Below are 113,952 nucleotides of genomic sequence, written 5' to 3'. Positions count from 1 at the left end.
CGAGGCACTCGACCGGCTCGAGCCGGCGCGTCCGCTGGAAGCGCTGGCGCTGCGGCTGCCGGTGCAGGCGATCTACAAGTTCGACGACCGCCGCATCGTCGCCGGCCGCATCGAGTCCGGCAGCCTCAACGCAGGCGACGAGATCGTGATCATGCCCGCCGGCAAGATCGCGAAGATCAAGACGGTCGAGAGCTGGCCGGTGACCCCGGTCGCCGGGCGTCAGGGCGCCGGCCGCTCGGTCGGCATCACGCTCGACCGCGAATTGTTCGTCGAGCGCGGCGACATCATCGCGCATACCGCGGCCGCCCCGCGCGAGACGCGGCGGCTGCGCGCGCGGATCTTCTGGCTGCACGACAAGCCGCTTGCCAAGGGCGACCAGCTCCTGGTGCGCTGCGGCCCGAAGGAGAGCCGCGCCACCGTTGTCGCCATCGAAAAGGCCGTCGATCCCGGCGAGCTCTCGAGCGTCGAGAACAAGGCGATCGGGCGCAACCATGTCGGCGAGATCGACATTTCTCTTTCGAACCCGATTGCCACCGATCCCTACACCGAGAATCCGCGCACCGGGCGCCTCGTGATTGAAGTCTCCGGGCGTATCGCCGGCGGCGGTCTGGTGCTGTCGGTCGATGCCGGCCAGCGCGCCGTGCCGGTCGACATCGTGCCGGTGGAATCCGCGCTGCGGCCCGACGAGCGGTCCGCGCGCTACCGCCACAACGGTGCGGTGGTCTGGCTCACCGGCCTCCCGGCCTCCGGCAAGTCGACGCTGGCGAAAGCGCTGGAACGGCGGTTGTTCACCAATGGCGGCTCTCCGATCCTGCTCGACGGCGACACGGTGCGGGCCGGGCTCAACAGCGATCTCGGTTTCTCCATTGCTGATCGCAGCGAAAACATTCGCCGCCTCGCCGAAGTCGCGACGCATCTCGCCCGCAACGGCCATATCGCGATCGTCGCAGCCGTGTCGCCCGCCCGCGAGGACCGCGCCGCAGCGCGTCGCATCGCCGACACCGCATTCCGCGAGATCCATGTCGCGACGCCCGCGGACGTCTGCGAAGAGCGCGACCCCAAGGGCCACTACAAGAAGGCCCGCGCCGGCGCACTTGCCTCCTTCACCGGCATCGGCAACGACTACGAGACGCCGCAAGGCGCCGAACTCGTGATCGATACGTCGACGCGTTCGGTCGCAGATGCAGCTGACGAGATCGAGCAGATGCTGAAGACAACCGGCGTGCTGTTCGACGAGGTCGTGGATCTGGCCGCGAATATTTGAGGGGCGCGCTCTTCCGAGAGAGACCGCGCTACATCCCCACGCTCGACTGCGTTCCCTCCCCCCTTGCGGGGGAGGGTTAGGGAGGGGGGTGCCACACGGGGACTCTCTCGATTGAACAACGCGCGCCTCGTATCGTTGAATACGGACGCACCTATTCCTGGGCCACCCCCCTCCCCTGCCCTCCCCCGCAAGGGGGGAGGGAGCGCAGCGCGCATGCTGCGCGATCGAGCCTCCTCGCGCGGAAACTCAGCGCGTCTGCCGCCACCCCGCCTTGACATTTTGACAGACCCCGGGGGCCTTCTCACGGCCCCGATTTTCGGGCTAATAGAGCCCCGAAAGCCGTCCTTTATGGGCGCATTATGCTGCTGCCGAGTCAAAAGCAGCCAAAAACAGCCATTTCCAACGAGAAAGCCCATCATGAAACGCGTCGACGCCCATGGATTGAAGATCGCTCCCGTCCTGTTCGATTTCATCGCCAAGGAAGCGGCCCCGAACACGGGGATCGCGCCGGACGCGTTCTGGGCCGGACTTGCCGCCATCATCAAGGAGCTGGGGCCGAAGAACCGTGCGCTGCTGGCGGTCCGCGACACGCTGCAAGCCAAGATCGACGACTGGCACCGCGCCAACAAGGGCAAGCCGTTCGACATCAACGCCTATACTGCCTTCCTGAAGGAGATCGGCTATCTCCTGCCGGAGCCGGCGACGCAGAAGGTCGAGACCGCCAATGTCGACGAGGAGATCGGCAAGATCTGCGGGCCGCAGCTCGTCGTCCCCCTCACCAATGCGCGCTACGCGCTGAACGCGGCGAATGCGCGCTGGGGCTCGCTCTATGATGCCTTCTATGGCACCGATGCGGTCCCGCACGATGCGGGCGATACCGGCAAGGGCTACAACAAGGCGCGCGGCGACAAGGTGATCGCCAAGGCCAAGGCATTCCTCGATGCCGCCGTTCCGCTCGCGACCGGCAGCCACACCGACGTCACCGCCTATAGCGTGGTCGCCGGCCAGCTCGCGGTGAAGCTGAAGAGCGGCAACGCCACCGCGCTGAAGAACGCCGCGCAATTCGCGGGCTTCCAGGGCGATGCGGCCGCACCGACCGCGGTGCTGCTCGCCAACAACGGCCTGCATGTCGAGGTCAAGATCGACCGCAGCAACACCATCGGCAAGGACGATCCGGCCGGCGTCGCCGACATGATCATGGAGTCTGCGGTCTCCACCATCCTCGACATGGAGGACTCGGTTGCCGCCGTCGACGCCGAAGACAAGGTGCTGGTCTATCGCAACACGCTCGGCCTGATGAACGGCACGCTGTCGGCCGATTTCGACAAGGGCGGCAAGACGCTGACCCGCTCGCTCAATGCCGACCGCAGCTACAAGACGCCGGACGGCAAAAGCGAGGTGAAGCTGCACGGCCGCAGCCTGCTGCTGATGCGCAATGTCGGCCATCACATGTTCACCGACGCTGTGCTGGACGAGAACGGCGAGGAGATTCCGGAAGGCCTGCTCGATGCCGCCGTTTCGGGCCTGCTTGCGATCCATGACCTCAAGGGCAACTCCAAGGTCAAGAACAGCCGCACCGGCTCGGCCTATATCGTCAAGCCGAAGATGCACGGCCCGGACGAGGTGTCGTTGACCTGCGAGATCTTCGACCGCGTCGAGAAGATGCTGGGGCTTCCCGAGAACACGATGAAGGTCGGCATCATGGACGAGGAGCGGCGCACCACCGTCAACCTCAAGGCCTGTATCCAGCGCGCCTCCAAGCGCATCATGTTCATCAACACCGGCTTCCTCGACCGCACCGGCGACGAGATCCACACCTCGATGGAAGCGGGTCCAATGATCCGCAAGAACGAGATGAAGGCGCAGGCCTGGATCAAGGCCTATGAGGACTGGAACGTCGACATGGGATTGATCGACGGCCTGCCCGGTCACGCCCAGATCGGCAAGGGCATGTGGGCCGCCCCCGACAAGATGGCGGACATGCTGCAACAGAAGCTCGCCCATCCGCAGGCTGGCGCCACCACCGCCTGGGTGCCGTCGCCGACCGCGGCGACGCTGCACGCGCTGCACTACCACCAGGTCAACGTCATCGCGCGCCAGCAGGAGCTCACCAAGGGCGGGCCGCGCGCGAAGCTCTCGGACATCCTCACCATTCCGGTGTCGAAGTCGAACTGGGCGCCCGACGACGTCAAGCAGGAGATCGACAACAACTGCCAGGGCATTCTGGGCTACGTCGTGCGCTGGATCGACCAGGGCGTCGGCTGCTCCAAGGTGCCTGATATCCACGATGTCGGTTTGATGGAAGACCGCGCGACCTTGCGCATCTCCAGCCAGCATCTCGCCAACTGGCTGCACCAGGGCGTCATCACCGAGGCGCAGGTGATGGAATCCCTCAAGCGCATGGCCGTCGTCGTCGACAAGCAGAACGCCGGCGATGCGCTCTATCAGCCGATGGCGCCCTCCTTCGACGGTGTCGCGTTCAAGGCGGCCAGCGACCTCGTCTTCAAGGGGCGCGAGCAGCCCAACGGCTACACCGAATACATCCTCACCGCGCGCCGCCGCGAGGCCAAGGCGGCGGGCTGAGCGCAGTCATTCGGATCCCAAAAGCCCCGGCGCAAGCCGGGGCTTTTTGTTGGGCATCCCAGTAGCCCGGATGGAGCGAAGCGCAATCCGGGACCGACGCAGCTTGGGGCAAGGCCCCGGATTTCGCTTCGCTCCATCCGGGCTACGCGAACCCCCGCGAAGCCCTAGAACACCGTCAGGTATTTCAGCAGCGAGACGACGCCAATGATGATCACGACGACGCGCGCGATCTGCTTGGCACGGCCGTCCATCGGCAGCATGTTGATGAGATAAAGCACGAGAATGACGACGAGAAAGGTGACGAGTACACCGACCAGCATCGCAAGGCCCCCTTCAGGCAAATTGCTAATGGTGTCCTAACGCGCGCCTGCCGTGCCGGTTCCATTCCAGCAACCCCTTGCAACTTCTAGTATTTCCGTACTTCTACGATAGGCCGCCAGCCTAAAACTTTACCCTTTTCGTTTCAGATGTCGAAACCGTTTGCAGCCAGCCGCAGACGGCATGCGATTGCCTATCTTGTCGCGCCCCCTGTTTTTTGAGTTGCCGGGGCGTCTCTTGCGAACTTTGAAATGGGAATTGGGGGGCTTCGATGCTGAATCGTTTGACCGTATCCGCGCTTCTGAAGGCGGTGATCGCGATCACGTCGATCTGCGTGGTGATGGCGCTCTCGCTCACCGCCTACGAGTCCTGGGATCGCCTCAAGACCGCCAACCGCATTTCGCAGATCGCTGACGCCTCCGCCGACCTGTTCAAGGCGATGCACAATCTGCGCACCGACCGCTCGACCACCACGCGGCTGCTGAACGCGACCGAGCCGATGGATGCCACGATCGAGAAATATCTGCGCGCGCTGCGCGACGACCAGATGCCGGCGATGGCCCGAGCGCTCGAGCTGCTGCCGACCATGGACTTCCCGCAATCAGCCACGCTGGTGCCGGAGTTCGCGCGGCTGTTCAAATTGTTGACCGACGAGCAGAAGCAGTTCTGGGAGGATGTGGCCAAGCCCAAGGATCAGCGCCGCGCCGGCCTGCCGAAGGAATACATGGAGACGACGCAGGGCCTGCTCGATACCCTCGACAAGCTCTCGAACATCCTGGCCGCCACCGTCAACCACCAGGATGCCGCGATCGACCAGCTGCTGTCGATCAAGCAGAACGCCTGGCTGTTGCGCAACACCGCGGGTGAAGCCTCGCTGATCGTCTCGACCGGGCTTGCCGCCGGCAAGATCACGCCGGAAGGCCGCTACGCCTATACCCAATATGTCGGCGGCACGAGCGCGATGTGGAAGGCACTGGAATTGTCGACCGCGGGCATGCAACTGCCGGCGGGGCTCGCCTCCGCGATGACCGCCGCCAAGACCGCCTATTTCGAGCCGCAATATCTGACCCTGCGCGACCGCCTTGCGGATGCGCTGGTCAAGGGCGAGAAGGCCGAGATGACCGCGAACCAGTGGAGCCCGGTCACGGTCGGCCGCATGGCGAGCGCGGTCGCGGTCGCGGAAGCCGCCCTCGACGCCGCCAAGACTCATACACTGGAGCAGCGCAGTGGCGCGCAGCGCGCGCTGATCGTGCAGCTCGTGCTGCTGGCGCTCGCCATCGGGCTTGCCGTCGGCGCGATCATGCTGGTTAGCCCGAACTTCCCCTTGAGTAGCGACGTAAGCATTTGAGCTGGCGTGTAATTCCAGCGGGCGTGACGGCGCGTCTGCCTACATTATGGGGCGATAGGAATGCCGAGCCGATTGAAGACGTCTTGTTGTAGTGGGGTTGGACTTGTGAGCATAGCGGCCGGGGCGTCCTGACCGATGCGAACGATGTTGCGTGTGAGCGTGGCGAGATCCTGCAACAGCGTTCGAAAGCTGTGCACGGGCCGGCCATCGTGGGTGTGCTTGCGATTAGCCTTGGTTCTGGCCGCGGCCGAGACTCTGGCCTTGGCGACGGGCGAGACGCGCGCGGCGTCGGCGGCCTCGCGGTCGTGATCGTCGAACAGGATCGGGGCCAGCGCGCGGCGCATGTGCCAGACGATGTAATAAGCGAGCATGCAGAGGAAGACGTGGGCGCGCACGCGGCCAGCGAGGCGATGGTGGATCGGGCGCACCTCCAGTTCGACGGTCTTGATGGTGCGGAAGGCGCGTTCGACCTGGGCCAGGCTCTTGTAGGCACGCACCGTGGCGGCGGTGTCGAGGTTCTCGGCCGGCACGTTGGTCCGTAGCACATAGAAGCCGTCGAGCGACGCTTCGTTGGCGATGGCATCCTCGATCCGACTGAAGTCGAACGAAGTGTCGGTGATGGCGAGGTGGAAGTGCTTGGCCATCTTACGCTTGCCCAGCACGGCGCCGACCTTCAGACCGATCTCATCCTCGCCGCGCAAGGGGTTGCGCTGACGCTGCACGGCGGCCTTGACGCGGGCGAGATCCTTCTCGGTCGCCGCCAGCAACTCGCCGCGCTTGCGCCGACGCTCGTCGGCCAGATCCGGGTTGCGGCACACGATCAGGCGCTCGCCGGGGAAGTCGGGGGACGTGATCTCGGCCATATCGCGATCGTCGAACAGCGACAATTGCAGCGGGCCGCCGTCCTCGGCGAGCTTGCGGATCGCCGGCGCCCGCAGAGCGGTGATCCAATCGAGCCCGGCCGGCATCAGATCGGCTTCGATACGGGCGCTGGTGATCATGCCGCGATCGCCGACCAGTACCACACGCGACAGCTTGAAGCGGGCCTTCAGTTTGTCGACTTGCGCGGCCAGCGTGCTCGGGTCGGCGGTGTTACCTTCGAACACCTCCACCGCCACCGGGCAGCCGTCGGCGGCGCACAGCAAGCCGAACACGATCTGCAGCTTGTCGGAACGACCGTCGCGGCTGTAACCATGCCGCGCCAATTCGCAATGTCGCCCCTCCAGATAGCTGGAGGTGAGATCGTAGAGCACCAGCGAGCCGTCATGCAGATGGCGCTTGGCGAGCGTCGCCTCGATCCCCGGTTGGGCCGTGCCGAGCAGGTCGAGCGCTTCGTAAAGCTCGTCCTCGTCGACGGCGCTGAGATCGAGCAGTTCGCCCAGCGAATGCGCCGCCGTCGCCTCGCTGAGCTGGCGCGCCGTGGCCAGCTTGGCGGCCGGTTCGATCACCCGTGCCACGATCAAGGCCAAAGCCAGCCTGGCCAACCGTCTGGGCTTGTCCGGGACAAGGCGATGCAGTCCGAGCTGGCGCGCCATGCCGAGCACCGCGGCCACGTGGCCGTGCGGCAGCGAGCGCTCGATCCGCAGTTGCTCGGCCGGCGAGACCAGCTCCTCGCCTTTCAGGACGCGGCGCAGCGCATCGATCTTCTCATCCGGCCAATGCGACAGGTTGGCCAGCGTGCGCGACTTGATCTTGTCGCCCTCGCGATAGCTCTCGCGCAACAGGATCGCGGGCGGTGAGTTGCGGTTGGGAATGCGGGCGACGAACATGCCGGAATCGAATCACGGAAACCTGCCATTCGCAAGCCAAAAATCATCATTTACATGCCTACAAAATCAGCCCGATCCAAACTTCTCAAATCCTCTCAACGCTCTAACAAAAATCCCGAGGGGAAGTTCGGGTTAGCCGCCGCGTCATCCATCCGCTCAACACCATCCGTGATGCCATGCTGAAGGTCGCCGGCGGCGATCTTGCCGTCGACAGCGGCTATCTCGACCGGAAGGACGAGATCGGCGCGCTCGCCGGCGCCCTGGAGACCTTCAAGCAGCAGGCCACCGACAAGCTCAAGATCGAGGAGCATGAGCGCGAGCGCAACACCGGTGCCGCGGCACGCCAGCGCGCGATCGAGGCCTATGTCGGCGAGTTCGAGGGCGCGGTCCGCAAGACCCTCGGCGAGCTGAGCGAAGCTTCCGGCGAGATGCGCAAGACTTCGGGCGACCTGTCGAACGTGTCGCGCCAGACCAATGACCGCGTCCAGGTGGCCGGCAAGGCCTCCAACGATGCCTCCATGAGCGTCGACAGCGTCGCGGCTGCCGCGGAAGAGCTCAGCGCCTCGATCAATGACATCAGCCAGCAGGCGGCGCATGCCGCAGGCATCGCCGGCCGCGCCGTCACCCAGGCGCGCGAGACCGACGGCACGGTGCAGGGTCTGGCGAAGTCCGCAGGACGCATCGGCGAGGTCGTCGGCCTGATCAACACGATCGCGGCGCAGACCAACCTGCTCGCGCTCAACGCCACGATCGAGGCTGCGCGCGCCGGCGAAGCCGGCCGTGGCTTCGCGGTGGTGGCTTCCGAGGTGAAGTCGCTGGCGAGCCAGACCGCGAAGGCAACCGAGGAGATCTCGGAGCAGATCGCCGACATCCAGAAGGTCGCGGGCGACGCCATCACTGCGATCCAGACCATTGGCGGCATCATCGGCGAGGTCAACGAGGTCGCGACCGCAATTGCCGCCGCCGTGCAGGAGCAGGGCGCGGCGACCCAGGAGATCACCCGCAGCACGCAATACGCGGCGCAGGGCACCAAGAACGTCTCGGACAACATCAGCGGCGTCAAAGCCGATGCGGATGCCGCAGCGGCTGCCGCGGACAATGTGAAGCACGCCTCGGAGCTGCTCGAGACCCAGAGCCGGCAGCTCGGCCATGAGGTGACCGGCTTCCTCGGCAAGATCCGCGCGGGGTAACGCTGCAGTTGTAAGGCACGCCAGCGGCCCAACACACCATCGTCGTCCTGGCGAAAGCCAGGCTTTCGCCAGGACGACGATGAGGAAGCAACTTGCCTCAAACCTCGTCAACGCGAGCCGGCGAGGCCCTCTAACCCTAACCGCCCCGTAATTTTACGGCAGCGCCGCTGTCTAAGTTTTTACCCTTTTGAGGCCAAATGCGCTTCGCGCGCCTGCCGCATGCGCGTGAAGCTGCGTGCATCCCTTTGGTCTTGCGAAGTTCGTGAGGGCTGCCGTTCGGGGCCACGAACTTCGAAAACACGTACCGGGGTGTCCGATGCTCAATCGTTTGACCGTAGCTGCGCTCCTGAAGGCAGTGATCCTGTCCACCGCGCTCGTCGTCGTCATCGGGTTCTCGTTCAGCGCATGGAGCTCCTGGACGCGGCTGCAAGCCGCCAACCGGATCGTCGCGGTCTCTGGCGCCTCAGCCGAGGTGTTCAAGGGGATGGCGAATATCCGGGCGGACCGCTCGACCAGCAGCCGCCAGCTCACCTCCGACGTCCAGGTGGACCAGGACATCGAAAAATATATCCGCGGGATCCGCGACATCCTGATGCCAGCGCTGGCGCGCGCGATCGAGATTTTGCCCTCCATCGACCTGCCGCAAGGGGAGGCGATGGTGACCGACCTTGGCCGGCTGAACAAGGTTCTGCTCGAAAAGCAGGCAGAATTCTGGACCGAGGTCGTCAAGCCCAAGGCTTCGCGCCGCGCGGCACTCGCCAAGGAATATACCGATGCCGAGGATGGGCTGATGGCGATCCTCGAGAAACTGTCGCCGATACTCAGCGCGAGTGTCAATCATCAGGATCCGATCATCGACCAACTCCTGATGATCAAACAGATGGCCTGGCTCTTGCGGCTGAGCGCCGGCGAGTCCTCGTTGATCGTCGGCAATGCGCTCGGCACCGGCAAGATCACGCCTGAGCTTCAGCTCGCCTATACGAAGTTCGTTGGCGGCACCGATGCTGCCTGGAATGCGATCGAGCTCGCCACGATGGGCATGCAACTGCCGCCGGCGCTCGCTGCCGCCATGGCGAACGCCAAGGCCGTCTATTTCGACCCGCAATACGTCACCACGCGCGACGGCATCATCGCCGCGGTCGCGAAGGGCGAGAAACCATCAATGACCGCCAACCAGTGGAGCCCTTATTCGGTCGGCCGCATGGCGAGCGCGATCAAACTCGCCGACGCCGCCCTCGACGCGGCCAAGGATCACTCCGCGACCCAACGCGCGACGGCAGCGCAGTCGCTGATTGTCAACGCAGCCCTGCTCGTCGCCGCTATCCTCCTGACCGGCGCCGCGATGCTGGCGGTCAGCCGCCGCGTGATCACGCCGCTGCACAGGATTCGCGACGCCATGCTCAAGGTGGCCGGCGGCGATCTTGCCGTCGACAGCGGCTATCTCGACCGGAAGGACGAGATCGGCGCGCTCGCCGGCGCACTGGAGACCTTCAAGCAGCAGGCCACCGACAAGCTCAAGATCGAGGCGCAGGAGCGCGAACGCAACGCGGGCGCCGCTATGCGCCAGCGCGCGATCGAGACTTATGTCGGCGAGTTCGAGGGCGTGGTGCGCCAGTCACTCGGCGAACTGAGCGACGCTTCGACCGAGATGCGCAAAACTTCGGGCGATCTCTCTGCCGTGTCGCGCCAGACCAACGAACGCGTCGAGGTCGCCGGCAAGGCCTCCAACGACGCCTCGATGAGCGTCGACAGCGTAGCCGCCGCCGCCGAGGAGCTCAGTGCCTCGATCAACGACATCAGCCAGCAGGCCGCCCATGCCGCCGGCATCGCCAGCCGCGCCGTCAACCAGGCGCGCGAGACCGACAGCACCGTCCAGGGGCTGGCACAATCGGCAGGACGCATCGGCGAAGTCGTCGGCCTGATCAACACCATCGCGGCGCAGACCAATCTGCTCGCGCTCAACGCTACGATCGAGGCCGCCCGGGCCGGCGAAGCCGGACGAGGTTTTGCGGTGGTGGCCTCCGAGGTGAAGTCGCTGGCGAGCCAGACCGCGAAAGCCACCGAGGAAATCTCCGGGCAGATCGCCGACATCCAGAAGGTCGCCGGCGACGCCATCAACGCGATCCAGGCGATCGGCGGCATCATCGGCGAGGTCAACGAGGTCGCCACCGCGATCGCCGCGGCCGTGCAGGAGCAAGGCGCGGCGACGCAGGAGATCACCCGCAGCACGCAATATGCGGCGCAGGGCACCAAGAACGTCTCCGACAATATCACGGGCGTGAAGGCCGATGCCGACACCGCGGCCGGCGCGGCGGAAAACGTCAAGCAGGCATCGGAAACGCTGGAGACCCAGAGCCAGCAGCTCGGCCAGCAAGTCAGCGACTTCCTCGGCAAGATCCGCGCGGCATAGGGCTGGGCAAAGAAGCGGCAACAAACTCCCATGTCGTCCCGGCGAAGGCCGGGACCTATAGCCCCAGGGAGTAGTTAGCGCGCGAGCTGATAACCCCAAGTCTTCGCCAAACCACTTCCTGTGGTTATGGGTCCCGGCCTTCGCCGGGACGACAGCGGTGGGGCACCAGCATCGCATCACACTCGCCGCCACCCTACTCCTTCGCCACCACCGGCAACTGGCGGAATTTTGCGCGCACCGATTCCGGCAGCGGCGAGAAATTCATCGCGACGCCACTGCGGTCGTTGGCATTACGGTTGGCGACGACGAGGCCGTCCGCGCCGGCGACGATGTCGCCCTTGCGCAAGGTCGGATCATCCGTGACCTTCACCGAGGCAAGCCCAACCGCGTCCTTGCCATTGCAGCTGCAGCCAGCGACGATCTCGTTGCGATAACGGAACGCGTTCGGCAGGTCGGAATAGGATTTTCCGCCGTCTGTCGCAGCGTCTTCGATGTTGCTGCCGTAAACCAGCGATGTTTCGGCGGCCGGGCAGAAACTTTTGCACGATTGCGCCTTGCTCTCCGCGTCGGTGCCCTGCGCCGGGAAGTAGCGGCCGTCGCAACCGCGCACGCAATAGGCCGCGCCGCCGCCATAGGCCGAACGCTGGCGCGGGGCGTCATAACGCGGCATATCGACGTTCGGGAATGGCATCCGGATTTCCGGCGGCGGCCGCATCCGGAAGCCGCCGAACAGAGCCGAGAAAAAATCCTCCGCGTGCGCCGCCGGTGTCAGCGCGAGGCCCAGCGAGGCGACGGCCAGGATGGCCGCCCCGCTCGCCATTCTATTGATCGAACGTCTGCTCATTTGGCCTCACGTACTCTTCAATTCAGCGACGACGCCGACACGTTCAGCGCCTGCCGGCCCGCGGGCAACGTCGTCAACGCCGGGCGCCTGCGCATGGGATCACCGCCCCTCGCCATCAGCGGCGCGTTCTTCGGCAGCACCACGACCTTGGCGCCGACGTTCACCCGGCCGAACAGGTCGGTGACGTCCTCGTTGGTCATGCGGATGCAGCCGGAGGACACGAACTTGCCGATCGTGGTGGGATCGTTGGTGCCGTGGATGCGGTATTCGCTGCCGCCAAGATACATCGCGCGCGCACCGAGCGGATTGCCGGGGCCGCCGGCAACGAAGCGCGGCAGATAGGGCTGGCGAGCGATCATCTCCGCCGGCGGATGCCAGTCCGGCCACTCCGCCTTGCGCGTCACGCTCTGCACGCCTGACCAGGTGAAGCCGTCGCGACCGACACCGACGCCGTAGCGGATGGCGCGGCCATTGCCGAGAACGTAGTAAAGATAGGTGTTGCCGGTATCGATGACGATGGTACCTGCCGGCTCGCTTCTGTCGAAGCTGACGATCTGCTTGCGCAGCCGATCGGGCAGCAGGGCATCCTCGTCGGCGGCCTGCGGCTCCGGGCTTGCGTAGCCTTGCGAATAGCCCTGATCCTGCGGATAGGCCTGCGGCTGCATTGGCGTATAGCCGAGCGTTTGCGCGCTTGCGGCGCCGAAAGGCACCGTCAGGGCAGTCGCGAAGGCGAAAGCGGTGATGCGGCGCGGCGAAAAGCGGCGTCGGACTGCAGAGAACTTCGTCATGTGCTGCCCCGTTGGATGACTGCATCTGGGTGATGCGCTGTCCACAAACGCAGCGGAGCCAATTCAAGTTCCGCGCTGGGATGCGGCATCCATGTCACAGTCAAGCGAGCGACGCTTCACGAAGCTGCGATGGAACCCGGCGGGACGCTCGTACGTTCTCAGGTTGTTTCAGATTGTTGGGCGCGCGGACCGAAGCTTCCGTGCGGGAGAGATATTGTGCGCGTCCTTCCCAGTGAACGTCTGATCCCCGGCAACAGCGAGGGCGCCCCTCTTCCGGACAACCATAGCGAGCTGCCGCCGGTCATCCGCCGCACCGAGTTCGTTACCTTTGCGCTCGCCGGATTGCTCCTGATCGCCGTGGTCGCGGTGCTCTACATCGGAAGGGCGTTCTTCCTGCCCGTGGTGATGGCCTTCGTCACCGGCACCATGCTGTCTCCGGCAGCAACCTTCCTGGAGAAGCGGAAAGTGCCGCGCGGGCTCGCCGCTGCGCTGATCGTGATCGCCGTGACCGTCGTCGCCGGCTTCGTCGTCGCGCTGATCGCCGCACCTGTGATGGAATGGAGCTCGCGCCTGCCCGAACTCGGAGCGCAGCTGAAGGACAAGCTGCACGTGTTCGACCGGCCGCTCGCGCTCTGGCGGGAGCTGCAGACCATGGTCGGCGGCTCGGAGGAGCTGCCGAGCTTCCAGATGCCGAAATTCGAATGGGTGCAGCCGACGCTCGAATTTTTGTCGCCGACCTTCACCGAATTCCTGCTGTTCTTCGTCACCCTCATCTTGTTCATCGCGAGCTGGCGCGACCTGCGGCGGGCGATGATCATGACCTTCAGCGACCACGATGCGCGTCTGCGCACGCTTCGAATCCTCAACGAGATCGAGGTCCACCTCGGTAACTACCTCCTGACCGTCACCGTCATCAATATCGGCGTCGGCGTCGCCGCCGGCCTCGTCTGCGCGCTCACCGGCATGCCCAACCCGGCCGGACTCGGCGCACTTGCTGCGACCCTCAACTTCATTCCGATCATCGGGCCGGTCGCGATGTTCACCGTTCTGGTCGTGGTGGGACTGGTCGCCTTCCCGACCATCGGCGGCGGCCTGATGGCGGCGCTCGCCTTTGGCGGCATCACCTTCCTGGAGGGACACTTCGTCACGCCGACCATCATCGGCCGGCACCTGGCGCTCAATGCGCTCGCCGTGCTGCTGGCGCTGGCGTTCTGGACCTGGCTGTGGGGCCCGATGGGCGCCTTCCTGTCGTCGCCGTTCCTGATCGTCGCGCTGATCTTGAAAGAGCATCTCCTGCCGACGGATTCGCCGCAGCTCCCGCAGGCGTAACGGGTTTCCAGCGACGGAACTTCCGTCACGACGAAACGTTCTCCGCCCATCTCCACCGCCAACAGTTCGGAGCTCCCGATGTCAATATCCGAAGGCGAAACCAGGATGAGAGACTGGACTGACAAAGCCACCGCAGAACGCCTCGAGAAGGATGTAGCAGCCGTGAAAAACGATATCGCAGCCCTCACCGACCAGATCACCGACGCGCTCAACACCTTTGCCAATTCGGCGGGCAAGCAGGCCCGCCGCGGCTACCGTCAGGCGCGCGAAAACGTGGATTCGACCTTCGACGACATGTCGGAGCGCGGCAGCGCCATGATGGGCGCAGCGCAGGATGCCTACGGCTCGATCGAGGAGACGCTGGAAGACGCGATCACGCAGCGGCCGCTCGCGACCGTCGGCATCGCGCTCGGCATCGGCTTTCTGATCGGCGCCGCCTGGCGCCGGTGACGGGCGGGCCGATTTCGTGATGACGGAGGCGTTGCAGGGCCGCCGATTTCGGCTTGTGGGGATTTGAGGAGCAAGGCCATGTTTCAGCGCATTATCGACGGTATCAGCGCATCGACCGGGACAACGGTTCGGCTGACCTCGCTTGCCGCGGGCGCGGCCTTGGCGCTCTTCATTACGACGTGCTTCCTCTGCGCGGCCGCCTTCATCGCGGTGCTGGAGAAATATGGTCCGGTACAGGCCTGTCTCGCGGGCGCCGGCGTTTTCTTCCTGCTCACCCTGGCCGCGGCGGTGAGCTATTGGACCTACAAGCGGCAGTTGCGCAAGCAAGCTCATATCGCCGCTGAGCGCGCCGCGAAGTCGGCGACGCAGAGCATGCTCGCCGATCCCATACTGATCGCGACCGGGCTCCAGATCGTTCGTGCCATCGGGGTCAAGCGGCTGCTGCCGATCCTGGCGATCGGCGGCGTCGCGCTCGGGATCATGGCAAGCCGCGCCGGCGCAGCCGACGAGGCTTCGGCAGAACCGGCCGAGTAGCGGTGCGAGCGCGCTAAGAAAGTTGCGCTGTCGGCAGGACGAGCGGATTCACTGGAATTAGACGGCTCACCCGGCGAAATTTTTCACCGACCGGGACAAATCAGGGCCCATTCACGCAAACGCTACTCGGATAGGCGGGCGGTTGCCGCTAAAAGCGGCGCCCCTGATTCCAAAAGTCATTTTCCACGATGAAACCGTCCGTCAAGGCGAACCTCGCCGCATTCAATTACGACGCCCGGCTCTATTTGACGCTCGGCATCGCCAACTGGTCGATTTTCGTCGACCACATCCCGAACAACGTCGTCAACCTGCTGACGCTGCGAAACTTCGGCTTCAGCGGCGCTGCGGACCTGTTCGTGTTCGTGGTGGGCTATGGCGTCGCCATCATCCACGGCAGGATGGCACTGGAGCGCGGCTACGTCGTCGCCGCGACACGCATATTCCGCCGCGTCTGGCGGCTCTACGCCGCGTATGTCGTGCTGTTCGTGATCTATATCGACACCATCGCCTATGTCGCCTCGCAATCGATGGCGCCGGAGATCATCCACGAATACAACATCTCGGGGATCCTCGAGCACCCGCTGCGCATCCTGGTGCGCGGACTGGTGCTTCAGGAAGAGCCGCTGAACCTCGATCTCCTGCAACTGATGATCCCGCTGATGGCGTTCTTTCCGTTCGCACTGTGGGGGTTGTTGCGGCGTCCGAACCTGACGCTGGCGGCATCGGTCGCCCTGTATTTCGCGGCGCGCTGGTTCGACTGGAATTTCCGGGTCTATCCGGATCAGGAGTGGACCTTCAACCCGTTCTGCTGGCAGTTGCTGTTGGTGCTGGGCGGCTGGTTCGCCGTGACCGGTGCGTCCGGCCGCACGCTGCGCAGCATGTCCTGGCTGCGCGTGCTCGCGGGCGCCTATCTCGTGTTCGCGATGGCCGTCACGCTGATGCGCCATTCGCCGGCGCTTGCCGCCTACTTGCCGGATATCGTGCTCAACAGCATGACGCCGACCGACAAGGAAAACCTCGCACCTTATCGCGTGATCCACTTCCTCGCGCTCGCTTTCCTCGCGACACATCTCGTCCCGGCCGATCATCCCGGCCTGCAATGGAGATCGCTACAGACCGTCATCAAAAGCGGCGAGGAATGGCTCGCGGTGTTCTGCGTTGGCGTGTTCCTGTCCTTCGCCGGCCATCTCATCCTGATCACCGGCGCCAATCTGGTGGTGATGCAGATCGCGGTGAGCGTGGCCGGCTTCGCGGCGATGGCCGCGGTCGCCTATTATATCTCCTGGTCGAAGCGGCAGGATCTGCCGGCAGCGTTGCGGCAGCAGGCCTAAAGCGCGATGAGATTGGGATGAACCTTCATCGCGCTTTAGGTTATTGTTTGAGCATGATCCTTTCGAAAAACCGCTGCACATTTTTCCGGATCATGCTCCAGCCGCCCGGACGTCTCGATTCCGCTAGGCCGAAGGCTGCGGCTGGGCTATGCCGAGCGAAGGCGGCGTCTGTGCGAGGAGACCGGGCGTGGTGATGGCGAAAGGCGAAGGTGAAGAGGCCGACAGCGCGCCCCGGCGTGGCCGGCCGCGCTCGATCGAGACCACCAACGCCATTCTCGAAAGCGCCTATGCGCTGATGGCCGCCACGGGCCCTGCCGTCACCACGATCGACGCGGTGGCGCGCCATTCCAACGTCTCCAAGATGACGATCTACAAATGGTGGCCGTCGCGGGAGGCGCTGCTGATCGACGCCTTCCTCCACCACGCCGCGCAAATGCTGCCGCTGCCCCCGGTGAGCGCCGGCAGCCCCGCCCTGCGCGCCAGGCGCCACGCCGCGGCCTATGCCGAGGCGCTCCAAAGCGAGTTCGGGAAGGTGCAGCTCGCCGTCATCTCCGAATGCATCTCCAGGACAGGCTCGGCAGAGCTGTTCTACGCACGCTATCTGCAATTCCGCCGCGACGCGCTGGTCGAGATGATCGCCGCAGGCCAGCGTGAAGGCAGCATCCTGGCCGATGGGCAGCCCGAGGATCTCTATGACGCGATCTATGGCAGCCTGTTCTACCGCTACGTCTTCGGCATCGCCCCGATCACGCCGGCCTATGCACGGAATCTGGTCGATCTCGTGCTGCGGCCGGCGGGCTAAAGCGCGATCCGGAAAAGTGCGAAGCGGTTTTCCGAAAAGATCATGCTCAAACAACAACCTAAAGCGCGATGATGATTCATTCTCATCTCATCGCGCTTTAGCCGCGCGATTCACCTCAGCGGCTGCGAGAACTTCTCGGTGCGGTCGCGCTCGGACATGTCGACGACCGTCTCCATCGGCGCGATCAGCTCGTAGACGTAGGAGGCCTCGGTGAAGAAGCGCTTGGCAGTGCCGCCGAGCGCTTCGGGCGCGACGCGGTCGAGCAGGATCAGGCCGAAATCGGAATCGGCGCGGCGCGTCGCCTCGCTGGTGTTGAACTCCTCCCAGCGGAATTGGAAGACCTCGTCGGGGGCCTCGCCCGTCACCGTCCAGTTCGCGGTGATGTGGGGGTGCTTGCCGACCAGCGACAATCCCTCGTCGGAGTGCGAGGCGAGCTCGAAGAACAGCAGCGAGAGGCTCTGCGCGGCGCGCGCACTGACCGCGATGTCCGGGCCGCTGACAACGATGCGGTCGGCGTGCGGGATGGCGCGCGCCTCGAACAGGCCCTTCAGCTTGACGCCCTGCCACTGGCTCTCACTGAGCAGCGAGACCACGTTGGACATGGCATGAATGCGGCCGATCAGGAGCTCGCGCGCGGCGTCGATGTCGGAGCCATGGCGCAGCGTCCGCGTCACGATCGACTGGATCACGGCCAGGATGTTCTTGACCCGGTGGTTGAGCTCGTCGATCACCGCCGTCAGCCGCCGCTCGAAACCGATCCGAACCTGGATTTCCCGGCTGAGCCGCAGATTGTTGTAGGCGACATAGCCGAACAGGCCGCACACCATCGCGGTGATGGCGAAGCCGATCGCGGCCACGATAATTGCGGTCTGCTCGGCGCGCCGCGCCGAATTGGTCTTCGCGTAGTAGCCGAGCTGCCAGTCGCGGCCGCCGAAGCTCACGGTTCGCGTCGCCGATGGCACCAAGCCGTCGGGCTGCGCCGTGCGCGCGGAAACCACGCCCTGGTCGTTGGCGACCAACTCGCCACCTTCCCTGCGCGGGTCCTTGAGCGCGACCGAGAACAGCGACATGTCGTCATTGGTCAACATGAGCGAAGCAAGCTCATAGGAAAAGGTGATGAAGCCGGCCGGCTCCACCGCGCCCTCGGGAATGACGGGAGCAGCCACAACGACGCCGATCGGCCCGTTGCCGCGCAGGAGAGGGACCGGTTCTGAGGCAACCGACCTCTTCTCCACCCTGGCGCGCGTCAGCATCGCGCTGCGAACCTGATCCTGGTCATAGCTGCGGCCGGGCAGCGCCTTGGTCTCGTCGCTGCGCGGCTCGAGGTCCATCAGCACGTCGATCGGCTGGGTGACGCTCGCCGGATCGATCGGCTTGTCGTCATAGGTGCGGATCTGCGGATTCGGAAAACCGGCGCCCGCGATGGCGGCCCTCGCTGCGACAAGCTCGTTCGGCTTCAGCCGGGCGACCCAGCCGGCCACCACGAAATCGGTCTTGAAGGCGTAGATGGCCGAGCGCAGCGGCTCCAGCATGTTCGGCTTGAGCACCGACGGCGCCCGGAACAGGCCTGAGGCGACACGCGCGAGCAGCTCGCGTTCGGTCAGCCGGTCCTGGACTAGGCTGGCATGAACGTCGATGGCGCGCGCCAGCGCAATCCGATCGAGCGCCAGCTCCTGGTCGTGGACGCGATAGGCCGCAAGCCCGGAGAGGAGGGCTCCGAGCAGGGCGATGAAGCCGATGATGAAACCCAGCCGGACCACGCGATTACTCAGGCGAAAGCAGGAGGTCGGCAATAAACAGAGAACATATGAATGCCGCTCGAACGGCCATGTGCCGAAACGGAGTGGACCCCAGTGACGGAGATAATGAAGGAGGAGACATGAGTACGCAACTTGGGTCGCTCGAAAAGCTTAACCGTCCGGCCAATCACCTGGCCACGACGGCTCTGCCCGGGCACGGAAGGTGATCAATCGCCGCGCCGGCAATTTGTTCCACGGTTGCAGCTTTGCCCCAGGTGTTAACGGCGAAAAAGCCGTGCGCTACGCCGTCGCGCCGGTCAGCTCGCCCGTTCCAATCCGCCTTTGGCCTCGATGAATCCGACGATGCGGTCGAGCCCCTCGCTCTTCTTGAGGTTGGTCATGACAAAGGGGCGCTCGCCGCGCATCCGCTTGGCGTCCGTCTCCATCTTCTCCAGGGAGGCGCCGACATGGGGCGCGAGGTCGATCTTGTTGATGACCAGTAGGTCGGACCGGGTGATGCCGGGGCCGCCCTTGGACGGGATCTTGTCGCCAGCAGCCACGTCGATGACGTAGATGGTGAGGTCGGCCAGCTCCGGGGAAAAAGTGGCAGCCAGATTGTCGCCACCGGATTCGATTAGAACGAGGTCCAGCCCGGGAAACTTCGCGCGCATGTCCGCCACCGCCGCGAGATTCATCGAGGCGTCCTCGCGGATCGCGGTGTGCGGACAGCCGCCCGTCTCGACCCCGGCGATGCGGTCGGCCGTCAGCGAGCCCGAGCGCACCAGGAATTCCGCATCCCATTTGGTGTAGATATCGTTGGTGATCGCGGCGATGTCGTAGCGCTCGCGCATGGTCTTGCAGAGCAGGTCCATCAGCGCGGTCTTGCCCGATCCGACCGGGCCGCCAATGCCGACACGCAACGGGCCGTGAGATTTCGACATAGGGCTTGCTCTTTCCTATCGTCGTCCTGGCGAAAGCCAGGACCCATTACCACCGACCTCAGTTGTTACGGCAAGCCGGAGCCACTTCCCTGCATAACCACACGCATTTGTGGTTATGGGTCCTGGCTTTCGCCAGGACGACAGTGGAGGATGCCGCTCGCTCATGACCTGAACAGCCGCGTATACTGCGTCTCGTGACGCAGGCTGGCGAGATCGGCGCGGAACGTCGCGCTGCCGAGATCGTCCAATGTCGCACCCAGCGCACGATTTGCGGTCGCGGCGACGGCAGCTTCCAGCATCACCAGAACGCGTTGGCTGTCGGTCTGGCCGAGCGGAATGAGGCGGCTTGCCACCGATATCCAGTTCGAGACCAGCGCATGCAGGAAGGCGTGCAGCGTCGGCGCCAGCGGGACGCCATGCAGCGCGGCGACCACGCCGACGGCGACGGGATAAATCAGTGGCGTGCTGCATGCCGCGACCATGGCATCCAGCCCGTCGGCATCCCATGCCGCGCGGGCGATGTCGATAAAGGCGCGGCCCTGCGAGGTCGTCTCGAGCTGCCGCTCGCGCGAGGGCACGAAGGCTGCGGCAAGTTCGGCGATATCGCGCAAGGAAACGTCCTCGCCCGCCTCGGCGGCCCGATAGGCATGGACCAGAAACGTTGCGTCGCAAAAGCCGGAGCCGTCGCCGAGCATCGCGTCCAACCAATCGGCGAGTGTCGCGATGTCGACGATGTCGCCCGCCTCGACTGCCCATTCGATGCCGCTCGAGTAGGAGAAGCCACCGACAGGGAATGCCGGGGACAGCCAAGTCATCAACCGGTACAGCGCCGCCGCCTCGTGCTCGGCAAGGTGACCGGTATTGACCGGCTCATTTGTGGTCATGAGCATGGCCGTGGCCGTGGTGATGGTCGGGATGGTCGCAATGCTCGTCGTGGTGATGATCGTGCCCATGGCCATGGTCGTGCGCGGCATGATCATGATGCTGATGGTCGTGGCCGTGATGATCATGGTCATGGTGGCCGTGATCGTGATGATCATGCCCGTGAGCGTGATGCGCATGCTCGTCGTGTCCCTGCGCATGACCGGCATCGGCATAGGCGCCGCCCTCGGGATCGAACGGCGCCTCGATCTCGATCACGCGCGCGCCGAGCCCCTTCACCATCGCCTCGATGACGTGGTCGCGGCGGATGCGCAGGCTCTTGGCCATGATCTGCGTCGGCAGATGGCGGTTGCCGAGATGCCAGCCGACGCGGATGAGGTGGTGCGGATCGTGGCCGCGGATCTCGAGCAGCGGCTCGGGTGCCGCAACCACTTCGACCAGCCGGCCATCCTCCAGCACCAGCGCATCGCCGCCGCGCAAGGCGACGGCGTGTTCCAGGTCGAGCAGAAACTCGAGGCCCCGCGTCCCCGTCATTGCCATCCGACGCCGGTGCCGATCGTCGAAATCGAGCACGACGGTATCCGCTGCCGCTTCCGTGAAGCGGTGCTGTCCCCTGACCTGCGTCGCCCGGATCACGCTGCTGTCATCCTGTTACCGTGTCTCCACCTTCTCGGGCGTGATCACTTCGATCTTCGGCGGTGCCGTGAAGCACTTCACCGCCACGCGGCCGAACGTCTTCATGTGCTCCATGCCACGATGCGGCACCAGCGCTTCGGCATTTTCCCACTGCTCGACGAACACCATCCTGGTGGGGTCGGTGACGCTCTCATGCAGATCATAGGCGATGTTGCCGGGTTCTTTCCGGGTCTCCTTGATGCAGGCGGTGGCGGCTGCAATGAATTCAGCGCGTGTTTCAGGCTTGATGGTCAAGGTGGCGACAACGTAGATCACAAAAATCCTCCCGGCTTTTCTTCTGGGTTCGTACCGGGCGGGACATTAGACCAGGTGGGATCGAACGCAACACCGTAAAATCCGCCCCCCGGGCGCAAGGCCGGGGACATGTGTTGAGGCGCTATTCAGTACATGAAATAGCGCTGCGCCATCGGCAGCACCTCGGCCGGCGCACAGGTCAGAAGCTCGCCGTCGGCACGCACCTCATAGGTCTCGGGATCGACCTCGATATTGGGCGTGGCGTCGTTGTGGATCATGCTCTTCTTCGAGATTTTTCCGCGGGTGTTCTGGACCGCGTAGAGCTTCTTGTCGATGCCGAGTTTGCGCGCCAGGCCGCCGGTGACCGCGGCCTTTGAGCTGAACACCACCGAGGAGGCCGTGCGCGCCTTGCCGAAGGCGGCGAACATCGGCTGGTAGTGCACCGGCTGCGGCGTCGGAATCGAGGCATTGGGATCGCCCATCGGAGCGGCGACGATCATACCGCCCTTGACGATGCAGTCCGGCTTGACGCCGAAGAAGGCCGGCGACCACAGCACGAGATCGGCGAGCTTGCCCTTCTCGACCGATCCGATCAGTTTCGACACGCCATGGGCGATCGCGGGATTGATCGTGTACTTGGCGATGTAGCGCTTGACGCGGAAATTGTCGTTGTTCTTGCCCTTGTCTTGCGGCAGCGACCCGCGCTGCTTCTTCATCTTGTCCGCAGTCTGCCAGGTGCGGATGATGACTTCGCCAAGGCGGCCCATGGCCTGGGAGTCCGAGGAGATCATCGAGAGCGCGCCGAGATCGTGCAGGATGTCTTCGGCCGCGATGGTCTCCTTGCGGATGCGGCTCTCGGCGAAGGCGAGGTCCTCGGCGATCGAGGGATCGAGATGATGGCACACCATCAGCATGTCCAGATGCTCGTCGAGGGTGTTGCGGGTGAAGGGCCGCGTCGGATTGGTCGAGGACGGCAGCACGTTCTTCAGCCCCGCGACCTTGATGATGTCGGGCGCATGCCCGCCGCCGGCGCCCTCGGTGTGGAAGGCGTGAATGGTGCGGCCCTTGAACGCCTTGACCGTGTCCTCGACGAAGCCGGATTCGTTCAGCGTGTCGGTGTGGATCATCACCTGGATGTCGTAATCATCAGCCACCGACAGGCAGTTGTGGATCGCCGCCGGCGTCGTGCCCCAGTCCTCGTGCAGCTTCAGCGCGCAGGCGCCGGCCTTGATCATTTCGACCAGGGCTGCGGGGCGCGACGCGTTGCCCTTGCCGGAAATGCCGAGATTGACCGGAAACGCATCGAACGACTGGATCATCCGCCCCATGTGCCAGGGGCCCGGCGTGCAGGTGGTGGCGAAGGTGCCGTGCGAGGGACCGGTGCCGCCGCCCAGCATCGAGGTGACGCCGGACATCAATGCGTGCTCGATCTGCTGCGGGCAGATGAAATGGATATGGCTGTCGAAGCCGCCGGCGGTGAGGATCTTGCCTTCGCCCGCGATCACGTCGGTGCCCGGGCCGATGATGATGGTGACGCCCGGCTGGATGTCGGGATTGCCGGCCTTGCCGATGCCGGCGATCATGCCGTCCTTGATCGCGACGTCGGCCTTCACGATGCCCCAGTGATCGACGATCAGCGCATTGGTGATGACGGTGTCGGCCGCCCCCTGCCGGTTGGTGACCTGCGACTGGCCCATGCCGTCGCGGATCACCTTGCCGCCGCCGAACTTCACCTCCTCGCCGTAGGTGGTGAAATCCTTCTCCACCTCGATGATGAGATCGGTGTCGGCGAGCCGCACCTTGTCGCCGGTGGTCGGGCCGAACATGTCGGCATAGACGGAACGCTTTATTTTGACGGACATCACAAGCCCCGTTTGCGTTTGAATGTTTGGTTCGCGCTCACAGCGAAGCCCTCGCCGTTCGCACCATGTTATCGAATGTCGTATCGAGCCAGACGTTGCCACCGCGGCAACCGGCGACCACCTGCTCGGCCCAGCCGGTGTAGTCCATGAGATCGTCGCGCTCATCGGCGCTCGGATCGGAATGAATGCGCGCGCCGATGTTGCTGATCTTGTCGGCGATCTTGATGAGCTTGGCGCTCGCCGATTTTTTCGGCGCATCGATCACTTGCCGTCGTCGCCGCTCGGCCTTCGGCAAGCTCATGTCGTCGGTGCATTCGACGACGAGCGACGCGACACGTTCGGAGAATTTTTTCGCGAGCTCCTCGCGAGTGGTCTCGGTGTCCTCGATCGCATCGTGCAGCCAGCCGGCCGCGACCAGCTCGGCATCGGCACCTTCGGTCGCGGCAGCAAGCAGGTTCGCGACCTCGGCCAGATGGTTGATGTAAGGCTCGTTCCCCCGCCCCTTGCGCGCCATGCCATTATGCCGGCGCGCAGCCAGCTCGGCAGCTTTGGAGATGAGACGGATGGCGGGGAGCATGCCTTACGTCTCCCCAACGCCATCGCACGCGCCACGCTCTCCATTCCCTCCCCCCTTGCGGGGGAGGGGCAGGGAGGGGGGGGCTCCGGGCTCCGCCGTGAGACGCATCGTGAGGACCGCACTCTCTGTAACATCATCGTACAGTTCGATTGCACGAGCATGCCGCATCATTGGTGACGGAGCCCGGGGCTCACCCCCCTCCCCAACCCTCCCCCGCAAGGGGGGAGGGAGCGAGATAGTCGTGCTCACCTCACTGTGGATCACGGCTTTCCCCCTTCGCCCCAGCGTCCGATCACAGCTTCCCCATCACGTCGCCGCGGAAGCCGTAGATGGTCTTCTTGCCGGCGACCGCGACAAGCTGGACGTCGCGGGTCTGGCCGGGTTCGAAGCGGACGGCGGTGCCGGCGGCGATGTCGAGCCGCATGCCGCGGGATTTCTTGCGATCGAATTTCAGGGCCGGATTGGTTTCAAAGAAGTGGTAGTGCGAGCCGACCTGGATCGGGCGGTCACCGGTGTTGGCGACCGTCAGCGTCACGGTCTTGCGGCCGGCATTGAGCTCGATCTCGCCGTCCTGGATGAAGAGTTCGCCGGGGATCATGTTCATCTTCCTCTGTCATTCCGGGGCAGCCCGCAGGGCTGAACTATGATGCGCAATTGCGCATCTGAGAATCTCGATCAACAAGCTCTGGATTCCGGGTTCGCCCTTCGGGCGCCCCGGAATGACGAATTCAAACTACCTGATCGGCTCGTGCACGGTGACGAGCTTCGTGCCGTCCGGAAACGTCGCCTCGACCTGGATGTCGTGGATCATCTCGGGGATGCCGGGCATCACCTGATCGCGGGTGAGCACCTGCGCGCCGGCCTGCATCAGCTCGACGACGGTGCGGCCGTCGCGCGCGCCTTCGAGAATGAAATCGGAGATGAGAGCGATCGCCTCGGGATGGTTGAGCTTGACGCCGCGATCGAGCCGGCGCCGCGCCACGATGGCCGCCATCGAAATCAGAAGCTTGTCCTTTTCGCGGGGAGACAGATTCATGCGAAATCTCTTCCGTTCACATCATCAATTCAGCCACAGCCGCGGCAGCGCCGCGCCGGTGCGCGCCAGCACGGCCATCATGTCGGCGCGCAAGCGGGCCGCATCTTGGGCACAGAACCGCGCCATTGCAAAGCCGTTCCAGGCGGATATCCCAACCTCGCCGGCGAAAGACTCCGATGCCTCCCGGATGCGCTCGATGAGCGCTTCATCGCCGGGCACGATCAGGGCCGTGCCGATCGCCGCTCCGCCTTTGGCGACCGCGGATCGCGCGAGTTTTGCGCCGATATTGCCGTCGAGCCTGACGGTCTCGGCAAATACCAGCTTGCCACCACGGCGCAGCCGCCAGCGGTCGACGAACTCGCCCTGCTCCATCCGCTCGCCCATGGCGGTGCGTCCGAACACCACGATCTCGCAGAGCAGGAGCGAGGCAGTCGCATCGAGGTCTATGTCGAAGCGACGCCGCACGCGCGCCCGGTCGAACAGGATCGTCTCTTGCGGCAGCCAGGAAAGATGCGCGCCTGCGCCGACCTTCAATGCAATATTGAGCTGCGCCGCCTGCCCCGGCGCGCGATAGATCTTTTCCGCAGCTGCCGTGGTCAGCGTCAGACGCGTCGCGTCAGCCGCTGCGATCTCGATGTCGAAGCGATCGCCGCCGGCGACGCCGCCGGCCGTGTTGACAAACACACCGGACAGACCCTTGTCTTCCGGCGAGGGAAAGCGCACGCGCAGGGAGCCGGATTCATGCAAGACGCCGCGTCGCGTCACTCCGTCGCGGGCGTGCACGTCGAACCGCACCACGCCGCGGGCACGATTGGCCTCGAACACTGACGATTCCAAATCATCAGAATTGGCTGATAGTTCGCTGCGCATCCGCCTCCCCAGCCGGTCGCGGCAGGATTTCCTGGCTTACAGCGCCATCTGGCGGCTGATCTCACCGGGATCGAGATTGGTGCGATCACAGGTGAATTTCACCGCGCCGCGATCCATCACGGCGAAACTGTCGCCGAGTTCGCAGGCAAAGTCGAGATATTGTTCGACCAGCACGATGGCGATATTGCCCAGATTGCGCAGATACGAGATGGCGCGGCCGATGTCCTTGATGATCGAGGGCTGGATGCCCTCGGTCGGCTCGTCGAGGAGCAGCAGCTTCGGCCGCATCACCAGCGCGCGCCCGATCGCCAGCTGTTGCTGCTGGCCGCCGGAAAGATCGCCGCCACGCCGGCCGAGCATGGATTGCAGCACCGGAAACAGCGAGAACACGTCGTCCGGAATGTGCCTGTCCTCGCGCTTGAGCGGACCGAATCCGGTCTTGAGGTTCTCCTCGACCGTCAGGAGCGGAAAAATCTCGCGGCCCTGCGGCACGAAGCCGACGCCCTTTCGCGCCCGCTCGTAAGGCCTGAGCGAGGTGATGTCGCTGCCGTCGAACACGATTGCGCCCGATGAGATCGGATATTGCCCGACCATGGCGCGGAGCAGCGAGGTCTTGCCGACACCGTTGCGCCCGAGCACACAGGTGACCTTGCCCGGCTCGGCCGAAATCGAGACGCCGCGCAGCGCCTGCGCCGCGCCGTAGAACAGGTTGATGTCCTTGACCTCAAGCATGGCTCAGCGTCCCAAATACACTTCGATGACCCGGTCGTTGGACGAGACCTGGTCGATGGTGCCTTCCGCCAGCACGGTACCTTCGTGCAGGCAGGTGACCTTGACGCCGAGCTCGCGCACGAACGTCATGTCGTGCTCGACCACCATCACGGTGTGGGTCTTGTTGATTTCCTTGAGCAGTTCGGCGGTGAGATGCGTCTCGACGTCGGTCATGCCCGCGACGGGCTCGTCGACCAGCAGGAGCTTTGGATCCTGCGCCAGGAGCATGCCGATCTCGAGCCACTGCTTCTGACCGTGGCTGAGGCTGCCGGCGAGGCGGTTGCGCGACTCGGTGAGGCGGATCGTCTCCAGCACCTTGTCGATGCGCTCGGACTCCGGCTTGCTGCCGCGCCAGAACAGCGTGCCCTTGACGCTGTGGTCGACATTGAGCGCGAGCAGGAGATTGTCCTGCACGGTCTGGCTCTCGAACACGGTCGGCTTCTGGAATTTGCGACCGATACCGAGCTCGGCGATGCGGGTCTCGTCCAGCCTCGTCAGGTCGGTGACGCCGTCGAACAGCACCGTGCCCTCGTCGGGCTTGGTCTTTCCGGTGATGATGTCCATCATCGTGGTCTTGCCGGCACCGTTCGGGCCGATGATGGCGCGCATCTCGCCGGGCGCGAGCGTCAGCGAGAGGTTGTTGATGGCATGGAAGCCGTCGAACGAGACGTGCACGCCGTCGAGATAGAGCATCGCAGAGGTCGCGCGGGTGTCCATGACGTTCATTGCGCCTACTCCGCCAACTTCGGTTCGGTGACGCCGTCTTCGGCCGCCGCGCTCGCGGTGGCCTCAGCGGAGCGTTTTTCTTTCGACGATTCCCACCAGGCATTGAAGGTGCCGACGATACCCTTTGGCAGCAGCAGCGTCACAAGGATGAACATGGCACCCAGCATGAACAGCCAGTACGGCGCGAGCATGCCGGAGGTGAAGACCGTTTTTGCGTAGTTGACGACGACGGCACCCAGCGCCGCGCCGACCAGCGTGCCGCGGCCGCCGACCGCGACCCAGATCACCGCCTCGATCGAGTTGCCCGGCGCGAATTCGGATGGATTGATGATACCGACCTGCGGCACGTAAAGCGCGCCGGCGACGCCGGCCATGCAGGCAGAGACCGTGAACACGAACAGCTTGTAGGATTCGACACGATAACCAAGGAAGCGCGTGCGTGATTCCGCATCGCGCACCGCGATCAGCACCTTGCCGAGCTTGGACGAGACGATGGCCCGGCAGATCAGGAAGCCGACGATCAAGGCCAGGCAGCTCAGGGCAAACAGCGCGGCACGGGTACCCTCCGCCTGCACGTTGAAGCCCCAGATATCCTTGAAGTCGGTCAGGCCGTTGTTGCCGCCGAAGCCGAAATCGTTGCGGAAGAAGGTGAGCAGCAGCGCATAGGTCATCGCCTGCGTGATGATCGACAGGTAGACGCCGGTGACGCGGGAGCGGAAGGCGAGCCAGCCGAAGCAGAACGCGAGCAGGCCGGGCACGAACAGCACCATCAGCGCCGCGAACCAGAACATGTCGAAGCCGTACCAGTACCAGGGCAGCTTGGAATAATTCAGGAACACCATGAAGTCCGGCAGGACCGGATTGCCGTAGACGCCGCGGGTGCCGATCTGCCGCATCAGGTACATGCCCATAGCGTAACCGCCGAGCGCGAAGAACGCGCCGTGGCCGAGCGAGAGAATGCCGCAATAGCCCCAGATCAGGTCGATCGAGAGTGCGAGGAGCGCGTAGCAGACATATTTGCCCCAGAGCGCGACGAGGTAGGTCGGCACTTGCAGGAACGAGCCAGCTGGCAGCAGCAGGTTGGAAAGCGGGATCAGGATTCCGCAGGCCGCGACGACGGCGAGAAAGATCGTTGCGCCGCGGTCGAGCGATCGCGTCAGCATGTGAGGGGTCATGCTTCCACCGCACGGCCCTTGAGCGCGAACAGTCCGCGCGGGCGCTTTTGAATGAACAGGATGATGAGAACCAGGATGGCGATCTTGCCGAGCACGGCGCCGGCGACCGGCTCCAGGAACTTGTTGGCGATGCCGAGCGTGAAGGCGCCGACCAGCGTGCCCCAGAGATTGCCGACGCCGCCGAACACCACGACCATGAAGCTGTCGATGATGTAGCTCTGGCCGAGATTGGGGCTGACATTGTCGATCTGCGACAGCGCCACGCCGGCGATGCCGGCAATGCCCGAGCCGAGGCCGAAGGTCAGCGCGTCGACGCGCGAGGTGGCGATGCCCATCGACGCCGCCATCCGGCGGTTCTGCGTCACCGCGCGCATCTCGAGCCCCAGCGCGGTGTAGCGCAGCATCGCGAGCAGGATCGCGAACACGGCGAGCGTGAAGCAGAGGATCCAGAGCCGGTTATAGGTGATGGTGATCTGGCCGAGCTCGAAGGCGCCGCTCATCCAGGAGGGATTGCCGACCTCGCGGTTGGTCGGGCCGAACATGGTGCGCACCGCCTGTTGCAACACCAGCGACAGGCCCCAGGTCGCAAGCAGCGTCTCCAGCGGCCGGCCATAGAGAAAACGGATGATGCTGCGCTCGATCACGACGCCGAGCGCGCCGGCGACGAGGAAGGCGAGCGGCACGGCGATCAGCAGCGAGTAGTCGAACAGGCCGGGATAGCGGGTGCGGATCACCTCCTGCACCACAAAGGTGACGTAGGCGCCGATCATCACCATCTCGCCATGGGCCATGTTGATGACGCCCATCACGCCGAAGGTGATGGCGAGCCCGATCGCGGCGAGCAGCAGCACCGAGCCGAGCGAGAGGCCGTACCAGGCATTCTGCACCATGGACCAGATTGCCAGCGAGCTCTGGATCGAGCCGATTGCGCTCGCAGCGGCGTTCGTTACCGAGGCGGGCTGATCGCTGCCGATGCCGGTGAGGAGAGCGAGCGCTTCCTGGTCGGCGCGCGCTTTGATGGTGGCGACCGCCTCGAGCTTCTGCACTTCGGTGGCGTCGGATTTGGAGAGCAGGATCGCCGCGCGCGCCTCGCCCAGCACGGTCTTGACCGACTTGTTGGTTTCCTTGGCGAGCGCGCTTTCGACGGCATCGAGCGCCGTCTCCTCATGCGACTTGAAGACGGATTGCGCAGCCTGCAGGCGCGTTCCGATATCCGGCGACTGAAGCGTGAGACCGCCGACCGCGGCGTCGACGCTGCGGCGCAGACGATTGTTGAGACGCACCGCGCTCGCGCTGTCGGGAACGCTGGCGACAGGCTGGCCGGTCGCGGCGTCGATCGACTTGCCGTCGGCGCCGGTGACGTAAACTTTCTTGCTGTCGGGATCGGCCATCAGACGGCCGTCCTGGAGCGCGCTGATGATGGGATAGGCTAACGGATTGCCGCTGCTCGCGACCGCGCCGATCGCTTCCTCAGTGTCGGAAAAATCGTCGTTGGCGAATTTGGCGACCGCATCCTCGAACGGACCGGCGAAGGCCGGCAGCGCGAACGCGATCAGGAACAACGAGAGCACAAGCGAACAGAGACGAGCGGACAAATTGGCTGGCACTGTGATTGACCCCGGCAGAAAAGAGTGGAGAAGGCGGCGGGATCGCCGCCTTCTCCGGTCGTGCAGTGAGCCGTCAGGCTTCGATCTGAAGCCCTTGGATCGGATGCGCTTGGATCAGAACCCCTTGGATCAGGAGCCCGAGCCGAGGCACTTGTTGGTCTTGACGTTGTAGTTGCCGCACTTCTTCTCAACCCAGTCGCCGACCAGGTCCTTGGAGCCCTCGAGCTCCTTCGACCAGGCGTCGCCCGCAACGAGACCCGGCGTCTTCCAGACCACGTCGAACTGGCCGTTCGCCTTGATCTCGCCGATGAACACGGGCTTGGTGATGTGGTGGTTCGGCAGCATCTTCGAGGTGCCACCGGTCAGGTTCGGTGCTTCGATGCCGGGGAGCGCGGCGATCACCTTGTCCGGATCGGTCGACTTCACCTTCTCGACCGCCTTGACCCACATGTTGAAGCCGATCACGTGCGCTTCCATCGGATCGTTGGTCACGCGCTTCGGGTTCTTGGTGTAGGCCTGCCACTCCTTGATGAACTTCTCGTTCGCCGGAGTCTTGATCGACTCGAAGTAGTTCCAGGCGGCGAGGTGACCGAGCAGCGGCTTGGTGTCGATGCCGGCGAGCTCTTCCTCACCCACCGAGAACGCGACGACCGGGATGTCCTTGGCCTTGATGCCCTGGTTGCCGAGCTCCTTGTAGAAGGGAACGTTGGCGTCACCGTTGATGGTCGAGACCACCGCGGTCTTCTTGCCGGCCGAGCCGAACTTCTTGATGTCGGCCACGATCGTTTGCCAGTCGGAGTGACCGAACGGCGTGTAGTTGATCATGATGTCTGCCTGGGCGACACCCTTCGACTTCAGATAGGCTTCCAGGATCTTGTTGGTGGTGCGCGGATAGACGTAGTCGGTGCCCGCGAGCACCCAACGCTTCACCTTCTCGTCCTTCATCAGGTAGTCGACGGCGGGGATCGCCTGCTGGTTCGGCGCGGCACCCGTGTAGAACACGTTGCGCTCGCTTTCCTCACCCTCGTACTGCACGGGATAGAACAGGATGCTGTTCAGCTCCTTGAACACCGGGAGCACCGATTTGCGCGACACCGAGGTCCAGCAGCCGAACACGACCGAGACCTTGTCCTTGGTGATCAGCTCGCGCGCCTTTTCAGCGAACAGCGGCCAGTTGGAGGCGGGGTCGACGACGACGGCTTCAAGCTTCTTGCCGTTCACGCCGCCCTTCTTGTTCTGCTCGTCGATCAGAAAGAGGATGGTGTCCTTCAGCGTGGTTTCGCTGATGGCCATGGTGCCGGAAAGGGAGTGCAGCACACCGACCTTGATGGTGTCGTCGGCGGCCTTCGCGCCGGTCAATGAGGCCAGACCGAGCATCAGTCCGGCGGTCGCGGCGAGCACGCCGCGGCGGCTAAATGACGCCGCTATATCGTGAGTGGATTTGGTAAGCATGATTGTATCATCTCCCTGACGCAGACGTGAAATAAGACGCTGCGAAACGGCCCCACGGCCGCCTGCGATTAACGGAATCGCAAGAACCATGCCATGGGTTGAGTACCCGGCAAGTTGTTGATTTACCTTATCAATTACGTCAAAATCAAACTTTAGCCGCAGTCCCATCGATTAAAAACCAGGCGAATAAAATGTACGCTAATGCGGCAATCAGCTTATTATTTGAGCAAAATTGCGCCCCTGTCTAAATTTCCGGCATAACTATTTTTGCACTGCAATCACCATTTGGGGCCGGCCTGCCTTGAAAGTGCCCCGCCAATGTTCCATATGGGTCCTGAGACCTCTTGCGAATCAAGGGGTCGTTGCGAGCCGCGTGTTCTTAAGCCCGTACGGGCGTCTGGCTTGCCCCATCTCAACCAAGCCATCCGACACCCCAAACACGCAGGTGTCCATTCGACACCCTCATTGCGCGTGCCCCGCTGACTGCGCCGGGCGCCTGCTTTCGACATGGAAAGAACCCACCTTTTGACCTCCTTTCAGGACTTCGGCCTCGCCGAGCCCATCGCGCGTGCCCTCGCCGAAGAGAACTACGTCACCCCCACCCCCATCCAGGCCCAGACCATCCCGCTGGCATTGACCGGCCGCGACGTGGTCGGCATCGCCCAGACCGGCACCGGCAAGACCGCGTCCTTCGCGCTGCCGATCCTGCACCGCCTGCTCGAGCACCGCATCAAGGTGCAACCCAAGACAGCCCGCGTGCTGGTGCTGTCGCCGACCCGCGAATTGTCCGGCCAGATCCTCGACAGCTTCAATGCCTATGGCCGCCACCTCCGTCTGTCCTCGACACTCGCCATCGGCGGCGTGCCGATGGGCCGCCAGGTCCGCTCGCTGATGCAGGGCGTCGAGGTCCTGGTCGCGACCCCGGGCCGCCTGCTCGACCTCGTCCAGAGCAACGGATTGAAGCTTTCGAGCGTCGAATTCCTCGTGCTCGACGAGGCCGACCGCATGCTCGACATGGGCTTCATCAACGACATCCGGAAGATCGTCGCCAAGCTGCCGATCAAGCGGCAGACGCTGTTCTTCTCGGCCACCATGCCCAAGGACATCGCCGAACTCGCGGACGCGATGCTGCGCGACCCGGCGCGCGTCGCGGTGACCCCGGTCTCCTCGACCGTGGAGCGCATCGAGCAGCGCATTATCCAGGTCGACTTCTCGGCCAAGCCGGCGTTCCTCGCCCAGCTGTTGAAACAGGAGCCGGTCAACCGCGCATTGGTCTTCACCCGCACCAAGCACGGCGCAGACAAGGTGGTGAAGACGCTCGAGAAGGCCGGCATCGCCGCCAGCGCCATCCACGGCAACAAGTCGCAGAACCATCGCGAGCGGACGCTGGCGCAGTTCCGCTCCGGTGACATCCGCACGCTGGTCGCCACCGACATCGCCGCTCGCGGCATCGATGTCGACGGCATCACCCACGTCATCAATTTCGACTTGCCGAACGTGCCGGAGACGTACGTCCACCGCATCGGCCGCACCGCGCGCGCCGGCGCCGAAGGTACGGCGATCTCGCTGGTCGCCGGCGGTGAGGAACTCAGCTACCTCCGTGACATCGAGCGGCTGATTCGCGTGGCGCTGCCGCGGGAAGACCGCCGCACGGATGCGGGCCGCGCCGATGCGGGCCCGCCCGCGTCGCAGCAACGCCCCGGCCGGTCGAGCCGCCCGGGCCAGCGCCCGCAGGGCGCAAGGCATGGTGACGTACGGCGTGCTGACGGACGCAATGGTGCCGGCAAGCAGAGCGACGGAAGGCCCGGCGAAGGTCGCCACGGTGACGGACGGCATGCCGATGGAAGGCATGCCGACGGAAGGCCTGGCAACAGCGCGAAGCCCTCGAACGGCTCTCGCCGCACCCGGTCTGGTGGCAAGAAACATTCTTCGCCAAACGACCGACCGGAACAGCGTTCGGCGCATAGCGCCGGCAAGCCTGATGGGATACAAGGCGTGGCCTTTTTGCGCCGCGACAGTCGGCCGATGGGCCAACCGACCCGCAAACCCTATTCGCACTAGCCGTCCACGACCTGGAGAAATTCATGGCTAAGGAAGAGCTGATCCAGTTCGAAGGACTGGTCACCGAAATCCTCCCCGACGCGCGTTACCGCGTGCAACTCGACGCCGGGCACGAAATCGTTGCCTACACCGCCGGCAAGATGAAGAAGAACCGCATCAAGACACTGGCGGGCGACCGCGTGACGGTGGAGATGTCGCCCTACGACCTCGAAAAGGGCCGGCTGATTTTCCGCCACAAGGACGAACGTCCCAGCACGGGGGGCGGACCTCCGCGTCCCGGACAGCGCGGTGGCCAGTTCCGCCGCCGCTGATCCGCTTCAAGCACGCCAGTGCGGAAGTAAAATTCCAGCCTGTATGCTGATCCGCCGTGGACAATACGGCGGATCAAAAAAACGTGCTCGTCAGGATTGTTTTAGTGCCTTGTTTCCAATAAAATCACCCGATCGATTTTCGGCCGGACGACATTGGCATCCACCGGTACAGCCGGTTCAGACACGCTGACGACCCTTCCAAAATTCGATCTAACCTGCCTGCGCAAGCGGGCTCTTACATTGTGTTATCTGAGAAGGGACTACCCCCATGAGCATGGGAACCGTGAAGTGGTTTAACGCGACCAAGGGCTTTGGCTTCATTCAGCCCGACGATGGCGGACAGGACGTGTTCGTGCATATCAGCGCCGTCGAGCGCGCTGGCCTCGGCACGCTGAACGAAGGCCAGAAGGTCTCCTACGAGATCGTGGCCGATCGTCGGTCCGGCAAGTCGGCCGCCGACAATCTGCGCTCCGTCGGCTGAGCCTGCCTGGCGTTCGAATCACCTCGAGCGAACAAGAAAAAGGAAAGGCCGCGCGCGATGCACGGCCTTTTTTTCATCTCGGAACCAACGGCTGCCCTCAGCAGGTCGTAGGCCGTGTCCGGGCCGTGATCGGGCCGAAAAACATCACCGGCATCCCTGCACGATGACCGCGAATTCGGTCGCCGCGAGTGCTCCGTAACCGGGGCTTGCCAGTTCGGCTAGTTCGTCTTGCTAGTTCGTCTTGGCAGCCGCGCCGCCGTTGCCGCTGGCATTGTTGCTCAACGAACCGGCCTGGCTCATCGTATTGTTGAAGTAGGTGTCGCTGTCGCCGAGCGTCACGCGGCGCTGGCAGATCGGCATGCAGCTATAGGACTCGCGCTCGATGCCGCGATAGACGGTGACAAGCCGGTCGCTTGGACCTTCGACCTGGATCTGGCGATCGACCAGAATCTCGCCGCCCCGGTCGAGCGCGATGAAATTGGTGGCGCCATAGCCCTTCCCGGTCACGACGATCATGCCGCCGGGCTGGAGCGTGACGTCAGCGATCAGGGGATTGCCGACCACGATGGTTGCCACCTTGCCGGGCAGCCTCACGAGCTTGGCCTGGTCGACATTGACGGCGATGGCATCGGCGGTGGACTCCGCAAGGCCAGCGGCCGGCGAAGCCAGCATTGCGGCCGCAACCAGAAGACAGACGCGCGCACGACGGCGCAACAACTCTTTACGCATACTCTTACCCCGGGACGTCACAAACCGGCAGAAACGATTCGGAAAGCGGAGCCGGCGCCCGACACGGCTAACCTGCCCTCAATTCGTGAACGTTCCGCAAATTCGCCGACTATTGTTTGAACGGACTGGCGTTTTACTGCCTCGGAGGCCCCGGGACGTCCTAGCGGCGGAACGGATAGGCGAGCTGGCCCGCGATCTCCTTCGGCATGGTCGCTTCGTCCTTGCCGTAGTCCTGCGGCAGTTCACCCTCCGGCATGCGGAAGGTGCCGAACATCATGTCCCAGATCGGAAACGTTCCGGCAAAGTTGGTGTCGCCGCCCTCTTCGAGCGAGGTGTGATGCCAGCGGTGGAACACCGGCGTCGCCAGCACGTATTTGAACGGGCCGAAGGTCCAGTTCAGGTTGGCGTGCACGAAGGCCGAATGGAAGGTGGTAAAGGGGCCGACCCAGATCATGACGTTCGGCGAAATGCCCGCCATCAGCAGCACGACGTCGACGCCGATGGTGCCGAGCATGAGATTGACGGGATGGAAGCGCGCCGCGGAAATCCACCCCAGCTCCTCCGAGGAGTGATGGATCGCGTGGTACTTCCAGAACCCGCCGCCGTGGAACAGCCGATGCAGCCAGTACAGCATCAAATCGGACAGGACCAGAAACAGCACACCCTGCACCCATAGCGGCGCCTGCGACAGCGGGCCGTGGCCATTGTCGTAGAAGGCGATGAGATCGTCGGCGTCATGGATGTTGAAGACGACGCCCGCGCCGACGATCAAAAGTCCGATCCGCATGGTGCGGGCAAACACCGGAACGAAAAACCAGTAGCAGATGTCGGTCACGATCTCCCGCTTGCGCCACCACGGCGCGCCGGGATTGCAGGCCCAGAAATGCTCGAGCACGGTGAAGACCACCGCGAGTGCGAAGGTGATGGGGATCACTTTCTCGATGGTCTCGCCGAGCATCAGGGCGACCTGCATGGGTAGGCTCGACATGGTCGCCTCTCTTCGGAATTCCTGATCCTCTCTACGCCTACTCCGCGAAATTTAAGGGAGGGTGAAGCCGGCGGTGCGTATGTGGCGCCTTCGGAGCAGAAATGAATTGCAACCGCCGCCTTAAGGCGAAATTCACTCTGGCCAAAAGCATCGCGCAGGCGCCGGGTTTCACCAGTTGAATTAACTCTACCGAAAGAGCTCGGCTCTCATGGTCATCGCGTCAAGACAGCGCCGATGAGGCGACCCCACCCCAGATGGAGTTTAGTTCATGAAGAACCTGATCGCGCGTTTCGTGAAGGATGAATCCGGCGCCACCGCCATCGAATACGGCCTGATCGCCGCCGGCATCGCGCTGGCCATCATCACCGTCGTCAACAATCTCGGCAGCACGCTGAACACCAAGTTCGGCTCGATCAGCTCGTCGCTGAAGTAAGCGACCGACGCACGACGGCAAAAGCCCCGGATCTCCGGGGCCTTTGTTTTTTTGGACACGGCGAGTTCCAGTGGCGTTGCGTAAATACAGAACCGATGCCGCATTTGCGGCGAGCCCGGCGGAAGCGGCGCGGACCGACGCGCCGACGTATTGGGTCTGCCTTGCGCTGCTGCTTGCGACGGTCGCGCTCGCCGCGCGCATTGCCAGCATCTGGTGAGACCGGGGCCGGCGGGTTTCGACTCCAACGCGCCCCGCCGCCGTTGTCGGTTTGTTTAGCACTGCCGGCTAGCATGCGGCGACGCCCCGATCCGGCGACACACCAGGCCTCAAGACGCAGCCCATGATCCTCGACCTCGCGCGCCTTCTGCTCTTTCCTGCCCTGATGGCGTTTGCCGCGGCGAGCGATCTCTTCACGATGACCATCTCGAACCGCGTGTCGCTGGCGCTGGTCGCGGGCTTCTTCGCGCTCGCCATTGCCGGTGGCATGGCACCTTACGACATGCTGAACCATGTCGGCGCCGGTGCGCTTGTCCTGGCCGGAGCCTTCACCTGCTTTGCGATGGGCTGGGTCGGCGGCGGCGATGCGAAGGTCGCAGCCTCCGTCGCGCTCTGGTTCGGCTTCGCACAGTTGATGAACTTCCTGCTTTACGCCTCGCTGTTCGGCGGCGCGCTGACGCTGCTCCTGCTCCAGTTTCGACAATGGCCGCTACCCTACGGGCTCGCGGGCCAAGCCTGGCTCGCCCGGCTGCACGCCAAGGAGAGCGGCATTCCCTACGGCATCGCGCTCGCGATGAGCGCGCTGATGGTCTACCCGGAGACCGCATGGGTGAAAGCGATCGACCTCGCTCACCTCGCACTGCGCTGAACGCACGGGTAACCCTGCGTTAAGGCGATTTAGATACGCCTCATTAACCATGCTTTGACGAATAGCTGGTCAACTGCCGATTACGACGGCGGAAGCGTCGCAGCGTATTGTTGGAAAGTGAAGCGTATGAATAGGGCACGCATTGTCGTCCTGACGGTCGCCATCTGCGCCGGCGGCGTCGCCGCGTACCTGGCGAGCGGTTCGGACAATTCTGCGCCGCCTCCGGCGGCTCCGGTCGCGCAGCTTCCGACCGTCGACGTGCTGGTGGCCAAGAACGACATCGGCCTCGGCCAGACCGTGAAGCCGGAAGACATACAGTGGCAGACCTGGCCGGCCGCGACCGCCAGCGCCACCTTCATCCGCCGCAATGAACGTCCCGAGGGCGTGACCCAGGTCACCGGCTCGATCGCGCGCGCCCCCTTCATCCAGGGCGAGCCGATCCGCGACCAGAAGCTGGTCAAGGCCGAGGGTTCGGGCTTCATGGCCGCGATCCTGCCAAGTGGAATGCGTGCCATCTCCACCGAAATCTCTCCCGAGACCGGCGCCGGCGGGTTCATCCTGCCTAACGACCGCGTCGACGTGCTTCTGACCCGCCGCCTCAAGAATCCGGACCAGAGCTCCGGCGCCCCTGACATCGTCACGTCCGAGATCATCCTGGTCAATATCCGCGTGCTGGCCATCGACCAGGCGCCGAAGGAAAAGGACGGTCAGAACACGGTGGTCGGCAAGACCGTCACCCTCGAGCTCAATCCCGCTCAGACTCAGACGCTTTCCTCGTCCCGCCAGGCCGGAACGCTGTCGCTGGCGCTGCGCAGCATTGCCGACGTCAAGATGAGCGACAACACGCTGGACGAGTCGCAAAAGCCCCGCGGAGACGGCATCTCGGTCATTCGCTACGGCGTTCCAAGTCAGACGGCGAAGGTACGATGAGGACGCTCGATATGAAATGCAGGGCGCATTCGCCGACGATGCGAACCTCCGTGGTCCGCGCCCTGTCGTTTACGGCCGCCCTCGCGCTGGCCCTCAATCCGGCGTTGGCCCCGGTCATCGCCGCCGACTACCGCCCCGTGGCCCCGGTCGCGGCCGACGGCCAGATGAACGCGCGCTTCCTCTCGCTTGGCATCGGCAAGTCGATCGTGATCGACCTGCCGCGCGACATCAAGGACGTTCTCGTCGCCGATCCCAAGATCGCCAATGCGGTGGTCCGCTCGTCGCAGCGCGCCTACATCATCGGTGCCTCTGTCGGCCAGACCAACATCGTGTTCTTCGATTCCGCCGGCCAGCAGATCGCGGCCTATGACATCGCAGTCAAGCGCGACCTCAACGGCGCGCGGGCTGCGCTGAAGCAGATCCTGCCCAATGCGGACATCCAGATCGACGGCCTCGGCGACGGCATCGTCCTGAGCGGCACGGCGGCGAACCCGCTCGAAGCGCAGCAGGCCAACGATCTCGCCGCGCGTCTCGCCGGCGGCGCCGACAAGGTGTTGAACTCGATCGTGGTTCGGGGCCGCGACCAGGTCATGCTGAAGGTGACGGTCGCCGAAGTCGCACGCAGCATCATCAAGCAGCTCGGCATCGACCTCACCGCGAACCTCAACTACGGCACGTCGGTGGTGAGCTTCACCAACTCCAACCCGTTCACCGCTCTTGGCCGCAATCTCGTGGACGGCAACAATCTGACCACGAAGTTCGGCGCGACCCCGTCGGTGCAGGCCACTCTGCGCGCAATGGAAACCGCAGGCGTGATCCGTACGTTGGCCGAACCGAACCTGACCGCGATCTCGGGCGAATCGGCGACTTTCATCGCCGGCGGTGAATTCCCGGTGCCGGCAGGCTATGCGTGCGACCCAACCACGCATGTCTGTACCACCCAGATCAGCTTCAAGAAGTTTGGAATCTCGCTCAACTTCACCCCCGTGGTGCTGAGCGAGGGCAAGATCAGCCTGCGGGTGATGACCGAAGTGTCGGAATTGTCCAACGAAAACTCGATCACGCTGTCGCAGGCCGTGACCTCGAGCTCGGTCAACTCGCTGACGGTGCCCTCGATCAAGACCCGCCGCGCAGAGACCTCGCTGGAAATTCCCTCCGGCGGCGCGATGGCGATGGCCGGCCTGATCCAGCAGCAGACCAAGCAGGCGGTCAGCGGATTGCCGGGCCTGATGCAGCTCCCGGTCCTCGGCACGCTGTTCCGCAGCCGCGACTTCGTCAACAACACGACCGAGCTGGTCGTGATCGTGACGCCCTATGTCGTGCGCGCAGTGGCGCAGAAGGACCTGTCGCGTCCGGACGACGGCTTCGCGGCGCCCGCGGATCCGCAGGCCGAGCTGATCGGCAACATCAACCGCATTTACGGCGTGCCCGGCAAAACCGAGCCGGCGCGCAGCTACCGCGGCACCTACGGCTTCATCACCGACTGAGGCGGAACGGGGACTTCGTTATGACCACAAGACCACCCCAGATTCGCAGACGCGCCATCGGTGGCGCGCTCGTCGGTATCGCCGTCGCGCTCGGCGGTTGTCAGCATGACGAGGTCACCGCCTCGATTCCCGACGACTACAAGCAGCGTCACCCGATCGCGATCGAGGAGCAGAACCGCTCGATCGTCGTCTTCGTCGGCCACGCCCGCGGCGGGCTGACCGCCGCCCAGCGCGCCGATGTGATGGGCGTGGCGTCGACCTGGCTGCACGAAGGCACCGGCGCCATCCATATCGACGTACCGTCGGGCACGCCCAATGCGCGTCCGGTGGCGGATACGATGCGTGAGATTCAAGCGATGCTGGCAGCGGCTGGCGTTCCGCCGCGCGGCGTCAGCATTCGCCCTTATCAGCCGGAAGACAAACGCTTCCTGCCGCCGATCCGACTCACCTATTCCAAAATCGCCGCGGTCGCAGGCCCCTGCGGCGTGTGGCCGGAGGACATCGGCCCCTCGATGAAGAACAAGGGTTGGTTCGAGAACAAGCAGTATTACAATTTCGGCTGTGCCTATCAGCGCAACCTCGCGGCAATGGTCGACAATCCATCGGACCTCGAGCAGCCGCGGCCTGAGACACCTTCCTATACGATACGGCGCAACGCCGCCTTCGAGAAGTATCGCAAGGGGATGCCGACGGCGGTCACCTATCCTGAAGCCGAGAAGGCCAAACTCAGCGACACCGGCAAATGATCAGCTACGCTCGCCACACTCAAGAAGAGCAGCCGGAGACCCCCACTCCGCCGGCCGAGGAGCACATCGCGCCCGCACCGCGCGTTTCCGTGCAGGCCTTCTGCGAGACCGTGGAAACCGCCGCCGCGGTGCAGTCGGCCGGCGAGGATCGCCGTCTCGGCAAGGCCCACCTGAAGATCCAGATGGGCGGCATGGCGGCCGCGGTCGAAGCCTATCGTTCGGCGCCCACGCCGAACGTGATCGTGCTCGAGAGCGATGGCCGCAACGACCTGTTGGCCGGCCTCGACCACCTCGCCACCGTCTGCGACGCCGGCACCCGCGTGGTGGTGATCGGCCGCATCAACGATGTCACGCTCTACCGCGAGCTGGTGCGTCGCGGTGTCAGCGACTATGTGCTCGCGCCGGTCGGTGCAATCGACGTCGTGCGCTCGATCTGCAACCTGTTCTCGGCGCCGGAAGCCAAGGCGGTCGGCCGCATCATCGCCGTGGTCGGCGCCAAGGGCGGCGTCGGCGCTTCGACCGTCTCCCACAATGTCGCCTGGGCGATCGCGCGCGACCTCGCGATGGACGCGGTCGTTGCCGATCTCGACCTCGCCTTCGGCACCGCCGGGCTCGACTACAACCAGGATCCGCCGCAGGGCATTGCGGACGCCGTGTTCTCGCCCGACCGCGTCGATACCGCCTTCATCGACCGCTTGCTGTCGAAGTGCACGGACCACCTCAGCCTGCTGGCGGCGCCGGCGACGCTCGACCGGGTCTACGATTTCGGCACGGACGCCTTCGATGCCGTGTTCGACACATTGCGTACGACCATGCCCTGTATCGTGCTCGACGTTCCTCACCAGTGGTCCGGCTGGACCAAGCGCGCCCTGATCGGGGCGGACGACATTCTGATCGTGGCGGCCCCTGATCTCGCCAATCTGCGCAACACCAAGAACCTGTTCGATCTCCTGAAGGCCTCGCGCCCCAACGACCGGCCGCCGCTCTACTGCCTGAACCAGGTCGGTGTCCCGAAACGGCCGGAAATCGCCGCCGCCGAGTTCGCCAAGGCGATCGAGAGCCAGCCGATCGTCTCGATCCCGTTCGAGCCGCAGATCTTCGGTTCGGCGGCCAACAACGGCCAGATGATCGCGGAGATCTCGGCCAACCACAAGTCGATCGAGATGTTCCTTCAGATCGCCCAGCGCCTGACCGGCCGCAGCGAGACCAAGAAACAAAAATCGTCCTTCCTTTCACCCCTGATTGAGAAGTTGCGGGGAAAATAGCCGCCGCATGGAGTTGTTAAGTGTTCGGTAAGCGTAGCGGAACAGACACCGACCCTCGGGCTTCCAAGCCCGGCGCCGTGTCGCCTGAGCCTGCCTCGGCTCCGGCGCCCGCGGTGTCGCGCGCGCCGCCCCCGCCGGCCGTCGCCTCGCCGCCGCTCGCCCCCGCAAGGCCGGCGCCGGCCATGGAGACCCGCCGCTCAGACAATTATTACGAGGTCAAGGCGACCATCTTCGGCGCGCTGATCGAGGCCATCGACCTCGCCCAGCTCGCCAAACTGGATTCCGAGTCGGCGCGCGAGGAAATCCGCGACATCGTCAACGAGATCATCGCGATCAAGAACATCGTGATGTCGATCGCCGAGCAGGAGGAACTGCTCGACGACATCTGCAACGACGTGCTCGGCTATGGTCCGCTCGAGCCGCTGCTCGCGCGCGACGACATCGCCGACATCATGGTCAACGGGGCCGGCACCGTCTTCATCGAAGTCGGCGGCAAGATCCAGCGTACCGGGATCCGCTTCCGCGACAACCAGCAGCTTCTCAACATCTGCCAGCGCATCGTCAGTCAGGTCGGCCGGCGCGTCGACGAATCCTCGCCGATCTGCGACGCACGCCTCGCCGACGGCTCTCGCGTCAACGCCATCGTGCCGCCGCTGTCGATCGACGGCCCCGCCCTCACCATCCGCAAATTCAGGAAGGACAAGCTGACGCTGGATCAGCTGGTCAAGTTCGGCGCAATCTCGCCGGAGGGCGCGGAAATCCTGCAGATCATCGGCCGTGTCCGCTGCAACGTGCTGATCTCCGGCGGTACCGGGTCGGGCAAGACCACGCTGCTCAACTGTCTGACCAATTATATCGAGCACGACGAGCGCGTCATCACCTGCGAGGACGCGGCCGAACTGCAGCTGCAGCAGCCCCATGTGGTGCGGCTCGAAACCCGCCCGCCCAACATCGAAGGCGAAGGCCAGGTCACCATGCGCGAGCTGGTGCGCAACTGCCTGCGTATGCGTCCCGAACGCATCATCGTCGGCGAAGTCCGCGGCCCGGAGGCTTTCGACCTGCTCCAGGCCATGAACACCGGCCACGATGGTTCGATGGGGACGCTGCACGCCAACAATCCCCGCGAAGCACTGTCGCGCTGCGAATCGATGATCACCATGGGCGGCTTTTCCCTGCCCTCGCGCACGATTCGCGAGATGATCTGCGCCTCGATCGACGTCATCGTCCAGGCCGCGCGCCTGCGCGACGGCTCGCGCCGCATCACTCACATCACCGAGGTGATGGGCATGGAAGGCGACACCATCATCACTCAGGACATCTTCCTCTACGACCTGATCGGCGAGGACGCCAACGGCAAGATCATCGGGCGGCACCGCTCGACCGGCATCGGCCGTCCGAAATTCTGGGAACGCGCCCGCTATTACGGCGACGAGAAGCGCCTTGCCGCTGCGCTCGACGCCGCGGAAGTGGCGCCTACGACGTGAGCAGGTCAGCACGGCCATGAACATACAGGTCCTCGCCCTCGCCTTCCTCGCGACCGCCGCCGTCGGCGGCATCGGCTGGGTCTTCCTTTATCCGCTGCTGTCAGGCGAGCGAAAGGCGGAAAGCCGCCGCGCCTCGATCGCGCGTGCCGACGCGCCCGTGGCCAAGCAGACCGAGAAGAGCCAGCGATCGCGCCGTGAGCAGGTGGAGACTTCGCTCAAGGATCTCGAGGCGCGGCGCCAGCAGGAGAAGAGCGTTCCGCTCAATATCCGCCTGACGCAGGCAGGGCTCGACTGGACAACGCAGAAGTTCTGGATCGCGTCCGCCGTCGTGGCGGGCGTGCTGTTCGCGATCGCTCTGTTCGTCGGGGGTGGGGTGCTCGGCGCCGCCGGCCTCGCCTTTGCCGGCGGCTTCGGCCTGCCACGTTGGGCGCTCGGCTTCCTGAAGAAACGCCGCGAAGCCAAGTTCCTGAAGGCGCTGCCAGATGCGGTCGACGTGATCGTCCGGGGCATCAAGGCAGGCCTGCCGCTGTTCGAATCGATCAAGGTCGTCGCCGCCGACGCGCCGGAGCCGCTACGCAGCGAGTTCCTGGCCATCATCGAGACACAGGCGATCGGCATGCCGCTCGGCGAGGCCTGCACGCGTCTCTATGATCGCATGCCACTGCCGGAAGCCAATTTCTTCGGCATCGTCATCTCGATTCAGCAGAAGTCCGGCGGCAACCTCGCCGAAGCGCTGGGCAACCTCTCCAAGGTGCTGCGCGACCGCAAGAAGATGAAGGAAAAGATCCAGGCGATGTCGATGGAGGCCAAGGCCTCGGCCGGCATCATCGGCTCGCTGCCGCCGATCGTGATGTTCCTCGTCTATATCACGACGCCGCACTACATCTCGCTGCTGTGGACCCATCCCACCGGCCAGCTCATGCTGGTCGGATGCGTCGTCTGGATGTCGATCGGCATCATGGTGATGAAGAAGATGATCAACTTCGATTTCTGACGGTGCCGTATGGTCGAATTCCTCGTCTCGAAACTGCATGACGTCCGCTTCATGACCATGCTGCTGGCGGCCATCGCCGCCAGCGCCACCGTCTATACGCTGGTGATGCCGCTGTTCGCCGGCGAAGGCCTCTCCAAGCGCATGAAGGCGGTGGCGAGCGAGCGCGAACGTATCCGCCAGCGCGAGCGCGAACGCCTCAACAGGAACGAGAAGGTCACGCTGCGCCAGACGCCGAAGCAACTCGTCTCGAGGGTCGTGGAGGACTTCAACCTCACCAAATGGCTCGCGCAGGAAGCTGCGCGCGACAAGCTCATCATGGCGGGCTATCGCGGCCAGGCGCCCTACATCACCTTCCTGTTCGCCCGCATGGTGGCCCCGCTCGTGTTGTTCGTCGGCTCGGTCGTGTACGTGTTCCTGATCGCGCATATGGAGAAATCAATGCCGATCAAGATCGGCATCTGTGTCGGCGCCTCCTATCTCGGCCTCCAAGCGCCGATGCTGTTCCTCAAGAACGCGATCTCCAAGCGTCAGCTCTCGATCAAGCGCGCCTTTCCCGACGCGCTCGACCTGCTCCTGATCTGCATCGAGTCCGGCATGTCGGTCGAAATGGCGTTCAGGAAGGTGGCCACCGAAATCGTCGGCCAGTCGATCGCGCTGTCGGAAGAGTTCACCCTGACCACGGCCGAGCTGTCTTATTTGCAGGACCGCAAGGTTGCCTATGAGAACCTGGCGCGACGCACCGGACTCGAAGGCGTCAAATCGGTGTGTCTCGCGCTTCAGCAGGCGGAGCGCTACGGCACCCCGCTCGGCCATTCCTTGCGCGTCATGGCGCAGGAAAACCGCGACATGCGCATGAACGAGGCCGAGAAGAAGGCGGCCGCGCTGCCGCCGAAGCTGACGGTGCCGATGATCCTGTTCTTCCTGCCGGTGCTGTTCGTCGTCATTCTCGGACCGACCGGTATCAAGATCTCCGAGTTGCAATGATGCAAGGCGGACCCCACGCGGTTCGCGCGCGACTTCAAGCTGGAAGATCAGATCTGATCAGTCGGGCTGGCTGAGCGAGGCCACCGGCGTCCGCTTCGGTGCGCCGCGCGGGGCGTCGCTGCGGCTCAGCATGTCCTTCAGATACGCGACATTGGCCGCGGCCTGGTCCGGCGGCAGGTCTGCCTTCACAATGGTCTCGGCTTCCGCAAAGCGCCCCTGGAGGCCGATGACAAGGCCGAGATTCTGCCGTACCCGGGTGCTCGCACGCGGCGAGGCGTAGGCCTGCCGCAATGCCTCTTCGGCCTTGGGCAGTTCCTTCGACAGCATGTAGGACAGGCCGACATTGGAGAGCACGCCGGGATCGCCCGGCATGATCTTCAACGCGCTCGCATAGTAGGAGCGCGCCTCCTCGTGGCGGCCCATCTGGTCGAGCGCTGTGCCCTGCACCGAGAGCAGGCGCCAGTCCGGATTGTCGGGCGAATGCGCTTTCGCAAGCACGTCGAAGGCCTGCTGGAAATTACCATTGTCGGCGAGCGCTCGGCCATATTGGGCGAGCAGCGCCTTGTTGCCGGGATTGGCGATGGTCGCCTGCTCGAGCACGGCGGCGGCCTGGGCGCGCTGACCGTTGGCGCGCAGCGCCTGGCCATAGGCCAGTGCCGCGTCGGCGTCCTTGGGATTGGCGCGATAGCGCTCGCCATAGGCTTCGACGGCGCGCGTGGGATCGGTGGGGGCGGCTTCCGCCCGCGGCCCGACCGAGCCGGTGACATCGGAGAGTTTCGACATCGCCGCGCAGCCGCCAAGACCCATAGCCACCGCCGCGACCAGCGAGGTGGACGCAAGAAGCCGGGCAAGACTGAACCGTTGGCGCATGACGCTTTGACTCTCGAGCCGATTGATCGAGCCGAACGCGCCAGCAATAGACTGTTAACCCTAACCGCCGGTTAACACCCGGCGCCCTCGACTTCACGGAGGCGTTTGCGGCGGCATCTCGCCGCCGAGGCCGAGGTCCAGGCCGAGCACCTTCACCCGATCATTCAGGTCCCGCAGCAATTGCAATCTCTGCTGCATCTGTCCCTCAACATCGATGCCCGCGCGCGGCATCCTCGGCAATTCGCGCATAAGGTCCAAACGATTGACCAGGCGCTTCGCACGGAGTTCGCCGAGCGCGAGGCGATTGATGCCGAGTACGTCTGCGGATTGCTCGGTCAATCGGCTCAGCAGCAGCCTTACCGCGGCCACCACCTCGACGTCATGCGCCTGCCCCGACCTCGCGAACTTGCCGTCGATAGCCTCCCAGGCTTGCGAGCTGACCAGACAGGTGTGGAGCGTGTTCGCCCAGCTCTGCTTGCAGTCAGCGTAGAAGGCGCGGCGCATCAACAGCAGGCGAGCCAACGCCACGATCTGATCGCGCTTCAGCGTTGCGCATGAGCCAATCTCGATCGCCGATTGGAAGGCGGGATCGCGGGAAAAATCCCGCCCTGCCGGAAGCCTGATGACGCCGTCCGGCAGGTTCGAGTCGAGCGGTCCGAATGCACCGCCGTTGCGCGGCCGCGAATACCGGGCGATTGCGAACCGGTACTCGGGACGGCTGGCCTCGGACGTTGAGCCGAAATGGATGATGTTGAAGCCCGCATCGTCGCCGGCCTGCCCGGTCGAGGACGGACAGGAGAGCACGTAGATCGTACGCCAGTAATCCTCACCGCCTTCGCTGACGGTCGCGCGCGGGTCGGGGATCGAATAGCGGGTCAGTCCCTCGACATGCCGGTGGCCGTGCAGGACCAGATTGACGTTGAGCGAGGTGGCCGCTTCGAGAAAGGTCGCAGGCGCGGCGAGATACATCAGCGGCTCGTCAGGGGCGCCGAGAAACCGCTTTCCTTCGCCGGTCGCCTGCGGAAGCGGATGATGGTGCAGCGCCAGCACGCGCACCAGGTTTTCCACCGGCTCGGCATAATCGGCGCGTCCGGCCGATCCAATGCTGCCCGCGAGCTCGACGCTCAGCCGGGCGGAATCCGCGACCATCGCGCTGTAAGCACTCTGATCGATATTGCCACTCGCGAGCGTCGTGAGACTTGCGCGGTTGGAATCCAATAGCACCAGTTCAAGGCCAGCCTGGCGGTAATAGACGCTCTTCGAGGTTCGCGGCAGATGCAAATAATCGTAGGCGTCGTGGCGGCCGGCGCGCTGGCTCGGCGGCTTGACGTCATGGTTGCCGGCGATCGCCTGGATGTCGGTGAACAGCCCGGTCTGCCGGAAGGATGCGATGACGGCGAGCGCTTCGTCGAGCGCGCGCGGCGTCGGGTCGTGCACGAGATCGCCTGTGATCAGCAGAACGCGATCGGGAATGTCCGCGAAGTCGGCCATCCTCTCGCCGAGAGCGGCTCTGAGCGCTTCGATCGTCGCAAGCAGCCGGCCTGACCCGTCCAGATGCAGGTCGGAAATATGCGCAATGACAAACGATCTATCCATTTTGCGCCGCTCATTGCGAATGCTGCGCCGCCAAACGATGAGAGAAATGCCTTCGACGAACAGGTTCAGGCCGGTTCAACCAAGCGCTCGATGCGTGCAGAACCGCACGGCACAATCTAAAATATTCATCGATAATTCTACAACCACAGCGCTAGTAAAGCCCTCTCTGACCGCTTTCGTGAACGGCAGTTCTCAACATGAATACGAGACACGTGCGACGATGGTTTCGCCGATCCAATCAATATTCGATGGCAAGGCGCTTGCGGATTTCGTCGATGCGCCTGTCGAGCGCATTGAACCGCGCATGGACCGAACGGTCGTGAAGATAGAAGACGTAGCCGCCGGCAAGGAAAGCAAAGATCCAGTGGTGATGCTCGACATAGCCAAAAACCGCCTCGAGGGCCTCGCCGATGAATGTGACCACGCTCCACACAACGTCCATTGCACTTCCTCCCGGCACGCTTGGTCTTCGGTCGCCGGCGTTCTCCGCGCCCTTGGCGACCGTCGTCCGGAACCTAGCACGGCACTTCTGCTGCGAGTAGCGCCTCGCTGAACAATGACCGCGAAGCCGATTGCAGGCGCGGCAAAACTCTGCGAAGTCTCCTCCGACCGAATGACCTGTTGATCTCAGATCCGGACCTTCCGATGCCTTCCGTCTTCGAGACGTCTTCCGCCGCCATCCCGATCACCTTCGTCACCAAGTCGAGCTGGGACGCGATCCGCGAGGGGCTACCGCCGGCGCAACGCCAGTTCGCCACGGCCAGCGCCTTTGCCGCCAAGCCCGGCGGCTACCTCGCACTGCCTGCGCCCGACGGCGCGATCGCACAGATCTTGTTCGGCATCGAGGACGACGGCGCCAGATCGCGCGACCTGTTCAGGCCGGGCGCCTTGCCGGGCCTGTTGCCGCCGGGTACCTATCGCTTTGCCAATGCACCGCACGATGCACGACTGGCGGCGCTCGCCTTTGCGCTCGGCAGCTACCGCTTCGCCCGCTACCGCAAGGCAGACCGCCCCGAGGTCCGGCTGGTGCCGCCCGACGGCGTCGACGCGGCCGAGATCAACCGCATCGCTGATGCCGCAATGCTGGCGCGCGACCTCATCAACACACCGGCCAACGACATGGGCCCGGAGGAGCTGGCCGCAACAGCGCAGGCGCTCGCCGGCGAATTCGGTGCACGCTTTGCCTGCATCATCGGCGAGGATTTGAAGGCTGGGAATTTCCCGCTGATCCATGCGGTCGGCATGGCCTCGGACCGCGCGCCTCGGCTGATCGACATCAGCTGGGGCGATCCCTCCCATCCCAAAGTCACTCTGGTCGGCAAGGGCGTCTGCTTCGACACCGGCGGGCTCGACCTGAAGCCGTCCAGCGGCATGCTGATCATGAAGAAGGACATGGGCGGTGCCGCCAACGTGCTGGCGCTCGCCCGCATGGTGATGGGTGCGAAGCTGAAGGTGCGGCTGCGTGTGCTGATTCCGGCGGTGGAAAATGCAGTCTCCGGCAATGCCTTCCGTCCGCTCGACATCTTCCCTTCGCGCAAAGGCATCACGGTCGAGATCGGCAACACCGACGCGGAAGGGCGGCTGGTGCTTGCCGACGCGCTGGCGCTGGCCGACGAGGAGAAGCCCGACCTTCTGATCGACCTTGGCACGCTGACGGGCGCGGCGCGCGTCGCTTTGGGGCCGGATTTACCGCCCTTTTACACCAATGATGAGACGCTTGCCGCTGACGTCGCGCGCTGCGCGGCGAAGGAGAACGATCCGTTGTGGCGCATGCCGCTGTGGCCGGCCTACGATGCGTGGCTGGACTCCAAGACGGCCACCATCACCAATGCACCCTCTGGCGGGTTTGCGGGCTCGATCACCTGCGCGCTGTTCTTGCAGCGCTTCGTCGAGCAGGCCAGGAGCTGGCTGCATGTCGATATCTATGGCTGGACCCCGTCGGCAAAGCCGGCGCGGCCCGAGGGCGGCGAGTGCCAGGCCGCCCGCGCGCTCTACACATTGCTGAGCGAGCGCTATGCATGATCCGCGGCTGACGCCGGCGCGGGGCGACCTCGCCGCGAAATATCTCGAGGGCAAGGTACAAGCGGATCGCTTCGTCACCGGCGAGGAATACGAGGTGGTCGAGCCGATCACGGCAGTGCGGGAGCAGCCGTCCTCGAACGCGACGCTGATGACGCAGGCGCTACGCGGCGAGCGCGTGACGATCTACGACCACAACGGCGAAGGCTGGGCCTGGGGCCAGCTTGCCAGCGACGGCTATGTCGGCTGGCTTCCTGATGCAGCGCTAATGAAGCCGATGGCCGCGCCGACGCACAAGGTGATCGCGCTCCAGACGTTTGCGTTTCCCGGCCCCTCGATCAAGCTGCCGCCGACCGACACGCTGGTGCTGGGGTCCCAGCTCGCGGTGGCGCGCGAGGACGCTAGTTTTGCCGTGACTGCCGACGGAAAGTATCTGCCCAAGGTGCATCTTGCACCGCCCGATCATCGCGAGTCGGATTTTGTCGCGGTCGCCGAGCGCTTCGTCGGAACGCCCTATCTCTGGGGCGGCAAGAGCAGTTTTGGCATCGATTGCTCCGGCCTGGTGCAGGTCTCGCTGATCGCCGCAGGCATCGGCTGCCCGCGCGACAGCGACATGCAGCAGGCGGGCCTTGGCCGCGCGTTGGAGCCGCACGAGACGGGCAAGCTGCAACGGGGCGATCTGATCTTCTGGAAGGGGCACGTCGCCATCGTGCGCGACGGCGGCACTATGGTTCACGCCAATGCGTATCACATGGCAACCATGATCGAGCCGACCGAGCCGGCAATCGCGCGTATCAAGCAGGCCGGCAGCGAGATCGCTGCGATCAAGCGGCTCTGACCGAGACTACGTCGCCGCCGACCCGTTCCCCGCCGTTTCAAGCCGGAACGCCGCCGCGAACAGCGCGCGCGTGTAATCCGTCTTCGGATTCTTGAAGAGCTCGGCCGCCTGCCCTTCCTCGACCACCTTGCCGCCGCGCATCACGATCAGATGGCTTGCAAGCGAGGCGACGACGCGCAGATCATGCGAGATGAACATGTAGGTCAGGTCGCGCCTGCGCTGAAGCTCGCGCAACAGGTCGACCATCTGTGCCTGGATCAGCATGTCGAGCGCGCTGGTTGGCTCGTCCAGCACGACAAAATCCGGCTCCAGCACCACCGCGCGCGCAATACTGATGCGCTGGCGCTGGCCGCCGGAGAACTCGTGCGGATAGCGGTAGCGGGTGTCCGACTTCAGCCCGACATCCTCGAGCGCCTTGACGACGCGCGCCTCGCGCTCTTCGCGCGATAGCTTTGGCTGATGCACGGAGAGGCCTTCGCCGACGATGTCGGCGACCGACATGCGCGGACTGAGCGAGCCGAACGGATCCTGGAACACGATCTGCATATCGCGCCGGAAGGGGCGCATCTCCTTGAAGCGCAGGCCCTGGACGTCCTTACCCAGGAACACGATACGCCCGTTCGAGGAAATCAGCCGCAGCAGCGCCAGCCCCAGCGTGGTCTTGCCGGACCCGGACTCGCCGACGATACCGAGCGTCTCACCCTTGCGCACAGCGACGCTGACGCCGTCGACCGCCTTGATGTGACCAATCGTCTTGCGCATCAGCCCGCGCTTGATCGGAAACCAGACTTTGAGATCATTGGCCGACATCACCACCGGTGCATTTGGCTGCGGCGGCGCCGGATCAGGCTTCGGCTCTGCGGCCAGCAGATCGCGCGTATAGGGATGCTTCGGGCTCGTGAAGACCTGCTCGACCGGCCCCTGCTCGACGATCTCGCCGCCTTTCATGACACAGACGGTGTCTGCGATGCGGCGTACGATGCCGAGGTCGTGGGTAATGAAAAGAAGACTCATGCCGAGCCGCGCGCGGATCTCAGCGAGCAGCGCCAGAATCTGCGCTTGCACGGTGACGTCGAGCGCGGTCGTCGGCTCGTCCGCGATCAGCAGATCAGGCTCGTTGGCGAGCGCCATCGCGATCATCATGCGCTGGCGCTGGCCGCCGGAGAGCTGGTGAGGATAGCTCTTGAGCCGCGTTTCGGGCTCGGGGATTCCGACCTGCGTCAGCAATTCCAGCGTCCGCCTGCGCGCCTCTGCATTGCTCGTCGGATTGTGCAGCTGGATGATCTCGCCGATCTGCGCCTCGATCGTGTGCAACGGATTGAGCGAGGTCATCGGCTCCTGGAAGATGATCGAGATATCGCTGCCGCGAATCTCGCGCATCTGCCGCTCCGACTGGTCCAGCAGCTCCTGTCCCTTGAAGCGGATGCTGCCCGAAGGATGCGAGGCGTTCGGATAGGGCAGCAGCTTCAGGATCGAGAGCGCGCTGACCGATTTTCCGGATCCGGATTCACCGACCAGTGCCACGCACTCGCCGCGCTTGATCTGGAACGAGACCTTGTCGACCGCAAGCGTGGTCTCGCCGCCCTGGTGGAAGGCCACCGAAAGGTCGCGCACGCTGAGCAGGGGCTGGTTGATCGCGTCCATGTTCTACCTGAACGTCTTGCGCGGATCGAAGGCGTCGCGCACGGCTTCGCCGATAAAGATCAGCAGCGACAGCATGATCGCGACGGAGAAGAAGCCGGCGAAGCCGAGCCACGGCGCCTGCACGTTGGATTTGCCCTGCGACAGCAGTTCGCCGAGCGAAGGCGAGCCGGGCGGCAGGCCGAAGCCGAGGAAATCCAGCGCCGTCAGCGTCATCACCGAACTGGAGACGATGAACGGCAGGAACGTCATGGTCGCCACCATCGCGTTCGGCAAGAGATGCCGGAACATGATCACTGCGTTCGACACGCCGAGCGCTCGCGCGGCCTGGATGTATTCGAAATTGCGCCCGCGCAGGAATTCCGCGCGCACGAGACCGACCAGCGACACCCATGAGAACAGCAGCAATATCCCGAGCAGCACGAAGAAGCCGGGGACCAGCACCGACGACAGGATCAGAAGCAGATAGAGCGAAGGGATCGCGGTCCAGATCTCGATGAAACGTTGGAACCCGAGATCGATCCAGCCGCCGAAATAGCCCTGAATACCGCCGGCGGCGACGCCGACGATCGAGGACACGATAGTAAGGCAGAGGCCGAACAGCACCGAGATGCGGAAGCCATAGATCAGCCGCGCCACCACGTCACGGCCCTGGTCATCGGTGCCGAGCCAGTTGTATTCGAGGTCGCGGCAGCTCTTCAGGCCCTTCTTCTCGACGACAGGTTTGCACTGCGCTTCCGTCAGCATCCAGGTCGGCGGCGACGGCGCAGGCGTCGGCAAATCGAGATTATGGGTGTCGTAGGAGTAACGGATCAGCGGCCAGACGATGCTGCCGCTCTTGTCCTTGATCAGCTTCTGCAAATAGGGATCGCGGTAGTCGGCCGCAGTCTCGAAGTCACCGCCGAAGGTCGTCTCCGAATAGGTGACGAAGGCCGGCCAGTAGAGATGGCCGTCATATTTGATCAGGAACGGCCGGTCGTTGGCGATCAGCTCGGCGAACAGCGACAGCACGAACAGGACCATGAAGATCCAGAACGACCAGTAGCCGCGCCGGTTCGCCTTGAAGTTTTCCCAGCGCCGCCGGTTGAGCGGCGACGGCGCAAACTGCTTGTGCGTGACCGGGACGGCTTCGCCGAACGGCGACTTCGCGGTGGTCTCGATTGGGGTCGGCGCGGTCAGAGCCATCAGACCTCCCGCGCCTCGAAGTCGATCCGCGGGTCGATCCACATATAGGTCAGATCGGAGATCAGATTGACCACGAGGCCGACGAGCGAAAAGATATAGAGCGTGCCGAATACGACAGGATAGTCGCGGTTGAGCACGCTCTCGAAACTGAGCAGCCCGAGCCCGTCCAGCGAGAAGATGGTCTCGATCAGGAGCGAGCCGGAGAAGAACGCGTGGATGAAGGCGCCGGGGAAACCCGCAATCACGATCAGCATCGCGTTGCGGAAGATGTGCCCGTAGAGCACCTGTCCCTCGCTGCAGCCCTTGGCGCGTGCGGTCATGACATATTGCTTACGGATCTCGTCGAGGAACGAGTTTTTGGTGAGCAGCGTCATGGTCGCGAAGGCGCTCAGACCCATCGAGATCAGCGGCAGCGCCAGGTGCCAGAAATAATCGATGATCTTCCAGTACCAGGGAAATTGCGACCAGCCGTCCGAGGTCAGGCCGCGTAGCGGGAACAGGTTGAAGAAGGAGCCGCCGGCAAACAGGATGATCAGGAGAATTGCGAACAGGAAGCCTGGAATCGCGAAACCGACGATGATCGCCGCCGAGGTCCAGGTGTCGAAGCGCGTGCCGTCCTTCACCGCCTTGCGGATGCCGAGCGGAATCGAGATCAGATAGGTAATCAGCGTCAGCCAGATGCCGAGCGAGATCGAGACCGGCAGCTTCTCCTTGATCAACTGGATCACGCTGACGTCGCGGAAATAGCTCTTGCCGAAATCGAAGCGCGAGAAATTCCAGACCATCAGCGCGAACCGTTCCGGCGCCGGCTTGTCGAAACCGAACTGCACCTCGAGCTTCTTGATGAAGTCTGGGTCGAGGCCCTGCGCGCCGCGATACTTCGAGTTGATGGCATCACCGTCGGCGCCGAGCTGCCCGGGCGCCCGCTGCGCGAAATCGCCGCCGCCCGAAATGCGCGAGCTGCCGCCGGTATCGGCGCCGGAGAGCTGCGCGATCACCCGCTCGACCGGCCCGCCCGGCGCGAACTGCACGACGACGAAGGAGACGAAGAGAATCCCGAGCAGCGTCGGGATCATCAGCAGAATGCGGCGGGCGATATAGGCGCTCATGGCTATTTCGCCTGCTCGAACTTGGCCACCTTGGCGCGGTCATACCACCAGATATCCGGAGCACCGACGCCGTTTGCGTAACGCGGAAGCTTTTGGGGACGGCTGAATTGATCCCAATAAGCAAGCCGATGCGTCTTGTTATACCATTGCGGCACCCAATAGCGGCCGGCACGGAACAGGCGATCGAAGGCACGGCAGGCGATGGTCAATTCTTCGCGGTTGTCGGCCGCCATGATCTTCTCAATCATGGCATCAATGGCCGGGCTAGCGATGCCCGCGAGATTGTATGAGCCCTTGGTTGCTGCGACTTGCGAGGAGAAGAACGCGCGCATGGCATCGCCGGGAGTCGCCGACATGCTGAAGCGCTGGATCGTCATGTCAAAGTCGAAATCTTCCTGGCGCGCCTTGTATTGCACGGCATCGACGAGACGCACGCTCGCCTCGATGCCGAGCGTCGCGAGGTTCTTGATGTAGGGCCCATGATGCGGCTGGAAGGAGGGCTCGTCCAACAAGAACTCGATCCTGAACACCTCGCCATTCGGCAGCATCCGCTTGCCGTCCTTGATGGGCACTCCGGCCTCGTTCAGCAATTGCTGCGCCTTCCGCAACAGGCCACGGTCTTGCCCGGACCCGTCCGAGACCGGAGGCGCAAACGGTGCGGCGAACACTTCGCCGGGAACCTGGCCGCGGAACGGCTCCAGCAGCTTCAGCTCTTCCGACGAAGGAGGCCCGTCGCTCGCCATCAGATCCGAATTCTGGAAGGGCGACACCGTACGGGCATAGGCGCCGTACATGATGGTCTTGTTGGTCCATTCGAAGTCAAAGGCGTCGATCAAGGCCTCGCGCACGCGCGGATCCCTGAACTTCTCGCGCCGCGTGTTGATGAACCAGCCTTGCGCACCGGAGGGCGTATCGTCGGGCACGACCTCGATCTTGACGCGACCATCCTTCACCGCAGGAAAATCATAGCGCGTCGCCCAGATGCGGGACGTGAACTCCTCGCGATAGAGATAATTCTTGCCGGTGAAGCCTTCGAACGCAACATCACGGTCACGGTAGAACTCGTAGCGCACGATGTCGAAATTGTAGCTGCCCCGGCAAGCCGGCAGATCGGCGGCCCACCAGTCTTTCACGCGCTCGTATTCGATGTAGCGATTGACCTCGAAATTTCCGACCTTGTAAGGCCCTGAGCCCAGCGGGATTTCCAGGGATGTTTCGTCGAAGGCTCGAGACGCATAGTACGCTTTCGAAAAGATCGGCAGGCTCGCGACATAGAGCGGTACGTCACGGGCCCGCCCCTTGGCAAAGGTGACGATCAGTGTCGCATCGTCGATAGCTTCCGCGCTGACCATGTCACGCATCTGCACGATGATCAGCGGATGGCCCTTCGTCTTCAGCGCCGTCAACGAAAACGCCCCGTCGTGCGCGGTGAGCTTGGTTCCGTCGTGGAATTTCGCCTCGGGACGCATCGTGAAGCGATAGACCAGCTTGTCAGGCGATATCTGCACGGATTTGGCGGCGAGCCCATACATCCCGTCCGGCTCGTCATTAGCTCGCACCATCAGCGGCGCAAAAGTCATGTCCATGCCCTGCGCGCCATCACCTTTGAGGATGAAGGCGTTGAGCGAGTTGAATGTCTGGTACGACTGGTTGTAGGCGCGCACCGACGGAATGAGCGAGAACGTGCCGCCCTTCGGCGCATCGAGATTGACATAGTCGAAATGGTGGAAGTCGGCGGGGTATTTGAGATCGCCGAATGCCGACATACCGTGGACTTCGGTCGGGATCTCCGAGGCCCGCGAGCCCCGCAGCCACGACGCGCTCAGGGCGACAATGCCGAGACCGAGCACGTGCCGGCGTGAGGGCTGCGCCATGCGAAAAATGTCCTTCACGACTTCTTTGCGATCCGCGCCGCCTTGTCTGCGTCATACCACCAGATGAACGGGAAGCCCGACTGGCCGTATTTGGGCAACTCGGCTGGACGACCAAAGCGATCCCAGCGCGCGGTGCGTACCTTCGAGTAAGTCCACTGCGGCACGACGTAGTGATTCCACAGCAGCACACGGTCGAGCGCTTTGGTTGCGGCTACGAGATCGTCGCGATCCGTGGCATAGATCACCCGCTCGATCAGCTTGTCGATCGCCGGATTCTTGATACCGGTAATATTGCGCGAACCAGCGATGTCGGCCGTCTTGGACGACCAGAACTCGCGCTGCTCGTTGCCCGGCGACTGCGACTCGCCCCAGGAGTTGGTGACGACGTCGAAATCCCAGTCGCGAAGCCTGTTCTCGTATTGGGTCGGATCGACCGTCCGCACGCTGACCGCAATGCCGAGGCGCTCGAGCGACGGCTTGTAGAACAGCACGATCCTCTCGAAGCTCGGATCTGCGCTCAAGAGTTCGAAGGCGAGCTGGCTCCCGGTCTTGACATCGATCAGCTTGCGATCGCGCACCTCATAGCCGGCCTCCTTCAGCAAGCGTAGCGCCTCGCGCAGATTGTCGCGTACCGCTTCCGGGCTGCCTCCGACCGGGTTGGTGTAAACCGTCGTGAAGACCTCGGGCGGCACGTCCGCGCGTACGGTTTCGAGAATTTCCAGCTCCTTGCCCTGCGGCAGACCGGTCGCCATCAGTTCATCGATGCCGTCGAAATAGCTGCTGATGCGCTTGTACTGGCCGAAAAAGATCTGCTTGTTCATTTCCTCGAAGTCGAACGCGTAGTTCAGCGCGCGGCGCACGCGGGGATCCTTGAACTTGGCGCGGCGCAGGTTCGGCACGAAGGCCTGCATGACGCCCGAACTGCGGTTGGCGAACTCCTCCAGGATCACGCGCTTCTCGGCCACGGCCGGGAAATCGTAGGCGGTCGCCCAGCTCTTGGCGCTGTTCTCGGTACGCCAATCGACCTGGTCGGCCTTGAACGCCTCGATCGCGACGGTAGCGTCCCGGAAATATTCGTAACGCAGCTCGTCGAAATTGTTGCGGCCGACATTGGCGGCGAAATCGCGTCCCCAATAGTCGTTCACGCGCTCGAGACTGATGGTGCGGCCGGCAACGAACTCCTTGATCCGGTAGGGACCCGAGCCCAGCGGCACCTCGAGCGTGGTGGCGGAGACGTCGCGCTTGCGCCCTTGTGCGTCGGTGCCTTCCCACCAGTGCTTCGGCAGGATGGTGAGCTGCCCCACGATCTGCGGCAGCTCGCGGTTGCCCGGCGCGTCGAACACGAACTTTACCTCGCGCTCGCCGACCTTCTCGGCCTTCACCACATGGCTGTAGTAGGCCGAGTACATCGGGTGGTGCTTCTTGAAGGAATCGAGCGAGAAGATCACGTCATCCGCGGTGACCGGCTTGCCGTCATGCCATTTGGCTTGCGGCCGCAAACGATAGGTGACGAAGGAGAAATCGTCCGGGTGACTTACGGCCTCGGCCAGCGCACCGTATTCGGTCGAGACTTCGTCGAGCGAGGCCGTCAGGAGGGACTCATAGATGAACGCGACGGCACCGGCGACCGTGCCCTTCACACCGGCCACGACGATGTTGAAATTGTCGAAGGTACCGGTGACGATCTGGCGCGCGATGCCGCCTTTGGGCGCTTCCGGATTGACATAATCGAACCGCTCGAAGCCGGCGGGGTATTTGACGTTCCCGAACAGTGACAGCGCGTGGCGCCACGGCAGTTCGCCTGCGGCCTCGGCCGCGCCGATGACGGGAACACCCGCCGCGGAACCGAGGGCAGGAATCGCCAAGGCAGCGGCGCCGGTGAGCAAGAGATCGCGTCGGGTAATGGCCAAATCAACATCCCAGTCTTGAAGGAGGTTACCCCTTTAAGTGCTCAATATAGGCGAGGTTTCGACGGAATATGTTGCTTTTTGCTCATCTTGGAAGCCCGGGAGACGGTTCGCTGCGGCGAAACGCCCCGATAACGACGCCGCGAGGCCCGGATACGGAAACGGCCAGGATTTTCAGCCTGGCCGCGCATTCCAATATCGATGGCCGGAGGCCTTACTTCGACGCCGTCGGCAGTGGTTTCGGGCTGTCGGAGAGGCTGTTCAGATAGGCGATGACGTCAGCGCGCTCGCTATCCTTCGGGATGCCGGCAAAACCCATCGCGGTGCCCGGGACGTAGCCCTTCGGATTGGCGATGAACTTGTTGAGCGCATCGAAATCCCAGGCGCCGCCCTTGCCCTTCATCGCGGCCGAAAAGTTGAAGCCGCCGCGGCCCTCGCCGACATGGTCGCCAACGACGCCAAAGAGGTTCGGACCGACGCGATTCGGGCCGCCCTTCTCGAAGGTGTGGCAGGCGCCGCACTTCTTGGCGGCAGCCGCGCCCTTCTCGACGGAGGCGGTCTGGAGCAGTTTTTCGATCGGCTCGGAGGGCGCAGCAGCGGCGCCACCTTCCTTGCCGTGGCCGGCGTCCTCCTTCACGGCTATCTCGAAACCGGGCTTTTCCAGCGGCTTCGGCGTGAACAGCGCGTTGGCGGTGAAGCTCGTCACCAGGAGGAAGAGGCAAGTGCCGAGCACGGCACCGAGAATCTTGTTGAGTTCGAAGGAGTCCATTTCCGGCCAGGCCCCACACCGCGAGAAGAATCGAGCGGCCCCAAATGGCCGCCAGAACGAGCCTCGGGAGAATCGAACATTGCTATCATCCCCCCGAGTTTTGACATTGAGATATCGGTTTGCCCCTGCTCTGGCAACCCGTATAAGCGACCCGGCTTTCAGCTCGTCCCCACCCCATTTCTCGACGCGGAAAACGCCCCGTTTTCAGGCCCTTGAACCGATGACCGATCCCCGCATCCTGGTGCTGATCCCGGCCCGCATGGCCGCCACCCGCCTACCCGGCAAGCCGCTCGCCGATATCGCGGGGCTCCCGATGATCGTGCACGTGATGCGCCGCGCCGAAGCCGCCGGGATCGGCCGGGTCGCGGTCGCAACCGATACGGCGGAGATCGCATCGGTCGTTACCGCCCATGGCGGCGAAGCCGTGATGACCCGCCCGGAGCACCCCTCGGGCTCGGACCGCATCCACGAGGCCATGCGGAAGCTCGATCCGGCAGGAAAGGCCGAGATCGTGGTCAATCTCCAGGGCGATTTCCCGACGATCACGACCGGCAACATCCGTGACGTGCTGCCGCCGCTGGAAGACGCGGCCGTGGACATCGCCACGCTGGCCTCGCAAATCCATACCGAGGAGGAGGACCTTGCGCCCAGCGTCGTGAAGGCGGTCGGAACCTCGCTTGGGGGCAAGCGGATGCGCGCGCTCTATTTCACCCGCGCCACGGCGCCAACGGGCGACGGACCGCGCTACCACCATATCGGCCTCTACGCCTACCGCCGCGCGGCGCTGGAGCGGTTCGTGTCGCTGCCGCCCTCGCCGCTCGAATTGCAGGAGAAGCTCGAGCAGCTCCGGGCGCTGGAGGCCGGGATGCGGATCGACTTCACCATAGTCGATACCGTGCCCCGCGGGGTCGACACGCCGGCCGACCTCGAAACCGCCCGCAGCATACTTTCCAAATCCTGAGCCGCTGTTACAAGGCCGACCATGACCAAGCTGAAAATCGCGTTCCAGGGCGAGCCCGGGGCCAATTCCCACATCGCCATCGTCGAGGCTTATCCCGACGCCGAGCCGATGCCCTGCGCCACCTTCGAGGACGCGCTGTCGGCGATTTCGTCGGGCGAGGCCGATCTCGGCATGATCCCGATCGAGAATTCGGTCGCGGGCCGTGTCGCCGACATCCATCACCTGCTGCCGGCCTCCGGCCTCTTCATCGTCGGTGAATGGTTCCTGCCGGTCCGGCATCAGCTGATGGCGGTGAAGGGAACGAAGCTTTCCGACATCAAGAGCGTCGAGAGCCATGTGCATGCGCTCGGCCAGTGCCGGCGCATCATCCGCAAGCTTGGTATCAAGCCGATCGTGCACGCCGACACCGCCGGCAGCGCCCGCGACATCTCCGAGCGCAAGGACAAGACGGTCGCCGCGATCGCCTCGCGCCTGGCCGCGCAGATTTATGGCCTCGACATCCTTGCCGAGGACATCGAGGACGAGGCGCACAACACCACGCGCTTCGTGATGCTGGCGCGAGAGCCGAAATGGGCGGCGCAAGGCTCCGGCCCGCTGGTCACGACTTTTGTATTTCGGGTGCGCAACCTGCCGGCCGCGCTCTACAAGGCGCTCGGCGGCTTTGCCACCAACGGCGTCAACATGACCAAGCTCGAGAGCTACATGGTCGACGGCAATTTCTTCGCCACGCAGTTTTATGCCGACGTCGACGGCCATCCCGAGGACAAGGGCCTGGCGTTCGCGATCGAGGAGCTGAAATTCTTCTCGCGCGAATTCCGTATCGTTGGCGTGTATCCGGGGCACCCCTTCCGCGCGACGATGGAGTGAGTCATTCCGGGGCGCACGAAGTGCGAACCCGCCACATACGACCTCGGGATTCCGGGTTCGATGCTTCGCATCGCCCCGGAATGACGGCGTTACGCGGCCACCTGCTTCGCCAGCCCGAACACCTCCGCCAGCAGCGAATACGACCTCTTCCGCGCGTCGTGATCGTACACAGCCGTGATCACCATCAATTCATCCGGCTTGCTGGCGTTGATCAACGGCTGAAGTTTCTGCTGCACCGTCGCAGGGCTGCCGACGAACAGGCGAGAGCGGTTGCGGAGGATCGAGGTGCGCTCGGTGTCCGTATAAGGATAGGCCAGCGCCTCCTCGACGCTCGGCAACGGCAGATACTGGCCGCGGTCGCGGCGCAGGCGGTTGAGATCGAAGGAGGTGGCGAGCTTTTCGGCTTCGTCATCGGTGTCAGCGGTGATCACCGCGACTCCAAGGATCGCGTGCGGGCTCGCGCTCCAAGCCGAAGGCTGGAAGCGGTTGCGATAATGCACCATCGCATCAATCGCATCATGAGACGCGAAGTGATGGGCGAAGGCGAAGCCCATGCCGACCTGGGCGGCCAACTCCGAGGAGTAGTCGCTGGAGCCGAGCAGCCAGATCGGTGGCAGCTTGGTGTCGTCGGGCATCGCGACGACGTTGTTGTAAGGGTGGCCTGAGGGGAATTCGCGGGTCTCCCACAGAATCAATTCTTGCAGCCGCTCCAGGAAATCGTCGCCCTCGCGGCGGTCGAGCCGGCTTCTGAGCGCATACGCCGTGGCACCATCGGTGCCGGGGGCGCGGCCGAGGCCCAGATCGATGCGACCGGGGAACAGCGCCTCCAGCATCTTGAATCGTTCGGCCACCACCAGCGGCGCATGGTTGGGGAGCATCACGCCGCCGGAGCCGACCCTTATGTGCTTCGTCACCGCCGCGATCTGCCCAATCATGACGTCGGGGGCCGGGCTGGCGACGGAAGCCAGATTGTGGTGCTCGGCGAGCCAGTAGCGGACATAGCCGAGACCATCGACATGGCGCGCCAGATCGATGCTGTTGCGCAGCGCCGCGGCGGGCTTTGTGCCTGTGGTGACGACGGAGAGGTCAAGAACTGAGAGCGGGAGCATGGCGGGTAACCTAATGCACGGCATCGGCGCGGCAATGGGCTGGCCGCGCAGGGCTGGCGTGTGCATGCCGTGAGCGGATCAGCGGCGAGGGCAAGCAGATCGTTGGGACGAAGGCCAAGAGATTCACAAGAGCTTCATTCTGCCCACGTCGTTATGGCGGCCTAGTCCGTCCATGAAATCTATTATTTTGTTGATTTTATTATACTAAATTGCAAATTCCACGATCCCACGAACACGAAGAATGCCCTTCAATTGATCACTCTATTGCCAATAATGGGCAATTTCCCATCTCTGATGGGCTGTCGATCCAGGCGCCTTTGCCCTATCTTAGGCTCCCGGAGGTAGCTGACCGCCGGACGCCCAAAGCTGGAGTGAGTGGTGCCATGACCGAGTTGACGACGCCTGCCCAGGCCGACGGGCAAGACGGGCACCTCCAAAATGGGCATCTCTCTTCGAAGCGGCCTGCGATCTCTTTCGAGTTCTTTCCGCCCAAGACCGAGGAGATGGAGCGGAATCTCTGGGACACCATCAACCGCCTCGCCCCGCTCGACCCGAAATTCGTCTCGGTGACCTATGGCGCCGGCGGCTCGACCCGTGAGCGCACGCATTCCACCATCTCGCGTATCCTGAAAGAAACCGCGCTGCTGCCGGCGGCGCATTTGACCTGCGTCGGCGCCTCGCGCGGCGAGATCGACGAGATCGTCGACCGCTATCACGAGGTCGGCGTCCGCCACATCGTCGGCTTGCGCGGCGATCCGCCCGGCGGCATCGGCACGCCCTACGCCACGCACCCCGACGGCTATCAGAGCTCGGCCGAGCTCGTCGCCGGGATCAAGAAGCGGCACGCCGATATCGAGGTCTCGGTCTCGGCCTATCCCGAGAAGCACCCCGAGGCACGCGACTTCGACGCCGATATCGACACGCTGAAGGCCAAGGTCGATGCGGGCGCCACGCGCGCGATCACGCAGGTCTTCTTCGACAACGACCTCTACTTCCGCTATCTCGATCGCGTCCGCGCCCGCGGCATCGATATCCCGATCGTGCCGGGCATCATGCCGATGCACAATTTCAAGCAGGCCCGCAATTTCGTCACCCGCGCCGGCACCAGCGTGCCTAACTGGCTTGCGGAGAAATTCGACGGCCTCGACGACGACCCCGACACAAGGAAGCTGGTCGCGGCGACCGTTGCCGCCGGCCAAGTGCACAAGCTGGCGAAGCACGGCGTCGACACCTTCCATTTCTACACCATGAACCGCGCCGATCTCGTGTTCGCTATCAGCCATTTGCTCGGCATTCGCGCCAAGAGCGCCCAGAAGGCTGCGTAGGATCAGATGACCGTACCCGTTTCCGCCAAGCGAACCGCCCTGCTCGACGCCGCCCGCGAGCGCATCCTCGTGCTCGACGGCGCCATGGGCACGATGATCCAGAACCTCCAGTTCGACGAGGCCGCCTTCCGCGGCGAGCGCTTCAAGGATTTCCACCGCGACCTCCGCGGCAACAACGATCTGTTGATCCTGACCCAGCCGCAGGCGATCGAGGACATCCACGCCGCCTATTTGCGCGCCGGCGCCGACATCGTCGCGACCAACACCTTCTCCACGACCTCGATCGCGCAGGCCGACTATGACCTGACCGACATCGTCTACGACATGGCGCGTGAAGGCGCTCGCCTTGCGGGCAACGCCGCCAGGCGTGTCGAGGCCGAGGACGGTAAGCCGCGCTTCGTCGCCGGCGCCCTCGGCCCCACCAACCGCACCGCCTCGATCTCGCCTGACGTCGCCAATCCCGGCTACCGCGCCGTCACCTTCGACGATCTGCGCGAATCCTATGGCGAGCAAATTCGCGGCCTGCTCGACGGCGGCGTCGACCTGCTGCTGGTCGAGACCATCTTCGACACGCTGAACGCCAAGGCCGCGCTCTATGCGATCGCCGAGATCACGGAAGAGCGCGGCATCGACGTCCCCGTGATGGTGTCCGGCACCATCACCGACAAATCCGGCCGCCTGCTGTCGGGACAGATGCCGGAAGCGTTCTGGCATTCGGTGCGGCACGCAAAACCCGTCACCATCGGCTTCAACTGCGCGCTCGGCGCCGAAGACCTTCGCGCCCACATCGCCGATATCGGCCGCGTCGCCGATACTCTTGTGTGTGCCTATCCCAACGCCGGCCTGCCCAACGAGTTCGGCCAGTACGACGAGACCCCGGAATATATGGCGCGCCTGATCGGCGAGTTCGCGCGCGACGGCCTCGTCAACATCGTCGGCGGCTGCTGCGGCACCACGCCGGATCATATCGCGGCGATTGCCGCCGCCGTGGCGCCGCACAAGCCGCGTATCGTGCCGGAGATCGAGCCGCGGCTGCGACTTTCCGGCCTCGAACCCTTCATTCTGACCGACGCGATTCCCTTCGTGAACGTCGGCGAGCGCACCAACGTCACGGGATCGGCGCGCTTCCGCAAGCTGATCACCGCCGGCGACTACACCGCCGCGCTTCAGGTCGCGCGCGACCAGGTCGAGAACGGCGCGCAGATCATCGACGTCAACATGGACGAAGGCCTGCTGGACTCGGAAGCCGCGATGCGGACCTTCCTCAACCTCGTCGCCGCCGAGCCCGACATCGCCCGCGTGCCCGTGATGGTCGATTCCTCGAAATTCTCGGTGATCGAGGCCGGCCTGAAATGCGTGCAGGGCAAGCCGGTGGTGAATTCGATCTCGATGAAGGAAGGCGAGGAGAAATTCATCCACGAAGCGCAGATCGCGCGGCGTCATGGCGCGGCGGTCGTGGTGATGGCGTTCGACGAAGTCGGCCAGGCCGATACGTTCGCGCGCAAGACCGAGATCTGCAAGCGCGCCTACGATATCCTGGTGAACCGCGTCGGCCTGCCGCCGGAAGACATCATCTTCGATCCGAACATCTTCGCGATCGCGACCGGCATCGAGGAGCACAACAATTACGGCGTCGACTTCATCGAGGCGACGCGCTGGATCCGCAAGAACTTGACCGGCGCGCACATCTCGGGCGGCGTCTCCAATCTCTCCTTCTCGTTCCGCGGCAACGAGCCGGTGCGCGAGGCCATGCACTCGGTGTTCCTGTATCACGCCATCAAGGCCGGCATGGACATGGGCATCGTCAATGCCGGGCAGATGATCGTCTATGACGACATCGACCCTGAATTGCGCCAGGTCTGCGAGGACGTCGTCCTCAATCGCGATCCCGGCGCGTCCGAGCGCTTGCTGGCGCTCGCGGAAAAATTCCGCGGCAACAAGACCCAGACCAAGGAGGCCGATCTCGCCTGGCGCGAATGGCCGGTGGCGAAGCGGCTCAGCCACGCGCTGGTGCATGGCATCACCGAATTCATCGAGCAGGATACTGAGGAAGCTCGAAAAACCTCGTCGCGTCCGCTCGACGTCATCGAGGGCCCGCTGATGGCCGGCATGAACGTGGTCGGCGATCTCTTCGGCGACGGCAAGATGTTCCTGCCGCAGGTGGTGAAATCCGCGCGCGTGATGAAGCAGGCGGTGGCCTGGCTGATGCCGTTCATGGAAGAGGAGAAGGCGCGCAACCTCGCCAACGGCATCGGCACTGAAGGTTCCAGCTCCGCCGGCAAGATCGTGCTCGCGACCGTCAAGGGCGACGTCCACGACATCGGCAAGAACATCGTCGGCATCGTGCTCCAGTGCAACAATTATGAGGTGATCGACCTCGGCGTGATGGTGCCGGCCGCAAGGATCGTCGAGACCGTCAAGGCGGAGAAGGCCGACATCGTCGGCCTGTCCGGCCTGATCACGCCTTCGCTCGACGAGATGGCGTTCTTCGCTGCCGAATTGCAGCGCGAAGGACTGAAGCTGCCGCTGCTGATCGGCGGCGCGACGACGAGCCGCGTGCATACCGCCGTGAAGATCGACCCGAGCTATCGGGCCGGGCCCGTGGTGCACGTCAATGACGCCAGCCGCGCCGTCGGCGTGGCCTCCTCGCTACTGTCGCCCGAGAGGCGCGAGGCCTACGCCGCCGACGTTCGCGCGGAATACGCAAAAATCTCCGACGCGCATTTTCGCGCGCAGGCCGACAAGAAGCGGCTGAAGCTGACTGCGGCCCGCGCCAACCGCGTGCCGGTCGACTTTGCCGCGACTAAGCCGGTGAAGCCGACCTTCCTCGGCATCAAGAGTTTTGACGATTACGACCTCGCCGAGCTCGTGCCCTATATCGACTGGACGCCGTTCTTCCAGACCTGGGAGCTCGCCGGCCGCTTCCCGGCCATCCTCAACGATTCCAAGGTCGGCGAGGTCGCCCGCTCGCTCTACGACGACGCGCGCAAGATGCTCGATCTGATCGTCAAGGAAAAATGGTTCCGGGCGAGCGCGACGGTCGGCTTCTGGCCGGCGAACGCGCAGGGCGACGACATCGTGCTCTATGTCGATGAGAGCCGGACCAAGCAGATCGCAACGCTGCACACGCTGCGCCAGCAGCTCGAGAAGCGCGAGGGCCGCTTCAACGCGGCGCTCTCCGACTTCATCGCGCCGGTCGGTACCGGCGTGCCCGACTATGTCGGTGGCTTCGTCGTCACGGCCGGCATCGGCGAGGATGAGGTCGCCGACCGCTTCAAGATGGCGAATGACGACTACTCCTCGATCCTGTGCAAGGCGCTGGCCGACCGCCTCGCCGAAGCCTTTGCTGAACGCATGCACGCCCGCGTGCGCCGCGAGTTCTGGGCCTATGCGCCGGACGAGAGCCTCACCAGTGACGAGATGATCCTGGAGAGGTACCAGGGCATCCGCCCCGCGCCCGGCTATCCCGCGCAGCCTGACCACACCGAGAAGGCGACGCTGTTCGAGCTGCTCGACGCGGAAGCCACCTCCGGCGTGAAGCTGACCGAGAGCTTTGCGATGTGGCCGGGCAGTTCCGTGTCCGGGCTCTATTTCGCGAATCCCGAGAGCTATTATTTCGGCGTCGGCAAGATCGAGCGCGACCAGGTCGAGGATTATGCCGCACGCAAGGGCATGAGCGTCGCGGAAACCGAGCGCTGGCTCGCGCCCATCTTGAACTACATCCCGGCGCAGCCGGGCGCGACTGATAGGGCCGCGTTCGCGGCAATGCCGGCGAACGACGAGACGTCGAAGGATCTCGCGTCGCATCCGCCGGGCTGCACCTGCGCCGTGCATCTCGTGTGGCAGAAGAAGCGCGCGGGGGCGGGATAGGCGCGCCGCCGCCCCAAAACTAAAAAATGAAAAACAACCCCATGCACAGTAGAGATGGGGTTGAAAGGCTTGACGAATTACAACGGCGGTGCCGCTGGTTGACCCGTCGGGCAAAACACCTGTAGCAAACCATGATCGCCCACCGCGCCAGTTTCGCACTCCGCGGATGCGAATCCCCCTCACCCCTTTTGGCGTCAGTGGCTGCACGATGGCCTTGAACGCATCGAGCGCCTCGCAACGCCAGGCAGGTGCGCTCGGCGCCGAGTAGCGAGAGCACGCACGCGTTGAACGCGCTCGTGCACAACCAAGACCGCTCGCAGTCCCACAACCCATCTCACCGGCTCGTGTGCGCGGGAACCGGGCACTGTGAACTCGATCACTTGTCCGCTCAACCTTGATTCGCTATTCTATCGGCGTACTACCTCAAACCGATGGTTTGTTTGGGATCGAGCATATGAAGCAGTTTATTGCACTGTTCGTCGCCGCGATCGCTCTTGTCGTGCTGCCAACGATTGTCGCCGCCGACTGTCCGAAAGGCTACGTGCCATGCGGCGAGCGAAATCAGTTGTGCTGCCCGGGAAAGTAGCCAGCCGCAAATGGCTTTGGCTTGGGAGCGGCGTGTTTGTCGCGATAGGCCTGGTGATGGCTGCAGCCTGGGTTGAATTCCCGCGAAAGAAGCAGACGATCACGGCCATCCTCTCCGAGACTGGATATTTCGAGGTCGTCCCGCCGAGCACGTTCGGCGGTCCCGGCACGATCAATACCATCGAATATCTGAGCAGCGGCCGGTTGGAACTGCATCCGACCTGCGATGTAAACCCCACACTGCTGGCCGGCAAGATCCAGAAATCACCGACCGTCGATCGGGACCTGAAGCAGTCGCTCGAGAAGAATCTCGACGTGTCCGCACAGGTCAGGGACAAGCTGTCGGCCGTGGCCGGGATGCAGCAGGTCGACTCGATTCATCTCAAACTCGAGAACGCCAACATTCTCCTGATTTCCGACGAATCGCTGATATCGACCCGGAATGCATTGTTGAAGGCCGAATGCGAGGACGCGATCACCCAGAACATTTCGAGCGGCGGCGTCGTTTGCCAGACCCGGTCCGTGCTGGAGGCCGATGTCGTCTACGAGATCAAATATCAGAACAAGATTTCGATGGAGGAGCGGGCCAAGCTGACATCCGAGATCGCAGCGAAGCTTGACCTCGATGCACACCAGGGGGCGGACGACAAGGTATCCGGCTCCCAATTGTTCTTCGGCATAAGGCTGTCGCCAAATCCGATCGTCCTGAAGTCCGCGACGGGCAAGTTCAAGCCCTGTACGCGGGAGTAGGATCGACGCAGCGCGTTCATCCCTTCGGCGGCGCCAGCGGCTGCACGATCTCCTGGAACGGGGCGAGCGCCTCGCAGCGATCGGCATGCGCGCTCAGCGCCGGGTAGCGCGAAGGCTCGAACAACTGCGGATGCGCCTCGCGGGTGAAGCGGACAACGCAGGCGACCGCGACGTCGGCGTGGCCGATGCGTTCACCCAGCCAGTACGGCGTCGTCACCTTGGCGCGCTCGGATTCCAGCACGCCGAGGACGTCCGCGATCTGCGCCTCACAGCGCTCGACCCACAGCGCAAGCTGCTCTTTCCGCAGCACGCGCTCGTAGACCAGGCTGACGGCCTTGTCGCCGAGGCCGGAGGCGAGCGCGCAGATGCGCAAGTGCCGCCGCCGCTCGACGCCGCTTCGTGGCAGCATCGCCTTCTCCGGCCCCACCAGCTCGTCGAGATAATCCAGAATGATCGTGCTCTCGATCAGCGCCTCGCCGTCGTCGAGCACCAAAGTCGGCACGCGACGCAGGGGATTATAGGGCGCGATCTTGTCGGCATCGCCAAAGGTCGACCACGGCCTGTGCTCGAAGGCGAGGCCATAAAACCTCAGCGCAATCGCGACGCGGCGGACGAAGGGGGAATCATATTGGCCGATCAGGAACATGGTTCTCGCTCTTCTCAGTCGTAGGACACGGCAGGGCCGGCCAGTTCATCGCGACTGCGCGCCGGCCGCAACAAAAATCTCGGCAATGGAGCGTTGCGCTCGCTGCAACGAAACGGAATCAATGGACGGCCGACCGGCCGGGAGTCTTGGCATGTACCCTGCGATCCCTCACCGTCCTCGCCCTGCTTGCCGCCGCGAGCTTCGCCCACGCGCAGGACCGTCCTATCGGCTTCCAGACGCCGTCGAAAAACATCGCCTGCCAGTTCTTCACCGACAACGGTCAAGGCGTGCTCCGCTGCGACATCATGAACATGGACACGCGCCCGCGACGGCCGGCGGATTGCGAACTCGAATGGGGCAACGCCTTCGAGATGAGCGCGAAAGGCAGCGCGGGACGCATCGGCGCCGGCGACACCATCATTGACCGATCACTGCCGGTGCTCGCCTATGGCGAGGTGTGGCAGCGCGCGGGATTCACCTGCCGGTCCGAGCAGACGGGGCTGACCTGCTTCAATGCGATGCAGCACGGGTTCTCGCTGGCACGGGCGGAGCAGAAGGTGTTTTGAGCATGCTTCGCTCGCTCTTGATCGTTTGCATGATGTCGATCACGATGGGCGCCGCACGGGGCCAGAACGACGTGACTGCTGACAAACTTCCCTCCTTCAGTATCTTGGGCGTCTACTCCTTCAGCACGGACAAGGTTGCCTATGCCCGCTTCATCCGGGAGTCGATCAACTCCAACGATCCGCCCAACTTCAGCGAAGAAGTGAAGACCATTCTGCGCAAGGCTGGCAGGGGTGATGAAATCGTGCCGCTGACCGCTGAAGAGCGGCAGGAGTGGGAAGACAACCTGCGGCACTATATGGACGATGCCGCGGTTCTCGAGGTGCTGGTGGCAAATCCGGACGCACGGTTCAATCCCCGTGACTTGGTTCAGGTCGATCCATCCAATCCCGGGAACCACGCGGAGATGGCTTGGGATGAGACTTTCCTGACGGCGGACGGTGAGATACCGACCACAAACAGAGGCTGCCCGCGGCGAAACAGTATCGAGTGGTGTTCGTCATCCATCGTTGGGAGCCCGGGCTTCCGCTGAGCTCAAGCTACGGAGAGCTTCAGCCTCCTCCCATGCAGCCGCTGCCCGAACGATTGTGGCGCCTCGCGCCGTACGATCTGCCGAAGTAAAATAGGCCCGTCGTCGCCGAGAATGCCTTTAACGAAACGCAAATGAGAGTGCCAGAACTTCAGGATATCCTGTCAGCGCGTCGCGTGCGGCCCAGCGCATGCAGCATTGACGGATTTGGCGCGGATGAGGAGCAATATCGGCTGGAGAGGTTCGGGAAGCCAATGGAATTGGCCTCGCACTCTCCCTTCGTAGATCCGGGACCCATATGTGGACGGCCCCCGTGGCACAAGAGCTTTTTGAGAGATCGGATCGCTTGCATCCATATGTCCGGCCTGTTGAGTGCGATGGATTAGATCGCTGGCCAAGATGGTTTGCGCGATGCGGGTTCCAAACAACCCGGCGACCTGCTGGCGGCCAATGGGTCCCACGGATTGTCTCGCATCGTTGCTCGATCGATCGCTCCATCTGCTCCTGCAGCTCCGGGTCGGCCGGCGAGCGAGCCCGCGGGTCGGCCAATCTGTTAGGCGGCCCCTGCCGCAGCGGCATTCAACCGCGCCGCATCGTAACTCTCTCCCGTCACCATGAGCTTCCAGGCGATGCGGGCCACCTTGTTGGCGAGCGCCACGGCCGCAAGCTTCGGCGGCTTGCGCGCAATCAGCGCCAGCAGCCAACGTGAGTGTTGGCCGCGGCCTCGTCGGGCCTGCTGGATCACGGCCGTGGCCCCGATCACGAGCAGCCGCCTCAAGTCCTCGTCGCCCGCCCGGGTGATCTTGCCAAGCCTGGTCTTGCCGGCGGTGGAGTGGTCCTTGGGCGTCAATCCCACCCAGGCCGCAAAGTGACGACCGGAGCGGAACGCCCGCGGATCCGGCGTCTTCATCACCAGCGCGGTGGCAACGATCGGACCGACCGAGGGGATCTGCGCCAAACGCCGGCCCATGGCATCGCCACGGTGCCAGGCCATCAGCCTGGCTTCGATCGCCTCCAGCTCGCTCTCGAGCTTGGCGCATTCGCGGCCCAGCACGACAAACAGCTCGCGCGCCAGGACGGGAAGCGTCTCGTCCTGCGCAATCTGCGCCAGCAACGGCTCGATCTTGTCCAGCCCCTTGGGCGCAATCAGGCCAAACTCCGCCGCATGGCCGCGGATCGTATTGGTCAACTGAGTGCGCCGGGCGATCAGCCCGTCGCGGATGCCCGTCAGCATCAATGCGGCCTGCTGCTCGGCGCTCTTCACCGGCACGAACCGCATGGTCGGTCGGCTCATCGCCTCGCACAGCCCTTCCGCGTCCCGTCCGTCGTTCTTGTTCCGCGACACGTAGGGCTTCACCAGTTGCGGCGCCATCAGCTTCACCTCGTGGCCGAGCTGGCGAAGCTCTCGCGCCCAATGTTGCGAAGCCCCGCAGGCCTCCATCCCGATCACGGTCGGCGGCAACTTGGTGAAGAACTCGAGCACCTGCTTGCGCGACAGCTTCTTGCGCAAGACCGGCCGCTCATCCTCATCAACCCCATGCAGCACAAAAATATACTTCGACGTATCCATTCCAATGCGGATAATCTGGTTCACGGGCGGCTCCTGCGAATGAGTTTCTGACAACCTCATTCTGGCACACTGATGCCGTAGGGGGCCGTCCACACCATCAACCACAGGATCAGGTTTGGCGAAGATAGGTCGTTCGGGATTAGCACCACTTGCGATCGATGGACCTCGCGGTATGGGTCCCGGCCCCCCGTGCGCAATTGCGCACTAGGCCGGGACGACAACGTGGAAAGAGGCGGGCTTATCCCTCCCCCTTATCACTCGCCAACACACCCTTCACTGCGCGCGCCCATCCCGCGAGCTTCCGCTCCCGCGTCGCCTGGCTCATGTTCGGCTTGAAGCGGTGCTCGAGGCGCCAGTTGTCGGCGAATTTTGTCGGCTCGGGATAGACGCCGGCCTGGAGGCCGGCGAGATAGGCGGCGCCCAGGGCCGTGGTCTCCTGGATCACGGGGCGATCGACGGGGGCGTCGAGCAGATCGGCGAGGCGCTGCATGGTCCAGTCGGATGCGGTCATGCCACCGTCGACGCGCAGCACGACGCTGGCCGTCTCCGAGCTCGGCCAGTCGGCGCGCATCGCGGCCCAGAGATCGAAAGTCTGGTAGCAGACGCTTTCGAGTGCGGCATGCGCTAGCTCGGCCGGGCCGGTGTTGCGGGTGAGGCCGAACAGCGCGCCGCGCACGCGCGGATTCCAATAGGGCGCGCCCATGCCGACGAAGGCCGGGACGAGATAGACGCTCTGCATGGAATCGGACTGGTCGGCGAGCGGGCCGGTCTCGGCGGCGTGCTTGATGATGCCGAGGCCGTCGCGCAGCCACTGCACCGCCGAGCCTGCGACGAAGATCGAGCCTTCGAGGGCGTAGGTGCGCTTTCCGCCGAGCTGGTAGGCGATGGTGGTGAGCAGCTTGTTTTTTGAGGCCACCGGCGTGGTGCCGGTGTTGAGCAGCGCGAAGCAGCCGGTGCCGTAGGTCGACTTCATCATGCCCGGGCGGAAGCAGGCTTGTCCAATCGTCGCGGCCTGCTGGTCGCCGGCGATGCCGGAGATCGCGATGGCGCCGCCGAAGAGATCAGGCACGCTCTCGCCGAAGCGGGCGGAAGAGTCCTTCACCTCGGGCAGCATCGAGCGCGGCACGCCGATGATTTCAAGCAGCTCGTCGTCCCACTGCCCGGTGTGGATGTTGAACAGCAGCGTGCGCGAGGCGTTGGTGGCGTCGGTGGCGTGCACCTTGCCGCCGGTGAGGCGCCAGAGCAGATAGCAATCGACGGTGCCGAACATCAGCTCGCCGCGCGCGGCACGCGCACGCGCGCCGGGGACGTGGTCGAGGATCCATGCGACCTTGGTGCCGGAGAAATAGGGATCGATGATCAGGCCGGTCTTCTCGGAGATCACCGGCTCGCGGCCGTCCGCCTTCAACTTCGCGCAGATGTCGGCGGTGCGGCGATCCTGCCAGACGATGGCGCGGTGCACGGCCTGCCCGGTGGCGCGGTCCCACACCACGGTGGTCTCACGCTGGTTGGTGATGCCGATCGCGGCGATGTCCTTTGCGGTGATGCCGGCCTTCTCGATCGCGTCGCGGCAGACCATCACCGTCGAGGTCCAGATGTCCTCCGGCTCGTGCTCGACCCAGCCCGAAGCCGGAAAGTGCTGCGGGAATTCCTGCTGCGCTCTGGACGCGATCGAGATGTCGCTGCGAAAGACGATGGCGCGCGAGGAGGTGGTGCCCTGGTCGATGGCGAGGACGAAAGACATGGAAGCTACCTTGGCGTTTCCCTAAGGGGGATCATTGTGTCGCGCCAAAGGGAGCGGATTAGGGCGGGAAGGTCAAGGCTGGGACAGGTGGTGCCACCATCCCTTCTCCCCTTGTGGGAGAAGGTGGCGCGAAGCGCCGGATGAGGGGTTTCTATCCGCGGAGAGCCATGTTCACGATGAGGGAGATCCACACGCGGAGACAGACCCCTCACCCGTCTCGCCGCTACGCGGCGATCCACCCTCTCCCACAAGGGGAGAGGGGAAGAAAGCTACACTGCCGCCGTGGTGACGCCGCCGTCGATGACGATGGTTTGTCCAGTCATGAAGCTCGACGCATCGGAGGCGAGGTAGGCGACGGCGCCGGCGATTTCGTCGGGTTCGCCGATGCGGCGAAGGGGTGTGGTGGCGGTGCGGCGCTTGAGGAGGGCTTCGTCTTCCCACAGCGCGCGGGCGAAATCGGTCTTGACGAGGCCGGGCGCGATGCAATTGACGCGGACGCCCTTCGGGCCCCATTCACCGGCGAGCGAGCGGCACAGCGCGAAATCTGCGGCTTTGGAGATGCCGTAGGCGCCGATCACGGTGGAGCCGCGCAAGCCGCCGATCGAGGAGATGATGACGACCGAGCCGCTACCGCGTTCGGCCATCTGCGGGATCGCGAGCGCGGAGAGCCAGATGTTGCTCTTGACGTTACTGCCCATGATCTTGTCGAAAGCTTCGTCGGTGATGTCGAGCAGCGGGCCGTAATACGGGTTCACCGCGGCGTTGCAGACGAGGATGTCGATCTTGCCGTAGTGCCTGGTTGCGCCTGCGATCAGCGCCTCGACCTCGTCTTTGCGGGCGATGTTGCAGGGGATGACGATGGCATCGCCGCCGGCAGCATTAATGCCGTCCGCGACTTCCTTGCAGGCCTCCGCTTTGCGCGAGGAGATCACGACCTTGGCGCCGAGTTTTGCGAGCAATTCGGCGGAGGAGCGGCCGATGCCGCGGCTGGAGCCGGTGACGATTGCAACTTTTCCGGTGAGATCGAACGGGGTGTTTTTCATTGTTGTTGGCTTCCGCTGTTTCCGCTTGTTCTGTCGTCATCGCCCGGCTTGACCGGGCGATCCAGTATTGCAGAGGCAGCGCGGCCAGAACCGAGGAGCCGCGGCGTACTGGATCCCCCGCCTTCGCGGGGGATGACAGCCACCGCTACCGTGGATCAGATCAACCCGCCACCATCCGCCACGCGACGCTGGTGATAGTCGGTGTCGCCAAAGCTGTTTTCGATCATGGTCAGGCGCTTGAAGTAGTGGCCGATCTTCGCCTCCATGGTCATGCCGATGCCGCCGTGGAGTTGGATCGCCTGCTGGCCGACGAATTTCAGCGACTTGCCTATCTGCACCTTGGCCGCGGCGATCGCGTTGGAGCGCTCCTTGGCGTCCTCGAAATCGCCCGCCATGGTCGCGAACATCGACATCGAGCGGGCCTGCTCGGCGGCGACGAACATGTCGGAGGCGCGGTGCTGAAGCGACTGGAACGAGCCAATCGCGACGCCGAACTGTTTGCGTGTCTTGATGTACTCGACGGTGGTCTTGAGCGACTCGTCCATCAGGCCCACCGCCTCGGCGCAGAGCGCGACGCGGGCTTCGTCCACCACGCGTTCGATCAGCGCAAGCGAGTCGTCGGGATTGCCGAGCGCAGCATCCGCGCCGACCTCGACGCCGGTGAAGGTAATGTCGGCGGCGTGCAGGCCGTCCTGGGTCGGATACGACTTCTTGGTCACGCCCTTGGCGTTCGCCGGCACCAGGAACACGCCGATGCCGCTCTTGTCGCGTCGGTCACCCTTGGTGCGCGCGGTGACTAGAAGCGTGTCGGCGTTCTCGCCGTTGAGCACGACGAATTTCTCGCCGTCGATCACCCAACCGTCGCCCTTCTTCTTGGCCGTCGTGGTGACGTCGAAGAGATCGTAGCGCGAATTCTTCTCGAGCTGGGCAAACGCCAGCGTCTTGCTGCCGTCGACGATGCCGGGCACGTGAGCCGCCTTCTGCGCATCGGTGCCGGCATGACGGAGGAAGCCGCCGCCGATCACCACGGTCGCGAGATAAGGCTCGAGCACGAGAGCCTTGCCGAGCGCTTCCATCACGATCATGGTCTCGACGCCGCCGCCGCCGAAGCCGCCATCGGCCTCCGCGAAGGGCAGACCGAGCAGGCCCTGATCGGCGAGCTTGAGCCAGACGGCTTTGCTCCAGCCGCCCTTCTCCTTCATGTATTTCTTGCGGCTCTCGAAATCATAGGAATCGGTCAGCAGGCCGTCGATGCTGTCCTTGAGAAGCCGCTGCTCCTCGTTCAAATCAAAATCCATCTCTGTTTCCTCAAGTAACAAGTCTCTGCGCGGAGAGAGGCCCCTCACCCCAACCCTCTCCCCGCGAAGAGCGGGGAGAGGGAGGAGAGGTCACAACCCCAGCACCGCCTTGGCGATGATGTTGCGCTGGATCTCGTTGGAGCCGCCGTAGATCGAGACCTTGCGGTTGTTGAAGTAGCTCGGCGCGATCTGGGCGGTCCAGTCCATGGCTTCGTTCGAGCCGTCGTCGCCGTGCACGTCGTAGGGCGCGGCGAACGGGCCGATCACTTCCATCAGCAGTTCGGTCGTGGTCTGCTGGATCTCGGAGCCCTTGATCTTCAGCACGGACGACGCCGGATTGGGCTTGCCCTTGCCGTGCTTGCCTTCGTCCGCGACGACGCGGAGTTGGGTCAGCTCGAGCGCCTTCAGCTCGATCTCGCAAGCGGCGAGCTTCTCGCGGAACGCGGCGTCCTGGATGATCGGCTTGCCGCCGGATTCGACCTTGGAGGCCAAGTCGCGAATACGACGCAGCCGCTCCTTGGAGACGCCGACCCGGGCGATGCCGGTGCGCTCATTGCCGAGCAGGAATTTTGCGTAGTCCCAGCCCTTGTTCTCCTCGCCGATCAGGTTCTCGACGGGCACCTCGACGTCGTCGAAGAACACTTCGTTGACCTCGACGCCGCCGTCGATGGTCTGGATCGGACGCACCGTGACGCCCTTCGACTTCATGCTGAAGACGATGAAGGAGATACCCATCTGCTTCTTGGCGCTGGGATCGGTGCGGCAGAGGCAGAAGATCATGTCGGCGTGCTGCGCCAGCGTGGTCCAGGTCTTCTGGCCGTTGATGATCCACTTGTCGCCCTTGCGCTCGGCTTTGGTCTTGAGCGAGGCAAGGTCGGAGCCGGAGCCGGGCTCGGAGAAGCCCTGGCACCACCAATCGTCGACATTGGCGATGCGCGGCAGATACTGCTTCTTCTGCTCTTTATTGCCGAAGGTGTAGATGACAGGGCCGACCATGCTGACGCCGAAGGCGAGCGGCTGCGGCGCCGGATAGGACTGCAGCTCCTCGTTGAAGATGTAGTGCTGCACGGATGTCCAGCCGGTGCCGCCATATTGTTTGGGCCAGTGGCTGGTGCCCCAACCCTTCTTGTTGAGGATACGCCACCACGTCACCATCTCGTCCTTCGAGAGGTGACGGCCCTCGACCAGCTTGCGCCGCGTGTCCGGCGGTACGTTGCCGCGGAAGAACTCCCGCACTTCCTCGCGAAACGCCTGCTCTTCTTTCGTGAATGCGAGATCCATCGGATCCTCCTCTGAGCTTCCCTTGTCGTCCCGGCGAAGGCCGGGACCCATAACCACTAATCGTCGTTGTCTCGCGAAGGCGATTGCCGTCTGTGCCCCGAACTCCGGCTGCGGAGTATGGGTCCCGGCCTTCGCCGGGACGACGACTACTGCAACACCTCAAACAAACCCGCCGCGCCCATGCCGCGGTAGGCCTTGCCGATCGGGGTGCGGGCGGTGGAAACGATGACGGCGTCGGTCAAGAGCGACCTCCTGATGCGAATTGGGTGGGTTGTGACGGTTTCTGCTGCTGGCGCAATTCGTGGCGCGACAGCTTACCGACCGGCGTGCGCGGCAGATCGTCGACGAACTCGACCTCTGCGGGCAATTCGTGCTTGCCGAGCTTGCCGGTGAGCTGCGCGCGCAGCTCGTCGAGCGAGAACGGCTTCGCGTCCGGCCTGAGCTTGATGAAGGCCTTGGCGGCCTCGCCGCGATACTGGTCGGGAATGCCGAGCACGATCACCTCGTGCACGCCGGCAATGGTGTAGATCGCCTGCTCGATCATCTGCGGATAGACGTTGAAGCCGCCGGAGATGATCATGTCCTTCTTGCGGTCGACCAGGAAGAAATAGCCGTCCGCGTCGACGTAGCCGATGTCTCCGGTGAGGAAGCGGCCGTCGGCAAAGGATTCTACGGATTCCTTCGGCTTGTTCCAATAGCCCCTGGTGACGTTCGGGCCCTTGATGCGGATCTCGCCGACTTCGCCTGATGGCAGTACCTTCGTCGGATTGTCCAGCGCGACGACGTCGAGCTCGATGCCGGGCAGCATCAGGCCGATCGAGCCGGGCTTGTCCGGTCCTGTCGGCGGATGGCCGGTGCCGGGCGAGCAGGTCTCGGTCATGCCCCAGCCGCTTTTCAGCTTCTTGCCGATCTTGCGCTCGAAGAAGTTGGCGATCTCCACCGGCAGCGGCGCGCCGCCGGAGCCGATGGTGGCAAGCGAGGAGAAGTCGCGCTTGTCGAGATCGGGCAGGGCCGCGATCGCGATCCACATCGTCGGCACGCCCGGGAAGTACGTCGCGTGCTTGATTTCGATGTCGCGCATCACCGCTTCGACATCAAAACGCTGATGGAGCGAGATCAGATTGCCGCGGCTGAGCGAGGACAACAGCACGACCGTGAGCGCGTAGATGTGGAACAGCGGCAGCACGCAGATCACGCGCTCGATGATTTCGCCGCGGGTCGCACGCGACGGCTTGCCCCAGACGTCGTAGATCGACACGGCCGAGGTGAGGTTGCCGTGCGTGAGCATCGCCCCCTTGGGCAGGCCGGTGGTGCCGCCGGTATATTGCAGCAGCGCGACGTCATCCGCCGTCATCTGCGGCCACTGCGCCGGCGCGGCGGCGCCCTCGACGAAGGTTTTGAAGGTGACGATGCGGGGATCGGCGGGGATCGCGGCCTGCGGCGTGCCGACCTTGCCCCAATTGTCGTCCTCGCAGACGACCAGGCGGTCGATCAGGCCCTTCTCAAGAAACTTCAGCGCGGTCGGCAGCAATGCCGCAAGGTTCGAGGTGACCAGCACCCGCGAGCCGGAATCCGAGACCTTGTGCGTCAGCGCGATCTCGCCGTCGAGCGGGGAGAGATGCGCAACGCGGGCGCCGGCCTTGAGCGCGCCGAAGAAACTCACGGGATGATCGGGCGTGTTGCCGAGGAACAGCGCGATGGAGCTGTTCTTGCCGTAGCCGGCACGAAGGAACGCCGCGGCGGCGCGCTCGGCCATCCCGGCGAGTTCGGTGTAGCTGATCGGACGATCGCGAAACTCCAGCGCGGTGCGCGGGCCGTAATCGGCGGCAGCTTTCGACAAGAGGTCGGGAAGCGTGCCCTGGACGATGGTGTCGTCCCAACGCACGCCCTCGGGGTAAAACTGTTCGCCGGGGTGAGTCATAGGCGACCGATACTGTGCAAAGTTGTCGCGACAGATTCGCGTGAGGTGGGCACAAGGGGAAGGGCTCCCTTCCCCCTTGCGGGGAAGGGTTGGGGAAGGCGGTAGCCGCAAACACTGACCTCGCCCGGGGCTACCCCCCTCCCTGACCCTCCCCCGCCGCAAGTCGGGCCTGCCCGACTTGCGTCTTTTGAGGATGCGCAACCGGGGTAAACCCCGGTTGCGTGGGGGAGGGAACGGAGAGAGCGTCCCCCGGAACGAGACATCGTGGCCACCGAGCCCAATTCCATCACGCCGCCTTCGATGCCGCCGCCAGCGACGCGAACGTCTTGCCTTCGGCGGCGAGCTTCTTCAAGAGCGGCGCGGGCTCGAGGCTGGGGTCGTTGGTCTCCTTGGCGTAGAACGACAGGCGATCGGCGATGTGCTTGAGGCCGACGGTGTCGGCCCAGAACATCGGGCCGCCGCGGTAGATCGGCCAGCCATAGCCATAGAGCCAGACCACGTCGATGTCGGAGGGACGCGCCGCGATGCCTTCTTCCAGGATCTTCGCGCCCTCGTTGATCATCGGATACATCATGCGCTCGAGGATCTCATCGTCGCTGACGATGCGCTTCTTGCGACCGAGACGGAGCAGCGTTTCGTCGATCAGCTTCTCGACCTCGGGATCGGGCAGCGCCGAGCGGGAGCCGGCTTCATACTTGTAGTAGCCCTTGCCGGTCTTCTGGCCGAAGCGGCCAGCTTCGCAGAGCGCATCCGCGATTTCTGATTTGATGCCGCGGTCCTTGCGCGAACGCCAGCCAATGTCGAGACCGGCGAGATCGCCCATCGCGAACGGGCCCATCGGCATGCCGAACTTGGTAACGACGGCATCGACCTGCTGCGGCAAGGCACCTTCGAATAGCAGCTTCTCGGACTGCTTGCCGCGCTGGGCCAGCATGCGGTTGCCGACAAAGCCGTCGCAGACGCCGACCACGGCCGGCACTTTCGCGATCTTGCGCGCGATGTTCACGGCGGTGACCAGCGCGTCCGGCGCGGTCTTGTCGGCGCGCACGATCTCGCACAGCTTCATGACGTTGGCGGGCGAGAAGAAGTGCATGCCGAGCACGTCCTGCGGACGCTTGGTCGACTTCGCGATCTCGTCGATGTTGAGATAGGAGGTGTTGGAGGCGAGCACGGCGCCCGGCTTGACGTATTGGTCGAGCTTGCCGAACACTTCCTTCTTCACCGCCATGGTCTCGAACACGGCTTCGATCACCAGGTCAGCATCCCCGACGTTCTCGATGCCGACGACGCCGTTGATCAGCGCCATGCGCTTGGCGGGCGCGTCCGCCGGAATGCCGCCGCGCGCCGCGGTCGCTTCCCAGTTCTTCTGCATGATGCCAAGGCCGCGCTTGAGCTGCTCCTCGCCGGTCTCGATCAGGGTGACGGGAACGCCGGCATTGGCAAACGACATCGCGATGCCGCCGCCCATGGTGCCGGCGCCGAGGATGGCGACGCGGTTGACGGTGCGCGACTTGGTGCCCTCGGGCACACCGGCGATCTTGGCGGCCTCGCGCTCGGCGAAGAAGGCATAGCGCTGCGCCTTGGACTGGTCGCTGGCGACGAGCTTGAGGAAGCCCTCGCGCTCCTTCTTCAGGCCCTCGTCGAACGGCAGGTCGATGGCGTAGCCGACCGCGTCGGCCGCCGCGAACGGCGCTTCCAGGCCGCGCGACTTCTTGGTCATGGCGGCAACGGCATTGGTGAAGATCGAGCGGTCGGCCTTGGCCGCCGCAATCTTGGAATCGTCGTCGCGCAGGCGGCGCAGCGGACGCTTCTCGGCCAGCAGCTTGCGCACGAAGGCTTCGCCGCCCGAGGCCGGACCTTCGACGATCTCCTCGATCAGGCCGTTCTTCAGCGCTTCCGCAGCGCCGATCGGATCACCGCCGACGATCATCTTGACCGCGAGTTCCGGCCCGACCGCGCGCGGCAGGCGCTGGGTGCCGCCGGCGCCCGGCAGCAGGCCGAGCTTGACCTCGGGCAGGCCGAGCTTTGCCTCTTTGGTCGCCACGCGGAAATGACAGGCGAGCGCGACCTCGAGGCCACCGCCGAGCGCGGTGCCGTGAATTGCGGCAACGACGGGCTTCGGTGAATTCTCGATTTCGGCCAGCACTTCATTGAGGCCCGGCGGCTTCGGCGGCTTGCCGAATTCGGTGATGTCGGCCCCGGCGATGAAGGTACGGCCGGCGCAGGTCAGCACGATGCCCTTGATCGCGGGATCGGCGACCGCGGCCTTGACGCACTCGAGAATACCGCCGCGGACCGCGGCGCTCAGCGCGTTGACCGGAGGGCTGTTGACCGTGACGATCCCGACTTCGTCATGACGCTCAAGCTTGACCACTTCGCTCACGGTGTCCCTCCTTGGTGGGGATTAACTTTTATTCGATTTCGCAGTGCGGAATTTAATTCCGCATCTTGACGGCAGGGTTATTTTGAAGCACGTGGCTTGTCAACGACTCCGCGCAAGAGCAGATCAGGGATGAAGCGTACAGGAAAGAAGACTGCGACCGATCGGAATTTCGTCGTCGCGCTTTCCCGCGGACTTGATGTATTGCGCGCATTCCAACCCAGCGACGGACTTCTCGGCAATCAGGAGATCGCGGCCCGTACCAACCTGCCCAAGCCAACCATCTCGCGATTGACCTACACATTGACGAAGCTCGGTTATCTGACGCCGGTTCCCCGCTTCGAGAAGTATCAGCTTGCGCCTGCCGCGATGGCGCTTGGCTACGCGGCGCTAGCCAATCTCGGCGTTCGGCATTTGTCCGAACCGTTTCGCGAGGACATGATGCGTGCGACCGGCGGCGCGGTCGCGATCGGCGGTCGCGACCGCCACAGCATGATCTATTTCGGCCAGAGCCGCGGCAGCGAGACGGTCGGTGTTCAACTTGACGTCGGCTCTCGCGTGCCGATTGCAACCAGCGCGATGGGTCGCGCCTATTTCTGGGCGCTCGACGAAGGTGATCGCGCAGAACTGTCGCGCGTTCTGCGCGAACATTACGGCAGCCGCTGGCCCAAGATGCGCGACGGACTGGAACGTTCCGGCGAAACCGTCGCGAAACACGGCTTTGCGATTTCGGTCGGCGACTGGCACGACGATATCGGCGCCGCCGGAGTCGCGCTCAAACTGAACGACGGAACCGGTCCCTACGCCTTCAACTGCGGCGCACCGGCATTCCGTTTCACGGAAGAGCGATTGATCACTGACATTGGACCGCGTCTGCTGACGATGGTAAGGAACATCGAAGCGGCACTCGGGGGTCTGATGCCGCATTCAAAAAAACAAGACAGCAAAAAGCTGAAATCAGGAGGAAAAGTTGCGCGTGTGGCCGAGGGGATCAGATAGCTCTTGTCATTGCAGGGACCGGTTCGCACCGCCCCTCCGCCCACTGAACAACGTGGGCGAGACGAGATGACGCAGGCACAGCTCGCGCAGGGGACATCGCCCCTGCTCGCGGTTCGCGACGTCAGCGTCGTGTTCGGCGGCATCGTTGCGCTCAACGGCGTGTCGTTTGACATGCACAAGGGCCAGATCCTGGGATTGATCGGCCCGAACGGCGCCGGCAAGACCACGCTCTTCAATTGCCTGTCCCGGCTTTATCAGCCGTCGTCCGGCGACATCCTGATGGAGGGCGTGAGCATCCTGTCGCGGCCTCCGCACCGGATCGCCGAGATCGGCATCGGCCGCACCTTCCAGAACGTGGCGCTGTTTCCGAACCTCTCGGTGATGGACAATGTCCGCGTCGGTGCGCATTCGAAGACCTCGAGCGACATCATCAGCGACTCGCTGAAACTCGCCTGGGTCCGGCGCAGCGAGACCAGCGTCAACAACAAGGTGCACGAGATCCTCGCTTATCTCAAACTCGAGGACGTCGCCCACACCATCGTGTCCGGCCTGCCTTTCGGCACGCAGAAGCGCGTCGAATTGGCGCGGGCACTCGCGGCCGATCCGAAGATCCTCTTGCTCGACGAGCCGGCCGGCGGCCTCAACCATGAGGAAGTCTATGTGCTCGGCGACCTCATCCGCCGCATCCGCGATGACCGCCACATGACCGTGCTGCTGGTCGAGCACCACATGGGTCTCGTGATGTCGATCGCCGACCACGTCGTCGCGCTGAACTTCGGCAAGAAGCTTGCGGAAGGCACGCCCGCCCAGGTGCAGGCCGATCCCGACGTCATCAAGGCCTATCTCGGGAGCAAGGACCAATGACGACGCTGCTCAACGTCAAGGACCTGCGCGCCTATTACGGCCAGGTCCAAGCGCTCCACGGCCTGTCCTTCTCACTCAGCGAAGGTTCGCTGACGACGCTTTTGGGCGCCAACGGCGCCGGCAAGACCACCACGCTGCGCGCGATCTGCAACATGGTGCGCTCCACCGGCGGGATCGAGTTCGACGGCAAGCCGCTGAACAACCGCTCCACCGAGAGCATCGTGCGGTTCGGCATCGCTCACGTGCCGCAGGGCCGCGGCACCTTCACCACCATGACGGTGGAGGAGAACCTCCAGCTTGGCGCCATCACCCGCAAGGATAGTGCCAGCATCGTCTCCGACATCGAGCGCATGTATGCGCATTTCCCGGTCTTGAAGCAGCGGCATACCCAGCAGGCCGGCACGCTCTCCGGCGGCGAGCAGCAGATGCTCGCGGTCGCCCGCGCGCTGATGCTGCGGCCGCGCCTGATGCTGCTGGACGAGCCGTCCTTCGGCCTCGCGCCGCTGGTCGTTCGCGACCTGTTCGGCATCCTCGGCAAGATCAATCGCGAGGACAAGGTGTCGATCCTGGTGGTCGAGCAGAACGCCCAACTCGCGCTCGAACTCGCCGACCATGCGTACGTGATCGAGACCGGCCGCATCGTGATGTCGGGCAACGCCAAGGACATCGCGAACAACGAAGAAATCCGCAAATCCTATCTGGGTTACTGAGGAGCCGGCACGATGGAGCTTTTCACCAACCAAGTCCTGGCTGGGATTGCCACCGGCGCAATCTACGCCTGCATGGCGCTCGCCGTCGTCATGATCTACCAGGCGATCGACCATCTCAACTTCGCGCAAGGCGAGATGGCGATGTTCTCGACCTTCATCTCCTGGCAGTTGATGCAGTGGGGCATACCCTATTGGGCCGCCTTCGTGCTCACGCTGGCCCTTTCCTTCGTCGGCGGCATCGCGATCGAGCGCATTTTGTTCAAGCCGCTCGCCAAGGCGCCGATCCTGACCAACGTTGCCGGCTTCATCGCGCTGTTTGCGATCATCAACTCCTCGGCCGGCCTGATCTGGGACTTCACCATCAAGCAGTATCCGACCCCGTTCGGCTCCGCGCCGTTCCTGGGCAGCCAGCTGATCTCGACCCATCAGGCCGGCATGATTGGCGTCACCGTGCTGCTCTTGCTCGGCCTCTATTTCTTCTTCCAGTACACCAAGATCGGCCTCGCCATGCGCGCCGCCGCGTCGGTGCCTGAATCGGCGCGTCTCGTCGGCATCAACACCTCCTGGATGATTGCGCTGGGCTGGGGCATGGCATCCGCGATCGGCGCGATCGCCGGCATGCTGATCGCTCCCGTCGTGTTCCTGGAGCCCAACATGATGGGCGGCGTGCTGATCTACGGCTTCGCCGCGGCCGTGCTCGGCGGACTGACCAGCCCGTTCGGCGCCGTTGTCGGCGGCTTCCTGGTCGGAGTCTTCGAGAACCTCGCCGGCACCTACATCCCCGGCGTCGGCAACGAGCTGAAACTTCCGATCGCGCTCGCGCTGATCATCTCCGTCCTGGTCGTCAAACCCGCTGGCCTGTTCGGCCGGCAAATCGTCAAGCGAGTTTGATCATGAGCGCTGCAGAAGAAGTCGTTGCAGAAGGCCACCAGGCGGTCGAGGCCGTTCCGAAGCGGGCGATGACGCTGGGCACCGGCACCTCGCTGGTGGTGCTCGCGGCGCTGCTCATCATGCCCGTCTTCGTCAAGAACTTCATCATCTTCCAGATGACGATGCTTCTGATCTACGGGCTCGCGGTGCTGGCGCTGAACATCCTGACCGGCGGCTCCGGCCAGTTCTCGCTCGGCCAGAGCGCGTTCTACGCCGTCGGTGCCTATACGACGGCGGTGCTGATGGAGCACTTCAACATCAACTACGCCCTGACCCTGCCGATCGCCGGCGTGGTCTGCTTCGGCTTCGGCTTCCTGTTCGGGCAGCCGGCGCTGCGGCTCTCCGGCGTCTATCTCGCGCTCGCGACCTTCGCGCTGGCCACCGCCATGCCGCAGCTGTTGAAGCTGAACTTCCTCGAGCACTGGACCGGCGGCGTGCAGGGCCTCGTCGTCACCAAGCCCGATGCGCCGTTCGGCCTGCCGATGTCGCAGGACATGTGGCTGTACTACTTCACGCTCGTCGTCGTGATAGCGATCTACATCTTCTCGGTGAACCTGCTGCGCTCCCGTTCGGGCCGCGCCTTCATGGCGATCCGCGACAACGAGATCGCCGCGTCTGCCATGGGCGTCGACGTCGCGCTATACAAGACGCTGGCCTTCGGCGTGTCCGCGGCCGTCACCGGCATCGCCGGCTCGCTCGGCGCCATCGCGGTACAGTTCGTCGCGCCCGACAGCTACACCATCACGCTCGCGATCTCGCTGTTCCTCGGCATGGTCGTCGGCGGTGTGGGCTGGCTGCCCGGCTCGATCGTCGGCGCCGCTTTTATCATCTTCGTGCCGAACATCGCGGAGGGCATCTCCAAGGGCCTCTCCGGCGCCGTGTTCGGCGTGCTCTTGTTCCTCGTCATCTACCTCGTGCCGCACGGCGCAAGGCAGGTCGCGATTCTGGGCCAGCAGCTCGCCGGCAGGCTCAAAAAGAACTGAAAAACTCTCATCAAGACTCTCATCAACGAAGGAGACCCAATTGCTTCTTGGAAGAACACTGCGAGCCGCCGCGCTGGTCACGGCAACGGCGGCCATCACTTTCAACTCCGGCGCGGCATTTGCCCAAAAGAAATACGACACCGGCGCTTCCGACACCGAGATCAAGATCGGCAACATCATGCCGTACAGCGGTCCGGCGTCGGCCTACGGCATCATCGGCAAGACCGAAGAAGCCTATTTCAAGATGATCAACGACAAGGGCGGCATCAACGGCCGCAAGATCAACTTCGTCACATATGACGATGCCTACTCGCCGCCGAAGGCAGTCGAGCAGGTCCGCAAGCTGGTCGAGAGCGACGAGGTGCTCGCCGTGTTCAACCCGCTCGGCACGCCCTCGAACAGCGCGATCCAGAAATACCTCAACGCCAAGAAGATCCCGCAGCTGTTCGTCGCGACCGGTGCCACCAAGTGGAACGATCCGAAGAACTTCCCCTGGACCATCGGCTGGCAGCCTTCCTACCAGAGCGAAGCGCAGATCTACGCGAAATGGCTGCTCAAGGAGAAGCCGGACGCGAAGATCGCGATCCTCTATCAGAACGACGATTTCGGCAAAGACTACCTCAAAGGCACCAAGGACGGTCTCGGCGCCAAGGCCTCGTCGATGATCATCATGGAGGAGAGCTACGAGGTCTCCGAGCCGTCGATCGACGGCCACATCGTCAAGATCAAGGCCGCCAATCCGGATGTGCTCCTGATCTACACGACGCCGAAATTCGGCGCCCAGACCATCAAGAAGACCGCGGAGCTTAGCTGGAAGCCGCTCCAGATCATCACCAACGTGTCGGCCTCGGTCGGCAGCGTGATGAAGCCGGCCGGCTTTGAAGCGTCCCAGGGCGTGCTATCGGCGGCCTATGCCAAGGATGGCGCCGATCCGCGCTGGAACGACGACCCCGGCATGAAGAAGTGGTCCGAGTTCCTCGACAAGTATGTGCCTGGCGCCGACAAGACCGACACCAGCGTGGTCTATGGCTATGGCGCAGCGCAGACGCTGGCCAAGGTACTGGAGATGTGCGGCGACGATCTCACCCGCGCCAACCTGATGAAGCAGGCGGCGAGCCTGAAGGACTTCGCTCCGGACACCTTGCTGCCCGGCGTAAAGGTCAACACCGGTCCGAGCGACTTCGCCCCGATCAGCCAGCTCCAGGTGCAGCGCTTCAAGGGCGAGAAATGGGAACCGTTCGGCGAGATCCTGAGCGGCGACGTCGCTCCGGAATAATTCGCTGACGCGATAGTCCCGGTAAAAGCCCCCGCGAGCGATCGCGGGGGCTTTTTGTTGACGTCAGGCGTCAATCTTGTTCAATGCGGCGCCGATCGAACTCGGGGTAGGAGAACAATGACTGCCGTTCATTTTCAGGTTGCGGCCCTTTCGGCCGTGGTCGCGTTGTGCACTGCGATGAGCAGCCCGGTGCTTGCGCAAAAGAAATACGACAGCGGCGCTTCCGATACCGAGATCAAGATCGGCAACATCATGCCCTATAGCGGCCCGGCCTCCGCCTATGCCGCGATCGGCAAGACCGAGGAAGCCTACTTCAACAAGATCAATGCCGAGGGCGGCATCAACGGCCGCAAGATCAAATTCATCTCTTATGACGACGGCTATTCGCCGCCGAAGACGGTGGAACAGGCGCGCAAGCTGGTCGAGAGCGACGAGGTGCTGCTGATCTTCGGCTCGCTCGGCACCTCCACCAACGGCGCCATCCGCAAATACATGAACGAGAAGAAGGTGCCGCAATTGTTCGTCGCGAGCGGCGCCTCCAAGTGGAACGATCCCAAGCAATATCCGTGGACCATGGGCTGGCAGCCAAGCTACGCCAGCGAGGCGCGGATCTACGCCAAGTACATCATGAAGGAGAAGCCCGACGCCAGGATCGCCGTGCTTTACCAGAACGACGATTTCGGCAAGGACTACCTGAGAGGACTGAGGGACGGCCTCGGCGCCAAGGCGTCGATGATCGTGCTCGCGGACAGTTACGAGACCTCGGAGCCGGCGATCGACGAGCACGTCGTGAAGCTGAAGGCCGCGGGCGCCGACGTCTTCATCAGCATCACCACGCCGAAATTCGCGGCGCAAGCGATCAAGAAGGCGGCCGAGATCAACTGGCATCCGATGCACATCATCTCCAACGTCTCGGCGTCGGTCGGCGGCGTGATCGAGCCGGCGGGCTACGAGATCTCGCAAGGCGTGCTGTCGGCGGCCTACACCAAGGACGGCTCCGACCCGCAGTGGAACGCCGATGACGGCATGAAGAAATTTTATAACTTCCTCGCGCAATATGATCCCATGGCCAACAAGCTCGATGCCGCCGTGGTGTTCGGCTACGCGGCCGCACAGACCATGGTGAAGGTGCTCCAGATGTGCGGCGACGACCTCACCCACGAGAACGTCATGAAGCAGGCGGCGAGCCTGAAGGATTTCGAACCCGATACGCTGCTGCCCGGCATCAGGATCAACACCGCGCCGGACAATTTCGCCCCGATCGAGCAGCTCCAGATGATGCGGTTCAAGGGCAAGAAATGGGAGCTGTTCGGCGACATCATCTCGAGCGAACTCAGCCACTAGCTAACGCGTCGCGAATTTGCGCAACTAAAAATTGTTCTGCGCGACAACATCAACTCAAGCTCAGCTAACTGCAAAGCCCGAGCGGCGCCTCGCAGATCGGATATTCCGCATTACTCCGACAAAATCGGGCCCTGCAACAGCTCCGCAGGGAGCGTTTCTGTTGCTGGATAGCCGCGGGGGGTATTGAATGCGGCCAGGAGCGGCGCAAACGACCGCACCCAATCAAAAACAATCGACACATTCACCCGGGGCTCTAGGGAGATCACGATGCGTGCTATCCACGTGCGATTGGGGGCCTTCTCGGTTGCCCTCGCGCTGGCTGCTACGTTATCCACGGCAGCAACTGCGCAGAAGAAATACGACACCGGCGCCTCAGACACCGAAATCAAGATCGGCAACATTATGCCCTATAGCGGTCCCGCGTCCGCTTACGGCGTGATCGGCAAGACGGAAGAAGCTTATTTCCGCAAAATCAATGCGGAGGGCGGGATCAACGGCCGCAAGATCACCTTCATCAGCTATGATGACGCCTACTCGCCACCCAAGACGGTCGAGCAGGCGCGCAAGCTCGTCGAGAGCGACGAGGTGCTGTTGATCTTCCAGTCGCTGGGCACGCCGTCGAATTCCGCGATCCAGAAATACATGAACTCGAAGAAGGTACCGCAGCTGTTCGTCGCTACCGGCGCCACCAAGTGGAACGATTCGCAGAACTTCCCCTGGACCATGGGTTGGCAGCCCAACTACCAGAGCGAGGCACGCATCTACGCCAAGTATATCCTCCAGAAGATGCCGAACGCCAAGATTGCCATCCTCTATCAGAACGACGATTACGGCAAAGACTACCTGAAGGGCATGAAGGAGGGGCTTGGCGCCAAGGCGGCTTCGATGATCGTCGCCGAAGAGAGCTACGAGACGTCCGAGCCAACCATCGACTCCCACATCGTGACGCTGAAGGCAACCGGCGCCGATGTCTTCTTCAACATCACCACGCCAAAATTCGCCGCCCAGGCGATCAAGAAGAACGCCGAGATCGGCTGGCATCCGACGCACTTTCTCAACAACGTCTCGGTTTCGATCGGCAGCGTGATGAAGCCGGCCGGCTTCGAGGCCTCGCAGGGCATCGTCTCCTCGAACTACTACAAGGATCCGACCGATCCGCAATGGAAGGACGATCCGGCGATGAAGGCCTGGAATGAGTTCCTCGACAAATACTATCCCGAAGCCAACCGCGCGGATTCGGCGGTGATGTACGGTTACATCGTCGCCCAGGGCCTTGTGCACGTGCTCAAAGCGTGCGGTAACGATCTGACGCGTGCGAACGTCATGAAGCAGGCGGCCAGCATCAAGGACTTCGAACCTGCCGGCCTCTTGCCGGGCATCAAGGCCAATACGGGTCCCACCGACTTTGCTCCGCTGTCCCAGTTGCAGCTCATGCGCTTCAAGGGAGAAAGCTGGGAGCTGTTCGGCGACGTCCTCAGCGGTGACGTCAGCGGCTGAGGACAGCACAGCCCCAGGGTGACTACGAAAAGAAGTGACTACTAAAGAAGCAGTCCCTGCGACGTCGTCGCAGGGGCTTTTTCTTGATGCTGCAACGCAAATCGTATTCAATTGCTGCCGCGTCGCCAAGAAACCCAGAAAAAGAATGACGCACACACATCAAAAAAATAGGGAGATTGGAATGCCCGCTGTCACCGGCAAATTTGCGGCCGCGTCCATTGCGCTCGCAGTCTTCGCAGCCTCGACCAGTGCCGCACTTGCCCAGAAGAAATACGATACGGGCGCGACCGATACCGAGATCAAGATCGGCAACATCATGCCCTACAGCGGACCCGCCTCCGCCTACGGCATCATCGGGCGGACCGAAGCCGCCTATTTCAAGAAGATCAACGAGGAAGGCGGCATCAACGGCCGCAAGATCAACTTCATCTCGTATGACGATGCCTACTCGCCGCCGAAGACGGTGGAGCAGGCCCGCAAGCTGGTCGAGAGCGACGAGGCGCTGTTCATCTTCAACTCGCTCGGCACGCCGCCGAACTCGGCGATCCACAAATACATGAACTCGAAGAAGGTGCCGCAACTGTTCGTCGCCACCGGCGCCACCAAGTGGAACGATCCGCAGAACTTCCCCTGGACCATGGGCTGGCAGCCCAACTACCAGAGCGAAACGCAGATCTATGCGAAGTGGCTGTTGAAGAACAAGCCCGACGCCAAGATCGCCGTGCTGTTCCAGAACGACGATTACGGCAAGGACTATCTGAAGGGCCTGAAGGACGGCTTAGGGGCCAAGGCGGCCTCGATGATCGTCATCGAAGAGAGCTATGAGACATCGGAGCCGAGCGTCGACAACCACATCGTCAAGCTGAAATCGACCGGCGCCAACGTCTTCATGAACATCACGACGCCGAAGTTCGCAGCCCAGGCGATCAAGAAGAACGCGGAGATCGGCTGGAAACCGCTGCACTTCCTCAACAACGTCTCGGCCTCCGTCGGCAGCGTGATGAAGCCCGCCGGCTTCGAGAACGGCCAGGACATCATGTCGGCCGACTATCTGAAGGACGTGTCGGATACCGAATGGGCCAACGATCCCGGCATGAAGGACTTCCTGGCCTTCATGACCAAATACTTCCCCGACGGCGACAAGCTCGATAAGGGCACCATCGTCGGCTATGCCGTGGCGCAGACGCTGGTCCAGGTCTTGAAGCAGTGTGGTGACGATCTCACGCGCGAGAACATCATGAAGCAGGCCGCAAGCCTGAAGAACTTCCGCACCGAGGCGCTGCTGCCGGGCATCCAGATCGGCACCGGGCCGAACGACTTTGCGCCGATCAGCCAGCTCCGGCTCGAGAGGTTCAAGGGCGAACGCTGGGAGCTGTTCGGCGATGTGATCAGCGCCGACGTCGGCGGCTAGCCGCGCGCAACTTGTAACGACCAAAGCCCCCAGCGAGACCATCGCAGGGGGCTTTGGCTTGCGTACCGATTATGATCACGCGATTGCACAATCGAATGATGGCAAAGCCTGCTTACGCTTTGGCGCATGATGCGGTAGGCAGGTGATCGGCGAGTTTGTCGCCAGTCTGTTCCGTCTGCCCAAGAGTCTGCTCAAGAGTTTGCCGAAGGCTATCGTCATGACCGACCGACGCCCCCTGCTCCGCGCGCTCTACGACGCGGCCGTTGCCGCCGCCCATCCCGAAATGGTGCTGGCGCCGCATCTGCGGCCCGCTCCGAAGGGACGCGTGATCTGCCTCGCTGCCGGCAAGGGTGCTGGCGCGATGGCCGTGGCCGCGGAAAGGCATTATCTCGACACGCTCAAGCTCGCGCCGGAACGCCTGCTCGGCATCGCCACCACGCGCCACGGCCACGGCCTGCCGACACGGCGCATCCGGGTGGTCGAGGCCGGCCATCCCGTGCCCGACGAAGCTGGCCTCAAGGGCGCGGCCGATACGCTCGAACTGGCAAAACAGGCCGGGCCCGACGATCTCCTCCTGGTGCTGCTCACCGGCGGCGGCTCGGCGAACTGGATCGCGCCGGTCGAGGGCATCAGCTTTGCGCAGAAGCAGGCGGTCAACAAGGCGCTGCTGCGCTCGGGCGCGCCGATCGGCGAGGTCAACACGGTGCGCAAGCATCTGTCGCGGATCAAGGGCGGGCGGCTCGCACGCGCCGGCAAGAATGCCGCAGAGATCATGACGCTCGCGATCTCCGACGTGCCGCATGACGACCCTTCCGCGATCGCCTCCGGCCCTACCGTGCCGGATCCGACCACGCTGGTAGATGCGCGCGCGCTCGTGGCGAAGTACCGGCTCGACATCGACGACGCCGTGCGCCGGGCGCTCGACGATCCCGACAATGAAAGCTGCAAGCCGGGCGACGCCGCCTTTGCGCGCGCACATTTCGAATTGATCGCACGCCCGAAGCAATCGCTCGATGCCGCGGTGAAGCTCGCCAGGGACGCCGGTTACGAGACGATCGATCTCGGCGCCGATCTCGAAGGCGAGGCGCGCGAGGTCGCCGCCGATCACGCCAGGCTTGCGCTGCAAGCCCGCGCGCAGGGCAAGCGTATCGCAATCCTCTCCGGCGGCGAGCTCACGGTGACCGTGCGCGGCAATGGCCGCGGCGGCCCCAACCAGGAATACGCGCTGGCGCTCGCGGACCTGCTGAAGGACACGACCGGCATTTCGGCGCTCGCCGGCGACACTGATGGCGCCGACGGCGGCGCCGGCAAGGCGACCGATCCCGCCGGCGCGCTGATCGACACAACGACCTTTGCGAAGATGACGGCGCAGGGGCTGGAACCGCAAGCCTATCTCCACAACAATGACGCGACGACATTCTTCGAGGCGACCGGTGACCTCTTGCTGCCCGGCCCGACGCTGACCAACGTCAACGACATCCGGGTGATTCTGGTGGATTGAGGTTCAGGCCTCTCATCCGTCATGGCCGGGCTTGTCCCGGCCATCCACGCGCCGCCACGCCTGAGGAAAGGCGTGGATGCCCGGGACAAGCCCGGGCATGACGCCGGAGAATGTAGGTCCCTCTCAAAACTCGTTGGCGATCTTCGACAGCATCTCGATCAGGGCTCCGCGATTGGCGGGGCCCAGCAACTCGTTGAGCCGCGACTCGTGCTTGCTGGCGACGAGCTTTTTCGCCCGCGCCAGCACGGCCTTGCCCTTGTCGGTCAGCACCAGGATGTGCGAGCGGCGGTCGTTGGTGGAGCGGATCCGCGCGCAGAGGTCGCGGCTCTCGAGATTGTCCAGCATGGCCACGAAGTTCGGGCGCAGGATGCCCAGCGTGGAGGCGATCTCGGTCTGATTGCGCCCCGGATTCTTCTCGACCAGCAGCAGCACGGAGAACTGCGCCGGCGTGAGCTGGAGCGAGGCCATGCAGCGCAGGAAGTTCTCGAACACCTTGAGCTGCGCACGCTTCAGCACATAGCCCAGCTGTTCGGAGAGTTCGCCGAGCTGGAGGGCTTCGGACGGCCCTTCGCCCGCGTCCTTGCGACCCTTGGTCGCCTCCGCGGATTTTTCAGCGCTCTTGGAAACGGTCATCGCCTCATGCTCGCAATCCCGTTAAGTTCGGGAGGATCGTTCGCCCCCCTTGAAGTTATATTTTATAATTGTTATAGATCATATCAAATATCGTCAGCGTTTCAATGACTGTTGACGGACCATCCACCGCAATCGGGGGACAGGTCCGGATTTGAGGGGGAGCGTCCGGCCTTGAACACCACCATCATGCTGTTCCTGCTACAGGACGGCATCACCAATGGCGCGATCTATGCGCTGCTCGGCTTGGCGCTGGTGCTGGTGTTCGCCGTCACCCGCGTCATCCTGATCCCGCAGGGCGAGTTCGTCACCTATGGCGCGCTGACCTATGCCTCGCTGGCCGCCGGGCAGATGCCGGGCACGGCAAAGCTCGCGCTCGCCATGGGCATCGGCGCCTTCGCGTTCGACCTGTTCGCGGCACGCAGGGCGCTGCATGCGCGGCTGATCGTGCGCGCCTTCCTCACCAACATCGTGCTGCCGGCCATCGTGCTGGCGGTGACGCTCTATTTCGCCGGCCAGAAGCCGCCCGTGGCGGTCTGCATCGCGCTTTCGCTGGTGATCGTCGCGATGATCGGCCTGTTTCTCTACCGCATCGCGTTCCAGCCGCTGGCGCACACTTCCGTGCTGGTGCTGCTGATCGCCTCGGTCGGCGTCCATCTGGCGCTGCAGGGACTGGGCCTGCTGTTCTTCGGCGCCGAAGGCCAACGCGGGCCTGCCGTGCTGTCCGGCGCGTTCACCGCGGGCTCGCTGCGCTTCACCGGCCAGAGCATCACGGTCTACGGCATCACCATCGCCTTCATCGTCGGGCTCTGGCTGTTCTTCGGCCTGACGCTCTACGGCAAGGCTTTGCGCGCAACCGCCGTCAACCGGCTCGGCGCGCGGCTCGTCGGCATCCGCACCACCCTGTCGGGCCAGATCGCCTTCCTGCTCGCCTCCGTCATCGGCGCGCTCTCGGGCATTTTGATCGTGCCGATCACCACGCTCTATTACGACAGCGGTTTCCTGATCGGCCTGAAGGGCTTCGTCGCCGCGATCATCGGCGGCCTCGTCAGCTATCCCTTGACGGCGGCCGCCGCGCTCTTCGTCGGCATCGTCGAGGCGTTCTCGTCCTTCTACGCCTCCAACTACAAGGAGGTGATCGTTTTCATGCTCTTGATCCCCGTGCTGCTGCTGCGCTCGCTCGCTGCCCCCGCGGTCGAGGAAGAGAAGGACTGACGCGCGATGCAGAGCCGGCTTCCCATCCTCATCTTCGCGCTCGTGATGGCGGCGATCCCGTCTGTCCCCGGCATGCCCCCGTTCTGGATCGTGCTGCTCGACAATATCGGCCTCACCGCCCTCGTCGCGATGGGCCTCGTGCTGCTCACCGGCGTCGGCGGCCTGACCTCGTTCGGACAGGCGGCCTTCGTCGGCTTCGGCGCCTACACCACGGCGGTGCTGTCGACGACCTATGGCCTGTCGCCCTGGCTGACCTTGCCGCTGTCGCTGCTGGTCAGCGGGTTGTTGGCGGTGCTGCTCGGCCTGGTCACGGTCCGCCTCTCCGGCCATTATTTGCCGCTCGGCACGCTGGCCTGGGGGCTCGGGCTGTTCTATCTGTTCAGCAAGCTGGAATTTTTGGGCCGCAATGACGGCATCTCGGCGATTCCACCGCTGTCGATCGGCTCGTTCAGGATGCTCGATCCCGGCTCGATCTATTACGCGATCTGGGTTGCCGTGATCCTCTCGGCGCTGCTCACCATGAACCTGCTGGATTCCCGCACCGGCCGCGCCATTCGCGCGCTCCGGCGCGGCCATGTCGCCGCCGAAGCGTTCGGCGTGCAGACACCGCGTGCGAAGCTTCTGGTGTTCATCCATGCTGCAGTGCTCGCCGGCCTCTCCGGCTGGCTCTATGCCCACCTCCAGCGCGCGGTGAACCCGACGCCGTTCGGCGCGCAAGCCGGCATCGAATATCTCTTCATCGCGGTCGTCGGCGGCGCCGGCTATGTCTGGGGCGGCGTGCTGGGCGCGGCGATCGTCGTGGTCGTGAAGGAGGTGCTGCAAAGCTACCTGCCGCTGATCCTGCCCGGCTCCGGCCAGGTCGAAACCATCGTGTTCGGCATCATGCTGGTGGCGCTGTTGCAGCTGGCTCCCGGCGGCGTCTGGCCCTGGCTGATGTCGCTCCTGCCCGAGCGGTCCGGCGGCAGGAAGCCGGACACCTCGCTGAAGCTCGAGGCGCGCGCCCGCGCTTCGGGCCAATCCGGCGTCCTGCTCCAGGTCGAGAAAGCACGAAAACAGTTCGGCGGCGTCATCGCGGTCAACAACGTCTCCTTCGACGTGCAGGCCCGCGAGATCGTCGCGTTGATCGGACCGAACGGCGCCGGCAAGAGCACGACGTTCAACCTGATCACCGGCGTGCTGTCCGCGACCTCCGGCTCGATCTCCGTGCTCGGCAAGAAGGTCGACCGCGCGCCGCCGCAGGAGATCGTCAAGCTCGGCATCTCGCGCACCTTCCAGCACGTCAAGCTGGTGCCTGACATGACGGTGCTGGAGAATGTCGCGATCGGCGCGCATCTGCGCGGCCATTCGGGGCCGATTGCCTCGATGCTGCGGTTCGACCGCGCCGACGAGGCCAAGCTGCTTGCAGAAGCCGCACGCCAGATCGAGCGGGTCGGGCTTGGCGAGCAGATGCATCAGCTCGCCGGCTCGCTGTCGCTCGGGCAGCAGCGCATCGTCGAGATCGCGCGTGCGCTGTGCGTCGATCCGATGCTGCTGCTGCTCGACGAGCCGGCCGCCGGCCTGCGCCACATGGAGAAGCAGCGGCTCGCGACGCTGCTGCGCGAATTGCGCGACGGCGGCATGAGCGTGCTTCTTGTCGAGCACGACATGGGTTTTGTGATGAACCTCGCCGACCGCATCGTGGTGCTCGATTTCGGCACCAAGATCGCGGAGGGCACGCCCGCCACCATCAAGACCAATCCCGAAGTGATCAAGGCCTATCTCGGAGTGGCGGCATGAGCGCGCTGTTGTCCGTCACCGACGCGCATGTCGCCTACGGCAAGGTCGAAGCGGTGCGCTCGGTCTCGCTCGAGGTCGGCGCGAACCAGATCGTCACCATCGTCGGCGCCAACGGCGCCGGCAAGACCACGCTGCTGTCCGCCATCATGGGCATTTTTCCGCTGAAGGGCCGCGTCAGCTTTGCCGGGCAGGACCTGGCGCGGCTCGACATCGAGGACCGCGTCGCGATGGGGCTGGGGCTTGTCCCAGAGCACCGCGAGCTGTTCGTGACCATGAATGTCGAGGACAATCTCGAGCTCGGCGCCTTCCGCATCGAGAAGAGCAAGGCGAAGGCCTCGATGGAGCGGGTCTACACCCTGTTCCCGCGGCTGAAGGAGCGGCGCAAGCAGCTTGCCGGCACGCTCTCCGGCGGCGAGCAGCAGATGCTCGCGATGGGCCGCGCGCTGATGGGCGCCCCGAAACTCCTGATGCTGGACGAGCCGAGCCTGGGCCTCGCGCCGATCATCGTCGCCGACATCTTCCGCATCGTCACCGAGCTCCGCGCCAGCGGCGTCTCCGTCCTGCTGGTCGAGCAGAACGCGCAGGCCGCGCTGAAGATCGCGGACCAAGCCTATGTGATGGAGCTCGGCGAGTTCGTGCTCAGCGGGAAGGCAAGCGACGTCGCTGCAAACGAACGCGTCGCGGCGAGCTATCTCGGCTTCCAGCACGAAGGCGCGAGTGGGTTGTAGTCGCCGCAAACTCCACTTCCCTTCTCCCCTTGTGGGAGAAGGTGGCGCGAAGCGCCGGATGAGGGGTTCTATCGGCGAGCTCAATTGTGAGAGCCTAACTCGCGGAGAGCGACCCCTCACCCGTCTGGCCGCTGCGCGGCGAGCCACCCTCTCCCACAAGGGGAGAGGGGAAATCGCGCCGCTCGCGTGACGCCAAACGCGATGTAGTGGCTCACGTCGCCGCCGCCCCCTTCAGCGCCGCCACCTCCGCCTCCAATTCCGCGATCCGCTGATCCCGTGCCGCCAGCACTGCCGCGACATCCGCCGCATCGAACTTCTGCGGAATGTGCTGCGGGCAGTTCGTATCCCAGGCCGCGATCTTGAACACGATCACCTGCTCGGGCCGCGCCCGATAGCCTTTCGGCATCAGTGACTGCGTCAACGCGTCGTCATCCTCGACCACGCGCGCTTCGCCCCAGATCTTCACCCGGCGGCGATGGGCGTAGTCCATGATGAAGATGTAGGCCTTGGGATTCTCCGAGAGATTGCCCTGGCTGAGGAACTGTTGGTTGCCGGCGTAGTCGGCGAAGGCGAGCGTCTGCTTGTCCAATACCTTCAAAAACCCCTTCGGGCCGCCGCGATGCTGGATGTAGGGCTGGCCGTCCGCCGAGGCAGTGGCGAAATAGAAGCTGTTGGCATCGGCCAGGAAGGCGGCCAGTTTCTCGTCAACCTCGGTGCGCCAGCCCTGCTGTTCGGCACGGGCATAGGCCTCGCGCGAACCCTTGCGGGCCTGGATCGATTTCACTGCGGGCGTGAAGGCTACGTCGCTGGCATAGGTGTGTGCTGCCACCGTCATCGGAACATCTCCTGAAATCGGGCGCATCCCTGCGTCTCTCGACCGACAAAATGGACCTTCCGATGGCCAAAACAATCAGCCCGCTTGACACTTCATAATTGCAATATATGCAATAATGCCATGGATCGTCTCGAAGCCATGCACGTCTTCGTCACCGTGGCCGACCTGCGCGGCTTTGCGCCGGCGGCGCGCAAGCTGCGGCTGTCGCCTTCGGCCGTGACGCGGCTGATCGCGGCGCTGGAGGAGCATCTCGGCGCGCGGCTGTTGCAGCGGACCACGCGGCAGGTGACGCTCACCGACGTCGGCACGCGCTATCTGGAGCGCGCGCGGCGGATCCTCGCCGATGTCGAGGAAGCCGACGGCTCTGCCCGGGAAGAACGCAACCGGCCGAGCGGGCGGCTCGTGGTATCGGCGCCGGTCGGCTTCGGCCGGCTCCATGTCGGGCCGGTCATGACCGCCTATCTCAAGCACTATCCCGAGGTCGCCTGCGAATTGCGGCTATCGGATCATCTCGTCAATCTCGTGGAAGATGCCGTCGATGCCGCGGTGCGGATCGGCCACCTCGCCGATTCCTCACTGGTGGCGCGCCAGGTCGGCGAGATGCGGCGGATCGTCGTGGCCTCGCCCGGCTATCTGAAGCGTCACGGCGAGCCGAAAACGCCGGAGGCGCTCGAGACGCACCAGACCATCCAGTTCGGCCCGGCGACCGAGTGGCGCTTTGTGCACGACGGACGCGAGATCGAGATGACACCGACCTCGCGCTTCATCAGCAACAGTGCCGACGCAGCCCTGCAATATGCCGAAGCCGGCGGCGGAGTCACGCGGGTGCTGGCCTATCAAGCCGCGGAGGGACTGAAGCGCGGGCGGTTGAAGATCGTGCTGGCGAAGTACGAGCAGCCGGCACTGCCGATCCACATTGTCTATCCAACTTCGCGCCTGCTCTCGGCCAAGGTGCGCGCGTTCGTCGATCTCGTGGTGGAGACGGCGGAGTGGAGGTTTGGGTAGGTCGCCTCTCTCCGTCATGGCCGGGCTTGTCCCGGCCATCCACGGCTCCACGCATGCGGTGCTAAAGACGTGGATGCCCGGGTCAAGCCCGGGCATGACGACGGAGGGAGCGGGGCTACCCCTTCTTCGGCACGACGCGAAAGGTGCCGCTGGCGCGCGCGATCACGGCGTCGTCGGCCTTGACCAGGCTTTGCGCGAAGCAGATCGTGCTGCCGGTCTTGATGACGTCGCTCTCGACCGCCAGCCATTGGCCGATCTCGGCGGAGCCGACGAAATCAATCGAGAGCGAGATCGTCACGAAGGACGTGGTCCAGTTCGTCACCAGGGCACAGCTATAGCCCATCGCGTTGTCGGCCAGCGCGGTGATGAGGCCGCCATGGATCAGCCCGCGCGCATTGGTATGCGGTTTCGCCAGACGAAGCCCGATGATCACGGCCTTGTCGGTCTTTTTAGAATAGAGCGGCTCCCAGGGATCGGTGAGGGGGGCCTTGCGGAAATGCGGCTCGAAGCCGGCGGGGATATCGGTGCTGGTCATGTCTGTCTCGCGTCGTTGGGGGGTCGCCGCCATTGAACGCGATGTGGATGACGGTTTCACCGCCTACAAAGTTTTAAACGGAATTTGCGCGGGTGTTTGAAATGGGCACTCTCGTCATTGCGAGGAGCCCTTGCGACGAAGCAATCCAGAGTCTTTCCGCGGAAACAGTCTGGATTGCTTCGCTTCGCTCGCAATGACGGAGTATGTGGCGCTCGCCGCGCTCCTTAAAACGGCAGCCCCACGTAATTCTCCGACAGCGACGTCATCGCCGCTTGGGACTGCGTGACGTAGTCGAGCTCGGCTAGCTGGATGCGGGCGCCGATGCTGCCGGTGTCGGGGAATTTGTGCAGCATCGAGGTCATCCACCAGGAGAAGCGCACCGCCTTCCAGACCCGCGCCAGCGCCCTGGTGGAATAGGCATCAATTCCGGCGTTGGATTTCTCTTCGTAGAATTCGCGGAGTGCACTCGACAGGTAGTGCGCGTCACTGGCAGCCAGGTTTAATCCCTTGGCCCCGGTCGGCGGCACGATGTGGGCGGCGTCGCCGCACAAAAACATCCTGCCGAAGCGCATCGGTTCGGCGACGAAGCTGCGCAGCGGCGCGATGCTCTTCTCGATCGACGGTCCCGTGATAAGGCTGTCGGCCGCCTCCTGGTCGAGCCGGCGCTTCAATTCGTCCCAGAAGCGATCGTCCGGCCACTGGTCGACATGATCATCGAGCGAGCACTGCACGTAATGCCGGCTGCGCTTGGCCGAACGCATGGTGCAGAGCGCAAAGCCGCGGGCGTGGTTGGAGTAGATCAACTCATGGCTGACCGGCGGCGTATCGGACAGGATGCCGAGCCAGCCGAACGGATAGATCCGCTCGAACTCCTCGATCGCCGCCGGCGGAACGCTGGCGCGGCTGATCCCATGAAATCCGTCGCAGCCGGCGATGAAGTCGCAATCGATCTCGTGAGTGACGCCGTCCTTGATCCAGGTTACGCGTGGGTGACTGCCGTCGAAATCATGCGGGTGCACGTCCCTGCACTCGTAGACCGTGGTGAGGCCAGCCGCTGCGCGCGCGTTCATCAGGTCAAGCGTGACTTCGGTCTGGCCGTAGATCATGACCGTCTTGCCGGTCGCGGCTTTCATGTCGATGCGATGCCGGCGGCCGGAAAAGGCGAGCTCGATGCCCTCATGCAGCAGCCCTTCGGCATGCGCCCGTGCACCGGCATCGACCCGGTCGAGCAGCGCGACAGTTCCCTCCTCCAGGAGGCCGGCGCGGATGCGCCCAAGCACATAGTCGGGGCTCTGCCGCTCCAGGATGACGTTGTCGATGCCGTAGGTGTGCAGCAGTTGCCCAAGCAACAATCCCGCCGGCCCTGCCCCGATGATTGCGACTTTTGTCCGCAATACTTGCTCCTCCCGATCCTGTAGGCTTTCGTCGCGGCTCGCTTGTCGCTTCGCTCGGCGCGGGATAATTCTAACATATAACGGTTGGGCAAAAGGGGACTGGTCGTCGCCGCAGCGCGACAAATCCATGCAACATGGCTGACATAGATGACGTGGCGGGCACGCCACGCCAGTTCCGGCTTGAACGCGCCGGCCAATTAGATAACATGTTAATTAATGAGACCGGGCCATCGAAGCCCGCCGTCGAAAACAGGGAGAGACGACCGATGAGGACAATTTGTCTGGCGTTGCTGCTGGCAGCAGGCGTGACGCCTGCGTTCGCGCAGGACAAGGCCTTCGACCTGAAGATCTCGCACTGGGTGCCGGCCTCGCATCCGCTGCAAAAGTCGTTGGAAGACTGGGCTGCCGCGGTGGAGAAGGATTCCGGCGGCACCATCAAGGGCAAGGTGTTTCCGGCGCAGCAGCTCGGCAAGGCGTTCGACCATTATGACATGGCGCGCGACGGCATCGCCGACGTCACCTATGTCAATCCCGGCTATCAGCCCGGCCGCTTCCCGATCGTCGGCGCCGGCGAGCTGCCGTTCCTGATCTCGGACGCCAAGGGCGGCTCGATGGGGCTGGACGCCTGGTATCGGAAGTATGCCGAGAAGGAGATGAAGGACGTCAAGTACTGCCTCGCCTTCGTCCACTCGCCCTCCTCGTTCCACTCCCGCACCAAGAAGATCGTGACGCCGGAGGACGTGAAGGGCCTGAAGATCCGCCCCGCACATGCCACCATGGCGAACTTCGTCACCTCGCTCGGCGGCACCAACGTGCAGTCGTCCGCGCCTGAAGTGCGCGACATCATCGAGCGCGGCGTTGCCGACGGCGTCACCTTCCCCTGGGGCTCGCTGGTGCTGTTCGGCATCGACAAGGTGACCAAGTACGACATGGAGGCGCCGCTCTACACCACGACCTTTGTGTTCGTGATCAACAAGGACAAGTACAATTCGATGTCCGACAAGCAGAAGGCCGCGATCGACAAGAACTGCTCGGTCGAGATGGCGGGCGTGGTCGGCGAGTATTGGGGCAAGTTCGAGGACGCCGGCATCGACAAGGTGAAGGCGGAATCCGGTCACGAGGTCTACAAGCTGACGCCCGAGCAGACCGCCGCCTGGAGGAAAGCCGCCGAGCCGCTGGTCAAGACCTGGTCCGACGGCGCCAAGAAGGCCGGCGCCGATCCGGACGCAGCACTCGCGGATTTGAAGGCGTCGCTGAAGAAATACAACGCGCTGGCGGAGTAGAATGTCATCGCGGCGGCTCTTCTTCTCTCTCTCCCCGTTCTTACGGGGAGAGGGTCGGGGTGAGGGGCCGCTTCCGCAAAGATGGTGACAGATAGACTCGCGGAGAGTCCCCCTCACCCGAATTCGAGCTACGCTCGAATTCGACCTCTCCCCGCAAGCGGGGCGAGGTGAGTCCGCGGCGAGACCGGAACCAACCCAATGACAGCACACGACGGGACACCCCCCATGAAGCGCGCCTGGATGGATCGCGTTATCGACTCGATCGAATGGATCGCGGCCGGCTTCGTCGGCATCGTCGCGCTCGACATCTTTCTGTCGGTGCTGCTGCGAAATACGCTGAACTATGCGATCCCCGACAGCTTCGACATCGGCCGCATGCTGCTCGGCATTCTCATTTTCTGGGGCATCGCCGCGACCTCCTATCGCGGCACCCACATCACGGTCGATCTGATCTGGGCCAATGTCGGGCCACGCTACCAGCGCTGGATCGACGTGTTCGCAACGCTGGTGCTGCTGTTCGTCGTCAGCGTGCAGACCTGGACCTTGTTCGACAAGGTGCGCGGCACCTACAACGACAACGTCCAGACCTTCGACATGCACATGCCGACTTGGCCGTTCTTCGCCATCGCCTGGATCGGCGACGTCTCCGCGGTGCTGCTGATCGCGATCCGCACTTACCGGCTGATCTTCCACCCCGAAGAGATGCACGATCCCAAGCTGAAGGCGACGGAGTAACCATGAGTACCGATGCTGTCGCCGTTCTCGGCTTTGTTTCCCTGTTCGCCTTGATGCTGCTGCGCGTGCCCGTCGGCATGGCCATGGGCCTCGTCGGCGTCTCCGGCTTCAGCTATCTCGTCGGCGCCACGCCTGCGCTGAAGCTGGTCGGCCAGACCTCGATGCGCACGGTCACCGACTACACATTCGGCGTCATCCCGATGTTTCTGCTGATGGGCTCCTTTGTCAGCAATTCCGGCATGAGCCGCGAGCTGTTCCGCGCCGCCAACGGCTTTGTCGGGCACTTGCGCGGTGGACTCGGCATCGCCACCGTCGGCGCCTGCGGCGGCTTTGCCGCGATCTGCGGCTCGTCGGTCGCGACCGCCGCGACGTTCTCCGCGGTCGCCTATCCCGAGATGCGCCGTTTCGGCTATCCGCAGTCCTTTGCCACCGGCGTGATCGCGGCCGGCGGCACGCTGGGTGCGATGCTGCCGCCCTCCACCGTGCTCGCGGTCTACGGCATCATCACCGAGCAGGATATCGGAAAACTGTTCATTGCCGGCATCATCCCGGGCCTGCTGGCGATGACCATGTACATGATCACCATCGGCCTGATCGGCTATTTCCGCCCCGACTTTTTGCCCAAGGGCAAGGTGCTGCCGTGGCGCGAACGATTTGCCGGATTGAAGGACATCTGGGCGCCGGTGCTGCTGTTCGTGTTCGTCATCGGCGGCCTCTACGGAGTGCCGTTCCTGCCGCGCTTCACGCCGACGGAAGCCGGCGGTGTCGGCGCCGCCGGCGCCTTCATCATCGGCGTGCTCACCGGCCGGCTTGATCGCGAAAAGATCCTGGCCTCACTGCTCCAGGCGACGCGCACCGCAGCCGCGGTGTTCACGGTGCTGATCGGCGCCTTGATCTTCGGCTACTTCCTCACGGTGACGCAGACCCCGCAGAGGGTGACGGAATTCCTGACCGGTCTCGGCCTTGGCTCCTACGGCGTATTGGCGCTGATCATGGTGATGTATCTCGTGCTCGGCTGCCTGATGGACGCCATGGCGATGATCATCCTCACCGTGCCGATCATCTTCCCCGTCATCACCCATCTCGGCTTCGACCCGATCTGGTTCGGGGTCATCATTGTGATGACGGTCGAGCTCGGCCTGATCCACCCGCCGGTCGGCATGAACGTCTTCGTCATCAAGAGTGTGGTGAAGGACGTCTCCTTCTCTACCATCTTCAAGGGCGTCATTCCCTTCGTCGCGACGGATCTGGTGCGACTGGTGATCCTGATCGCGTTCCCGCTGCTGGCGACCTGGCTGCCGACGCGCATGATGGCGCATTGAGAGATGTGATACGGTTGTCAGCTGCGCAACGAGCTGTTTTCCCCTCTCCCCTTGTGGGAGAGGGTGGCTCGCCGCGCAGCGGCGAGACGGGTGAGGGGTCTCTCTCCTCGAGCTAAACTCTTACACTTGAATTCGCGGAAACAACCCCTCATCCGGCGCTTCGCGCCACCTTCTCCCACAAGGGGAGAAGGGAAGGCAGCAGCTGTTTGTCTTCTCACATAAGAGCTGACCCATGACCCCCACCCTCGAAACCAAATACGTCTTCACGATCACCGCAGAGATCGGCGACGTCGTCACCGCCGGCGAGACCGGCATTGGCGTTCGCCGAATCATTCCGATCGTCGGCGGCGAGGTGAAGGGCGCGGTTACCGGCAAGGTGCTGCCGTTCGGCGCCGACTTCCAGACCATCCGCCCCAACGAGCTGATCGATCTCGAAGCGAGATACGCCTTCGAGACCGACGACGGTGCGACCGTCTACGTCGAGAACAAGGGCATGCGCTTCGGTCCGGTCGAACTGCTGCAAAAGCTCAAGCGCGGCGAGCCGGTGGATCCAAAACTGATCTATTTCCGCACCGTGCCGAAATTCGAGACCGGGCATGAAAACTATCGCTGGCTGATGCAGCACATCTTCGTGGCGTCAGCCGCGCGGCGTGCGGATCGCGTGGTGATCGACGTGCATCAGGTGATGTGAGGAGAGCGCACCACCAGCATTGCGTCGGCGCCACTCCTTCCGCTTGTCGTCCCGGCGAAGGCCGGGACCCATACCGCGTGATCTATCGATGGCCGACAGTCAGATTACCGAACGACGTGTCTTCGCAAAACGTCTCCCTGGGGGTATGGATCCCGGCCTTCGCCGGGACGACACCGAATGTAAGGGGCCGCCGCTCCAACCCCTCCTTGACTCCTCCCAAATTCGTTATACAACATAACTATTCTGACAAGGACGCAAATGACACAGGGAAACGCCGAGACCGCTGACGCGGGTGCCTCCGGGCTGCTGAGGATCGAGAGGGCGGATCGGGTTTTGACCGTGGGTCTGAACCGGCCGGCCAAGCGCAATGCGCTGAACGACGGCATCATCCTCGAAATCGGCGAATGCTTTGCGTCCCTGCCCGAGGATATCGGCGCGGTCGTCATCCACGGCATCGGCGATCACTTCTCCTCCGGCCTCGATCTCTCCGAGCTGACCGACCATGACGCCACCGGCGGGCTGCTGCATTCGCAGATGTGGCATCGGGTGTTCGACCGCATCCAGTACAGCCGTGTTCCGGTCATTGCGGCGCTGAAGGGCGCCGTGATCGGCGGCGGACTCGAGTTGGCCTGCGCGGCGCACATCCGCGTCGCCGAGCCCTCGACCTATTTTGCACTGCCCGAGGGACAGCGCGGCATCTTCGTCGGCGGCGGCGGCTCGGTGCGGCTGCCGCGGCTGATCGGCGTGGCGCGGATGATGGACATGATGCTGACCGGGCGGGTCTATACCGCGACCGAGGGCGCCTCCTACGGCTTTGCACAATACGTCACGGAAGCCGGCAACGGGCTTGGCAAGGCGCTGGAGCTTGCGACCAAGGTCGCCTCTAACGCGCCACTGACGAATTTTGCCGTGCTCCAGGCGCTGCCGATGATCGCGGAAGCCAATCCGCAGACCGGCCTGCTGATGGAATCGCTGATGGCGACAGTGGCGCAGAGCGACAAGGAGGCAAAACGCAGGATCCGTGAATTTCTCGAGCACAAGACCGCCAAGGTAAAGCCGAAATCATGAGCGCACAGCCGTCCTCTTCCAGCACGGAGCGCGGCGTGAGCAATTTCCCGCTGCGGCCGATCTCGTTCGGCGACCCCGCCATCGACATCGAGCGGCGCGACGACGGCACGATTTATCTGCGGCCAAAGCAGCCGCTCGGCGACTATCCCGTCCGCATCACCGACCGCCTGCACCATTGGGCCACGACGACGCCGGACCGCGTCTTCATGGCCGAGCGCGAAGGCGGCGGCTGGCGCAAGATCACTTACGCCGAGCTGCTCACCGCGAGCCGGCACATCGCCTCGGCGCTGATCCAGCGCGGCCTGTCGGCGGAGCGGCCGGTCGTGATCCTCTCCGGCAACTCGATCGACCATGCACTGCTTGCCTTCGGCGCGTTCTATGCCGGCATTCCGTTCTGCCCGGTGTCGCCGGCCTATTCGCTGGTGTCGAAGGACTACGGAAAACTGTCCTACCTGATGAAGCTGTTGACGCCCGGCCTCGTCTTCGCCGAGGACGCCGACAAGTTCGCCGGCGCGCTTTCCGCAAATGTCTCGCTCGGCACCGAGATCGCCGCATCCTACGGCGCGGTGCCAGGGCGTGACGTCACGATGCTCGCCGGCCTCATGGCGACGCCGATCCGCAGCGATCTCGACGCGGTGCACGGCAAAATCGGCCCCGACACGGTCGCAAAATTCCTGCTGACGTCGGGCTCGACCGGCAATCCCAAGGCCGTCATCAACACCCAGCGCATGATCTGCGCCAACCAGGTGATGCTGCGCGAGACGCTCGCCTTCCTGAAGGACGAGCCGCCGGTCATCATCGACTGGCTGCCCTGGAATCACACCTTTGGCGGCAACCACAATATCGGGCTGACGCTCTACAACGGCGGCTCGATGTATCTCGACGCCGGCAAGCCGGTGCCGGGCGGCATCGAGGAGACCGTGCGCAATCTCCAGGAGATTTCGCCGACGGTCTATTTCAACGTTCCCAAGGGCTACGAGTCGCTGCTGCCGTATTTGCGCGACGACCAGGGCCTGCGCGCAAAGTTCTTCGACCGGCTGCACGCGATGTTCTTCTCGGGCGCGGCACTGTCGCCGTTCGTCTGGAACAGCCTCGACGAGCTCGCGATCAAGGAGAAGGGCTATCGCGTGCCGATGCTGACCGGCCTTGGCGCGACCGAGACCGCCCCGTTCTTCATGTCGGTCAATCCGCGCACCAGCCGCTCTGGTCATGTCGGGCTCCCGGTGTCAGGCAATGACGCCAAGCTGGTGCCGAACAACGGCAAGCTCGAGATCCGCGCCAAGGGGCCGAACGTGATGCCCGGCTATTGGCGCCAGCCCGACATCACCGCAAAATCCTTCGACGAGGAGGGGTTCTACAAGCTTGGTGATGCGCTCAAGCCCGCCGATCCCGACGACTTCAATGCAGGCTTCGACTTCGACGGCCGCATCGGCGAGGATTTCAAGCTCGCGAGCGGCACCTGGGTCAGCGTCGGCCCCCTGCGTGCCCGTTTCGTCGCCGCCTGCGCGCCGCTGGTGCGCGACGTCGTCATCGCCGGCATCAACCGCGACGAGGTCTCCGCGCTCGTGGTGCTCGATCTCGACGGCTGCCGGCTGGTCAACCCGACGCTGCCGGCCGACGATCTCGTCGTCGCGACGCGCGACCAGTTGGTGCGCGACGCCTTTCGCGAGCGCCTGACGCGCTTCCTCGCCTCGGCCACCGGCTCCTCGACGCGGATCACGCGCGCGATCCTCCTGGATACGCCGCTTTCGATCGACAAGGGCGAGGTCACCGACAAGGGCTCGATCAACCAGCGCGCGGTGCTGGAGCATCGCAACCTCCTGATCGAGGAGCTCTACGCTGCCAATCCATCGGACCGTGTGATATCGGTCGGCTAAGAAACCACAGCTACAGGAGAACGCCATGTTGTTAAGGGATCAGGCAGCCATCGTCACCGGCGGCGCATCAGGATTGGGCGCGGCGACCGCGCGGAAGCTGGCGGCGCAGGGCGCCAAAGTCGCGGTCTTCGATCTCAATACCAAGCTTGCCGAGACGGTTGCCGCCGAGATCAAGGGCGTGGCCGTGGCCTGCGACGTCTCCGATGCCGCCTCCGCCGAAGCCGCCATTGCGGCGGCTACAAAGGCCCACGGCCCGGCGCGCGTGCTGGTCAACTGCGCCGGCATCGGCGTCGCCAAGCGCGTCGTCGGCCGGGACGGACCGATGGCACTCGCGGATTTCGACAAGGTGATCAAGGTCAACCTGATCGGTACCTTCAATATGCTGCGTCTCGCCGCAACGGAGATGTCCAAGCTCGATCCGCAGGCGACCGGCGAGCGCGGCGTCATCATCAACACCGCCTCCGTTGCCGCCTATGACGGCCAGATCGGGCAATCGGCCTATTCGGCCTCCAAGGGCGGCATCGTCGGCATGACGCTGCCGATCGCGCGCGAGCTCGCGCAGTTCGGCGTCCGCGTGCTGACGATTGCACCCGGCCTGTTCCTGACGCCCCTGCTGGCCAACCTGCCTCAGGAAGCCCAGGACTCGCTCGCCGCGGCGATCCCCTTCCCGCGCCGGCTCGGCCACGCGGATGAATTCGCGGCACTCGCCCTGCACATGGTCGAGAATACATATCTCAACGGCGAAGTGGTGCGGCTCGACGGCTCGTTGCGCATGGCGCCCAAGTAAGACGCCGGGAAAATCAGCAGAGCAAGGGCGCGACGCATGTTCGTGAACCGGCGCGACGTACAGATCCAGTGGGGAGATTGCGACCCCGCCAACATCGTCTATTACCCGCGCTATTTCGCGATGTTCGACGATTCGACCTCGCTCCTGTTCGAGACTGCGGGCTTCTCGAAACAGGACCTGGTCCACAAATACGGCCTGGTCGGCATCCCCATGGTCGACACGCGGGCGAAATTCTACATCCCCTCGACCCATGGCGACTGGATCACCATCGAAACCAGGATCGAGAGCATCAAGCGCTCGAGCTTCGAGGTGAAGCATAATGTCTACAAGGGCGACGATCTCGCCATCGAGGCGTTCGAGACCCGCGTCCTGGTCGGCCGCGACCCGGCCAACCCGGAGAAGCTGAAATCGGCACCTTTCCCGCCGGAACTGGTGGCGAGATTCGTGGGGAATTAGGTCTTAGTTGGATCTTGGAGCTAAATCGCCGCATCACCAAAAGACGGGGCTGAATTAAACCCCGATTTCTGCTTTCAAAGAAACACGTAAAGGGAGGAATAAATGAAACGCTTTTACCTGACCGCCGCGATCGCCGCGGCCACGCTTGCGCTGCCTGCGCTGGCCCAGACCAGTGAAATCACCATCGGCATCACCACCACCACGACGGGCCCCGGCGCGGCGCTGGGCATTCCCGAGCGCAACGCGCTGGAATTCGCACCAAAGGAAATCGGCGGCGTGCCGCTAAAAGTGATCGTGCTCGACGACGGCGGCGATCCCACCACCGCGACCACCAACGCCCGCCGCTTCGTCACGGAATCCAAGGCCGACATCATCATGGGTTCGGCACTGACGCCGCCGACGATCGCGGTCTCCAACGTCGCCAACGAAGCCGGTATTCCGCATTTCGGCCTCGCGCCATTCCCGATCACGCCGGAGCGCATGAAGTGGTCGGTGGCGATGCCGCAGCCGATTCCGATCATGGGCAAGGTGCTCTACGAGCACATGAAATCGAAGAGCGTGAAGACGGTCGGCTATATCGGCTATTCCGACAGCTACGGCGACCTTTGGTTCAACGACTTCAAAGCCCAGGGCGTGCCGATGGGCATGAGCTTGGTCGACGAGGAGCGCTTTGCGCGGCCCGACACCTCGGTGACCGGTCAGGTGCTGAAGCTCGTCGCCGCCAATCCCGACGCGATCCTGGTCGGCGCCTCCGGCACCGCGGCCGCACTGCCGCAGACCGAGCTGCGCGAGCGCGGCTATCAGGGCCTGATCTACCAGACCCACGGCGCGGCCAGCATGGATTTCATCCGCATCGCGGGCAAGGCGGCGGAAGGCGTGCTGATGGCCTCGGGCCCGGTGATGGACCCCGAGGATCAGCCCGACGAAGCCGCGACCAAGAAGCCGGGCCTCGCGCTCAACTCGGCCTATGAAGGCAAGTACGGCCCGAACAGCCGCAGCCAGTTCGCCGGCCACTCCTACGATGCGTTCGAGATCCTGAAGCGCGTCATCCCGGCGGCGCTGAAGACGGCCAAGCCCGGCACGCCGGAATTCCGCGAGGCGATCCGGCAAGCGCTGCTGTCGGAGAGGGAGATCGCGGCGAGCCAGGGCGTCTACAACTTCACCGAAAAGGATCGCTACGGCCTCGACGACCGTTCGCGCATCCTGCTCACGGTGAAGAACGGCAAGTACACGCTCGTGAAGTAAGGGCGGCGACGGTTTCGAGACGACGAGAGCCGGCCCAATGGGCCGGCTCTTCGCATTGAGATCGAGCTGCGGCCCCGCCGTTGGTGCGCCCCTCTCCCGCTTGCGGGAGAGGGTTGGGGTGAGGGTCGCTCCGCGTAGGGATTGTTCGAGATATCTGGAACAAATCCCAACGTGGAGAAAGCCCTCACCCGGCGCTTCGCGCCGACCTCTCCCGCAAGCGGGAGAGGTGCAGGGAGTCTGCGGAGACGCCGGAAGCTAAGCCGCCTGCCGCAGCGGCGTCCAGGCGAACTCCGGATAGTACGTGTCCATCATGCGGTCGACATAGGCGGTAAGGTTCGGAAATCCCTCGGCGCGCTCGCGCAGGCGGGATTCGAAGAACGGCGTCAGGATTCCAGCAAGTGCGCCGAAGGCGGTCGCATCCACACCGCTTGGCTTGTTGCCCATCAGATAGGCCTTGTCGCCGAGCTGCACCGAGAGCGCGAACAGCGAGCGCAAGGCGAGATCGACATCGTCGTCGGGCCCGTGGCGGCCGAGGCCGGAGAGCAGATAGTTCTCGGCGACACGGAATTGCGCATCCTCGCGCAGCTTCTCGCGATTGTGCTCCGGGGCGCCATCGAAGAAATGCGCGGGCCCCTTGGCGAAGTTGACCGGATCGACCCAGCGCGAGCCGACCAGCGACCAATAGACATGATGCTCGATCATGCGCTCGAACGCCCAGGCCTGCGCGCGCTCCTGCAACGAGAGCCCGGCGTCGAAATCGAAGCCATAGCGGCGCTCGATATGGGCGCGGATGAAGGTGGAATCGGCCACCGCCTCGCCGCCATCGTCGATGAAGGGCAACTGACCCTTGGGCGAAGCCGGCGGCATTGCCCGCTCCTTCCGGTAGGGCAGTCCCGCCATCTTGAGCTGCACCTCCGTCTTGGTGACGAAAGGACTGATTTCCGGCAGGCCAAAGCCGGTGCCAAAGCCATAAAGCGTGATCATGTCAGTTCTCCTGAACCGCGAAAGAGTTGATGGAACCTATCGGCCGGCTGCTGCCACCATTGTGGCAGCAGCCGTGATATCTTCTGCGAAACGGGCCCCTCGCCAGGCGCGGCTCATGACATGACGAACGACATGGCGGACCATCGCGTCCCCGGCCTGGACCAGCGAGCGCGTCACCACGCTCATAAGCGCAAAGCGGAGGTCGACGGCCATGAGATCAGGGGATACGAGGCGGTTGAACGCCCAGGCGTGCAGCGAAGCCTGGACTCGCCACAGCGGGCCGGCCGGGCCGAAATGGGTGGGAATGATCATCGACAAATCCTCTTCAGTCGAAGCGTTGTCCCGGTATAGAACTCCCCTGCTGCCAACATCCTGTCAGCATCCACGCGCCGTTTTTCGATTCGTCCCCCCGATAAGAGATTTGTCATGAGACGCGCCGACCGGCTGTTTCAGATCATCCAGGTGCTGAGGCGCACTCGCAAACCGCTGACGGCGGACGCGATCGCGGCCGAGCTCGAGACCTCGAAGCGCACCATCTATCGCGACATCGCAACGCTGATCGGCCAGCGCGTGCCGATCCGCGGCGAAGCCGGAATGGGCTACATTCTGGAAAAGGGTTTTGACCTGCCGCCTTTGATGCTGACGCCCGACGAGATCGAGGCCGCGGTGTTAGGGGCTCAATGGGTTGCCGGCCATGCCGACACGACACTGGCGCGCGCGGCCGAAGACCTGATGGCCAAGATCGCCGACACCGTGCCAGAACGCCTGCGCCCCTTCGTGCTGGAACCGGCGAGCCGCGCCCGGCCGAGCTGGAACAGGGAGCCCGACCGCTTGGACATGGCGCGCACGCGCACCCAGATCCACGAAGGCAAGAAGATCATACTGCGCTATCGCGACGAGCAGGGTCGCCCCAGCGAGCGCATGATCTGGCCGATTTCGGTCGGCTATCTCGAAGCGGTCCGCCTGCTCGCGGCCTGGTGCGAGCTGCGCAGCGATTTTCGCAGCTTCCGCACCGACCGCGTGGTGGATGCGACCTATCTCGACGAAAGATATCCGGAACGGCGCGACGTGCTGCGCGCAAAATGGCGGCAGAGCCTGGTGTGGGGTCCCCCGAAGGATACATGATGACGATGGAAGAGACATCCACCATCGACCTGTCGAGTTGCTGCCAGAATTGCGGCGCCTGCTGCGCCTATTCGGCGAACTGGCCGCGCTTCTCGATCGAGAGCGACGAGGAGCTTGCGGCGATCCCGGAAAAGCTCGTCAACGCGCGGCAATCCGGCATGCGCTGCGAGGGCGATCGCTGTTCGGCTTTGCAAGGGGAGATCGGCACGGCGACGGCGTGCGGCATCTATGCGGTGCGGCCGGAGGTGTGCCGCACCTGCATGCCAGGCGACGCCGAATGCGCGATGGCGCGGCGGAAATTCGGGCTGCCGACAATCGAGGCAGCTAGCGCATGATCCGGAAAAGTGTGCAGCGGTTTTCCGACAAGATCATGCGCCCATAAATATCTTAAAGCGCGATCGATCGCGCCTTAAGCCGGAACGGCTTCGCTGACCTCGTCGTCGAACTCGTCCTGAAGCGGCGCAAGCACCGAGAGCGGCTTGGTCGACAGCGTGATCGGCTTGCGGCCTCCCGACAGCGACGGCGACGATTTGACCGTGCCTTCGCGTGACAGCGCGTAGAGCGTCGAGCCGACGCGGCCACCGTGCTCAATCAGGTCGCGCTCGCTGCAGCTGGCTGCGATCGCGACTGCCAGCGAGTGCAGATGGCTGCGGCGATAGCAAAACAGCGCCAGCATGGCGCGAACGTCCGGGGAAACAGTCTCAACCAGCCGCGGCAGGCCACTCTCGTTGGCGCGATACATCTCGCCAAGGAGTTCGTCGCGGACCGGGCAGAAATCGCTTTCATAGGCGTCGCGGCTTGAAAACATTGCAGTTCTCCCTCGACGCCGAAGATGCAGCGCAATTCTCTAATGAAAGGTTAACCACGCCGCCCGGTAGTCACCCGGTGCCCTTGCGCCCTGACCGCGAATCAGCCGGCGCCGTCAGGGGCAGGGCAATCGCATATGACCCGAGAGTTTGGGCGCTAAAGCCTCCACGGCGTCATGGCTGGGCCTGTCCCGGCCATCCACGCGGACAGAAGAACGTGGATGCCCGGGACAAGCCCGGCATGACGGCTTCTTGTGAATGCTCATATGCGATTGCCCCGCGCCCGGGGCGACCGACAGTCAGTTCGCAGCCATGCAGATGGAAAGGCCGAAGCCGGTCAGGTGGTGCAGCGCCTGATCGACGCCGATCAGGGTCCAGAACCAGGGATGCTCCTGGTTGACAC

General features: G+C 63.9%; 104 protein-coding genes and 1 pseudogene (2 of these 105 only partly in view). 58 read left to right on the top strand and 47 right to left on the bottom strand.

Annotated features, from left to right (window positions below):
• Positions 1-1,264: the 3' portion of an adenylyl-sulfate kinase gene (gene cysC, locus IVB18_RS04130; RefSeq protein ID WP_247988064.1), read on the top strand. Its footprint begins 653 nt before the window's first position; 1,264 of the gene's 1,917 nt are visible here — the last part of the coding sequence; the start codon falls outside the window, past its left edge; its stop codon occupies positions 1,262-1,264.
• Positions 1,265-1,681: 417 nt separating this feature from the next.
• Positions 1,682-3,847, top strand: coding sequence for a malate synthase G (locus tag IVB18_RS04125; RefSeq protein WP_247988063.1), 2,166 nt, complete (start codon positions 1,682-1,684; stop codon positions 3,845-3,847).
• A 164-nt stretch (positions 3,848-4,011) separates the two neighbouring features.
• Here the strand turns inward: IVB18_RS04125 and IVB18_RS04120 are convergent, their stop codons facing one another.
• Positions 4,012-4,167, bottom strand: a complete 156-nt coding sequence (locus IVB18_RS04120; protein WP_011084288.1) for a Thivi_2564 family membrane protein — start codon at positions 4,165-4,167, stop codon at positions 4,012-4,014.
• 269 nt (positions 4,168-4,436) lie between these two features.
• On the opposite strand from IVB18_RS04120, the gene IVB18_RS04115 reads away from it, so the two are divergent.
• Complete coding sequence (locus tag IVB18_RS04115) at positions 4,437-5,513, top strand: hypothetical protein (protein ID WP_247988062.1); 1,077 nt, start codon at positions 4,437-4,439, stop codon at positions 5,511-5,513.
• Positions 5,514-5,557: 44 nt separating this feature from the next.
• Here IVB18_RS04115 and IVB18_RS04110 read toward each other — a convergent pair whose 3' ends face one another.
• Positions 5,558-7,282 (bottom strand): IS1634 family transposase, encoded by a 1,725-nt coding sequence (locus tag IVB18_RS04110; protein WP_247983724.1) that lies wholly within the window; start codon positions 7,280-7,282, stop codon positions 5,558-5,560.
• 131 nt (positions 7,283-7,413) lie between these two features.
• On the opposite strand from IVB18_RS04110, the pseudogene IVB18_RS04105 reads away from it, so the two are divergent.
• Both IVB18_RS04105 and IVB18_RS04100 read left to right on the top strand, forming a co-directional pair.
• Positions 7,414-8,472: pseudogene (locus IVB18_RS04105) on the top strand (HAMP domain-containing methyl-accepting chemotaxis protein); the annotation flags it as partial.
• Positions 8,473-8,788: 316 nt separating this feature from the next.
• Complete coding sequence (locus IVB18_RS04100; protein WP_247988061.1) at positions 8,789-10,882, top strand: HAMP domain-containing methyl-accepting chemotaxis protein; 2,094 nt, start codon at positions 8,789-8,791, stop codon at positions 10,880-10,882.
• Between the two features lie 193 nt (positions 10,883-11,075).
• On the opposite strand, the gene IVB18_RS04095 is transcribed toward IVB18_RS04100, so the two are convergent.
• Positions 11,076-11,726: a DUF2865 domain-containing protein gene (locus IVB18_RS04095; protein WP_247988060.1), complete on the bottom strand. Its 651-nt coding sequence runs from the start codon at positions 11,724-11,726 to the stop codon at positions 11,076-11,078.
• A 17-nt stretch (positions 11,727-11,743) separates the two neighbouring features.
• Positions 11,744-12,514, bottom strand: a complete 771-nt coding sequence (locus IVB18_RS04090) for a L,D-transpeptidase (protein ID WP_247988059.1) — start codon at positions 12,512-12,514, stop codon at positions 11,744-11,746.
• A 216-nt stretch (positions 12,515-12,730) separates the two neighbouring features.
• Between IVB18_RS04090 and IVB18_RS04085 the strand changes: the two genes are divergently transcribed.
• The 5 genes from IVB18_RS04085 (at position 12,731) to IVB18_RS04065 (ending at position 16,960) form a co-directional block, all read left to right on the top strand.
• Positions 12,731-13,843 (top strand): AI-2E family transporter, encoded by a 1,113-nt coding sequence (locus IVB18_RS04085; protein WP_247988058.1) that lies wholly within the window; start codon positions 12,731-12,733, stop codon positions 13,841-13,843.
• A 78-nt stretch (positions 13,844-13,921) separates the two neighbouring features.
• On the top strand, positions 13,922-14,293 hold the full coding sequence (locus IVB18_RS04080; RefSeq protein WP_247988057.1) for a DUF883 family protein: 372 nt from the start codon (positions 13,922-13,924) through the stop codon (positions 14,291-14,293).
• 78 nt (positions 14,294-14,371) lie between these two features.
• Positions 14,372-14,827: a hypothetical protein gene (locus IVB18_RS04075; RefSeq protein ID WP_247988056.1), complete on the top strand. Its 456-nt coding sequence runs from the start codon at positions 14,372-14,374 to the stop codon at positions 14,825-14,827.
• A 188-nt stretch (positions 14,828-15,015) separates the two neighbouring features.
• Entirely contained in the window at positions 15,016-16,158 is a 1,143-nt protein-coding gene (locus IVB18_RS04070) for an OpgC domain-containing protein (RefSeq protein WP_247988055.1), read from the top strand.
• 193 nt (positions 16,159-16,351) lie between these two features.
• Complete coding sequence (locus IVB18_RS04065; protein ID WP_247991955.1) at positions 16,352-16,960, top strand: TetR/AcrR family transcriptional regulator; 609 nt, start codon at positions 16,352-16,354, stop codon at positions 16,958-16,960.
• Between the two features lie 110 nt (positions 16,961-17,070).
• Here the strand turns inward: IVB18_RS04065 and IVB18_RS04060 are convergent, their stop codons facing one another.
• The 15 genes from IVB18_RS04060 to urtA all read right to left on the bottom strand — a co-directional run bounded on the left by IVB18_RS04060 (position 17,071) and on the right by urtA (position 31,528).
• Positions 17,071-18,720: an HWE histidine kinase domain-containing protein gene (locus tag IVB18_RS04060; protein ID WP_247988054.1), complete on the bottom strand. Its 1,650-nt coding sequence runs from the start codon at positions 18,718-18,720 to the stop codon at positions 17,071-17,073.
• A 296-nt stretch (positions 18,721-19,016) separates the two neighbouring features.
• Positions 19,017-19,640, bottom strand: a complete 624-nt coding sequence (gene ureG / locus IVB18_RS04055) for an urease accessory protein UreG (RefSeq protein ID WP_247988053.1) — start codon at positions 19,638-19,640, stop codon at positions 19,017-19,019.
• 161 nt (positions 19,641-19,801) lie between these two features.
• Entirely contained in the window at positions 19,802-20,530 is a 729-nt protein-coding gene (locus tag IVB18_RS04050; RefSeq protein ID WP_346732692.1) for an urease accessory protein UreF, read from the bottom strand.
• Positions 20,511-21,158 carry an urease accessory protein UreE gene (locus IVB18_RS04045; protein ID WP_247988052.1) on the bottom strand — a complete coding sequence of 216 codons (648 nt, stop codon included), beginning with the start codon at positions 21,156-21,158 and terminating at the stop codon, positions 20,511-20,513. The genes IVB18_RS04050 and IVB18_RS04045 overlap by 20 nt, the downstream gene beginning before the upstream one ends.
• Before the next feature lie 15 nt (positions 21,159-21,173).
• Positions 21,174-21,473, bottom strand: coding sequence for a putative quinol monooxygenase (locus IVB18_RS04040; protein WP_247988051.1), 300 nt, complete (start codon positions 21,471-21,473; stop codon positions 21,174-21,176).
• 125 nt (positions 21,474-21,598) lie between these two features.
• The gene (gene ureC, locus IVB18_RS04035) at positions 21,599-23,314 is read right to left on the bottom strand and encodes an urease subunit alpha (protein ID WP_247988050.1); all 1,716 of its coding nucleotides are present in this window, start codon (positions 23,312-23,314) and stop codon (positions 21,599-21,601) included.
• A gap of 37 nt (positions 23,315-23,351) precedes the next feature.
• Complete coding sequence (locus tag IVB18_RS04030) at positions 23,352-23,891, bottom strand: HD domain-containing protein (RefSeq protein WP_247988049.1); 540 nt, start codon at positions 23,889-23,891, stop codon at positions 23,352-23,354.
• Positions 23,892-24,183: 292 nt separating this feature from the next.
• Entirely contained in the window at positions 24,184-24,489 is a 306-nt protein-coding gene (locus tag IVB18_RS04025; RefSeq protein ID WP_247388141.1) for an urease subunit beta, read from the bottom strand.
• 135 nt (positions 24,490-24,624) lie between these two features.
• A complete protein-coding gene (locus IVB18_RS04020; RefSeq protein WP_247988048.1) occupies positions 24,625-24,927 on the bottom strand; it encodes an urease subunit gamma in 303 nt (100 codons plus the stop codon).
• A gap of 24 nt (positions 24,928-24,951) precedes the next feature.
• The gene (locus IVB18_RS04015; RefSeq protein ID WP_247988047.1) at positions 24,952-25,797 is read right to left on the bottom strand and encodes an urease accessory protein UreD; all 846 of its coding nucleotides are present in this window, start codon (positions 25,795-25,797) and stop codon (positions 24,952-24,954) included.
• Positions 25,798-25,833: 36 nt separating this feature from the next.
• Positions 25,834-26,529 (bottom strand): urea ABC transporter ATP-binding subunit UrtE, encoded by a 696-nt coding sequence (gene urtE / locus IVB18_RS04010; protein ID WP_247988046.1) that lies wholly within the window; start codon positions 26,527-26,529, stop codon positions 25,834-25,836.
• A gap of 3 nt (positions 26,530-26,532) precedes the next feature.
• Positions 26,533-27,294 carry an urea ABC transporter ATP-binding protein UrtD gene (gene urtD / locus IVB18_RS04005; protein WP_247988045.1) on the bottom strand — a complete coding sequence of 254 codons (762 nt, stop codon included), beginning with the start codon at positions 27,292-27,294 and terminating at the stop codon, positions 26,533-26,535.
• A 5-nt stretch (positions 27,295-27,299) separates the two neighbouring features.
• Positions 27,300-28,469: an urea ABC transporter permease subunit UrtC gene (gene urtC / locus IVB18_RS04000; RefSeq protein ID WP_247988044.1), complete on the bottom strand. Its 1,170-nt coding sequence runs from the start codon at positions 28,467-28,469 to the stop codon at positions 27,300-27,302.
• The gene (gene urtB / locus IVB18_RS03995) at positions 28,466-30,076 is read right to left on the bottom strand and encodes an urea ABC transporter permease subunit UrtB (protein ID WP_247988043.1); all 1,611 of its coding nucleotides are present in this window, start codon (positions 30,074-30,076) and stop codon (positions 28,466-28,468) included. Before urtB ends, urtC begins: the two co-directional genes overlap by 4 nt.
• A gap of 129 nt (positions 30,077-30,205) precedes the next feature.
• On the bottom strand, positions 30,206-31,528 hold the full coding sequence (gene urtA / locus IVB18_RS03990; RefSeq protein ID WP_247988042.1) for an urea ABC transporter substrate-binding protein: 1,323 nt from the start codon (positions 31,526-31,528) through the stop codon (positions 30,206-30,208).
• 507 nt (positions 31,529-32,035) lie between these two features.
• On the opposite strand from urtA, the gene IVB18_RS03985 reads away from it, so the two are divergent.
• The 3 genes from IVB18_RS03985 (at position 32,036) to IVB18_RS03975 (ending at position 34,381) form a co-directional block, all read left to right on the top strand.
• Positions 32,036-33,589 carry a DEAD/DEAH box helicase gene (locus tag IVB18_RS03985; RefSeq protein ID WP_247988041.1) on the top strand — a complete coding sequence of 518 codons (1,554 nt, stop codon included), beginning with the start codon at positions 32,036-32,038 and terminating at the stop codon, positions 33,587-33,589.
• A 23-nt stretch (positions 33,590-33,612) separates the two neighbouring features.
• On the top strand, positions 33,613-33,900 hold the full coding sequence (gene infA / locus IVB18_RS03980; protein WP_247304828.1) for a translation initiation factor IF-1: 288 nt from the start codon (positions 33,613-33,615) through the stop codon (positions 33,898-33,900).
• 268 nt (positions 33,901-34,168) lie between these two features.
• The gene (locus tag IVB18_RS03975) at positions 34,169-34,381 is read left to right on the top strand and encodes a cold-shock protein (protein ID WP_247988040.1); all 213 of its coding nucleotides are present in this window, start codon (positions 34,169-34,171) and stop codon (positions 34,379-34,381) included.
• Positions 34,382-34,612: 231 nt separating this feature from the next.
• Here IVB18_RS03975 and IVB18_RS03970 read toward each other — a convergent pair whose 3' ends face one another.
• The gene (locus tag IVB18_RS03970; RefSeq protein WP_247988039.1) at positions 34,613-35,110 is read right to left on the bottom strand and encodes a pilus assembly protein N-terminal domain-containing protein; all 498 of its coding nucleotides are present in this window, start codon (positions 35,108-35,110) and stop codon (positions 34,613-34,615) included.
• A gap of 160 nt (positions 35,111-35,270) precedes the next feature.
• Positions 35,271-36,098, bottom strand: a complete 828-nt coding sequence (locus IVB18_RS03965; RefSeq protein WP_247988038.1) for a sterol desaturase family protein — start codon at positions 36,096-36,098, stop codon at positions 35,271-35,273.
• 268 nt (positions 36,099-36,366) lie between these two features.
• Here IVB18_RS03965 and IVB18_RS03960 point away from each other — a divergent pair, with 268 nt between their 5' ends.
• The 10 genes from IVB18_RS03960 to IVB18_RS03915 all read left to right on the top strand — a co-directional run bounded on the left by IVB18_RS03960 (position 36,367) and on the right by IVB18_RS03915 (position 45,286).
• Positions 36,367-36,531 carry a Flp family type IVb pilin gene (locus IVB18_RS03960; protein WP_247988037.1) on the top strand — a complete coding sequence of 55 codons (165 nt, stop codon included), beginning with the start codon at positions 36,367-36,369 and terminating at the stop codon, positions 36,529-36,531.
• A gap of 70 nt (positions 36,532-36,601) precedes the next feature.
• Positions 36,602-36,748, top strand: coding sequence for a hypothetical protein (locus tag IVB18_RS03955; protein ID WP_247988036.1), 147 nt, complete (start codon positions 36,602-36,604; stop codon positions 36,746-36,748).
• A 123-nt stretch (positions 36,749-36,871) separates the two neighbouring features.
• Positions 36,872-37,396 (top strand): prepilin peptidase, encoded by a 525-nt coding sequence (locus IVB18_RS03950; protein WP_247988035.1) that lies wholly within the window; start codon positions 36,872-36,874, stop codon positions 37,394-37,396.
• Between the two features lie 126 nt (positions 37,397-37,522).
• Positions 37,523-38,326, top strand: coding sequence for a Flp pilus assembly protein CpaB (gene cpaB, locus IVB18_RS03945; RefSeq protein ID WP_247988034.1), 804 nt, complete (start codon positions 37,523-37,525; stop codon positions 38,324-38,326).
• Positions 38,327-38,337: 11 nt separating this feature from the next.
• On the top strand, positions 38,338-39,813 hold the full coding sequence (locus IVB18_RS03940) for a type II and III secretion system protein family protein (protein ID WP_247991953.1): 1,476 nt from the start codon (positions 38,338-38,340) through the stop codon (positions 39,811-39,813).
• A gap of 20 nt (positions 39,814-39,833) precedes the next feature.
• Complete coding sequence (locus IVB18_RS03935; RefSeq protein ID WP_247988033.1) at positions 39,834-40,559, top strand: CpaD family pilus assembly protein; 726 nt, start codon at positions 39,834-39,836, stop codon at positions 40,557-40,559.
• Positions 40,556-41,824 (top strand): AAA family ATPase, encoded by a 1,269-nt coding sequence (locus IVB18_RS03930; RefSeq protein ID WP_247988032.1) that lies wholly within the window; start codon positions 40,556-40,558, stop codon positions 41,822-41,824. The genes IVB18_RS03935 and IVB18_RS03930 overlap by 4 nt, the downstream gene beginning before the upstream one ends.
• 20 nt (positions 41,825-41,844) lie before the next feature.
• Complete coding sequence (locus IVB18_RS03925) at positions 41,845-43,308, top strand: CpaF family protein (protein WP_247988031.1); 1,464 nt, start codon at positions 41,845-41,847, stop codon at positions 43,306-43,308.
• Positions 43,309-43,324: 16 nt separating this feature from the next.
• Positions 43,325-44,302 carry a type II secretion system F family protein gene (locus IVB18_RS03920; RefSeq protein ID WP_247988030.1) on the top strand — a complete coding sequence of 326 codons (978 nt, stop codon included), beginning with the start codon at positions 43,325-43,327 and terminating at the stop codon, positions 44,300-44,302.
• A 9-nt stretch (positions 44,303-44,311) separates the two neighbouring features.
• Complete coding sequence (locus tag IVB18_RS03915) at positions 44,312-45,286, top strand: type II secretion system F family protein (RefSeq protein ID WP_247988029.1); 975 nt, start codon at positions 44,312-44,314, stop codon at positions 45,284-45,286.
• 57 nt (positions 45,287-45,343) lie between these two features.
• Here the strand turns inward: IVB18_RS03915 and IVB18_RS03910 are convergent, their stop codons facing one another.
• The 3 genes from IVB18_RS03910 to IVB18_RS03900 all read right to left on the bottom strand — a co-directional run bounded on the left by IVB18_RS03910 (position 45,344) and on the right by IVB18_RS03900 (position 48,194).
• Positions 45,344-46,156 carry a tetratricopeptide repeat protein gene (locus IVB18_RS03910; protein ID WP_247988028.1) on the bottom strand — a complete coding sequence of 271 codons (813 nt, stop codon included), beginning with the start codon at positions 46,154-46,156 and terminating at the stop codon, positions 45,344-45,346.
• A gap of 93 nt (positions 46,157-46,249) precedes the next feature.
• A complete protein-coding gene (locus IVB18_RS03905; RefSeq protein ID WP_247988027.1) occupies positions 46,250-47,752 on the bottom strand; it encodes a metallophosphoesterase in 1,503 nt (500 codons plus the stop codon).
• A 238-nt stretch (positions 47,753-47,990) separates the two neighbouring features.
• Positions 47,991-48,194 (bottom strand): hypothetical protein, encoded by a 204-nt coding sequence (locus tag IVB18_RS03900; RefSeq protein ID WP_247988026.1) that lies wholly within the window; start codon positions 48,192-48,194, stop codon positions 47,991-47,993.
• Between the two features lie 203 nt (positions 48,195-48,397).
• Between IVB18_RS03900 and IVB18_RS03895 the strand changes: the two genes are divergently transcribed.
• Together IVB18_RS03895 and IVB18_RS03890 are read left to right on the top strand one after the other, a co-directional pair.
• On the top strand, positions 48,398-49,774 hold the full coding sequence (locus tag IVB18_RS03895; RefSeq protein ID WP_247988025.1) for a leucyl aminopeptidase family protein: 1,377 nt from the start codon (positions 48,398-48,400) through the stop codon (positions 49,772-49,774).
• Positions 49,767-50,609, top strand: coding sequence for a C40 family peptidase (locus IVB18_RS03890; RefSeq protein ID WP_247988024.1), 843 nt, complete (start codon positions 49,767-49,769; stop codon positions 50,607-50,609). Before IVB18_RS03895 ends, IVB18_RS03890 begins: the two co-directional genes overlap by 8 nt.
• 6 nt (positions 50,610-50,615) lie before the next feature.
• Here the strand turns inward: IVB18_RS03890 and IVB18_RS03885 are convergent, their stop codons facing one another.
• The 6 genes from IVB18_RS03885 to IVB18_RS03860 all read right to left on the bottom strand — a co-directional run bounded on the left by IVB18_RS03885 (position 50,616) and on the right by IVB18_RS03860 (position 59,094).
• The gene (locus IVB18_RS03885) at positions 50,616-52,253 is read right to left on the bottom strand and encodes an ABC transporter ATP-binding protein (protein WP_247988023.1); all 1,638 of its coding nucleotides are present in this window, start codon (positions 52,251-52,253) and stop codon (positions 50,616-50,618) included.
• Positions 52,254-52,256: 3 nt separating this feature from the next.
• Positions 52,257-53,435, bottom strand: coding sequence for an ABC transporter permease (locus tag IVB18_RS03880; RefSeq protein WP_247988022.1), 1,179 nt, complete (start codon positions 53,433-53,435; stop codon positions 52,257-52,259).
• Positions 53,435-54,544, bottom strand: a complete 1,110-nt coding sequence (locus IVB18_RS03875; protein WP_247988021.1) for a microcin C ABC transporter permease YejB — start codon at positions 54,542-54,544, stop codon at positions 53,435-53,437. Before IVB18_RS03875 ends, IVB18_RS03880 begins: the two co-directional genes overlap by 1 nt.
• A gap of 2 nt (positions 54,545-54,546) precedes the next feature.
• A complete protein-coding gene (locus IVB18_RS03870; protein ID WP_247988020.1) occupies positions 54,547-56,418 on the bottom strand; it encodes an extracellular solute-binding protein in 1,872 nt (623 codons plus the stop codon).
• A gap of 14 nt (positions 56,419-56,432) precedes the next feature.
• Positions 56,433-58,328, bottom strand: coding sequence for an extracellular solute-binding protein (locus tag IVB18_RS03865; RefSeq protein WP_247988019.1), 1,896 nt, complete (start codon positions 58,326-58,328; stop codon positions 56,433-56,435).
• Between the two features lie 211 nt (positions 58,329-58,539).
• Positions 58,540-59,094 carry a cytochrome c family protein gene (locus IVB18_RS03860; RefSeq protein WP_247988018.1) on the bottom strand — a complete coding sequence of 185 codons (555 nt, stop codon included), beginning with the start codon at positions 59,092-59,094 and terminating at the stop codon, positions 58,540-58,542.
• A 220-nt stretch (positions 59,095-59,314) separates the two neighbouring features.
• Here IVB18_RS03860 and IVB18_RS03855 point away from each other — a divergent pair, with 220 nt between their 5' ends.
• Both IVB18_RS03855 and IVB18_RS03850 read left to right on the top strand, forming a co-directional pair.
• A complete protein-coding gene (locus IVB18_RS03855) occupies positions 59,315-60,055 on the top strand; it encodes a 3-deoxy-manno-octulosonate cytidylyltransferase (RefSeq protein ID WP_247988017.1) in 741 nt (246 codons plus the stop codon).
• A 21-nt stretch (positions 60,056-60,076) separates the two neighbouring features.
• Positions 60,077-60,922 carry a prephenate dehydratase gene (locus IVB18_RS03850; protein ID WP_247988016.1) on the top strand — a complete coding sequence of 282 codons (846 nt, stop codon included), beginning with the start codon at positions 60,077-60,079 and terminating at the stop codon, positions 60,920-60,922.
• A gap of 89 nt (positions 60,923-61,011) precedes the next feature.
• On the opposite strand, the gene IVB18_RS03845 is transcribed toward IVB18_RS03850, so the two are convergent.
• Entirely contained in the window at positions 61,012-62,031 is a 1,020-nt protein-coding gene (locus IVB18_RS03845; protein ID WP_247988015.1) for an LLM class flavin-dependent oxidoreductase, read from the bottom strand.
• Positions 62,032-62,414: 383 nt separating this feature from the next.
• Between IVB18_RS03845 and metF the strand changes: the two genes are divergently transcribed.
• The 4 genes from metF to IVB18_RS03830 all read left to right on the top strand — a co-directional run bounded on the left by metF (position 62,415) and on the right by IVB18_RS03830 (position 68,561).
• A complete protein-coding gene (gene metF / locus IVB18_RS03840; RefSeq protein ID WP_247988014.1) occupies positions 62,415-63,356 on the top strand; it encodes a methylenetetrahydrofolate reductase [NAD(P)H] in 942 nt (313 codons plus the stop codon).
• 6 nt (positions 63,357-63,362) lie between these two features.
• On the top strand, positions 63,363-67,226 hold the full coding sequence (gene metH / locus IVB18_RS03835; RefSeq protein ID WP_247988013.1) for a methionine synthase: 3,864 nt from the start codon (positions 63,363-63,365) through the stop codon (positions 67,224-67,226).
• 454 nt (positions 67,227-67,680) lie between these two features.
• Entirely contained in the window at positions 67,681-67,812 is a 132-nt protein-coding gene (locus IVB18_RS51540) for a hypothetical protein (RefSeq protein WP_256476695.1), read from the top strand.
• 32 nt (positions 67,813-67,844) lie between these two features.
• Positions 67,845-68,561 carry a hypothetical protein gene (locus tag IVB18_RS03830; protein WP_247988012.1) on the top strand — a complete coding sequence of 239 codons (717 nt, stop codon included), beginning with the start codon at positions 67,845-67,847 and terminating at the stop codon, positions 68,559-68,561.
• A 16-nt stretch (positions 68,562-68,577) separates the two neighbouring features.
• Here the strand turns inward: IVB18_RS03830 and IVB18_RS03825 are convergent, their stop codons facing one another.
• Positions 68,578-69,207 carry a glutathione S-transferase family protein gene (locus IVB18_RS03825; RefSeq protein WP_247988011.1) on the bottom strand — a complete coding sequence of 210 codons (630 nt, stop codon included), beginning with the start codon at positions 69,205-69,207 and terminating at the stop codon, positions 68,578-68,580.
• A 146-nt stretch (positions 69,208-69,353) separates the two neighbouring features.
• On the opposite strand from IVB18_RS03825, the gene IVB18_RS03820 reads away from it, so the two are divergent.
• Both IVB18_RS03820 and IVB18_RS03815 read left to right on the top strand, forming a co-directional pair.
• Entirely contained in the window at positions 69,354-69,773 is a 420-nt protein-coding gene (locus IVB18_RS03820) for a DUF6636 domain-containing protein (RefSeq protein ID WP_247988010.1), read from the top strand.
• 29 nt (positions 69,774-69,802) lie between these two features.
• Entirely contained in the window at positions 69,803-70,303 is a 501-nt protein-coding gene (locus IVB18_RS03815) for a hypothetical protein (protein ID WP_247988009.1), read from the top strand.
• Between the two features lie 550 nt (positions 70,304-70,853).
• On the opposite strand, the gene IVB18_RS03810 is transcribed toward IVB18_RS03815, so the two are convergent.
• The 7 genes from IVB18_RS03810 to IVB18_RS03780 all read right to left on the bottom strand — a co-directional run bounded on the left by IVB18_RS03810 (position 70,854) and on the right by IVB18_RS03780 (position 81,540).
• Positions 70,854-71,894, bottom strand: coding sequence for an IS110 family transposase (locus IVB18_RS03810; protein WP_247988008.1), 1,041 nt, complete (start codon positions 71,892-71,894; stop codon positions 70,854-70,856).
• 214 nt (positions 71,895-72,108) lie between these two features.
• Positions 72,109-73,614 (bottom strand): glycerol kinase GlpK, encoded by a 1,506-nt coding sequence (gene glpK, locus IVB18_RS03805; RefSeq protein ID WP_247988007.1) that lies wholly within the window; start codon positions 73,612-73,614, stop codon positions 72,109-72,111.
• A gap of 269 nt (positions 73,615-73,883) precedes the next feature.
• Complete coding sequence (locus IVB18_RS03800) at positions 73,884-74,657, bottom strand: SDR family oxidoreductase (protein WP_247988006.1); 774 nt, start codon at positions 74,655-74,657, stop codon at positions 73,884-73,886.
• A 155-nt stretch (positions 74,658-74,812) separates the two neighbouring features.
• Positions 74,813-75,955 (bottom strand): pimeloyl-CoA dehydrogenase small subunit, encoded by a 1,143-nt coding sequence (gene pimD / locus IVB18_RS03795; RefSeq protein WP_247988005.1) that lies wholly within the window; start codon positions 75,953-75,955, stop codon positions 74,813-74,815.
• 90 nt (positions 75,956-76,045) lie between these two features.
• Positions 76,046-77,236 (bottom strand): pimeloyl-CoA dehydrogenase large subunit, encoded by a 1,191-nt coding sequence (gene pimC / locus IVB18_RS03790; protein WP_247988004.1) that lies wholly within the window; start codon positions 77,234-77,236, stop codon positions 76,046-76,048.
• A gap of 238 nt (positions 77,237-77,474) precedes the next feature.
• Positions 77,475-79,157, bottom strand: coding sequence for a dicarboxylate--CoA ligase PimA (pimA, locus tag IVB18_RS03785; RefSeq protein ID WP_247988003.1), 1,683 nt, complete (start codon positions 79,155-79,157; stop codon positions 77,475-77,477).
• Positions 79,158-79,443: 286 nt separating this feature from the next.
• On the bottom strand, positions 79,444-81,540 hold the full coding sequence (locus IVB18_RS03780) for a 3-hydroxyacyl-CoA dehydrogenase NAD-binding domain-containing protein (protein WP_247988002.1): 2,097 nt from the start codon (positions 81,538-81,540) through the stop codon (positions 79,444-79,446).
• A gap of 129 nt (positions 81,541-81,669) precedes the next feature.
• On the opposite strand from IVB18_RS03780, the gene IVB18_RS03775 reads away from it, so the two are divergent.
• The 10 genes from IVB18_RS03775 to IVB18_RS03730 all read left to right on the top strand — a co-directional run bounded on the left by IVB18_RS03775 (position 81,670) and on the right by IVB18_RS03730 (position 93,052).
• Positions 81,670-82,536, top strand: a complete 867-nt coding sequence (locus IVB18_RS03775) for an IclR family transcriptional regulator (RefSeq protein ID WP_247988001.1) — start codon at positions 81,670-81,672, stop codon at positions 82,534-82,536.
• A gap of 66 nt (positions 82,537-82,602) precedes the next feature.
• Positions 82,603-83,400, top strand: coding sequence for an ABC transporter ATP-binding protein (locus tag IVB18_RS03770; RefSeq protein ID WP_247988000.1), 798 nt, complete (start codon positions 82,603-82,605; stop codon positions 83,398-83,400).
• A complete protein-coding gene (locus tag IVB18_RS03765; protein WP_247987999.1) occupies positions 83,397-84,110 on the top strand; it encodes an ABC transporter ATP-binding protein in 714 nt (237 codons plus the stop codon). The genes IVB18_RS03770 and IVB18_RS03765 overlap by 4 nt, the downstream gene beginning before the upstream one ends.
• Positions 84,111-84,122: 12 nt before the next feature.
• Positions 84,123-85,001 carry a branched-chain amino acid ABC transporter permease gene (locus IVB18_RS03760; RefSeq protein ID WP_247987998.1) on the top strand — a complete coding sequence of 293 codons (879 nt, stop codon included), beginning with the start codon at positions 84,123-84,125 and terminating at the stop codon, positions 84,999-85,001.
• Between the two features lie 2 nt (positions 85,002-85,003).
• Positions 85,004-86,023: a branched-chain amino acid ABC transporter permease gene (locus tag IVB18_RS03755; RefSeq protein ID WP_247987997.1), complete on the top strand. Its 1,020-nt coding sequence runs from the start codon at positions 85,004-85,006 to the stop codon at positions 86,021-86,023.
• A gap of 40 nt (positions 86,024-86,063) precedes the next feature.
• The gene (locus IVB18_RS03750) at positions 86,064-87,299 is read left to right on the top strand and encodes an ABC transporter substrate-binding protein (protein WP_247987996.1); all 1,236 of its coding nucleotides are present in this window, start codon (positions 86,064-86,066) and stop codon (positions 87,297-87,299) included.
• A 117-nt stretch (positions 87,300-87,416) separates the two neighbouring features.
• Positions 87,417-88,643: an ABC transporter substrate-binding protein gene (locus tag IVB18_RS03745; RefSeq protein ID WP_247987995.1), complete on the top strand. Its 1,227-nt coding sequence runs from the start codon at positions 87,417-87,419 to the stop codon at positions 88,641-88,643.
• A gap of 267 nt (positions 88,644-88,910) precedes the next feature.
• A complete protein-coding gene (locus tag IVB18_RS03740) occupies positions 88,911-90,140 on the top strand; it encodes an ABC transporter substrate-binding protein (RefSeq protein ID WP_247987994.1) in 1,230 nt (409 codons plus the stop codon).
• A 181-nt stretch (positions 90,141-90,321) separates the two neighbouring features.
• A complete protein-coding gene (locus IVB18_RS03735) occupies positions 90,322-91,551 on the top strand; it encodes an ABC transporter substrate-binding protein (protein ID WP_247987993.1) in 1,230 nt (409 codons plus the stop codon).
• A 217-nt stretch (positions 91,552-91,768) separates the two neighbouring features.
• Positions 91,769-93,052: a glycerate kinase gene (locus IVB18_RS03730; RefSeq protein ID WP_247987992.1), complete on the top strand. Its 1,284-nt coding sequence runs from the start codon at positions 91,769-91,771 to the stop codon at positions 93,050-93,052.
• 123 nt (positions 93,053-93,175) lie between these two features.
• Here the strand turns inward: IVB18_RS03730 and IVB18_RS03725 are convergent, their stop codons facing one another.
• Positions 93,176-93,685, bottom strand: a complete 510-nt coding sequence (locus tag IVB18_RS03725) for a MarR family transcriptional regulator (protein ID WP_247987991.1) — start codon at positions 93,683-93,685, stop codon at positions 93,176-93,178.
• A 171-nt stretch (positions 93,686-93,856) separates the two neighbouring features.
• Between IVB18_RS03725 and IVB18_RS03720 the strand changes: the two genes are divergently transcribed.
• Genes IVB18_RS03720 through IVB18_RS03710 form a run of 3 tightly spaced genes read left to right on the top strand, consistent with a single transcriptional unit; the run spans position 93,857 to position 97,401 of the window.
• A complete protein-coding gene (locus tag IVB18_RS03720) occupies positions 93,857-94,897 on the top strand; it encodes a branched-chain amino acid ABC transporter permease (protein ID WP_247987990.1) in 1,041 nt (346 codons plus the stop codon).
• Positions 94,898-94,903: 6 nt separating this feature from the next.
• The gene (locus IVB18_RS03715; protein WP_247987989.1) at positions 94,904-96,673 is read left to right on the top strand and encodes a branched-chain amino acid ABC transporter ATP-binding protein/permease; all 1,770 of its coding nucleotides are present in this window, start codon (positions 94,904-94,906) and stop codon (positions 96,671-96,673) included.
• A complete protein-coding gene (locus IVB18_RS03710; RefSeq protein WP_247987988.1) occupies positions 96,670-97,401 on the top strand; it encodes an ABC transporter ATP-binding protein in 732 nt (243 codons plus the stop codon). Before IVB18_RS03715 ends, IVB18_RS03710 begins: the two co-directional genes overlap by 4 nt.
• A gap of 211 nt (positions 97,402-97,612) precedes the next feature.
• On the opposite strand, the gene IVB18_RS03705 is transcribed toward IVB18_RS03710, so the two are convergent.
• Positions 97,613-98,236 (bottom strand): pyridoxamine 5'-phosphate oxidase family protein, encoded by a 624-nt coding sequence (locus tag IVB18_RS03705; protein ID WP_247987987.1) that lies wholly within the window; start codon positions 98,234-98,236, stop codon positions 97,613-97,615.
• Between the two features lie 120 nt (positions 98,237-98,356).
• Between IVB18_RS03705 and IVB18_RS03700 the strand changes: the two genes are divergently transcribed.
• Positions 98,357-99,241 carry a LysR family transcriptional regulator gene (locus IVB18_RS03700; RefSeq protein ID WP_247987986.1) on the top strand — a complete coding sequence of 295 codons (885 nt, stop codon included), beginning with the start codon at positions 98,357-98,359 and terminating at the stop codon, positions 99,239-99,241.
• 115 nt (positions 99,242-99,356) lie between these two features.
• On the opposite strand, the gene IVB18_RS03695 is transcribed toward IVB18_RS03700, so the two are convergent.
• Together IVB18_RS03695 and pobA are read right to left on the bottom strand one after the other, a co-directional pair.
• Positions 99,357-99,776 carry a PaaI family thioesterase gene (locus tag IVB18_RS03695; RefSeq protein ID WP_247987985.1) on the bottom strand — a complete coding sequence of 140 codons (420 nt, stop codon included), beginning with the start codon at positions 99,774-99,776 and terminating at the stop codon, positions 99,357-99,359.
• 224 nt (positions 99,777-100,000) lie between these two features.
• Positions 100,001-101,170: a 4-hydroxybenzoate 3-monooxygenase gene (gene pobA, locus IVB18_RS03690; protein WP_247987984.1), complete on the bottom strand. Its 1,170-nt coding sequence runs from the start codon at positions 101,168-101,170 to the stop codon at positions 100,001-100,003.
• Positions 101,171-101,436: 266 nt separating this feature from the next.
• On the opposite strand from pobA, the gene IVB18_RS03685 reads away from it, so the two are divergent.
• From IVB18_RS03685 to IVB18_RS03645, 9 genes are all read left to right on the top strand, one after another.
• Positions 101,437-102,453, top strand: a complete 1,017-nt coding sequence (locus tag IVB18_RS03685; protein WP_247987983.1) for a TRAP transporter substrate-binding protein — start codon at positions 101,437-101,439, stop codon at positions 102,451-102,453.
• 225 nt (positions 102,454-102,678) lie between these two features.
• Entirely contained in the window at positions 102,679-103,188 is a 510-nt protein-coding gene (locus IVB18_RS03680; protein ID WP_247987982.1) for a TRAP transporter small permease, read from the top strand.
• 2 nt (positions 103,189-103,190) lie between these two features.
• Positions 103,191-104,510, top strand: coding sequence for a TRAP transporter permease (locus IVB18_RS03675; RefSeq protein WP_247987981.1), 1,320 nt, complete (start codon positions 103,191-103,193; stop codon positions 104,508-104,510).
• 232 nt (positions 104,511-104,742) lie between these two features.
• Positions 104,743-105,201, top strand: a complete 459-nt coding sequence (locus IVB18_RS03670) for a DUF3237 domain-containing protein (protein ID WP_247987980.1) — start codon at positions 104,743-104,745, stop codon at positions 105,199-105,201.
• A gap of 258 nt (positions 105,202-105,459) precedes the next feature.
• Entirely contained in the window at positions 105,460-106,269 is an 810-nt protein-coding gene (locus IVB18_RS03665) for a crotonase/enoyl-CoA hydratase family protein (protein ID WP_247987979.1), read from the top strand.
• Complete coding sequence (locus IVB18_RS03660; protein ID WP_247987978.1) at positions 106,266-108,146, top strand: feruloyl-CoA synthase; 1,881 nt, start codon at positions 106,266-106,268, stop codon at positions 108,144-108,146. Before IVB18_RS03665 ends, IVB18_RS03660 begins: the two co-directional genes overlap by 4 nt.
• Before the next feature lie 25 nt (positions 108,147-108,171).
• Positions 108,172-108,933, top strand: a complete 762-nt coding sequence (locus IVB18_RS03655) for an SDR family NAD(P)-dependent oxidoreductase (protein ID WP_247987977.1) — start codon at positions 108,172-108,174, stop codon at positions 108,931-108,933.
• A 36-nt stretch (positions 108,934-108,969) separates the two neighbouring features.
• Complete coding sequence (locus IVB18_RS03650) at positions 108,970-109,389, top strand: thioesterase family protein (protein ID WP_247987976.1); 420 nt, start codon at positions 108,970-108,972, stop codon at positions 109,387-109,389.
• A 102-nt stretch (positions 109,390-109,491) separates the two neighbouring features.
• Positions 109,492-110,634 (top strand): ABC transporter substrate-binding protein, encoded by a 1,143-nt coding sequence (locus tag IVB18_RS03645; protein ID WP_247987975.1) that lies wholly within the window; start codon positions 109,492-109,494, stop codon positions 110,632-110,634.
• 255 nt (positions 110,635-110,889) lie between these two features.
• Here the strand turns inward: IVB18_RS03645 and IVB18_RS03640 are convergent, their stop codons facing one another.
• Positions 110,890-111,618 carry a glutathione S-transferase family protein gene (locus IVB18_RS03640; protein ID WP_247987974.1) on the bottom strand — a complete coding sequence of 243 codons (729 nt, stop codon included), beginning with the start codon at positions 111,616-111,618 and terminating at the stop codon, positions 110,890-110,892.
• A gap of 36 nt (positions 111,619-111,654) precedes the next feature.
• Positions 111,655-111,930 (bottom strand): hypothetical protein, encoded by a 276-nt coding sequence (locus IVB18_RS03635; protein ID WP_247987973.1) that lies wholly within the window; start codon positions 111,928-111,930, stop codon positions 111,655-111,657.
• A gap of 114 nt (positions 111,931-112,044) precedes the next feature.
• Between IVB18_RS03635 and IVB18_RS03630 the strand changes: the two genes are divergently transcribed.
• Positions 112,045-112,743 (top strand): YafY family protein, encoded by a 699-nt coding sequence (locus IVB18_RS03630; RefSeq protein ID WP_247987972.1) that lies wholly within the window; start codon positions 112,045-112,047, stop codon positions 112,741-112,743.
• Between the two features lie 5 nt (positions 112,744-112,748).
• A complete protein-coding gene (locus IVB18_RS03625) occupies positions 112,749-113,078 on the top strand; it encodes a YkgJ family cysteine cluster protein (protein ID WP_247987971.1) in 330 nt (109 codons plus the stop codon).
• A 74-nt stretch (positions 113,079-113,152) separates the two neighbouring features.
• Here IVB18_RS03625 and IVB18_RS03620 read toward each other — a convergent pair whose 3' ends face one another.
• Positions 113,153-113,551, bottom strand: coding sequence for a hypothetical protein (locus IVB18_RS03620; RefSeq protein ID WP_247987970.1), 399 nt, complete (start codon positions 113,549-113,551; stop codon positions 113,153-113,155).
• A gap of 297 nt (positions 113,552-113,848) precedes the next feature.
• A protein-coding gene (locus IVB18_RS03615; RefSeq protein ID WP_247991952.1) for a DUF3307 domain-containing protein crosses the window boundary here: on the bottom strand, positions 113,849-113,952 show its end. It continues 244 nt past the right edge of the window; the window shows 104 of its 348 coding nt (coding positions 245-348); the start codon falls outside the window, past its right edge — the gene reads right to left on this strand; the stop codon is at positions 113,849-113,851.

The sequence above is a fragment of the Bradyrhizobium sp. 186 genome (genome assembly GCF_023101685.1).
In the GTDB taxonomy this organism is placed as follows: domain Bacteria; phylum Pseudomonadota; class Alphaproteobacteria; order Rhizobiales; family Xanthobacteraceae; genus Bradyrhizobium.
Note: the sequence above shows the minus strand (reverse complement) of the source record. Positions and strands in the feature narration are given on the sequence as shown.

What these genes read in the sequence shown, in the direction of transcription:
- IVB18_RS04125 (WP_247988063.1), top strand. Translation starts at nt 1,682, where the DNA reads ATGAAACGCGTCGACGCCCATGGATTGAAGATCGCTCCCGTCCTGTTC.
- IVB18_RS04120 (WP_011084288.1), bottom strand. Translation starts at nt 4,167, where the DNA reads ATGCTGGTCGGTGTACTCGTCACCTTTCTCGTCGTCATTCTCGTGCTT.
- IVB18_RS04115 (WP_247988062.1), top strand. Translation starts at nt 4,437, where the DNA reads ATGCTGAATCGTTTGACCGTATCCGCGCTTCTGAAGGCGGTGATCGCG.
- IVB18_RS04110 (WP_247983724.1), bottom strand. Translation starts at nt 7,282, where the DNA reads ATGTTCGTCGCCCGCATTCCCAACCGCAACTCACCGCCCGCGATCCTG.
- IVB18_RS04100 (WP_247988061.1), top strand. Translation starts at nt 8,789, where the DNA reads ATGCTCAATCGTTTGACCGTAGCTGCGCTCCTGAAGGCAGTGATCCTG.
- IVB18_RS04095 (WP_247988060.1), bottom strand. Translation starts at nt 11,726, where the DNA reads ATGAGCAGACGTTCGATCAATAGAATGGCGAGCGGGGCGGCCATCCTG.
- IVB18_RS04090 (WP_247988059.1), bottom strand. Translation starts at nt 12,514, where the DNA reads ATGACGAAGTTCTCTGCAGTCCGACGCCGCTTTTCGCCGCGCCGCATC.
- IVB18_RS04080 (WP_247988057.1), top strand. Translation starts at nt 13,922, where the DNA reads ATGTCAATATCCGAAGGCGAAACCAGGATGAGAGACTGGACTGACAAA.
- IVB18_RS04075 (WP_247988056.1), top strand. Translation starts at nt 14,372, where the DNA reads ATGTTTCAGCGCATTATCGACGGTATCAGCGCATCGACCGGGACAACG.
- IVB18_RS04070 (WP_247988055.1), top strand. Translation starts at nt 15,016, where the DNA reads ATGAAACCGTCCGTCAAGGCGAACCTCGCCGCATTCAATTACGACGCC.
- IVB18_RS04065 (WP_247991955.1), top strand. Translation starts at nt 16,352, where the DNA reads ATGGCGAAAGGCGAAGGTGAAGAGGCCGACAGCGCGCCCCGGCGTGGC.
- ureG (WP_247988053.1), bottom strand. Translation starts at nt 19,640, where the DNA reads ATGTCGAAATCTCACGGCCCGTTGCGTGTCGGCATTGGCGGCCCGGTC.
- IVB18_RS04050 (WP_346732692.1), bottom strand. Translation starts at nt 20,530, where the DNA reads ATGCTCATGACCACAAATGAGCCGGTCAATACCGGTCACCTTGCCGAG.
- ureC (WP_247988050.1), bottom strand. Translation starts at nt 23,314, where the DNA reads ATGTCCGTCAAAATAAAGCGTTCCGTCTATGCCGACATGTTCGGCCCG.
- IVB18_RS04030 (WP_247988049.1), bottom strand. Translation starts at nt 23,891, where the DNA reads ATGCTCCCCGCCATCCGTCTCATCTCCAAAGCTGCCGAGCTGGCTGCG.
- IVB18_RS04025 (WP_247388141.1), bottom strand. Translation starts at nt 24,489, where the DNA reads ATGATCCCCGGCGAACTCTTCATCCAGGACGGCGAGATCGAGCTCAAT.
- IVB18_RS04020 (WP_247988048.1), bottom strand. Translation starts at nt 24,927, where the DNA reads ATGAATCTGTCTCCCCGCGAAAAGGACAAGCTTCTGATTTCGATGGCG.
- IVB18_RS04015 (WP_247988047.1), bottom strand. Translation starts at nt 25,797, where the DNA reads ATGCGCAGCGAACTATCAGCCAATTCTGATGATTTGGAATCGTCAGTG.
- urtE (WP_247988046.1), bottom strand. Translation starts at nt 26,529, where the DNA reads ATGCTTGAGGTCAAGGACATCAACCTGTTCTACGGCGCGGCGCAGGCG.
- urtD (WP_247988045.1), bottom strand. Translation starts at nt 27,294, where the DNA reads ATGAACGTCATGGACACCCGCGCGACCTCTGCGATGCTCTATCTCGAC.
- urtC (WP_247988044.1), bottom strand. Translation starts at nt 28,469, where the DNA reads ATGACCCCTCACATGCTGACGCGATCGCTCGACCGCGGCGCAACGATC.
- urtA (WP_247988042.1), bottom strand. Translation starts at nt 31,528, where the DNA reads ATGCTTACCAAATCCACTCACGATATAGCGGCGTCATTTAGCCGCCGC.
- IVB18_RS03985 (WP_247988041.1), top strand. Translation starts at nt 32,036, where the DNA reads ATGGAAAGAACCCACCTTTTGACCTCCTTTCAGGACTTCGGCCTCGCC.
- infA (WP_247304828.1), top strand. Translation starts at nt 33,613, where the DNA reads ATGGCTAAGGAAGAGCTGATCCAGTTCGAAGGACTGGTCACCGAAATC.
- IVB18_RS03975 (WP_247988040.1), top strand. Translation starts at nt 34,169, where the DNA reads ATGAGCATGGGAACCGTGAAGTGGTTTAACGCGACCAAGGGCTTTGGC.
- IVB18_RS03970 (WP_247988039.1), bottom strand. Translation starts at nt 35,110, where the DNA reads ATGCGTAAAGAGTTGTTGCGCCGTCGTGCGCGCGTCTGTCTTCTGGTT.
- IVB18_RS03965 (WP_247988038.1), bottom strand. Translation starts at nt 36,098, where the DNA reads ATGTCGAGCCTACCCATGCAGGTCGCCCTGATGCTCGGCGAGACCATC.
- IVB18_RS03960 (WP_247988037.1), top strand. Translation starts at nt 36,367, where the DNA reads ATGAAGAACCTGATCGCGCGTTTCGTGAAGGATGAATCCGGCGCCACC.
- IVB18_RS03950 (WP_247988035.1), top strand. Translation starts at nt 36,872, where the DNA reads ATGATCCTCGACCTCGCGCGCCTTCTGCTCTTTCCTGCCCTGATGGCG.
- cpaB (WP_247988034.1), top strand. Translation starts at nt 37,523, where the DNA reads ATGAATAGGGCACGCATTGTCGTCCTGACGGTCGCCATCTGCGCCGGC.
- IVB18_RS03940 (WP_247991953.1), top strand. Translation starts at nt 38,338, where the DNA reads ATGAAATGCAGGGCGCATTCGCCGACGATGCGAACCTCCGTGGTCCGC.
- IVB18_RS03935 (WP_247988033.1), top strand. Translation starts at nt 39,834, where the DNA reads ATGACCACAAGACCACCCCAGATTCGCAGACGCGCCATCGGTGGCGCG.
- IVB18_RS03930 (WP_247988032.1), top strand. Translation starts at nt 40,556, where the DNA reads ATGATCAGCTACGCTCGCCACACTCAAGAAGAGCAGCCGGAGACCCCC.
- IVB18_RS03920 (WP_247988030.1), top strand. Translation starts at nt 43,325, where the DNA reads ATGAACATACAGGTCCTCGCCCTCGCCTTCCTCGCGACCGCCGCCGTC.
- IVB18_RS03915 (WP_247988029.1), top strand. Translation starts at nt 44,312, where the DNA reads ATGGTCGAATTCCTCGTCTCGAAACTGCATGACGTCCGCTTCATGACC.
- IVB18_RS03910 (WP_247988028.1), bottom strand. Translation starts at nt 46,156, where the DNA reads ATGCGCCAACGGTTCAGTCTTGCCCGGCTTCTTGCGTCCACCTCGCTG.
- IVB18_RS03905 (WP_247988027.1), bottom strand. Translation starts at nt 47,752, where the DNA reads ATGGATAGATCGTTTGTCATTGCGCATATTTCCGACCTGCATCTGGAC.
- IVB18_RS03900 (WP_247988026.1), bottom strand. Translation starts at nt 48,194, where the DNA reads ATGGACGTTGTGTGGAGCGTGGTCACATTCATCGGCGAGGCCCTCGAG.
- IVB18_RS03895 (WP_247988025.1), top strand. Translation starts at nt 48,398, where the DNA reads ATGCCTTCCGTCTTCGAGACGTCTTCCGCCGCCATCCCGATCACCTTC.
- IVB18_RS03890 (WP_247988024.1), top strand. Translation starts at nt 49,767, where the DNA reads ATGCATGATCCGCGGCTGACGCCGGCGCGGGGCGACCTCGCCGCGAAA.
- IVB18_RS03885 (WP_247988023.1), bottom strand. Translation starts at nt 52,253, where the DNA reads ATGGACGCGATCAACCAGCCCCTGCTCAGCGTGCGCGACCTTTCGGTG.
- IVB18_RS03880 (WP_247988022.1), bottom strand. Translation starts at nt 53,435, where the DNA reads ATGGCTCTGACCGCGCCGACCCCAATCGAGACCACCGCGAAGTCGCCG.
- IVB18_RS03875 (WP_247988021.1), bottom strand. Translation starts at nt 54,544, where the DNA reads ATGAGCGCCTATATCGCCCGCCGCATTCTGCTGATGATCCCGACGCTG.
- IVB18_RS03870 (WP_247988020.1), bottom strand. Translation starts at nt 56,418, where the DNA reads ATGGCGCAGCCCTCACGCCGGCACGTGCTCGGTCTCGGCATTGTCGCC.
- IVB18_RS03860 (WP_247988018.1), bottom strand. Translation starts at nt 59,094, where the DNA reads ATGGACTCCTTCGAACTCAACAAGATTCTCGGTGCCGTGCTCGGCACT.
- IVB18_RS03855 (WP_247988017.1), top strand. Translation starts at nt 59,315, where the DNA reads ATGACCGATCCCCGCATCCTGGTGCTGATCCCGGCCCGCATGGCCGCC.
- IVB18_RS03850 (WP_247988016.1), top strand. Translation starts at nt 60,077, where the DNA reads ATGACCAAGCTGAAAATCGCGTTCCAGGGCGAGCCCGGGGCCAATTCC.
- IVB18_RS03845 (WP_247988015.1), bottom strand. Translation starts at nt 62,031, where the DNA reads ATGCTCCCGCTCTCAGTTCTTGACCTCTCCGTCGTCACCACAGGCACA.
- metF (WP_247988014.1), top strand. Translation starts at nt 62,415, where the DNA reads ATGACCGAGTTGACGACGCCTGCCCAGGCCGACGGGCAAGACGGGCAC.
- metH (WP_247988013.1), top strand. Translation starts at nt 63,363, where the DNA reads ATGACCGTACCCGTTTCCGCCAAGCGAACCGCCCTGCTCGACGCCGCC.
- IVB18_RS51540 (WP_256476695.1), top strand. Translation starts at nt 67,681, where the DNA reads ATGAAGCAGTTTATTGCACTGTTCGTCGCCGCGATCGCTCTTGTCGTG.
- IVB18_RS03825 (WP_247988011.1), bottom strand. Translation starts at nt 69,207, where the DNA reads ATGTTCCTGATCGGCCAATATGATTCCCCCTTCGTCCGCCGCGTCGCG.
- IVB18_RS03815 (WP_247988009.1), top strand. Translation starts at nt 69,803, where the DNA reads ATGATGTCGATCACGATGGGCGCCGCACGGGGCCAGAACGACGTGACT.
- glpK (WP_247988007.1), bottom strand. Translation starts at nt 73,614, where the DNA reads ATGTCTTTCGTCCTCGCCATCGACCAGGGCACCACCTCCTCGCGCGCC.
- IVB18_RS03800 (WP_247988006.1), bottom strand. Translation starts at nt 74,657, where the DNA reads ATGAAAAACACCCCGTTCGATCTCACCGGAAAAGTTGCAATCGTCACC.
- pimD (WP_247988005.1), bottom strand. Translation starts at nt 75,955, where the DNA reads ATGGATTTTGATTTGAACGAGGAGCAGCGGCTTCTCAAGGACAGCATC.
- pimC (WP_247988004.1), bottom strand. Translation starts at nt 77,236, where the DNA reads ATGGATCTCGCATTCACGAAAGAAGAGCAGGCGTTTCGCGAGGAAGTG.
- pimA (WP_247988003.1), bottom strand. Translation starts at nt 79,157, where the DNA reads ATGACTCACCCCGGCGAACAGTTTTACCCCGAGGGCGTGCGTTGGGAC.
- IVB18_RS03775 (WP_247988001.1), top strand. Translation starts at nt 81,670, where the DNA reads ATGAAGCGTACAGGAAAGAAGACTGCGACCGATCGGAATTTCGTCGTC.
- IVB18_RS03770 (WP_247988000.1), top strand. Translation starts at nt 82,603, where the DNA reads ATGACGCAGGCACAGCTCGCGCAGGGGACATCGCCCCTGCTCGCGGTT.
- IVB18_RS03765 (WP_247987999.1), top strand. Translation starts at nt 83,397, where the DNA reads ATGACGACGCTGCTCAACGTCAAGGACCTGCGCGCCTATTACGGCCAG.
- IVB18_RS03760 (WP_247987998.1), top strand. Translation starts at nt 84,123, where the DNA reads ATGGAGCTTTTCACCAACCAAGTCCTGGCTGGGATTGCCACCGGCGCA.
- IVB18_RS03755 (WP_247987997.1), top strand. Translation starts at nt 85,004, where the DNA reads ATGAGCGCTGCAGAAGAAGTCGTTGCAGAAGGCCACCAGGCGGTCGAG.
- IVB18_RS03745 (WP_247987995.1), top strand. Translation starts at nt 87,417, where the DNA reads ATGACTGCCGTTCATTTTCAGGTTGCGGCCCTTTCGGCCGTGGTCGCG.
- IVB18_RS03740 (WP_247987994.1), top strand. Translation starts at nt 88,911, where the DNA reads ATGCGTGCTATCCACGTGCGATTGGGGGCCTTCTCGGTTGCCCTCGCG.
- IVB18_RS03735 (WP_247987993.1), top strand. Translation starts at nt 90,322, where the DNA reads ATGCCCGCTGTCACCGGCAAATTTGCGGCCGCGTCCATTGCGCTCGCA.
- IVB18_RS03730 (WP_247987992.1), top strand. Translation starts at nt 91,769, where the DNA reads ATGACCGACCGACGCCCCCTGCTCCGCGCGCTCTACGACGCGGCCGTT.
- IVB18_RS03725 (WP_247987991.1), bottom strand. Translation starts at nt 93,685, where the DNA reads ATGACCGTTTCCAAGAGCGCTGAAAAATCCGCGGAGGCGACCAAGGGT.
- IVB18_RS03715 (WP_247987989.1), top strand. Translation starts at nt 94,904, where the DNA reads ATGCAGAGCCGGCTTCCCATCCTCATCTTCGCGCTCGTGATGGCGGCG.
- IVB18_RS03710 (WP_247987988.1), top strand. Translation starts at nt 96,670, where the DNA reads ATGAGCGCGCTGTTGTCCGTCACCGACGCGCATGTCGCCTACGGCAAG.
- IVB18_RS03705 (WP_247987987.1), bottom strand. Translation starts at nt 98,236, where the DNA reads ATGACGGTGGCAGCACACACCTATGCCAGCGACGTAGCCTTCACGCCC.
- IVB18_RS03700 (WP_247987986.1), top strand. Translation starts at nt 98,357, where the DNA reads ATGGATCGTCTCGAAGCCATGCACGTCTTCGTCACCGTGGCCGACCTG.
- IVB18_RS03695 (WP_247987985.1), bottom strand. Translation starts at nt 99,776, where the DNA reads ATGACCAGCACCGATATCCCCGCCGGCTTCGAGCCGCATTTCCGCAAG.
- IVB18_RS03685 (WP_247987983.1), top strand. Translation starts at nt 101,437, where the DNA reads ATGAGGACAATTTGTCTGGCGTTGCTGCTGGCAGCAGGCGTGACGCCT.
- IVB18_RS03680 (WP_247987982.1), top strand. Translation starts at nt 102,679, where the DNA reads ATGAAGCGCGCCTGGATGGATCGCGTTATCGACTCGATCGAATGGATC.
- IVB18_RS03675 (WP_247987981.1), top strand. Translation starts at nt 103,191, where the DNA reads ATGAGTACCGATGCTGTCGCCGTTCTCGGCTTTGTTTCCCTGTTCGCC.
- IVB18_RS03670 (WP_247987980.1), top strand. Translation starts at nt 104,743, where the DNA reads ATGACCCCCACCCTCGAAACCAAATACGTCTTCACGATCACCGCAGAG.
- IVB18_RS03665 (WP_247987979.1), top strand. Translation starts at nt 105,460, where the DNA reads ATGACACAGGGAAACGCCGAGACCGCTGACGCGGGTGCCTCCGGGCTG.
- IVB18_RS03660 (WP_247987978.1), top strand. Translation starts at nt 106,266, where the DNA reads ATGAGCGCACAGCCGTCCTCTTCCAGCACGGAGCGCGGCGTGAGCAAT.
- IVB18_RS03655 (WP_247987977.1), top strand. Translation starts at nt 108,172, where the DNA reads ATGTTGTTAAGGGATCAGGCAGCCATCGTCACCGGCGGCGCATCAGGA.
- IVB18_RS03650 (WP_247987976.1), top strand. Translation starts at nt 108,970, where the DNA reads ATGTTCGTGAACCGGCGCGACGTACAGATCCAGTGGGGAGATTGCGAC.
- IVB18_RS03645 (WP_247987975.1), top strand. Translation starts at nt 109,492, where the DNA reads ATGAAACGCTTTTACCTGACCGCCGCGATCGCCGCGGCCACGCTTGCG.
- IVB18_RS03640 (WP_247987974.1), bottom strand. Translation starts at nt 111,618, where the DNA reads ATGATCACGCTTTATGGCTTTGGCACCGGCTTTGGCCTGCCGGAAATC.
- IVB18_RS03635 (WP_247987973.1), bottom strand. Translation starts at nt 111,930, where the DNA reads ATGATCATTCCCACCCATTTCGGCCCGGCCGGCCCGCTGTGGCGAGTC.
- IVB18_RS03630 (WP_247987972.1), top strand. Translation starts at nt 112,045, where the DNA reads ATGAGACGCGCCGACCGGCTGTTTCAGATCATCCAGGTGCTGAGGCGC.
- IVB18_RS03625 (WP_247987971.1), top strand. Translation starts at nt 112,749, where the DNA reads ATGGAAGAGACATCCACCATCGACCTGTCGAGTTGCTGCCAGAATTGC.
- IVB18_RS03620 (WP_247987970.1), bottom strand. Translation starts at nt 113,551, where the DNA reads ATGTTTTCAAGCCGCGACGCCTATGAAAGCGATTTCTGCCCGGTCCGC.